At 67.1% G+C, this 109,561-nt stretch carries 113 protein-coding genes, 2 tRNA genes, 2 pseudogenes and 1 riboswitch (1 of these 118 cut by a window edge); of the genes and pseudogenes, 48 read left to right on the forward strand and 69 right to left on the reverse strand.

All coding sequences use genetic code 11. The annotated features are described in order from the left end of the window. Positions 1-79: 79 nt before the first annotated feature. Positions 80-153, reverse strand: a tRNA-Gly gene (locus tag B3Z70_RS13290). Positions 154-231: 78 nt separating this feature from the next. After that, positions 232-315 (reverse strand) — tRNA-Tyr (locus tag B3Z70_RS13295). A gap of 148 nt (positions 316-463) precedes the next feature. On the opposite strand from B3Z70_RS13295, the gene rlmB reads away from it, so the two are divergent. From rlmB to B3Z70_RS13310, 3 genes are read left to right on the forward strand one after another with little or no spacing between them, the layout of a single operon-like run. After that, on the forward strand, positions 464-1,348 hold the full coding sequence (rlmB, locus tag B3Z70_RS13300; RefSeq protein WP_292020548.1) for a 23S rRNA (guanosine(2251)-2'-O)-methyltransferase RlmB: 885 nt from the start codon (positions 464-466) through the stop codon (positions 1,346-1,348). A 31-nt stretch (positions 1,349-1,379) separates the two neighbouring features. Beyond that, positions 1,380-2,189: a TerC family protein gene (locus B3Z70_RS13305; RefSeq protein ID WP_292020551.1), complete on the forward strand. Its 810-nt coding sequence runs from the start codon at positions 1,380-1,382 to the stop codon at positions 2,187-2,189. Continuing rightward, positions 2,186-2,524 (forward strand): rhodanese-like domain-containing protein, encoded by a 339-nt coding sequence (locus B3Z70_RS13310; protein WP_292020553.1) that lies wholly within the window; start codon positions 2,186-2,188, stop codon positions 2,522-2,524. The genes B3Z70_RS13305 and B3Z70_RS13310 overlap by 4 nt, the downstream gene beginning before the upstream one ends. On the opposite strand, the gene B3Z70_RS13315 is transcribed toward B3Z70_RS13310, so the two are convergent. The 5 genes from B3Z70_RS13315 to B3Z70_RS13335 all read right to left on the reverse strand — a co-directional run bounded on the left by B3Z70_RS13315 (position 2,525) and on the right by B3Z70_RS13335 (position 6,859). Then, the gene (locus tag B3Z70_RS13315; protein ID WP_292020555.1) at positions 2,525-2,857 is read right to left on the reverse strand and encodes a 2OG-Fe(II) oxygenase; all 333 of its coding nucleotides are present in this window, start codon (positions 2,855-2,857) and stop codon (positions 2,525-2,527) included. It abuts the gene before it with no gap. A 32-nt stretch (positions 2,858-2,889) separates the two neighbouring features. After that, positions 2,890-3,237: a hypothetical protein gene (locus B3Z70_RS13320; protein ID WP_292020557.1), complete on the reverse strand. Its 348-nt coding sequence runs from the start codon at positions 3,235-3,237 to the stop codon at positions 2,890-2,892. Between the two features lie 22 nt (positions 3,238-3,259). Further along, positions 3,260-4,963 carry a methionine--tRNA ligase gene (gene metG, locus B3Z70_RS13325; protein ID WP_292020559.1) on the reverse strand — a complete coding sequence of 568 codons (1,704 nt, stop codon included), beginning with the start codon at positions 4,961-4,963 and terminating at the stop codon, positions 3,260-3,262. Positions 4,964-5,038: 75 nt separating this feature from the next. Next, a complete protein-coding gene (locus B3Z70_RS13330) occupies positions 5,039-6,397 on the reverse strand; it encodes an MATE family efflux transporter (RefSeq protein WP_292020561.1) in 1,359 nt (452 codons plus the stop codon). A 63-nt stretch (positions 6,398-6,460) separates the two neighbouring features. Then, complete coding sequence (locus tag B3Z70_RS13335; protein WP_292045760.1) at positions 6,461-6,859, reverse strand: DUF1489 family protein; 399 nt, start codon at positions 6,857-6,859, stop codon at positions 6,461-6,463. 103 nt (positions 6,860-6,962) lie between these two features. Between B3Z70_RS13335 and B3Z70_RS13340 the strand changes: the two genes are divergently transcribed. Continuing rightward, complete coding sequence (locus tag B3Z70_RS13340) at positions 6,963-7,253, forward strand: putative quinol monooxygenase (protein ID WP_292020564.1); 291 nt, start codon at positions 6,963-6,965, stop codon at positions 7,251-7,253. Here B3Z70_RS13340 and B3Z70_RS13345 read toward each other — a convergent pair. Both B3Z70_RS13345 and B3Z70_RS13350 read right to left on the reverse strand, forming a co-directional pair. After that, positions 7,250-7,645, reverse strand: coding sequence for a hypothetical protein (locus tag B3Z70_RS13345; protein WP_292020566.1), 396 nt, complete (start codon positions 7,643-7,645; stop codon positions 7,250-7,252). The genes B3Z70_RS13340 and B3Z70_RS13345 overlap by 4 nt on opposite strands. After that, a complete protein-coding gene (locus B3Z70_RS13350) occupies positions 7,642-9,609 on the reverse strand; it encodes an acetyl/propionyl/methylcrotonyl-CoA carboxylase subunit alpha (protein WP_292020568.1) in 1,968 nt (655 codons plus the stop codon). Before B3Z70_RS13350 ends, B3Z70_RS13345 begins: the two co-directional genes overlap by 4 nt. A gap of 239 nt (positions 9,610-9,848) precedes the next feature. Here B3Z70_RS13350 and B3Z70_RS13355 point away from each other — a divergent pair, with 239 nt between their 5' ends. Continuing rightward, on the forward strand, positions 9,849-10,460 hold the full coding sequence (locus tag B3Z70_RS13355) for a TIGR02466 family protein (RefSeq protein ID WP_292020570.1): 612 nt from the start codon (positions 9,849-9,851) through the stop codon (positions 10,458-10,460). 90 nt (positions 10,461-10,550) lie between these two features. Here B3Z70_RS13355 and B3Z70_RS13360 read toward each other — a convergent pair whose 3' ends face one another. From B3Z70_RS13360 to B3Z70_RS13370, 3 genes are read right to left on the reverse strand one after another with little or no spacing between them, the layout of a single operon-like run. Further along, positions 10,551-11,450 carry an enoyl-CoA hydratase-related protein gene (locus B3Z70_RS13360; protein ID WP_292020572.1) on the reverse strand — a complete coding sequence of 300 codons (900 nt, stop codon included), beginning with the start codon at positions 11,448-11,450 and terminating at the stop codon, positions 10,551-10,553. Positions 11,451-11,453: 3 nt separating this feature from the next. Beyond that, positions 11,454-11,915, reverse strand: coding sequence for a hypothetical protein (locus tag B3Z70_RS13365; RefSeq protein WP_292020574.1), 462 nt, complete (start codon positions 11,913-11,915; stop codon positions 11,454-11,456). Positions 11,916-11,943: 28 nt separating this feature from the next. Beyond that, the gene (locus tag B3Z70_RS13370; protein WP_292020576.1) at positions 11,944-13,536 is read right to left on the reverse strand and encodes a carboxyl transferase domain-containing protein; all 1,593 of its coding nucleotides are present in this window, start codon (positions 13,534-13,536) and stop codon (positions 11,944-11,946) included. A gap of 282 nt (positions 13,537-13,818) precedes the next feature. Between B3Z70_RS13370 and rpsF the strand changes: the two genes are divergently transcribed. The 6 genes from rpsF (at position 13,819) to B3Z70_RS13400 (ending at position 20,286) form a co-directional block, all read left to right on the forward strand. Continuing rightward, on the forward strand, positions 13,819-14,205 hold the full coding sequence (gene rpsF / locus B3Z70_RS13375; protein WP_201100299.1) for a 30S ribosomal protein S6: 387 nt from the start codon (positions 13,819-13,821) through the stop codon (positions 14,203-14,205). 12 nt (positions 14,206-14,217) lie between these two features. After that, positions 14,218-14,496, forward strand: coding sequence for a 30S ribosomal protein S18 (gene rpsR, locus B3Z70_RS13380; RefSeq protein WP_054766014.1), 279 nt, complete (start codon positions 14,218-14,220; stop codon positions 14,494-14,496). Position 14,497: 1 nt separating this feature from the next. Beyond that, complete coding sequence (gene rplI / locus B3Z70_RS13385) at positions 14,498-15,082, forward strand: 50S ribosomal protein L9 (protein WP_055754943.1); 585 nt, start codon at positions 14,498-14,500, stop codon at positions 15,080-15,082. Positions 15,083-15,694: 612 nt separating this feature from the next. Continuing rightward, positions 15,695-18,145: a TonB-dependent receptor plug domain-containing protein gene (locus B3Z70_RS13390; RefSeq protein WP_292022471.1), complete on the forward strand. Its 2,451-nt coding sequence runs from the start codon at positions 15,695-15,697 to the stop codon at positions 18,143-18,145. Positions 18,146-18,301: 156 nt separating this feature from the next. Further along, positions 18,302-18,667 carry a hypothetical protein gene (locus B3Z70_RS13395; RefSeq protein ID WP_292022469.1) on the forward strand — a complete coding sequence of 122 codons (366 nt, stop codon included), beginning with the start codon at positions 18,302-18,304 and terminating at the stop codon, positions 18,665-18,667. 128 nt (positions 18,668-18,795) lie between these two features. After that, complete coding sequence (locus B3Z70_RS13400) at positions 18,796-20,286, forward strand: replicative DNA helicase (protein ID WP_292022467.1); 1,491 nt, start codon at positions 18,796-18,798, stop codon at positions 20,284-20,286. 49 nt (positions 20,287-20,335) lie between these two features. Here B3Z70_RS13400 and B3Z70_RS13405 read toward each other — a convergent pair whose 3' ends face one another. Continuing rightward, positions 20,336-20,569 carry a hypothetical protein gene (locus B3Z70_RS13405; RefSeq protein ID WP_292045761.1) on the reverse strand — a complete coding sequence of 78 codons (234 nt, stop codon included), beginning with the start codon at positions 20,567-20,569 and terminating at the stop codon, positions 20,336-20,338. A 178-nt stretch (positions 20,570-20,747) separates the two neighbouring features. On the opposite strand from B3Z70_RS13405, the gene alr reads away from it, so the two are divergent. Then, a complete protein-coding gene (gene alr, locus B3Z70_RS13410) occupies positions 20,748-21,797 on the forward strand; it encodes an alanine racemase (protein WP_292022466.1) in 1,050 nt (349 codons plus the stop codon). On the opposite strand, the gene B3Z70_RS13415 is transcribed toward alr, so the two are convergent. Beyond that, entirely contained in the window at positions 21,791-22,429 is a 639-nt protein-coding gene (locus B3Z70_RS13415; RefSeq protein ID WP_292022464.1) for a Yip1 family protein, read from the reverse strand. The two genes, alr and B3Z70_RS13415, sit on opposite strands and share 7 nt — an antisense overlap. A 193-nt stretch (positions 22,430-22,622) precedes the next feature. Between B3Z70_RS13415 and radA the strand changes: the two genes are divergently transcribed. The 3 genes from radA (at position 22,623) to purF (ending at position 26,298) form a co-directional block, all read left to right on the forward strand. Then, positions 22,623-23,993 (forward strand): DNA repair protein RadA, encoded by a 1,371-nt coding sequence (gene radA / locus B3Z70_RS13420; protein WP_292022463.1) that lies wholly within the window; start codon positions 22,623-22,625, stop codon positions 23,991-23,993. Between the two features lie 175 nt (positions 23,994-24,168). Further along, positions 24,169-24,765, forward strand: a complete 597-nt coding sequence (locus B3Z70_RS13425; RefSeq protein ID WP_292022461.1) for a CvpA family protein — start codon at positions 24,169-24,171, stop codon at positions 24,763-24,765. A gap of 27 nt (positions 24,766-24,792) precedes the next feature. Next, complete coding sequence (gene purF, locus B3Z70_RS13430) at positions 24,793-26,298, forward strand: amidophosphoribosyltransferase (protein WP_292022459.1); 1,506 nt, start codon at positions 24,793-24,795, stop codon at positions 26,296-26,298. A gap of 6 nt (positions 26,299-26,304) precedes the next feature. On the opposite strand, the gene B3Z70_RS13435 is transcribed toward purF, so the two are convergent. After that, the gene (locus B3Z70_RS13435) at positions 26,305-26,592 is read right to left on the reverse strand and encodes a type II toxin-antitoxin system RelE/ParE family toxin (RefSeq protein WP_292022457.1); all 288 of its coding nucleotides are present in this window, start codon (positions 26,590-26,592) and stop codon (positions 26,305-26,307) included. After that, positions 26,592-26,843 carry a CopG family ribbon-helix-helix protein gene (locus tag B3Z70_RS13440; protein WP_292022455.1) on the reverse strand — a complete coding sequence of 84 codons (252 nt, stop codon included), beginning with the start codon at positions 26,841-26,843 and terminating at the stop codon, positions 26,592-26,594. Before B3Z70_RS13440 ends, B3Z70_RS13435 begins: the two co-directional genes overlap by 1 nt. 75 nt (positions 26,844-26,918) lie before the next feature. Between B3Z70_RS13440 and B3Z70_RS13445 the strand changes: the two genes are divergently transcribed. The 3 genes from B3Z70_RS13445 (at position 26,919) to B3Z70_RS13455 (ending at position 29,287) form a co-directional block, all read left to right on the forward strand. Beyond that, entirely contained in the window at positions 26,919-27,674 is a 756-nt protein-coding gene (locus tag B3Z70_RS13445; RefSeq protein ID WP_292022453.1) for an SDR family NAD(P)-dependent oxidoreductase, read from the forward strand. 75 nt (positions 27,675-27,749) lie between these two features. Next, on the forward strand, positions 27,750-28,424 hold the full coding sequence (locus B3Z70_RS13450) for a DUF2306 domain-containing protein (protein ID WP_292022451.1): 675 nt from the start codon (positions 27,750-27,752) through the stop codon (positions 28,422-28,424). After that, a complete protein-coding gene (locus B3Z70_RS13455; protein WP_292022450.1) occupies positions 28,412-29,287 on the forward strand; it encodes a LytR/AlgR family response regulator transcription factor in 876 nt (291 codons plus the stop codon). The genes B3Z70_RS13450 and B3Z70_RS13455 overlap by 13 nt, the downstream gene beginning before the upstream one ends. Here B3Z70_RS13455 and B3Z70_RS13460 read toward each other — a convergent pair. From B3Z70_RS13460 to B3Z70_RS13495, 8 genes are all read right to left on the reverse strand, one after another. Beyond that, positions 29,220-29,708, reverse strand: coding sequence for an NUDIX hydrolase (locus B3Z70_RS13460; protein ID WP_292022448.1), 489 nt, complete (start codon positions 29,706-29,708; stop codon positions 29,220-29,222). The genes B3Z70_RS13455 and B3Z70_RS13460 overlap by 68 nt on opposite strands. 4 nt (positions 29,709-29,712) lie before the next feature. After that, positions 29,713-31,332 (reverse strand): ribosome biogenesis GTPase Der, encoded by a 1,620-nt coding sequence (gene der / locus B3Z70_RS13465; RefSeq protein WP_292022446.1) that lies wholly within the window; start codon positions 31,330-31,332, stop codon positions 29,713-29,715. Positions 31,333-31,363: 31 nt separating this feature from the next. Next, positions 31,364-32,743 carry a PQQ-binding-like beta-propeller repeat protein gene (locus tag B3Z70_RS13470; RefSeq protein ID WP_292022443.1) on the reverse strand — a complete coding sequence of 460 codons (1,380 nt, stop codon included), beginning with the start codon at positions 32,741-32,743 and terminating at the stop codon, positions 31,364-31,366. Positions 32,744-32,766: 23 nt separating this feature from the next. Then, positions 32,767-33,537: a tetratricopeptide repeat protein gene (locus tag B3Z70_RS13475; RefSeq protein WP_292045762.1), complete on the reverse strand. Its 771-nt coding sequence runs from the start codon at positions 33,535-33,537 to the stop codon at positions 32,767-32,769. A 79-nt stretch (positions 33,538-33,616) separates the two neighbouring features. Beyond that, positions 33,617-34,453 carry a 3-methyl-2-oxobutanoate hydroxymethyltransferase gene (gene panB, locus B3Z70_RS13480; RefSeq protein WP_292022355.1) on the reverse strand — a complete coding sequence of 279 codons (837 nt, stop codon included), beginning with the start codon at positions 34,451-34,453 and terminating at the stop codon, positions 33,617-33,619. A 59-nt stretch (positions 34,454-34,512) separates the two neighbouring features. Next, entirely contained in the window at positions 34,513-34,914 is a 402-nt protein-coding gene (locus B3Z70_RS13485) for a hypothetical protein (protein ID WP_292022357.1), read from the reverse strand. Then, complete coding sequence (locus tag B3Z70_RS13490; RefSeq protein WP_292022359.1) at positions 34,904-35,458, reverse strand: RNA polymerase sigma factor; 555 nt, start codon at positions 35,456-35,458, stop codon at positions 34,904-34,906. Before B3Z70_RS13490 ends, B3Z70_RS13485 begins: the two co-directional genes overlap by 11 nt. A 25-nt stretch (positions 35,459-35,483) precedes the next feature. Beyond that, on the reverse strand, positions 35,484-35,873 hold the full coding sequence (locus B3Z70_RS13495) for a DUF6249 domain-containing protein (protein WP_292022362.1): 390 nt from the start codon (positions 35,871-35,873) through the stop codon (positions 35,484-35,486). Positions 35,874-36,047: 174 nt separating this feature from the next. Here B3Z70_RS13495 and B3Z70_RS13500 point away from each other — a divergent pair, with 174 nt between their 5' ends. Continuing rightward, the gene (locus tag B3Z70_RS13500) at positions 36,048-36,287 is read left to right on the forward strand and encodes a hypothetical protein (RefSeq protein ID WP_292022363.1); all 240 of its coding nucleotides are present in this window, start codon (positions 36,048-36,050) and stop codon (positions 36,285-36,287) included. 7 nt (positions 36,288-36,294) lie between these two features. Then, the gene (locus tag B3Z70_RS13505) at positions 36,295-37,131 is read left to right on the forward strand and encodes an endonuclease/exonuclease/phosphatase family protein (RefSeq protein WP_292045763.1); all 837 of its coding nucleotides are present in this window, start codon (positions 36,295-36,297) and stop codon (positions 37,129-37,131) included. On the opposite strand, the gene B3Z70_RS13510 is transcribed toward B3Z70_RS13505, so the two are convergent. Further along, positions 37,097-37,444, reverse strand: coding sequence for an ArsC family reductase (locus B3Z70_RS13510; RefSeq protein ID WP_292045764.1), 348 nt, complete (start codon positions 37,442-37,444; stop codon positions 37,097-37,099). The genes B3Z70_RS13505 and B3Z70_RS13510 overlap by 35 nt on opposite strands. 507 nt (positions 37,445-37,951) lie before the next feature. After that, a complete protein-coding gene (locus B3Z70_RS13515; RefSeq protein WP_292045765.1) occupies positions 37,952-38,347 on the reverse strand; it encodes a hypothetical protein in 396 nt (131 codons plus the stop codon). Between the two features lie 174 nt (positions 38,348-38,521). Here B3Z70_RS13515 and B3Z70_RS13520 point away from each other — a divergent pair, with 174 nt between their 5' ends. After that, entirely contained in the window at positions 38,522-38,839 is a 318-nt protein-coding gene (locus B3Z70_RS13520) for a hypothetical protein (protein ID WP_292045766.1), read from the forward strand. 347 nt (positions 38,840-39,186) lie between these two features. Here B3Z70_RS13520 and B3Z70_RS13525 read toward each other — a convergent pair whose 3' ends face one another. Together B3Z70_RS13525 and B3Z70_RS13530 are read right to left on the reverse strand one after the other, a co-directional pair. Further along, complete coding sequence (locus B3Z70_RS13525; RefSeq protein ID WP_292022579.1) at positions 39,187-39,906, reverse strand: hypothetical protein; 720 nt, start codon at positions 39,904-39,906, stop codon at positions 39,187-39,189. Between the two features lie 64 nt (positions 39,907-39,970). Further along, a complete protein-coding gene (locus tag B3Z70_RS13530; protein ID WP_292022577.1) occupies positions 39,971-42,592 on the reverse strand; it encodes a TonB-dependent receptor domain-containing protein in 2,622 nt (873 codons plus the stop codon). Positions 42,593-42,766: 174 nt separating this feature from the next. Between B3Z70_RS13530 and B3Z70_RS13535 the strand changes: the two genes are divergently transcribed. After that, the gene (locus B3Z70_RS13535; RefSeq protein ID WP_292022575.1) at positions 42,767-43,855 is read left to right on the forward strand and encodes an ABC transporter ATP-binding protein; all 1,089 of its coding nucleotides are present in this window, start codon (positions 42,767-42,769) and stop codon (positions 43,853-43,855) included. A 148-nt stretch (positions 43,856-44,003) separates the two neighbouring features. Here B3Z70_RS13535 and B3Z70_RS13540 read toward each other — a convergent pair whose 3' ends face one another. The 12 genes from B3Z70_RS13540 to B3Z70_RS13595 all read right to left on the reverse strand — a co-directional run bounded on the left by B3Z70_RS13540 (position 44,004) and on the right by B3Z70_RS13595 (position 61,272). Then, positions 44,004-47,216, reverse strand: coding sequence for a discoidin domain-containing protein (locus tag B3Z70_RS13540; RefSeq protein ID WP_292045767.1), 3,213 nt, complete (start codon positions 47,214-47,216; stop codon positions 44,004-44,006). Positions 47,217-47,378: 162 nt separating this feature from the next. Beyond that, positions 47,379-48,194 (reverse strand): carbohydrate ABC transporter permease, encoded by an 816-nt coding sequence (locus B3Z70_RS13545; RefSeq protein WP_292024635.1) that lies wholly within the window; start codon positions 48,192-48,194, stop codon positions 47,379-47,381. Then, complete coding sequence (locus B3Z70_RS13550; RefSeq protein WP_292045768.1) at positions 48,191-49,135, reverse strand: carbohydrate ABC transporter permease; 945 nt, start codon at positions 49,133-49,135, stop codon at positions 48,191-48,193. Before B3Z70_RS13550 ends, B3Z70_RS13545 begins: the two co-directional genes overlap by 4 nt. Then, on the reverse strand, positions 49,132-50,415 hold the full coding sequence (locus tag B3Z70_RS13555) for a sugar ABC transporter substrate-binding protein (RefSeq protein ID WP_292024631.1): 1,284 nt from the start codon (positions 50,413-50,415) through the stop codon (positions 49,132-49,134). Before B3Z70_RS13555 ends, B3Z70_RS13550 begins: the two co-directional genes overlap by 4 nt. Continuing rightward, positions 50,412-51,890 (reverse strand): glucoamylase family protein, encoded by a 1,479-nt coding sequence (locus B3Z70_RS13560; protein WP_292024628.1) that lies wholly within the window; start codon positions 51,888-51,890, stop codon positions 50,412-50,414. Before B3Z70_RS13560 ends, B3Z70_RS13555 begins: the two co-directional genes overlap by 4 nt. A gap of 75 nt (positions 51,891-51,965) precedes the next feature. Beyond that, entirely contained in the window at positions 51,966-52,469 is a 504-nt protein-coding gene (locus B3Z70_RS13565; protein ID WP_292024626.1) for a hypothetical protein, read from the reverse strand. Positions 52,470-52,592: 123 nt separating this feature from the next. After that, positions 52,593-55,007, reverse strand: coding sequence for a TonB-dependent receptor (locus B3Z70_RS13570; protein WP_292045769.1), 2,415 nt, complete (start codon positions 55,005-55,007; stop codon positions 52,593-52,595). Positions 55,008-55,057: 50 nt separating this feature from the next. Continuing rightward, complete coding sequence (locus B3Z70_RS13575) at positions 55,058-56,131, reverse strand: LacI family DNA-binding transcriptional regulator (RefSeq protein WP_292024621.1); 1,074 nt, start codon at positions 56,129-56,131, stop codon at positions 55,058-55,060. 370 nt (positions 56,132-56,501) lie between these two features. Beyond that, a complete protein-coding gene (gene mmsB / locus B3Z70_RS13580) occupies positions 56,502-57,404 on the reverse strand; it encodes a 3-hydroxyisobutyrate dehydrogenase (RefSeq protein WP_292024619.1) in 903 nt (300 codons plus the stop codon). 55 nt (positions 57,405-57,459) lie between these two features. Next, positions 57,460-58,509, reverse strand: coding sequence for an enoyl-CoA hydratase/isomerase family protein (locus B3Z70_RS13585; RefSeq protein WP_292024617.1), 1,050 nt, complete (start codon positions 58,507-58,509; stop codon positions 57,460-57,462). Then, the gene (locus tag B3Z70_RS13590; RefSeq protein WP_292024615.1) at positions 58,506-59,648 is read right to left on the reverse strand and encodes an isobutyryl-CoA dehydrogenase; all 1,143 of its coding nucleotides are present in this window, start codon (positions 59,646-59,648) and stop codon (positions 58,506-58,508) included. The genes B3Z70_RS13585 and B3Z70_RS13590 overlap by 4 nt, the downstream gene beginning before the upstream one ends. Before the next feature lie 121 nt (positions 59,649-59,769). Then, positions 59,770-61,272 (reverse strand): CoA-acylating methylmalonate-semialdehyde dehydrogenase, encoded by a 1,503-nt coding sequence (locus B3Z70_RS13595; protein ID WP_292024613.1) that lies wholly within the window; start codon positions 61,270-61,272, stop codon positions 59,770-59,772. Positions 61,273-61,388: 116 nt separating this feature from the next. Between B3Z70_RS13595 and B3Z70_RS13600 the strand changes: the two genes are divergently transcribed. Together B3Z70_RS13600 and B3Z70_RS13605 are read left to right on the forward strand one after the other, a co-directional pair. Beyond that, positions 61,389-62,279: a LysR family transcriptional regulator gene (locus tag B3Z70_RS13600; protein WP_292045770.1), complete on the forward strand. Its 891-nt coding sequence runs from the start codon at positions 61,389-61,391 to the stop codon at positions 62,277-62,279. A gap of 99 nt (positions 62,280-62,378) precedes the next feature. Next, on the forward strand, positions 62,379-62,705 hold the full coding sequence (locus B3Z70_RS13605; protein ID WP_292022404.1) for an energy transducer TonB family protein: 327 nt from the start codon (positions 62,379-62,381) through the stop codon (positions 62,703-62,705). Here B3Z70_RS13605 and B3Z70_RS13610 read toward each other — a convergent pair. After that, positions 62,695-63,090 (reverse strand): MerR family DNA-binding protein, encoded by a 396-nt coding sequence (locus B3Z70_RS13610; RefSeq protein ID WP_292022401.1) that lies wholly within the window; start codon positions 63,088-63,090, stop codon positions 62,695-62,697. The genes B3Z70_RS13605 and B3Z70_RS13610 overlap by 11 nt on opposite strands. A gap of 70 nt (positions 63,091-63,160) precedes the next feature. Between B3Z70_RS13610 and B3Z70_RS13615 the strand changes: the two genes are divergently transcribed. From B3Z70_RS13615 to B3Z70_RS13625, 3 genes are read left to right on the forward strand one after another with little or no spacing between them, the layout of a single operon-like run. Continuing rightward, complete coding sequence (locus tag B3Z70_RS13615; protein ID WP_292022399.1) at positions 63,161-63,907, forward strand: glutaredoxin; 747 nt, start codon at positions 63,161-63,163, stop codon at positions 63,905-63,907. Positions 63,908-63,932: 25 nt separating this feature from the next. Next, positions 63,933-65,660, forward strand: a complete 1,728-nt coding sequence (locus B3Z70_RS13620; RefSeq protein ID WP_292022397.1) for a copper resistance system multicopper oxidase — start codon at positions 63,933-63,935, stop codon at positions 65,658-65,660. Then, entirely contained in the window at positions 65,657-66,664 is a 1,008-nt protein-coding gene (locus B3Z70_RS13625; RefSeq protein ID WP_292022395.1) for a copper resistance protein B, read from the forward strand. The genes B3Z70_RS13620 and B3Z70_RS13625 overlap by 4 nt, the downstream gene beginning before the upstream one ends. Before the next feature lie 13 nt (positions 66,665-66,677). Here the strand turns inward: B3Z70_RS13625 and B3Z70_RS13630 are convergent, their stop codons facing one another. The 4 genes from B3Z70_RS13630 to B3Z70_RS13645 are packed head-to-tail and all read right to left on the reverse strand — an operon-like array spanning position 66,678 to position 70,888. After that, positions 66,678-66,983: a hypothetical protein gene (locus tag B3Z70_RS13630; RefSeq protein ID WP_292022393.1), complete on the reverse strand. Its 306-nt coding sequence runs from the start codon at positions 66,981-66,983 to the stop codon at positions 66,678-66,680. Then, entirely contained in the window at positions 66,980-69,526 is a 2,547-nt protein-coding gene (gene ctaD, locus B3Z70_RS13635) for a cytochrome c oxidase subunit I (RefSeq protein ID WP_292022391.1), read from the reverse strand. Before ctaD ends, B3Z70_RS13630 begins: the two co-directional genes overlap by 4 nt. Further along, a complete protein-coding gene (gene coxB, locus B3Z70_RS13640) occupies positions 69,523-70,500 on the reverse strand; it encodes a cytochrome c oxidase subunit II (protein ID WP_292022390.1) in 978 nt (325 codons plus the stop codon). The genes ctaD and coxB overlap by 4 nt, the downstream gene beginning before the upstream one ends. Next, positions 70,490-70,888 (reverse strand): c-type cytochrome, encoded by a 399-nt coding sequence (locus tag B3Z70_RS13645; RefSeq protein ID WP_292022387.1) that lies wholly within the window; start codon positions 70,886-70,888, stop codon positions 70,490-70,492. The genes coxB and B3Z70_RS13645 overlap by 11 nt, the downstream gene beginning before the upstream one ends. A 232-nt stretch (positions 70,889-71,120) precedes the next feature. On the opposite strand from B3Z70_RS13645, the pseudogene B3Z70_RS13650 reads away from it, so the two are divergent. After that, positions 71,121-71,579, forward strand: a pseudogene (locus B3Z70_RS13650) (c-type cytochrome); the annotation flags it as partial. 7 nt (positions 71,580-71,586) lie between these two features. Here B3Z70_RS13650 and B3Z70_RS13655 read toward each other — a convergent pair. From B3Z70_RS13655 to acnD, 9 genes and pseudogenes are all read right to left on the reverse strand, one after another. Next, entirely contained in the window at positions 71,587-72,306 is a 720-nt protein-coding gene (locus B3Z70_RS13655; RefSeq protein ID WP_292022384.1) for a cytochrome b, read from the reverse strand. After that, positions 72,303-73,022 carry a cytochrome c oxidase assembly protein gene (locus B3Z70_RS13660; protein WP_292022382.1) on the reverse strand — a complete coding sequence of 240 codons (720 nt, stop codon included), beginning with the start codon at positions 73,020-73,022 and terminating at the stop codon, positions 72,303-72,305. Before B3Z70_RS13660 ends, B3Z70_RS13655 begins: the two co-directional genes overlap by 4 nt. Positions 73,023-73,143: 121 nt before the next feature. Then, complete coding sequence (locus B3Z70_RS13665) at positions 73,144-73,671, reverse strand: flavin reductase family protein (protein WP_292022379.1); 528 nt, start codon at positions 73,669-73,671, stop codon at positions 73,144-73,146. 114 nt (positions 73,672-73,785) lie between these two features. Further along, entirely contained in the window at positions 73,786-74,814 is a 1,029-nt protein-coding gene (locus B3Z70_RS13670) for a methionine synthase (RefSeq protein WP_292022377.1), read from the reverse strand. Between the two features lie 28 nt (positions 74,815-74,842). After that, on the reverse strand, positions 74,843-75,829 hold the full coding sequence (locus B3Z70_RS13675) for a DUF1852 domain-containing protein (RefSeq protein ID WP_292022375.1): 987 nt from the start codon (positions 75,827-75,829) through the stop codon (positions 74,843-74,845). A gap of 107 nt (positions 75,830-75,936) precedes the next feature. Then, a riboswitch (cobalamin riboswitch) is annotated at positions 75,937-76,152 on the reverse strand. Between the two features lie 71 nt (positions 76,153-76,223). Continuing rightward, positions 76,224-76,952: a helix-turn-helix domain-containing protein gene (locus B3Z70_RS13680; protein WP_292045771.1), complete on the reverse strand. Its 729-nt coding sequence runs from the start codon at positions 76,950-76,952 to the stop codon at positions 76,224-76,226. A gap of 550 nt (positions 76,953-77,502) precedes the next feature. After that, positions 77,503-77,631 (reverse strand): annotated as a pseudogene (locus tag B3Z70_RS17215) (helix-turn-helix domain-containing protein); the annotation flags it as partial. A 136-nt stretch (positions 77,632-77,767) separates the two neighbouring features. Then, positions 77,768-78,967, reverse strand: a complete 1,200-nt coding sequence (gene prpF / locus B3Z70_RS13690) for a 2-methylaconitate cis-trans isomerase PrpF (RefSeq protein WP_292045773.1) — start codon at positions 78,965-78,967, stop codon at positions 77,768-77,770. Continuing rightward, positions 78,967-81,591 carry a Fe/S-dependent 2-methylisocitrate dehydratase AcnD gene (gene acnD, locus B3Z70_RS13695; protein WP_292021679.1) on the reverse strand — a complete coding sequence of 875 codons (2,625 nt, stop codon included), beginning with the start codon at positions 81,589-81,591 and terminating at the stop codon, positions 78,967-78,969. The genes prpF and acnD overlap by 1 nt, the downstream gene beginning before the upstream one ends. A 249-nt stretch (positions 81,592-81,840) precedes the next feature. Between acnD and B3Z70_RS13700 the strand changes: the two genes are divergently transcribed. Genes B3Z70_RS13700 through prpB form a run of 3 tightly spaced genes read left to right on the forward strand, consistent with a single transcriptional unit; the run spans position 81,841 to position 84,392 of the window. Continuing rightward, positions 81,841-82,266, forward strand: coding sequence for an acyl-CoA thioesterase (locus tag B3Z70_RS13700; RefSeq protein WP_292021681.1), 426 nt, complete (start codon positions 81,841-81,843; stop codon positions 82,264-82,266). A 17-nt stretch (positions 82,267-82,283) separates the two neighbouring features. After that, complete coding sequence (prpC, locus tag B3Z70_RS13705; RefSeq protein ID WP_292021684.1) at positions 82,284-83,441, forward strand: bifunctional 2-methylcitrate synthase/citrate synthase; 1,158 nt, start codon at positions 82,284-82,286, stop codon at positions 83,439-83,441. A gap of 27 nt (positions 83,442-83,468) precedes the next feature. Continuing rightward, complete coding sequence (gene prpB / locus B3Z70_RS13710; protein ID WP_292021686.1) at positions 83,469-84,392, forward strand: methylisocitrate lyase; 924 nt, start codon at positions 83,469-83,471, stop codon at positions 84,390-84,392. Between the two features lie 184 nt (positions 84,393-84,576). Here the strand turns inward: prpB and B3Z70_RS13715 are convergent, their stop codons facing one another. Genes B3Z70_RS13715 through queC form a run of 3 tightly spaced genes read right to left on the reverse strand, consistent with a single transcriptional unit; the run spans position 84,577 to position 86,296 of the window. Next, positions 84,577-84,945, reverse strand: coding sequence for a 6-pyruvoyl trahydropterin synthase family protein (locus B3Z70_RS13715; protein ID WP_292021687.1), 369 nt, complete (start codon positions 84,943-84,945; stop codon positions 84,577-84,579). Then, on the reverse strand, positions 84,945-85,580 hold the full coding sequence (gene queE, locus B3Z70_RS13720; protein ID WP_292021716.1) for a 7-carboxy-7-deazaguanine synthase: 636 nt from the start codon (positions 85,578-85,580) through the stop codon (positions 84,945-84,947). Before queE ends, B3Z70_RS13715 begins: the two co-directional genes overlap by 1 nt. After that, positions 85,577-86,296 carry a 7-cyano-7-deazaguanine synthase QueC gene (queC, locus tag B3Z70_RS13725; RefSeq protein ID WP_409410510.1) on the reverse strand — a complete coding sequence of 240 codons (720 nt, stop codon included), beginning with the start codon at positions 86,294-86,296 and terminating at the stop codon, positions 85,577-85,579. Before queC ends, queE begins: the two co-directional genes overlap by 4 nt. Positions 86,297-86,489: 193 nt before the next feature. Here queC and B3Z70_RS13730 point away from each other — a divergent pair, with 193 nt between their 5' ends. After that, entirely contained in the window at positions 86,490-88,109 is a 1,620-nt protein-coding gene (locus tag B3Z70_RS13730; RefSeq protein WP_292021689.1) for a response regulator, read from the forward strand. A 6-nt stretch (positions 88,110-88,115) separates the two neighbouring features. On the opposite strand, the gene B3Z70_RS13735 is transcribed toward B3Z70_RS13730, so the two are convergent. After that, positions 88,116-89,147, reverse strand: coding sequence for a ligase-associated DNA damage response exonuclease (locus tag B3Z70_RS13735; protein ID WP_292021691.1), 1,032 nt, complete (start codon positions 89,145-89,147; stop codon positions 88,116-88,118). Positions 89,148-89,229: 82 nt separating this feature from the next. Between B3Z70_RS13735 and B3Z70_RS13740 the strand changes: the two genes are divergently transcribed. From B3Z70_RS13740 to B3Z70_RS13760, 5 genes are all read left to right on the forward strand, one after another. Beyond that, on the forward strand, positions 89,230-89,682 hold the full coding sequence (locus tag B3Z70_RS13740; RefSeq protein ID WP_292021692.1) for a PaaI family thioesterase: 453 nt from the start codon (positions 89,230-89,232) through the stop codon (positions 89,680-89,682). Then, on the forward strand, positions 89,679-90,074 hold the full coding sequence (locus B3Z70_RS13745; RefSeq protein WP_292021694.1) for a PaaI family thioesterase: 396 nt from the start codon (positions 89,679-89,681) through the stop codon (positions 90,072-90,074). Before B3Z70_RS13740 ends, B3Z70_RS13745 begins: the two co-directional genes overlap by 4 nt. Positions 90,075-90,249: 175 nt before the next feature. Then, positions 90,250-90,600 (forward strand): hypothetical protein, encoded by a 351-nt coding sequence (locus tag B3Z70_RS13750; RefSeq protein WP_248118943.1) that lies wholly within the window; start codon positions 90,250-90,252, stop codon positions 90,598-90,600. A gap of 91 nt (positions 90,601-90,691) precedes the next feature. After that, complete coding sequence (locus B3Z70_RS13755) at positions 90,692-91,123, forward strand: hypothetical protein (protein ID WP_292021696.1); 432 nt, start codon at positions 90,692-90,694, stop codon at positions 91,121-91,123. 51 nt (positions 91,124-91,174) lie between these two features. After that, positions 91,175-91,810, forward strand: coding sequence for a S24 family peptidase (locus tag B3Z70_RS13760; RefSeq protein ID WP_292021698.1), 636 nt, complete (start codon positions 91,175-91,177; stop codon positions 91,808-91,810). 59 nt (positions 91,811-91,869) lie between these two features. Here the strand turns inward: B3Z70_RS13760 and B3Z70_RS13765 are convergent, their stop codons facing one another. The 5 genes from B3Z70_RS13765 to B3Z70_RS13785 form a co-directional block, all read right to left on the reverse strand. Beyond that, on the reverse strand, positions 91,870-92,343 hold the full coding sequence (locus B3Z70_RS13765) for an SH3 domain-containing protein (protein ID WP_292021700.1): 474 nt from the start codon (positions 92,341-92,343) through the stop codon (positions 91,870-91,872). 114 nt (positions 92,344-92,457) lie between these two features. Continuing rightward, positions 92,458-94,137, reverse strand: a complete 1,680-nt coding sequence (locus tag B3Z70_RS13770) for a lysine--tRNA ligase (protein WP_292021702.1) — start codon at positions 94,135-94,137, stop codon at positions 92,458-92,460. Between the two features lie 51 nt (positions 94,138-94,188). Continuing rightward, positions 94,189-94,545 carry a RidA family protein gene (locus tag B3Z70_RS13775; protein ID WP_292021704.1) on the reverse strand — a complete coding sequence of 119 codons (357 nt, stop codon included), beginning with the start codon at positions 94,543-94,545 and terminating at the stop codon, positions 94,189-94,191. Between the two features lie 59 nt (positions 94,546-94,604). Beyond that, positions 94,605-95,081, reverse strand: a complete 477-nt coding sequence (locus B3Z70_RS13780) for a hypothetical protein (protein WP_292045774.1) — start codon at positions 95,079-95,081, stop codon at positions 94,605-94,607. A gap of 30 nt (positions 95,082-95,111) precedes the next feature. Then, positions 95,112-95,561: an Lrp/AsnC family transcriptional regulator gene (locus B3Z70_RS13785; RefSeq protein WP_292021708.1), complete on the reverse strand. Its 450-nt coding sequence runs from the start codon at positions 95,559-95,561 to the stop codon at positions 95,112-95,114. Positions 95,562-95,696: 135 nt separating this feature from the next. On the opposite strand from B3Z70_RS13785, the gene B3Z70_RS13790 reads away from it, so the two are divergent. Beyond that, a complete protein-coding gene (locus B3Z70_RS13790; protein WP_292021710.1) occupies positions 95,697-96,983 on the forward strand; it encodes a D-amino acid dehydrogenase in 1,287 nt (428 codons plus the stop codon). Between the two features lie 34 nt (positions 96,984-97,017). Beyond that, complete coding sequence (queA, locus tag B3Z70_RS13795; protein ID WP_292021711.1) at positions 97,018-98,118, forward strand: tRNA preQ1(34) S-adenosylmethionine ribosyltransferase-isomerase QueA; 1,101 nt, start codon at positions 97,018-97,020, stop codon at positions 98,116-98,118. 7 nt (positions 98,119-98,125) lie between these two features. Here queA and pdxH read toward each other — a convergent pair whose 3' ends face one another. Continuing rightward, positions 98,126-98,800, reverse strand: a complete 675-nt coding sequence (gene pdxH / locus B3Z70_RS13800) for a pyridoxamine 5'-phosphate oxidase (protein WP_292021713.1) — start codon at positions 98,798-98,800, stop codon at positions 98,126-98,128. A 111-nt stretch (positions 98,801-98,911) separates the two neighbouring features. On the opposite strand from pdxH, the gene B3Z70_RS13805 reads away from it, so the two are divergent. Further along, on the forward strand, positions 98,912-99,646 hold the full coding sequence (locus B3Z70_RS13805) for a J domain-containing protein (protein WP_292045775.1): 735 nt from the start codon (positions 98,912-98,914) through the stop codon (positions 99,644-99,646). 9 nt (positions 99,647-99,655) lie between these two features. Then, positions 99,656-100,741, forward strand: coding sequence for a chorismate synthase (gene aroC / locus B3Z70_RS13810; RefSeq protein ID WP_292022915.1), 1,086 nt, complete (start codon positions 99,656-99,658; stop codon positions 100,739-100,741). Between the two features lie 3 nt (positions 100,742-100,744). Here aroC and B3Z70_RS13815 read toward each other — a convergent pair whose 3' ends face one another. After that, on the reverse strand, positions 100,745-100,885 hold the full coding sequence (locus tag B3Z70_RS13815; protein WP_292022916.1) for a hypothetical protein: 141 nt from the start codon (positions 100,883-100,885) through the stop codon (positions 100,745-100,747). Between the two features lie 98 nt (positions 100,886-100,983). On the opposite strand from B3Z70_RS13815, the gene B3Z70_RS13820 reads away from it, so the two are divergent. Continuing rightward, a complete protein-coding gene (locus B3Z70_RS13820) occupies positions 100,984-101,325 on the forward strand; it encodes a VOC family protein (protein ID WP_292022918.1) in 342 nt (113 codons plus the stop codon). Between the two features lie 4 nt (positions 101,326-101,329). On the opposite strand, the gene B3Z70_RS13825 is transcribed toward B3Z70_RS13820, so the two are convergent. From B3Z70_RS13825 to thiE, 3 genes are read right to left on the reverse strand one after another with little or no spacing between them, the layout of a single operon-like run. After that, a complete protein-coding gene (locus tag B3Z70_RS13825) occupies positions 101,330-102,028 on the reverse strand; it encodes a hypothetical protein (RefSeq protein WP_292045776.1) in 699 nt (232 codons plus the stop codon). Between the two features lie 43 nt (positions 102,029-102,071). Beyond that, positions 102,072-103,757 (reverse strand): sensor histidine kinase, encoded by a 1,686-nt coding sequence (locus tag B3Z70_RS13830; protein ID WP_292045777.1) that lies wholly within the window; start codon positions 103,755-103,757, stop codon positions 102,072-102,074. A 58-nt stretch (positions 103,758-103,815) separates the two neighbouring features. Continuing rightward, entirely contained in the window at positions 103,816-104,475 is a 660-nt protein-coding gene (gene thiE, locus B3Z70_RS13835) for a thiamine phosphate synthase (protein ID WP_292023776.1), read from the reverse strand. Positions 104,476-104,604: 129 nt separating this feature from the next. Here thiE and B3Z70_RS13840 point away from each other — a divergent pair, with 129 nt between their 5' ends. From B3Z70_RS13840 to B3Z70_RS13865, 6 genes are all read left to right on the forward strand, one after another. After that, on the forward strand, positions 104,605-104,790 hold the full coding sequence (locus B3Z70_RS13840) for a (2Fe-2S)-binding protein (RefSeq protein WP_087119906.1): 186 nt from the start codon (positions 104,605-104,607) through the stop codon (positions 104,788-104,790). Positions 104,791-104,933: 143 nt separating this feature from the next. Beyond that, positions 104,934-105,434 (forward strand): bacterioferritin, encoded by a 501-nt coding sequence (gene bfr / locus B3Z70_RS13845; protein WP_292023774.1) that lies wholly within the window; start codon positions 104,934-104,936, stop codon positions 105,432-105,434. 56 nt (positions 105,435-105,490) lie between these two features. Beyond that, the gene (locus tag B3Z70_RS13850; RefSeq protein ID WP_248118923.1) at positions 105,491-106,051 is read left to right on the forward strand and encodes a tryptophan-rich sensory protein; all 561 of its coding nucleotides are present in this window, start codon (positions 105,491-105,493) and stop codon (positions 106,049-106,051) included. A 120-nt stretch (positions 106,052-106,171) separates the two neighbouring features. Continuing rightward, entirely contained in the window at positions 106,172-106,738 is a 567-nt protein-coding gene (gene efp, locus B3Z70_RS13855) for an elongation factor P (protein WP_017504556.1), read from the forward strand. Between the two features lie 172 nt (positions 106,739-106,910). Further along, positions 106,911-107,717, forward strand: a complete 807-nt coding sequence (locus B3Z70_RS13860; protein WP_292023772.1) for an inositol monophosphatase family protein — start codon at positions 106,911-106,913, stop codon at positions 107,715-107,717. 85 nt (positions 107,718-107,802) lie between these two features. Further along, on the forward strand, positions 107,803-108,831 hold the full coding sequence (locus tag B3Z70_RS13865; protein WP_292023769.1) for a glycerophosphodiester phosphodiesterase: 1,029 nt from the start codon (positions 107,803-107,805) through the stop codon (positions 108,829-108,831). A gap of 9 nt (positions 108,832-108,840) precedes the next feature. Here the strand turns inward: B3Z70_RS13865 and B3Z70_RS13870 are convergent, their stop codons facing one another. Next, a protein-coding gene (locus B3Z70_RS13870; protein ID WP_292023767.1) for an ABC transporter transmembrane domain-containing protein crosses the window boundary here: on the reverse strand, positions 108,841-109,561 show its 3' portion. Its footprint extends 1,145 nt past the window's final position; 721 of the gene's 1,866 nt are visible here — the last part of the coding sequence; the start codon falls outside the window, past its right edge; its stop codon occupies positions 108,841-108,843.

Here is a 109,561-nt window from a genome sequence, read left to right on the forward strand (position 1 = left end):
TTCGAACTTTTCCTTGGCCATGGCCAAAACTCCTCGAGGCCCTGGTCCGTCAGCGGAGGGGCGCTGTGCTGAAAAAACCTGGAGCGGGTAGACGGGATCGAACCGACATCCTCAGCTTGGAAGGCTGCTGCACTACCATTGTGCTATACCCGCGCGGAGACTGCGGAAGTTCTTGGGGAACGCCGCAGCCGATCCTCTCCGGCGTCCTGATCCGTCGTGTTCGAAGGCGCGTGGTGGGGGAAGAAGGACTCGAACCTTCGAAGCTTACGCAGGGGATTTACAGTCCCCCCCCTTTGCCACTCGGGACATTCCCCCAGCGCGCCTTGTCGAACCGCCGGACCCCTCGTTCCGCCCATAAAGATGCGGGACGAAACAAAAGCCTTCGGCTTGTCGCCTCCTCTGCAGTAGAGGGGGCGCCCAGACCCGAAAGCCCTTGGGGCTCCAAATCGGAGGGCGTCTTATAGTGTCGTCGAAATCAGAACGCAACGACCGTAAAAGCGGTAAAAAACAGGTCTTCGGAAACCGGCCCGGAGGACCGCGCGACAAGGCGCAAAAGCCCGCCGCGCAAGGGTTTGCCGCGCGCGAAGATACGCCTCGGCAGCCCCGATCCGCCGACCGGGGCAAGTCGGACGCCGATAATTATCTGTGGGGCCGCCACCCGGTTCTGGCCGCCCTGGCGAATCCCTCGCGTCGGGGAACGGGTCGTCTGATCGTCACCGCCGACCGCGCGCAGGAGATCGAGGACGGCCGGCTGAACCACGGCCACAAGATCGAGGTCATGGACAATCAGGCCCTGACCCGGATGCTGCCCGCAGGCGCGGTGCACCAGGGCATGGTGTTCAAGGTTCAGCCGCTGGAAGGCGTGACGCTGGACGAGTTGGCCGATCCGGCTGAGGGCGTGATCGTCATGCTGGACCAGCTGACCGACCCCCAGAATGTCGGCGCCATCTTCCGCTCGGCCCTGGCCTTCGGCGCGCGGGGTATCATCGTGCAGGATCGCCACGCCCCGGCCCTGGCCGGCGCCCTGGCCAAGGCGGCGGTCGGCGCGACCGAGCGTCTGCCCCATGCGCGGGTGACGAACCTGTCACGCGCGCTGGAGCGTCTGGCCGATCTGGGCTGGAGGGCCGTGGGCCTGGACGGGTCGGGCGAACAGACGCTGGAAGAGGCGCTTGATTCGCAGCCGACCGTCCTGGTCATGGGGTCGGAGGGCGACGGCATCCGCCGGCTGGTGGCCGAACACTGCGACGTCCTGGCCAAAATCCCCATGCCCGGCGGTTTCGAGAGCCTGAACGTGTCGAACGCCGCCGCCGTGGCGCTTTATGAGGCGGCGCGCGCGCAACGCGGCTGACAGAAGGTCGCACCGGCGTTAGAGAGCGGACATGGAATTCCTCTCGTCTCCCGAACTCGCCAGCCAGGCCGCGGCCCTGGGCCAGGTCCTGCTGATGGATCTGGTCCTGGCCGGCGACAACGCCGTCGCCGTGGGCCTGGCCGCCGCCGCCCTGCCCCAGGACCAGCGCAAGAAGGCCATTCTGATCGGTCTGGCCGCCGCCGTCGTCATGCGCATCGGCTTTGCGCTGATCACCGTCCAGCTTCTGGCCCTGGTGGGGCTGCTGCTGGCGGGCGGCCTTCTGCTGCTGTGGGTCTGCTGGAAGATGTGGCGCGAACTGCGCGAGCAGGCGACCCACGACCAGGCCGAGGCGGAGGCCGAGCTTCAGCTGGCCATGAGCATCGAGCATGGCACGGGCCCCTCGCCCGAGGAGCTGGGCGTCAAGCGCAAGAGCTTCGGCGCCGCCCTGATCCAGATCATGGTCGCCGACATCACCATGTCGCTGGACAATGTGCTGGCCGTCGCCGGCGCGGCGCACGAACATCCGTGGATCATGGTCTTCGGCCTGATCCTGTCGATCGCCCTGATGGGGGTGGCCGCCACCTATATCGCCAAGCTGCTGCATCGCTTCAGCTGGATCGGCTACATCGGCCTGGTCGTGGTGCTGTATGTCGCCCTGCACATGATCTGGGACGGCGCGCGCCAGGTCGTGGTCCGCACCGGCAATATAGACGAGTTCAACGCCTCGGCCCCCGCCTTCCTTGAGATCGGGCCGGAAGAAGCCGCCAAACACCTGGGCCAGAAGCGCAGCGCGGACAGCCCCGTCCATGCGCCGGCCCAGCCCGGGACGCCCGCGCGATGACGGTCGCCACGGTGACGGTGGAAGAGGCCGCCGCCTGGCTGCAGGCGGGCGAGGCCGTGCTGATCGACGTGCGCGAGGCGGACGAGTTCGCCGCCGCCCGCATCGACGGCGCCATCCTGGCCCCGCTCAGCCAGATGCCCGCCGCCTGGGAGGCGCTGGACCTGCCCGCCGACAAGAAGATCATCGTCCAGTGCCTGAAGGGCGGACGCAGCCATCAGGTCTGCGCCTTCGTCGGCCCTGCCGGACCGGACGGCCAGCCCCTGTTCAACCTGACCGGCGGCATCCAGGCCTGGCACGCCGCGGGCCTTCCGGTGGTGTTCGCCGAACCGGCCTGATCAGCGGCCGCGCAGCCAGCCGGTGACCGAAAGCCTGTCCGCCCCCGCCGACAGCGCCACCTGCGTCACCGAATGCGGCGACGGCACCTTCAGCAGGTTCAGCGTATTGAAGCGCGGGGTGAAGGCCTCGGCCACATTGCCGTCCGCCCCGTGGAAGGCCAGCAGCCCGCCCCATTCGATCCGCCACGCCGGCGTCAGGTTCAGCACATAGGCGAAGAAGCGGTTCTTGCCCTCGGCGTGATCGTCATGCTCGGTCAGGAAATGGCCGGCCCGAAACCGCGTCAGCTGGGCGTCGGCCATCGCGATGCGCGGTTCGCCCGTCACATCACGCATCAGTTCGAGAAACGCCTCGCCATTCAAAAAGGTCAGCAGATCGGTCCAGATCGGCGCCGCTTGCCCCGCCTGAACCAGGTCATAGATCGGTGGTTGTCGTAAAGATACTGGAAGTCGTCGCGGGCCGAGGTCTGAACCGCATGTCCCAGCGCCGTCTTCTGATCCGGGCTCAACGACGCCAGCCAGGCCGCCGGCAGATCGACATGACCCGACCCGCGCCGCGTGACGATATTGTATTCGGCGCCCGCCGCCGCCTGGTTCAGGGCCAGGGCGTCGCGGTGGGCCAGCACGCCGTCGACCTGGGCGCGCCCAGTCCGGTGCAGGCGTTCGCGGATCGCCGCGCGTTGCGTCTCGTTCAGCGGCGCCAGCTTCAGTGTCATGCGCCGTCCCCTGCCCGCGCGATCAGGCGTCCGCCCCGCCGAACCGTTCGGACCATTCCGCCACCTGGGCGTCCTCGATCTTGGCGAACAGCACGCCCTGGGCCTCGACCTTGCCGCCGACCGGCAGGACGTTCAGCAGATCCTCGTCCGAGCCCGGCCAGCTCAGATCGTCCACGCCCACGGAGGCCGCGATCTTGGGCGCCGTGAAGGGCAGGATCGGCGCGGCCAGACGCGCGAACAGGGCGACCAGGTTCAGCCCCGTCCGCACCCCCACCGCCGCCTGGTCGCGGTCGGTCTTCAACGCCGTCCAGGGCGCCGCGACCTGCAGATATTCGTTGCCCAGCACCCAGGCGGCGCGGATGGCGACGGCGGCCTTCCTGAATTCCATCGCCTCGAACTGTTCGGTCGCCTCGGCCACGGCCGCCCTGATGTCGGCCTCCAGCCTGGCCTCGACCGGACCGGCCTCGCCGCCCTCGGGCACCACGCCGTCGAACTTCGACTCGGCGAACTTGACGATCCGGTTGACGAAATTGCCCAGCACATCGGCCAGGTCCTTGTTGGTCGAGGCCTGGAAATCCTCCCAGGTAAAGGCCGAATCCGCGTGTTCGGGCCCATAGGCCGTCAGACGCCAGCGCCAATAGTCGGCCGGCAGCAACTCCAGCGCCTGGTCCATGAAGACGCCGCGCTTCTGGCTGGTCGAGAATTTCCCGCCGTACCAGTTCAGCCAGTTGAAGGCCTTCAGCTGGTCCACCGTCTTCCACGGCTCGCCCGAGCCGATGATGGTCGCCGGGAACGACACGGTGTGGAAGGCGACGTTGTCCTTGCCCATGAACTGGACATAGCGGACATCCTCCGCCCCCTCGTCCAGACGCCACCAGTCGCGCCAGCTGTTTCCGGTCGCCTCGGCCCACTCCTCGGTCGCGCCGATATATTCGATGGGGGCGTCGAACCAGACGTAGAAGACCTTGTCCTCCATGCCGGGACGCGGGAAGCCGTCCTTGGTCACCGGCACGCCCCAGGCCAGGTCGCGCGTGATGCCCCGGTCGATCAGTCCCTCGTCCAGATGCTTGTAGGCGATGGACTTGGCCAGGGTCTGCCAGCCGCTCTTGCCGTCGACCCAGGCGCGGATTTCCGGCTCGATCTTCGTCTGCAGCAGATAGAGATGGCGCGTGTCGCGCACCTCCAGGTTCCGCGACCCCGACACCGACGAATAGGGATCGATCAGGTCGGTCGGGTCCAGCAACCGCCCGCAGTTGTCGCACTGATCCCCGCGCGCGCCGACATGGCCGCAATGGGGGCACGTCCCCTCGACATAGCGGTCGGGCAGGAAGCGGGCGTCGTCGATGGAGTAGATCATCCGATCCACCCGCTCCTCGATCAGGCCGTTCTTCTCCAGCGCCTCGGCGAAATGCTGGGTCAGGCGATGGTTCTGCGGGTTCGACGACCGGCCGAACCAGTCGTAGCTGAGGCCGAACGCCTGGCCCGCCGCCTTCTGAATCTCGTGCTGCTCGTCGCAATAGGTCCGCACGTCCTGACCGGCGGCGGCGGCGGCCAGCTCGGCCGGCGTGCCGTGCTCGTCGGTGGCGCAGATGTAGAGCACCTCATCCCCTTGCGCCCGCTTGAACCGCGCCCAGACGTCGGCCGGCAGCATCGACCCCGCCAGATTCCCCAGGTGCTTGATGCCGTTGATGTAGGGCAGCGCCGAGGTGATGAGGATGCGGGCCATGATCGTCCAGGAGTTCGGGGGGAGCGCACGGATATAGAGGGACGAAACCGAAACGTCACCTTTGACGTGGCGCGCTCAGAAACCCGCCGCCTTCACTACCGGCGCCCGCCGCGCCACGCGCAGGAACCGCCCGGTCAGCAGCACGCCGGAAATCAGGCTGGCGACGATCACGGACCAGACCAGGCCGTCGACGCCCGTCCGGTGCGCCAGCCACCAGCCCAGCGGGATCATGATGATGCCATAGGACAGCAGGTGCATCAGCGTGGGCCAGACGACGTCGCCCGCCGCGCGGTTGGCCTGGGCGGCGACCACCTGCTGGGCGTCGGCGACGAAGAACAGGGTCGCCAGAACCAGGGCGGGCGCGGCGATGGCCAGGATGGCGGGGTCGGTCGTATAGGCGCTGACCACCGGCCGCGCGGCCAGCCACAGGCCGACGGCGATGATGAAGGCCAGAACCGTCACCACGGCGATGCCCAACAGGCCGCTGCGCATCACGCCCGGCCGGTCGCCCGCGCCATAGGCCCGGCCCACCAGCACCGCCGTGGCCGACGACAGGCCCATCGGCACCATGAAGACGATGGCGGACACATTGATGACCACGGCCCAGCTGGCCGTCTCGGCCGCGCCCAGCTGACCGGCGAACAGGGTCATGGCGGCGAAGGCCCCGACCTCGATGAAGTTGGACGATCCCGCGCCTATGCCCACCCGGATCTGCTCCACCTCGACCGAACGGTCACGCTTCGGCTTGGCGAACAGGCCCCAGGCCCGCGCTTCCGGCAGACGCAGGATGAAGACGACCAGAAACACCGCCAGCGCCGTCCGCGCGCCGAACGTCGCCCAGGCCGAGGCGATCGCCCCGTCCACGCCCAGCCCCAGCATGTCCGGCACCAAGACGATGTTCAGCGCCAGATTGACCGCATTGGCCACCCACATGGCGACCATGCCCGCCTTGGGCCTATGCAGCCCCTCGAGGAAGAACTGGGCCGCCACCGAAATCAGATAGGCCGGCATCGACAGGGCGAAGACCATCAGCACGGGCGATGCGCCCTCGCCCAGCCCGTCCTCCAGACCCATGTGCATCAGACCGAACGGCCCCAGCAGCATCAGGCCGATCATGGAGACAATCCCGATCTGAAGCGCATAGACCATGCCCCGGCGCAGGACGGCGCCGACCTCGTCGCCGCGCCCCTCGCCCCGCAGGCGGGCGGTCATGACCTGAACCCCCATCATCAGCCCGACCGCCGTGGTCAGCACCACCGACGACGGCGCCCAGGCCAGGGAGTGGAACGCCAGTTCGCGGCTGGCGTAGTGGCCGACCACGATGGCGTCGGTCAGGCCCATGGTCATGATGCCCAGACGCGCCAGCACCACCGGCCACGCCAGGGTGGTCAGTTCTTTGAGCGTGGAACGGGTGGCGGCGCTGATATTGATCATGGGAACCGGCACAGGCCATGCGCGCCCGCCGGGGTCAACACCCAATCGGATTGGGGTGTCTGGTTACCAGGCGCCCAGTTCGCGCAGTTGCCGCACCAGCTCTTCCGGCGCCTCGCCCGCGTCCAGTTCGGTCATGTCCGGCGGCGCGTCCTTGGCGTCGAAATAGCGCCAGCCCTGGAAGGGTCGCCGCGCCATCGGCGCCGTGCGGAACACCTTGGGCGCCAGCGTGATCTCGCAGCGGCTTTCCTTGCCCTCGCCCAGGGTGGCGATGTCCAGCACGGGCTGGCGACAGACGATGACGCCCTTGACCACCCAGTACAACGACCCGCCGTCCTCGACCTCGGCCGCCCGTTTCGGCGTCATGCGCGTATGGACCACCAGCGGCCCGCCCTTGGCGGCGCGGGTCTCCAGCCATTCGACGTCCGGCACGCCCACGCCCAGCTTGATGATGTTCAGCGACATGGCGCCCACCTAATGGCCCTTGGGCGCATTGGCCAGATTCTTAATCTACCGGCCGCTAGGCTTGGTGGCGCGCTCTTTCTCCTCCGCGCGTCACGGGACCAGCATGTACGGATTGATCACCCGCCTGACGGCCCATCCCGGTCGCCGCGACGAACTGAGCCTGTGCCTGCTCGACCCCGCCGTCAGGCGACCGGGCTGCCACAGCTATGTGCTGGCCCACGATCTGAACGACGCCGACGCCCTTTGGGTCACCGAGGTCTGGATGGATCAGGCCACGCACGACGCCTGGTCGGCCGATATCCGCCAAAGCGGTGCCCTGCGTCCGGCTCTGGCCCTGATCGCCACCTTCGGCGACACCATCTTCACCCGGCCGCTGGGCGGCGTGGGGCTTTAGTCCGGCGAGGCGGCGATGGCCGCCGCGAGGTCGGTCATGACAATCTGAGTAAAGGCTGCGGTCGGAGCCAGCCCTTCCATCAGACAACGCGCGTCATGGTCCGCGACCACCTTGTCGCGACCTGTCTGGTCCAGACCCGCGCGATAGGCGACCACAACCTTGTCCCACCGTTCGAACCGTCCGCGACCGGCGATCTTGCCCATGAAATAGTTCAGGGCGGGCATGAGCGACGGGTTCTGCGCCTCGTCTTCACCGATCCCTTCCATCAGCGTCACGATGCATTGCAGGTCCGCCAGGTCGTCCGGCTCGACGCGGACGGTCTGCATTCCCGGCTCACCCATCAGGCTGGCCGTCATGGCCATCGCGGCCAGAGCTCCCGAAACCACGATCACGCCTCGCTCTTGATACGCGCCAGTTCGAAGCCGTCCACGACCTGATCCCCGACCGAGGCGGACACGCTTTCCACCACCCCGTCGAACGGAGCGGTCAGGGCGTGTTCCATCTTCATGGCTTCCAGCACGACGACAGGCTGTCCCTTAGCGACGGCGTCGCCCGCCTTGACCGGCGTCGCGACGATCTTGCCCGGCATGGGCGCGCGCAACGAGCCATCCGACGCCGCCCCTGCCCCTGCGCCCACCACGGCCCGATGTCGCGTGACCCGACGCGCCTCCCCATCGACGAACAGCACGAAACCGTCGTCCAGGGTTTGATAACCGAACAGCCGATCACCCGCCTGGACCTGATCGAATCCGACCTGAGCCATCGCGCCTTCTGAACCGCGCCATCCGGTTTCGACGGGCGCCACGGAAGCCGACACCGCAACGCCGTCGATCTGAGCATAAGCGGTCGTCTGCGGCGCCGCATTCAGCCGGACGCCGTACGACAGCCCCGGATGACCGCCCCAGGGACTGAATCGGTCCGCCTGTGTATCGACCTGCTCGGCCGCCGCCTCCGCGATCAGCGTCAGGGCCGCCAGCGTCGCTTCATTCGACGGCTGCGGCCGGAGGTCCGCCTCCTCCGCCGCGATGAAGCCGGTATCCACATCGCCCGCGACGAAGCGCGGATGCTCCAGGCAGCGCTTCAGGAAGCCGGCGTTGGCCTTGACCGGCCAGACCTCGACCTCGCCGGCCGCCTCGGCCAGACGCGCCGCCGCCGCCTCGCGCGTGTCCTCGTGCACGATCAGCTTGGCGATCATCGGGTCGTAGAACTGGCTGACCTCGCCGCCCTGCTCCACGCCGGTATCGACGCGGATGCCCTCCGGCATGACGAAATGGTCCAGCCTGCCGATGGAGGGCAAAAAGCCGTTCGCGGGGTCCTCGGCATACAGCCGCGCCTCCATGGCCCAGCCGTTCAGCTTGATCTGATCCTGTTTCAGCGGGATCGGCTCGCCCGCCGCGACGCGGAATTGCCATTCGACCAGATCGACGCCGGTCACGCTCTCGGTCACAGGGTGTTCGACCTGAAGCCGGGTGTTCATCTCCATGAACCAGACGCCGTCCGCCTTCAGCCCGTCGGAGGCGTCGGCGATGAATTCGATGGTTCCGGCCCCGACATAGTTCACGGCCTTGGCCGCCTTGATCGCCGCCCCGGTCACGGCGGCGCGCACGGCCTCGCTCATGCCCGGCGCGGGGGCTTCCTCGATCACCTTCTGGTGGCGGCGTTGCAGGGAACAGTCGCGCTCGTACAGGTGGACGACATTGCCGTGCTTGTCCCCGAACACCTGCACCTCGATGTGGCGCGGGCGGGTGATGTAGCGTTCGATCAGAACCCGGTCGTCGCCGAAAGCCGCCGCTCCCTCACGCTTGGCGCTGGCCAGACCGGCGGCGAAGTCGGCGGGGTCGTCGACCCGCTTCATCCCCTTGCCGCCGCCGCCGGCGACCGCCTTGATCAGCACCGGATAGCCGATCCGCGCCGCCTCGGCCGTCAGCGTGTCCTCCGACTGGTCCGCCCCCTGATAGCCGGGCGTCACCGGCACATCGGCCTGGATCATCAAATCCTTGGCCGCGTCCTTCAGACCCATGGCCCGGATCGAGGACGGGTCCGGCCCGATCCAGATCAGGCCAGCCGCCGTGACGGCCTCCGCGAACTCGGCGTTTTCCGAGAGGAAACCATAGCCGGGGTGGATCGCCTCCGCCCCCGTCGCCCTGGCCGCCGCCAGCACCTTGGCGCCGTCCAGATAGCTTTCGCGCGCCGCCGCCGGGCCGATCAGCACGGCCTCATCGGCCTCGCGCACATGCAGGGCATGGGCGTCGGCCTCGGAATAGACGGCGATGGTGCGAATCCCCATCCGCTTGGCGGTGCGGAAGACGCGGCAGGCGATTTCGCCGCGATTGGCGACAAGGACGGACTTGAACATGAAGCGGTCTTAGCCGGATCGTGCGCGTCAGGCGAGAGCTTCTCCCTCCCCGTTCGGGGAGGGTGGCCGAGCGGAGCGAGGTCGGGTGGGGGCGGCCAGGCGACGTCTCACCGATCTGTTCTGCATCAAGCCATTGCGTCGTTGAAGGGCCGCCCCCGCCCGGTCGCTTGCGCGACCACCCTCCCCATTTTGGGGAGGGAGAGTTCCCGTCTCGCTCCCGACCCGCTATCCCGCTCTCCATGTCCCTGCGCCCCCTCTTCGTCACCCAGGTCTATGAAGCCTCCCTCGCCGAGGGTCGGGGTTGGGCCGACTTCAACGAACAACTGATCGACGTCGTCCGCATGATGGCCGAGGAGGACGCGGCCGGTCGCCGCTGGTGTCGCGACAACGCCTATCGCGGCTACACCTCCTATGCTTCGCTCAACGACCTGCCCCAGCGTTTCCCCGAGTTCGCGGAACTGAAACGGCATCTGGACCGTCACGCCGTCGCCTACGCCAAGGCCCTGAACTTCGACCTGGCGCGCAAACCCCGCCTGGACAACCTATGGGTCAATATCCTTAAGCCCGGCGGCGGCCATACCGGACACATCCACCCCCACGCCTTCCTGTCGGGGACCGTCTATATCGACATCCCGGACGGCGCCTCGTCGCTGAAGATCGAAGACCCCCGACTGCCCTTCATGATGGCGCGCCCCAGCGTCACCGACGACGCGCCCGAGGCCGAGCGCCCGTTCGTCTATCTGCATCCGAAGGCGGGCACGGTCCTGATGTGGGAAAGCTGGCTGCGGCACGAGGTGCCGACCAACCAGGCCAAGGCCGACCGCATTTCGATCAGCTTCAACTACGCCTGAACGGAACGGCCGACCTCTTCATGCGCCCGAGAACGCCTCCTGGATTCCGGGCTCGTCCTTCGAACGCCCCGGAATGACGGCGGAAGAGGATCACACCGTCCAGCTGGCCTTGCGCTTTTCCAGGAAGGCCAGCACGCCCTCGCGGCCTTCGTCCGACACGCGGGCGCGGGCGATGCGTTTGGCGGTTTCGTCCAGCAGGCCCGAGTCGATCTTGTGGTGGGCGATGTCGTTGACCAGACGCTTGGCCTCGCCCATCGCGCCGGGCGCATTGTTGGTCAGGCTGTCGCTGAGCATGGCGATGAACTCGTCCACCGACCCCTCGGGCAGCACCAGATCGATCAGGCCGGCATGGGCGGCGTAGTCGGCGTCGAAGGCGTTGGCGGTCAGGAACAGCTGGCGGGCGCGGCGCGCGCCGACCGCCTCGATCACATAGGGGGCGATGGTCGCCGGAATCAGACCCAGCTTGACCTCGGAAAAGGCGAAGCGCGCGCCCTCTACCGCCACGGCCATGTCGCAGGCGGCGACGATGCCCGCGCCCCCGCCCATGGCGTTGCCCTCGACCACCGCCACCGTCAGGGCGGGGATGTCGTGCAGCGCCTTCAGCATCTTGGCCAGGCCCATGGCGTCGTCGCGGTTGTCGCTTTCTGACCATCCGGCGGCGTCGCGCATCCAGTTCAGATCGGCGCCGGCGCTGAAGGTGCCGCCCGCTCCGCGAATGAAGACGGCCCGCACCCGGTCCGCGCCGTGCAGCGTCTCGAACGCCTCGTGCAGGGCGGCGATGGTGGCGGCGTCGAAGGCGTTCTTCTTGGCCGGACGGTTGATGGTGACAAAGACCACGCCGTCGGTGGTCGAATCGATCTGCACCAGATCGTCGTCGGCGTCAGGCGCGGCGTCAGGCACCAGCGGCTGGGCGATGCTGTTGATCTCGGCCGCCTCGGCGTCGGTGACGTCCAGGGCGTTCAGGTCGGCTTCGGTGGGCGTTTCGGCCATGATCTATCCTTGCGGGCAGCGGATGACGACGTGGGGATCGTCGCCATAGTTGAAGCTGAGCGTCTGCCGGTCGTGCGACAGCGTCAGGGTGCGTTCAAGACGACGGACATCCCCGTCGTTGTCGTGATCGACCGTCAGCCTAACGCTCTCGGGCGTGATTTCGTTGACCGCGATCACAGCGTCAGAGGTTTCCGAGTAGGTGATGCTCTCGGCGCCGATGGTCAGGCTCATCTTGCCCGTGCTGTCCTCGGCCGCGCATTCATCGAGATCGGACGCCCAGACGCCGCGAAAGGCTTGCGGCACGGCGGTCGTGATGGCCTCGGAAACCGTTGGGGCGACGCTCGGCGACGGCGCCTGAGGGGCGCGTTGCGCCGCCGGCTTCTGATCGTCCCGATCACAAGATGCGAGGACCAGCATCGAGGCTGCAAGGGTTCCCGCCATGAACAGGATGGACGCACGTTTCATCGGAGATTTCTGCACCACGACGCTCGGCTCACATCCTGAACAGGCCGAACGTCGTCTCCGGGATCGGGGCGTTCAGGCTGGCGCTGATGGCCAGGCCCAGCACGTCGCGGGTCTGGGCCGGGTCGATGACGCCGTCGTCCCACAGGCGGGCGGTGGCGTAATAGGGATTGCCCTCGTCCTCGTACTTCTGACGGATGGGCGCCTTGAAGGCCTCGGCGTCCTCCGCGCTCCAGGTCTCGGCGTCGCGGTGGACGGTGGCCAGGACGCTGGCGGCCTGTTCCCCGCCCATGACCCCGATCCGGCTGTTGGGCCAGGTGAACAGGAAGCGCGGCGAATAGGCCCGGCCGCACATGCCATAGTTCCCCGCGCCGAAGCTGCCGCCGATCAGGACGGTGAACTTAGGAACTTCTGCGCTGGCGACGGCCGTCACCAGCTTGGCCCCGTCCTTGGCGATGCCGCCCGCCTCGTATTTGCCGCCGACCATGAAGCCCGAGATGTTCTGCAGGAACAGCAGCGGGATTTTGCGCTTGCAGGCCAGCTCGATGAAGTGCGCGCCCTTCTGCGCGCTCTCGGAAAAGATCACGCCGTTGTTGGCCAGTATGGCGACCGGATAGCCCCAGATGCGCGCGAAACCGCAGACCAGGGTCGAGCCGTAAAGCGTCTTGAACTCGTCGAACTCCGACCCGTCCACCAGCCGGGCGATGACCTCGCGCACATCATAGGGCGCCCGCACGTCGTCGGGGATCAGGCCGTACAGTTCGTCCGCGTCGAAGGCCGGCGCGTGCGGTTCGCGCACATCCATCTCGACCGCCTTGGTGGTGTTCAGATTGGCGACGATGGAGCGCACGATCTCCAGCGCGTGTTCGTCGTTTTCGGCCACATGATCGACCACGCCCGAGCGGCGGCCGTGGGTTTCGGCACCGCCCAGCTCCTCGGCCGAGATAACCTCGCCCGTGGCCGCCTTCACCAGCGGCGGACCGGCCAAGAAGATGGCGCCCTGGTTTCGAACGATGATCGTCTCGTCCGACATGGCGGGAACATAGGCCCCGCCGGCGGTCGACAGGCCCATGACGCAGGCGATCTGGGCGATGCCCTTGGCGCTCATCCGAGCCTGGTTGAAGAAGATGCGGCCGAAATGATCGCGGTCGGGAAACACCTCGGCCTGGTGCGGCAGATTGGCCCCGCCGGAATCCACCAGATAGACGCACGGCAGGCGGTTCTGCTCGGCGATTTCCTGGGCGCGCAGGTGCTTCTTCACCGTCATGGGGAAATAGGCGCCGCCCTTCACCGTCGGATCGTTGCAGACGATCATGACCTCTCGGCCCGAAACCCGGCCGATCCCGGCGATGACGCCCGCCGCCGGCGCCTCGCCGTCATACATGCCGTGGGCGGCCAGCTGCCCGATCTCCAGGAAGGGCGAGCCGGGGTCCAGCAGCCGCTCGACCCGGTCGCGCGGCAACAGCTTGCCCCGCGCCACATGGCGCTCGCGCGACTTGTCGGAACCGCCGCGCGCGGCCTTGGCCACATGGTCGCGCAGTTCGGCGACCAGGGCGCTGTTGTGGGCGTGCAGGGACTTGTACTTTTGGCTTTGCGGATCGACCGCTGACGTCAGCTTCGGCATGAGGCTGGTTTAGGCGGGCTGGGTGAAAAGTGCTAGTGAGCAAGGGGTGAGCGGCGAACTCGACTGGCTAACCTCTCGCTCACTAGCACTTTTCACCCGCACGTCCCGCCATCCTTGCCAGTGGCGGCCTTTTCCCCTATAGGCCCCGCCTTTCCAGGGCTTCGGTCCTGACGTGGAGCACCAAAGGGTTGGACGTTCGGTCCGGCCGCCACGCCAGGAGCCATCGTGGAGATCGACTTACCCGGTCGTTTCCGCGCCGACGCCCACAAGGGAGACTACCGCATGGCTCTTTACGAGCACACGGTCATGACGCGCCAAGACATCTCGGCGCAGCAGGCCGAAGCGCTGAATGACACCATCAAGGATCTGATCGTCGCCGGTGGCGGCTCGGTCGCCAAGATCGAATACTGGGGTCTGCGCAACCTGACGTACCGCGTGAAGAAGAACCGCAAGGCTCACTATTCGCTGCTGGCCGTCGACGCCCCTCCGGCCGCCATGGCCGAAGTCGAGCGTCAGCTGGGCATCAACGAAGACGTGCTGCGCTGGCTGACCGTCCGCGTCGAGGAACTCGACCTGGAACTGTCGCCGCTGCTGGCCCGCCGCGAGCGTGAACGCGAGCGTGAGCGCGAGCGCACCCCGCGCGAAGACGCCGCCGCCGACGCCGAATAAGGAACCCGGAACATGACCGACACCACCGCCCCGACCCCGGGCGCCCCGGCCGGCTCCGGCTCGGCCGGCCGCCGCCCCTTCTATCGCCGCCGCAAGGTCTGCCCGTTCTCGGGCGCCAATGCGCCGAAGATCGACTACAAGGACGTCAAGCTGCTGCAGCGTTACGTCTCCGAACGCGGCAAGATCGTGCCTTCGCGCATCACCGCCGTCTCCCAGAAGAAGCAGCGCGAACTGGCCAAGGCCATCAAGCGCGCCCGCTATCTGGCCCTCCTGCCGTACGTGGTGAAGTAAGATGAAGGTCGTTCTGCTGGAACGCGTCGAGAATCTCGGCGCCATCGGCGACGTCGTGTCCGTCAAGGACGGCTTCGCCCGTAACTTCCTTCTGCCGCGCGACAAGGCCCGCCGGGCCACCGCCGCGAACCTGAAGGCGTTCGAACTCGACCGCGCCGCCATCGAGCAGCGCAACGAGAAGAACAAGGCCGACGCACAGAAGGTCGCCGACAAGATCGACGGCCAGACCTACGTCATGATCCGTCAGGCCGGTGAAACCGGGCACCTGTACGGTTCGGTCGCAGGCCGCGACGTCGCCGAGGCCATCCAGGCCGAAGGCGGCAAGGTCGAGCGCTCGCAGGTCGTCCTGAACACGGCGATCAAGAGCCTGGGCGTCCACGAAGTGCCGGTCCGCCTGCACGCCGAGGTCCGCGCCACGGTCAAGATCAACATCGCCCGCTCGATGGACGAGGCCGAGCGCCAAGCCAAGGGCGAGGACGTGATCCGCAGCCAGTTCGACGATGAGCGCCAGGCCGCCGAGCAATCGGCCCAGGAGCTGATCGAAGGCGGCGCCGGTCAACAGGAAGGCTTCGGCGACGAAGCCTGATCCCTGCCCGGCCTTCGGGCCGGATCGGTGAAGACATCAGGGGCGCGTTCCGCAAGGAACGCGCCCTTTTTGCTGCGCGCGCCACGCCAGATCCTGCGCGGGCGGTGCATGACAAGTTTACAACACCGTTCGCCGCTCACGGTCCCAACGCCGCGCCACGCACGAAATGACCTTGACGCCACGTCTTTGCGAACGACACCTTCGTCAACGACAGTGACGAACGATCCGAACGGTAATTTTTTGCTTGCGGGCGCTTGGCTTGATCGCTGAGCAGAACGGGGCGCGTCGTTGGACACAGGCTTGGAGGTCGCCGGATATTTCGCCATGTTCAACACGTCGTCGGCCGCATATCGACCTCCTCAACGCCCGGCTTCAGGGATTAGATTTTCTGAACCATCCGACCAGCAAACATGGCAAGGCGGCCCGATTGACCCGCCCCATATCCGCCCCGATATGGCCATGAACATTGGGCGGCGCGCTTGCCGTCCGGGGGAATTCCGAATGTCCAAGCCACGTCCTCGTGCAGTTTTTCTGCAGCCGCACGCCCGATGTCGCCTCCAGGCCGTCCCTCACCAGCTTACGCGCCAAGACCAATAACAGGACACTCTCTCGATGCGCCGCCCGACCTTACAGACTTCCGCCTCCGCCCTGCTGATCACGGCTTCGGCCTTCGCCCTGATCACCGCCACGCCCGCCCTGGCCCAGCAACAGCCCCAGGCTGACAATGTCGACGACATCGTCGTCACCGGCACCCGCGTCGCGGGCCGTTCGCGCCTCGATTCCGTCGCGCCCGTCGACGTCGTCACGGCCGAGGCCCTGCAGCAGCGCGGCTCGACCGAACTGGCCACCCAGCTGGCCGCCAGCGTCCCGGCCCTGAACTTCCCCCGCCCCTCGGCGACCGACGGCACCGACTCGATCCGCCCGGCGACCCTGCGCGGTCAGGGGCCGGATCAGACCCTGGTGCTGGTCAACGGCGTCCGCCGTCACGCCACGGCCCTGGTCAACACCAACGGCTCGGTCGGACGCGGATCCGCCGCCGTCGATCTGAACGCCATCCCCTCCACCGCCATCGAACGGATCGAGGTGCTGCGTGACGGGGCCGCGGCCCAATACGGATCGGACGCCATCGCCGGCGTGCTGAACCTGCGCCTGCGCCAGGCTTCCAGCGGCGGCGGCGCCAGCGTGACCTACGGCGGCTATCTGACCGACTTCACCGGCTTCTACGGCGGCGGCAAGGACATCAGCGACGGCGAGGCCCTGACGGTCGCGGGCTGGCAGGGCTTCGGCCTGGGCTCGGACGGCTTCCTGACCGCCTCGGTCGAATACCGCGACCGCGCCCGCACCAACCGCAGCGACATCGACCCGCGCTTCACCCCGGCCGAGGTGCGCGGCGGCCAGGGCGACCCGGAGTCCCAGGATCTGGCCATCTATCTGAACGCCGGTAAGCCGCTGGGCGCCGGTTGGGAGGCCTATGGCTGGGTCGGCTATCAGACCCGCGACGCCTCGGCGGCCGCCTTCTACCGCACGCCGACCGACAACGCCCAGAACCCGGCCTACGCCTCGGGCCGCGTCTATCCCAACGGCTATCTGCCCTACATCCTGACCGACACGACGGACTGGACGGCGACCGGCGGCCTGAAGGGTCAGGCGGGCGGTTTCGACATCGACATCAACCTCGGCTACGGCAAGAACGAGATCAGGTTCGATGCCGAGAACACCCTGAACCCGTCGCTTGGCCCGACCTCGCCGACCAAGTTCTACGCCGGGTCGCTGGACTACGATCAACTGGTCTTCGGCATCGACGCCAGCCGTGGCTACGACGTCGGCCTGTACGGCCCGCTGAACGTCGCCTTCGGCCTGGAGGCGCGTCGTGAATCCTATCAGATCGGCGCCGGCGAGCCGGGCTCCTACCAGCGCGGGACCTTCCTCAACATCGGCGGCACGGACCTGAACTGGGGCTCGCGCGGCTTCACCGGCTTCACCCCCGCCAATGTGGTCGACAAGGACCGCAACAACGTCGGCGTCTATCTGGATCTGGAAGGCGAACTGTTCGAGAACTTCACCGCTTCGGCGGCGGTCCGTTACGAGGACTATTCCGACTTCGGCGACAATGTCTCGGGCAAGATCGCGGCCCGCTACGACTTCACGCCGTCGTTTGCGGTGCGCGGCGCGGTCTCGACCGGCTTCCGGGCGCCCAGCCTGCAACAGCAGTATTTCACCCAGACGTCCATCCTCTACATCAACAATGTTCCGTACGAGACGGGCACCTTCCCATCCGTCAGCCCGGTGGGCGTGGCCCTGGGCGGCACGCCGCTGGAGGCCGAGACCTCGACCAACTATTCGCTGGGTCTGGTCTATCGCAAAGGCGCGTTCGAGCTGACGGCCGACGCCTATCGCATCGACATCAAGGATCGGATCATCCTGTCCGAAACCCTGACCGGCAGCGCCACGGCGGCGGCGGGTAGCAACGCCCGCGCCATCTTCGACCTGCTGCAACCCTACGGCGCCACCGCCGCCCGCTTCTTCATCAACGGCGTCGATACCGAGACGACCGGGCTTGACGTGGTCGCGCGTTACCGGGTGCTGTCCGACGTCGGCTCGCTGGACTTCACCCTGGCGGCCAACGTCAACGACTTCGACGTGACCAAGACGCCGCAGACCCGTTCGGGCATCCTGCCGACGCCCGTGTCCCTGTTCGCGCGCCAGGCCACCCTGCGCTTCGAAGAAGGCACACCGCCGTGGAAGACCGTGTTCCAGACAGACTGGACGCGCGGCAAGCTGGGCGGCACCTTCCGCGCCACCGGCTATGGCGACGTCCTGGCGCCGGGCGCGACCGAGGCCACGGACCTGCAACTGGGCGTCGGCCTGGTCGTCGATGTCGAGGCCCGCTACGCCCTGAACGACCGCCTGACCCTCGCGGTCGGCGCGGACAATGTGCTGGACGAATATCCGCGCCAGATCCAGCGGGCCAACAACACCTCGGGCGCCTTCCCCTTCTCCAACTTCTCGCCCTACGGCTTCAACGGGCGGTTCGTTTACGGCCGCATCGCGCTGAAGTGGTGATCGCGCGAGACTGAACGATCGGACGGCAAAGGGCGCTCTTCGGAGCGCCCTTCTTTTGCGCCATTACGAAAGCTTGAGACGCCCCCGCCAATCCCGCCGCAGTTACGCCACAGATGAACGGCGAAGCTTCGTCCTCGATTGCCTGAGGGGACAGACATGAAGATCAGAACCATCGCGGCGGGCGCATTGGCGCTTTCTCTATTGGCTGGCGCGGCGCAGTCCATGACGGTGCAGGAGTTCCTGACGACCGCCAACGCCATTCCGCAGAATCCAACGGCCCTGCTGCGCCCCGACACCCGCCGGCTGATGGCCGAATTCCGCAGCGCCTCTCGAACCGTACGCGCCGAGCAGGCCGCAGCCACGGCGGCCGGCCGAACCCCCGCCACCTGCATGCCCGAAAAGGTCGGGTTCTCGCCAGACCAGATCCTGAACCGTTTCAACGCCATTCCGCCCGCGCGGCGAAGCATCAGCGTGACCCAGGCGATGCGGGAATGGATGGCGTCGGAATATCCCTGTCGATGACGGCCGACCATCTGCCGACGAAATCCGATTGAGGAATTCCGGTTCGTCCCCAGCCCGGACGATCTGTCCACGGCGCAGGCGGCGTCCCCGTCTGACGCAGGCGCGTGAGAGGGCTAAAGCGTTAATCGATGAACGCCTTCGCCCCCATGCCCTTCTCGTCCTCGCCCATGGACTCCGGCGGCGTCAACGCCATGCCGCACAATCTGGAGGCGGAGCAGGCGCTGCTGGGCTCCCTGATGTTCGACAACGCCGTGTTCGAACGGCTGAGCGACCGTCTGCGCGGTTCGCATTTCTACGAGCCCTTCCACCAGCGGCTGTACGACGCGATCGAGGACCACATCCGCCAGGGGATGCTGGCCGAACCGACCATTCTGATGGAGCGGTTCAAACAGGACCCCGCCTTCCAGGAGTTCGGCGGCCTGCGCTACCTGGCCGACCTGGTGGACCGCGCCCCGCCCGCCGCCAATGCGCCCGACTATGCCCGCGTCGTCTATGACCTGGCCCTGCGCCGCGACCTGATCCGCATCGGCGGCGAGATCATCAAGGAGGCGCCCAACCCGGAGACGCCCGCCGACGAGCAGATCGAACAGGCCGAACAGACCCTGTATTCCCTGGCCGAGACGGGCAAGCCGTCGTCGGGCTTCGTCAGCTTCTCGCACGCCCTGTCCGGCGCCGTGCAGATGGCGGCCGAGGCCTATCAGCGCGAAGGCAAGCTGGCGGGTCTGGCCACCGGACTGAACGATCTGGACCGCAAGCTGGGCGGCCTGCACCCGTCCGACCTTCTGATCCTGGCCGGGCGTCCGTCGATGGGCAAGACGGCTCTTGCCACCAACATGGCCTTCAACGTGGCCCGCGCCTATCAGTGGGAGCCGACGCCGGAGGGGCGCAAGACCGTGAACGGCGGCGTCGTCGCCTTCTATTCGCTGGAAATGAGCGCCGAACAGCTGGCCATGCGTATCCTGGCCGATGCGTCCGGCGTGTCGTCGGACAAGCTGCGCAAGGGCGAAATCGACGCCTCGGACTTCGGCAAGCTGCGCGACGCGGCGGTCGAGATCGGCGAAAGCCCCCTCTACATCGACGCCACCGGCGGCCTGTCCATCTCCAAGCTGGCCGCCCGCGCGCGCCGGCTGAAGCGGATGGAGCATGGGCTGGACCTGATCATCGTCGACTATCTGCAACTGGTCACGACCGGCGACGGCGGCAGCCAGAAGAACCGAGTGCAGGAAGTCTCCGAAATCACCGGCGGACTGAAGGCCCTGGCCAAGGAGCTGTCGGTGCCGATCATCGCCCTGTCGCAGCTGTCGCGTCAGGTCGAACAGCGCGAGGACAAGCGGCCGCAACTGTCCGACCTACGCGAATCCGGCTCGATCGAACAGGACGCCGACTGCGTGATGTTCGTCTATCGCGAAAGCTACTACCTGGGCCGGGCCGAGCCGCGCGAGGGCACAGAGGAACACCTGCAATGGCAGCAGGACATGGACCGCCTGCAGGGCCAGGCCGAGGTCGTCATCGGCAAGCAGCGCCACGGCCCCATCGGCATCGTCAAACTGGCCTTCGACGCCGACACCGTCCGCTTCGGCAACCTGGCCCACGGCTATGAAGAAGTCAGCTACGAGTAGCGGCCACGCCCGTCGCCCCGGCTAGCCGAGGCGACGCACAATGCAGCGTTCAGGAGCCGTTACAGGCTGCGCGGACATCGGCGATGCAAAGCTGCCGGTCCGATCCCGCCGGATAGGTGGCGGTGCAATAGGCGATCCCGTCTCGGAGACACGGCTGAGGTGTCTGATAAAAGGTGGTGGACTGGCTGGCGCCGGCGCCCGCCGTCGACCAGCCGCCCAGGGCTGCCGCAGCGATCACCGACGCTGCGACCAGGCGCGCCGTTGTTGATGAGAACTTCCGCATCGCTTCACTCCCATAAATCCCGCCACAGCGGCGAGATCTGGAACGATATGCGCCTCTGCTCCGAAAGCAATCCTAGGACGTATCGCCACCCTCTTCGGCTGAACTCTTCCTCGCTTGACGAACACGAGCCACAGTAGAAGGCCCTTCCATCGTCGAAAACTTTCGCCATAACGGCCCTATGCACCCCCCCGCCCTCCTGTCCGTCGATCTGGACGCCATGGCCCGCAACTATCGCACCCTGGGCCAGGTCAGCGGCCAGCCCGTGCATGCGGTGGTCAAAGCGGACGGCTATGGGCTGGGGGCGCAGGCGGTGGCGCAGCGGTTGATGGCCGAGGGGGCCGACACCTTCTTCGTGGCGCGCGCGGCCGAGGGGCTGCGGCTGCGGTCCGCGCTGGGGCCGCAAGGCGCGGGCGGGCCGATCATCTATGTGCTGGACGGCTGTCGCGAGGGCGAGGCCCAGGCTCTGAAGGCGGCGGACCTGCGGCCGGTGCTGAATCATCCCGCCCAGATGCAGACCTGGGCGGCGGCGGGCGGCGGGGCCTGCGGGCTGCAGATCGACACCGGCATGAACCGGCTGGGCCTGCGCCCCGAGGATGCGCCCGAGATGTTCGACGGCCTGGCGCTGGTCCTGACACACCTGGCCTGCGCCGACGAGCCGGCCAATCCGATGAACCGACGCCAGCGCGACCTGTTCGCCGGCGTGGTCGGTCGCTATCCGGGCGCGATTCGATCCTTCGCCAACTCCAGCGGGTGTTTCCTGGGACCGGACTTCGCCTTCGACGCGGTGCGGCCGGGCATCTGCCTGTATGGCGGCGGGCCCGAAGGCCGGCCCGATGCGCGCATCGCCCCCGTCGCCACCCTGACCGCGCATGTGCTTCAGGTGCGCGACGTGCCGGCGGGCGAAAGCGTCGGCTATTCTCAAGGCTATGTCGCCGACCGACCGATCCGGGTGGCCACGGTGGCGGCGGGATACGCCGACGGTCTGCTGCGCGCCTATTCGCCGGCCGGCGCGGTCTTCATCGCAGGCCAGACGCGCCCCTTGCTGGGCCGCGTGTCGATGGACGTCTGCGCGGTGGATATCACCGGGCTGGACGTCGCCGTGGGCGATCCGGTCGAACTGTTCGGACCGAACCGCCTTCTAGACGATGCGGCGGCGGCGGCCGGGACCATCAGCTATGAGCTGCTGACCTCGATCACGCCGCGCGTGCCGCGGGCCTATTCTCAGTAGCCGTTGGCGCCCAGCGCCGCGACCCCATGCGTCGTCAGCACGAAGGCCGCCGCGACCATGCCGACGATCGCGCCCATGATGACGCCCAGCACGATGCCGGCCAGCAGGATGACGACGTAATAGACGACCTTCTTGTCTTCCGGGACCTTCATCAGGATCGGCAGACCCAGGAACAGCAGCACCAGGCTGTAGATCGCGCCGATCAGGGCGATCAGGCCGCCGGCGATCGGGATCAGATTGGCGATCCCGGCGATCCAGGCGGCGGTGTAGGAATAGACGGCCAGCTTGTGCGCCTGAACCGGATTGGGCGTGGCGCCGAAGCTGGAGGCCAGCGCATTGATGATGATGCCCAGGATGAAGACGCCGGCCAGCCCCAGCACATAGGACAGGACCGCCAGGATCAGGGCGCCGACGACGCCTTGATGCAGAAAGACCAAGCTGGCGATCAGGGTCGCGATCGGACCGATCGCCGCCAGGATCATGGCGTAGCGCGTATAGAGGCTGTTGATCGTGGCGAACTCACGGTCGATGACCAGCCACTCGGCCTTGGGCTGCAGCAGGATGCCCTTGACGCGGGCGGTCAGGGCCGGATCGACGGCGGGTTGCGACGAGGGGGGCGTCGGATCGGTCATGAATCAAAATGCCTTTGAGATAGGAAGCCGGGTCGAATACTGACGTTACGTCGCTCACCAACGCAAGCGCCGTGCGACATATTCTCAAATACTTCGTAATGGCGAAGGTTGCCTCTGCGACCGTCTTTGTCGTGGATGGATTGCAATGAGCCGCGACGGGCCGTCGAATCGGTCGGTCTGCTAAAGGAAAACCATGGCTCGCGATTCCGCCCTCTACGTCTGTCAGTCCTGCGGCTCGGTGCACGGCAAATGGTCGGGCCAGTGCAGTTCGTGCGGCCAGTGGAACACCCTGACCGAGGAAAGCCGTTCAGCCCCGCCCGGCGCGATCAAACCCTCGGTCGCCGCCTCGGCCCGCTCGCGCGGCATTCAGTTCGAGACCCTGCAGTCCGACACGCCCGAGCCGCCGCGCATCACGACGGGCGTGGCCGAGTTCGACCGCGTCTGCGGCGGCGGCGTGGTGCCCGGCTCGGCCATCCTGCTCAGCGGCGACCCCGGCGTGGGCAAGTCCACCCTGTTGCTGGAGGTGGCGGCCAAGGCGGCCCTGCGCGGCGCCCGCGTAGCCTATATCTCGGGCGAAGAGGCGGTGGAGCAGATCAGGGCGCGCGCCAAGCGGATGGGCCTGGCCGACGCGCCGGTCAATCTGGCCGCCGCGACGGCGCTTCGCGACATCCTGGGCACGCTGAAGCGCGAGAAGTTCGACATCGTCATCGTCGATTCGGTCCAGACCCTGTGGTCCGACGTCCACGACAGCGGCCCCGGCTCCATCACCCAGGTCCGGGCCTGCGCCGGCGAACTGGTGCGTCTGGCCAAGAGCGACGGCCCCGCCATCGTCCTGGTCGGCCACGTCACCAAGGATGGCCAGGTCGCCGGCCCGCGCGTGGTCGAACACCTGGTCGACGCCGTCATGACCTTCGAGGGCGAGCGCGGCTATCCGTTTCGAATCCTGCGCGCCGGCAAGAACCGCTTCGGCGCCACCGACGAGATCGGCGTGTTCGAAATGGGCGACAGCGGCCTGCGCGAAGTGGCCAATCCGTCCGCCCTGTTCCTGGGCGAGGGCAAGGAGCGCGCGCCCGGCGCCGCCGTCTTTGCGGGAATCGAAGGCTCCCGGCCCGTTCTGGTCGAGATGCAGGCCCTGGTGTCCAAATCCGCCTATGGCACGCCGCGCCGTGCCGTGATCGGCTGGGAGACGGGGCGCCTCGCCATGGTATTGGCCGTCCTGGAGGCCCGCTGCGGCTTCGGATTCGGCGACCAGGACGTCTATCTGAATGTCGCCGGCGGCCTGCGCATCAACGAGCCGGCCGCCGACCTCGCGGCCGCGGCGGCGCTGATCAGCTCGGCGACCGGCGTCTCCCTGCCGCAAGGCTGCGTCGTCTTCGGCGAGATCGGCCTGTCGGGCGAGGTCCGCAGCGTCGGCCGGGCCGAGGCCCGCCTGCGCGAGGCGCAGAAGCTGGGCTTCGACCACGTCCTCGCCCCGCCCCTGACCGCCAAGACCAAGGGGGTGAAGGTGACGTCCGCGACGCGCCTGACGGATGTGGTCGAACGAATCTCGCAGAACCGCTATTAGGGATGGGACGATCCGCACGGGTCTTAGGCTCGTCATCCTCGCCCTAGTGGCGAGGATCCATAAACTCCGTCGAAACCGGCGACCTACCGGCGTCACCGGGCGTATGGATCCTGGGGACGAGCCCTAGGATGACGGGATTGAACGGCGGCGAGGCATTGGAGAGCAGGTTTCAACCGTGACCGGATACGACGTCTTCGCCATCGTGGTGATCCTGTTCTCGGTCGCGGCCGGCTGGGTGCGGGGGGGGGTGCGTGAGATCATCACCCTGCTCAGCGCCACCCTGGCCGCCCTGGTCGCCCTGATCGCCCTGCCCTGGACGGCCGGCGTCGCCCGCGCCTTCGTCGATCCCGAATGGGCCGGCTCCATCCTGGCCGCCGTCCTGACCTTCTTCGTGGTCTATTTCGGCCTGCGCCTGATCGGCGGAATGCTGTCCAAGGGCGCCAAGGACCATCCGCACCTCGGCGTGCTGGACCGCGTCTTCGGCTTCGTCATCGGCGCGGTGCGCGCCCTGGTCCTGATCGGGGCGGTCCATCTGGTGATCGCGGCGGCCCTGCCGGGCGAGCGGACGCCCCGCTGGCTGACCGATGCGGCCCTCTATCCGGTCAGCGCCGTGGGCGCGCGGATGATTCAGATCGTCCTGCCCAGCATCGGGCGCGGCGCCGACGCCATCACACCCGTCGTCGATTCGTCCGTACGCAGGGGGTTTTCCGACGACGAAGCCTTGCCCCCGACGCAATCACGGCCTAACTCGCCGCGCGAAGCCGCCCGTTAAGTTTCCCCCGGTCATCGGAGCCCCACGATGCGCCACCATATCGCCGATCCCGTCGTCCACCGCGAACACTGGCGCGAGCCGGAAGACGACCAGCTTCGCCTGGAATGCGGCGTCTGCGGCGTGTGGGGCGCCGACGAGGACGAGGGCTCCTCCGTCGTGGCTCTGGGCCTTCACGCCCTGCAGCATCGCGGCCAGGAAGCCTGCGGCATCGCCAGCGTCAAGGACGAGCGTTTCCACACCGAACGTCACCAGGGGCTGGTGGGCGAGGCCTTCGGCGGCGCCGACCTGATGACGCGGATGCCCGGCCGCGCGGCCGTGGGCCACACCCGCTACTCCACCGCCGGCGGCAGCTTCCTGCGCAACATCCAGCCGATGTTCGCCGACCTGGACCAGGGCGGCATCGCCATCGCCCACAACGGCAACCTGACCAACTTCAAATTCCTGCACAGCCAACTGGTCAGCGAAGGCGCCATCTTCCAGTCGACCTCGGATTCCGAAGTCATCCTCCACCTGATCGCCCGCAGCCGCAAAGCCAAGATCGTCGACCGTTTCATCGACGCCCTGGCTCGGATCGAGGGCGGCTACGCCCTGGTGGCCCAGACCCGCACCAAGATGATCGGCGCGCGCGACCCGCTGGGCATCCGCCCGCTGGTGCTGGGCCAGTTGGGCGACGGCTGGGTTCTGGCGTCCGAAACCTGCGCCCTGGACATGATGGGCGCGACCTTCGTGCGCGACGTCGAACATGGCGAGATCGTCGTCATCGACGACAGCGGCCTGCGGTCGCTGAAGCCCTTCCCCGCCCGCACGGCGCGTCCGTGCCTGTTCGAATACGTCTATTTCTCGCGCCCGGATTCGGTCGTGAACGGCCGCTCGGTCTATGAGGTCCGCAAGGAGATGGGTCGCGGCCTCGCCCGCGAACTGGGCGTCGAGGCCGACATCGTCGTGCCGGTGCCAGATTCGGGCGTTCCTGCGGCCCTGGGCTACGCCCAGGAAAGCGGCATCCCCTACGAAATGGGCATCATCCGCAGCCACTATCTGGGCCGCACCTTCATCCAGCCCAGCCAAGGCGCCCGGCAGAAGGGCGTGCGCATGAAGCACAGCCCCAACAAGTCGGCCCTGGCCGGCAGGCGCGTCGTGCTGATCGACGATTCCATCGTGCGCGGCACCACCTCGCTGAAACTGGTTCGCGCCGTCCGCGCCGCCGGCGCCGCCGAGGTCCATCTGCGTTCGGCCAGCCCGCAGATTCTCTTCCCCGACTTCTACGGCATCGACATGCCCGAGCGCGCCCAGCTGCTGGCCGCCAACAAGACGCTGGAAGAGATGCGGGAGATGCTGGAGGTCGATTCCCTGGGCTTCCTGTCCATCGACGGCCTGTATCGCGCCATGGGCGAGACCGGCCGCAACGCCGCCGCCCCCCAGTTCACCGACCATTATTTCACCGGCGACTATCCCACCCGCCTTCTGGATCGCGAGATCGAGGAAGGCGGCCGCGAGTTCGGCGCCAAACAGCTGTCTCTGCTGGTCAGCGCCTGACGGCCATCACGCTCGATCCTGGGCGGTGTGGAACAGACGAATGATCTGAACCTGGCCGCCCTCGCCGTCGTCCGCCAAAGCATAGACGATCAGATAGGGCGCCCCGATCACGAGCTTTTCGTAGGTATCGGGCTGTTTGCCCGGCCGACCGATCGGTCGTCGCGCCAGCTTCTCGGTCGTCTCGATGATGCGGGCTTCGATCTTCTGCGCGGCGGGTAGATTGCGCTGGGCCAGATAGTCGATGGCGCGGGTCAGTTCCAGCAGCGCACGCCCTGACCATACGACCGCGCGCATCAGGACTCGTATTTGGCGATGGTCTCGCGGATTTGCCGCATGGCGTCTTCATGAGAGACGACATTACCGTTGCGAAAATCTTCCAGACCTTCCTCGACGGCCATCATCATTTCCAGCTCTCGTTCGACGTAGCCGGCGATGGCGCGTTCGGCGAGAAAGGACTGCGTACGCTGGGTCTTTTCGGCAAGCAGCCCCAGCCGCTCCTTGAGCGCTCCACTCATGCGGACAGTAACGGTCGTGCTGGCGGCCATAGGTCATGCTCCTGTGCACATTTGAGCACAGGATAACACATTGACCCGTCGCCCCGCCACTCCTACCACCCGACCATGACCGACGCCCTGCCCCTGAACGACCGTATCGCCCTCGTCGTCGGCGCCTCGCGCGGCATCGGCTATGAGAGCGCGCTGGCGCTGGCCAAGGCTGGGGCGCATGTCATCGCCACCGCCCGCACGCAGGGCGGGCTGGAAGAACTGGACGACGCCATCTTCGCCGCCACGGGCCGCCACGCGACCCTGATCCCGTTCGATCTGGTGGACGGGGGCGCCATCGACCGGCTGGGCGGCGCCATCTTCGAACGGTTCAGGAAGCTGGACATCTGGGTCCACGCCGCCGCGACCATGGGGCCGTCGGGCCTGACGCCGGTGTCGCACGCCGACCCGCGCGAGTTCGCCAAGGTCGAGAAGACCAACTTCACCGCCGTCTATCGCCTGATCCGCTCGCTGGAGCCGCTGTTGCGCGCCTCCGACGCCGGTCGCGCCATCCACTTCACCACCAGCGTGGCGACCAACCCGCGCGCCTTCTGGGGCATGTACGCCGCGACCAAGGCGGGCGCCGAGGCCCTGGTGAAGGCCTGGGCCGACGAGATCGAAAGCACGCCCGTGCGCGCCTGCATCGTCGACCCCGGCCGGATGCGCACCGCCATGCGCGCCCAGGCCTATCCGGGCGAAGACCCGTCCGTCCTGCCCCACCCGTCCGAGATCGGCCCGCTGGTGGTGGACCTGGCGCGTGCGGACGCCACGCCGCCGCTGACGATCAAGTTCCAGGAATGGCGGTCCGGCCCGTCGGTCGAAGCCCTGATCTGAGCACTACGTCCCTGCCCGCCGCCGTTCGTCCCCGGATGATGGTGCGGCTGGGCCAGGCCGGGCACGGCGGGGCCCATGCCCCTGTTCCTGCCCTTCCTCATCGTCCACATCACGGCTGGGCTCGCCGCCGTCCTGGTCGGCGTCATCCCGCTCGTCACCCGCAAGGGATCGCGCGCGCACAGGCTCTGGGGCCGGTTGTTCGCGGGGCTGATGGCCGTCCTTCTGATCTGCGCCTGGGTGATGACGGCGCTGCGGTTCAACACCTACTTCCTGGCCCTGTCGGCCACCGCCAGCCTATATCTGTTCTCGGGCGTGCGGGTTCTGAGGCGAAAGCGGCCGGACCTGCGGATCGAGGACCGCGCGCGCCCGCTGGATTGGGCTGCGACGCTGGGGGTGATCTGCGTTGGCCTGTGGGTGCTGATCCTGCTGGCTGCGGGGCGGTCGGATGGGCCGACGACGGTCTCGGCCGCCCTGGCCGTCAGCGCCCTGAGCGTGGGGGCATGGGATGTCTGGCGGTTCAGCGCCCCCGGATCCTGGCCCTTTTCCCCCGACCTCTGGACCTATGAGCATCTGGCGAAGATGCTGGGGGCCTATTCTGCGGTATTGAGCGCCTCTTCCGGCAACTTTCTCGCCGCCCTGCCCGCCCCCTGGAGCCAGCTCTGGCCGACCGTCCTGTTCCAATGTCTGATCGTCGGCTGGATCGCGACGAAGCTGTTTCGAAAGCGCCGGACCGCCTCTTGCGTCGGCTAGGCCGGGCGCCCGTGCGCGTGGTCGTGGGGGCGTTCGCCGCCTACAGCTTCGCCGCCACGGTCGTCAGCGTCTCCTGGTATCTGCGTCGATCCTCGCCCGCGCTTTCGGTCCCGTCCACCCTGACCTGGGCGGTCCTGTCCTATGCGCCGTGGCTGGGCGTGTCCGCGCTGGTCTGGGCCACGCTCAGACGGTTCGGCGCCGGATGGCGCGCGGTTGGGTGTCTGGCGGCCGCCATGCTGGTCCTGGCGCCCCTGATCGCACTGCTGAACGCCGGCGCGGACCTGGCCTTTCTGGATCGCCCATGGACCTGGGCCGAGGGCGCGTCGCGCGCCATCGACCGACTGCCGGTCGTCATCCTGCTCTACACCGCCGTCCTCGCCGTGGGCTTCGCCGCCGCCGCCTGGGCGAGAACGCGAGAGGCGCACGACCGGATCCGCACCCTGACCGCCGCCCTGGCCGCCGCGCGCGCCGTCGAGGGCGAACAGGTTCAGCGGCTGCTGGTCGCCACCGGCCGCGCCCGAACCTCCGTGGCGGTCTCGGACATCGAATGGCTGGCCTCGGCCGGCAACTATGTCGTGGTCCACTGGCAGGCGCGCGAGGGCCTGGTCCGCGACACCCTCCAGGCCATGGAGACCCGGCTTGATCCGCGCCTGTTCACCCGCATCCATCGGTCCAGCCTGATCAACCTGGCCCGTGTGGGCCAGGTCCAGCCCCTCTCGGACGGCTCCTGGCGGCTGACGATGAACAGCGGCGCCGAACTGGTAGTCAGCCGCACCTATCGCGACGCGGTGCTGGTCAAGCTGGGGCGATCGGATCTTGGGCCAGCCCCTCCAGTATCTCAGCAAGGTCGTCCGGCCAGATAGTCTCTTCGCTTGCCCGGATTTCAGCGGCGCTCCACCAACGGTGCTCGCCCAGAACCGCGCGCTCCTCCTCGGTCCAGCCTTCGGGCGACAGGTCGAACGCCTCGGTCCGCAACAGGAAGAACCGCTGGTCCACTCGCGCCATGCGTCCGTCAGGCAGGCGAAAACACTCTATGCGCCGGGCCACCTGCGGACCAGGTTCATCGACCGTCAGGCCGGTCTCCTCGAACAGTTCGCGACGGGCGGCGTCCTCATAGGTTTCGCCAGGGTCGCAGCCGCCGCCGGGCGTCGCCCAGAATGCCGTCCCGGCCAACGGCCCGTCGGCATAGTCAAAGCGGAACAGCAGCACCCGCCCCTGCCCGTCCACGATCAGCCAACGCGAGGTCGGCCGTTCAGGAAGCACGGGCGCGACAGCGGCAGTCACGCCGTCACTTCTTCGCGCCGCCCTTTTGGCCCGTGCGGACCCGGCCCGAACGCGAGACCTGCCGTGCGCCGCCACGGGCGCCCTTCTGGACCGCCACCGACGATCCGGCCTTCTTGGAGGCGCTGGCCTTCAGGCCGCCCAGAACCTTGGGCTGGGCCTTGCGGGTCTTCTTCTGCTCCAGCGCCTTGCCCGGCAGTTTGGATAGGGCCTCTTCCTTCTCGGCCTTCTTGACGCGGCGCGGCGCGGTCTTGGCGTCGCCCTTGTAGCGTTCGGGCCCCGACTTGGCGCCGCCCTCGGCATAGGGGTTCACGCCGCTGGACTTGACGTTCAACCGGATCGGCGTGCCCGGCAGGTCGAAGCTCTCGCGGATCGAGTTGACCAGATAGCGCTTGTAATGCTCGGGCATCGACTCGGCGCGATTGGCCATCAGCACGAAGGTCGGCGGACGGGCCTTGGTCTGGGCGATGTATTTCGGCTTGATCCGCTTGCCGTCCACGGCGGGGGGCGGGTGCCGCTGGGTGGCCATCGACAGCCAGGTGTTCAGATCCTTGGTCTTCACCTTGACCGACCAGGTGTCATAGGCCTGAAGCACCGCCGGCATCAGCCGCTCGACCCCACGCCCGCTATGCGACGACAGGGCCACGAACGGCGAACCCTTCAGTTGCGGCAGCTTGTCCTCGGCCATGCCCTTCAGCTTGGCCATGCGGGACTGAGGCTCGTCCTCCAGGTCCCATTTGGACGCCACATAGACCAGGGCGCGGCCTTCGCGCTCGACCAGATCGGCTAGTTGCAGGTCCTGGGTGTCGAAGGCGTCGTCCTTGTCCATCATCAGGATGACGACTTCGGCGAAGGTGATGGCGCGGATGGTGTCGGCGACCGACAGCTTCTCCAGCTTCTCCTGCACCCGCGCCTTGCGACGCATCCCGGCCGTGTCGACCAGGCGGATGTTCTTGCCTTCGAATTCCCAGTCGACCGAGATCGAATCGCGCGTGATCCCCGCCTCCGGCCCGGTCAGCAGACGGTCGTCGCCGATCAAGCGGTTGATCAGGGTGGACTTGCCGGCGTTGGGCCGGCCGATGACGGCGATGCGGATCGGCTTGTCTGGCTCGTCGATCTCCTCGACGAAGATGTCCTCGGACGCCGCGCGGATGGCCTTGTACAGATCGGCCATGCCCTCGCCATGCTCGGCCGAGATGGCGACGGGTTCGCCGAAGCCCAGGGCGTGCGCCTCGCCCACGCCGCCGCCGCTCTCGCGGCTCTCGGACTTGTTGGCCAGCAGGATGATCGGCTTGTGAACCTTGCGCAGGCGCTCGGCGAAGATCCGGTCCAGCGAGGTCACGCCTTCGCGCGCGTCCATCATGAACATGATCAGTTCGGCGTCGTCCAGCGCGGCCTCGGTCTGCTCGCGCATCCGGGCTTCCAGGCTTTCGTCGGTGACGTCCTCGTACCCCGCCGTGTCGATCAGCGTCAGGTCCATGTCGCCGATGTTGCCGTCGGCGTATCGCCGGTCGCGGGTCACGCCGGGGCGGTCGTCGACAAGCGCCAGACGCTTGCCGACGAGGCGGTTGAACAGGGTCGACTTGCCCACATTGGGGCGGCCGACGATGGCGACCTTCAGAGCCATGTCGGCTTTCTAGCTTAGTTCGGGCTGAAAATCAGCGGATGCAGATCAGCTGGCCGTTGTCGGTCAGCACATACAGGGCGCCGTTATAGGCCGCCGGGGCGATATAGGCGGGCGCGCCCAGTTTCAGCGTGGCCTGGGCCGCGCCGGTCTTGGGATCGAAGGCCACCGCCTCGCCGAACGAATTGACCATCACCAGACGGTTGGAGGCCAGCAGCGGCCCCGACCATTGCGGGCGGATGGTGCGACGGCCGAAGGTCAGGAACCCGCCCTCGCGGCGTTCGCGGCCCTCGTTCAGTTCGCGCGTCCAGTAGATCTGGCCGGTGTCGCGATTGACGGTGATCAGCTGGCCCGACTTGGACACCACGAACACGGCGTCGCCGACCGGCAGGGGCGCGTTGACGCCCGTCACCGGCAGTTGCCACTTGGGCTGGCCCGAATGCAGGTCCAGGGCCGACATCACGCCGGAATGGCTGACGCCGAAGACCATGCCGCGGCTGATGACCGGGCGGCCGGCCACGTCGCGAACCTCGGACAGGGCGCTGGTGCGGCTGGTGCGCGACAGGGTCTCTTCCCACACCGCCTGGCCGTTCAGCGTGCTGAGCGCGACCAGCTGGCCCGAGGCGAACGGGGCGACGACCGTGGTGCCGCTGACCGCCGGGCTGGAGGCGCGCATCACGCGCGCCGGCTCGGCGATGCCGCGATAGGTCCAGTCCTGGGCGCCGGTCGTGGCGTCGAAGGCGAACAGCTGACTGTCCACGTCGACCACGAAGACGCGGTTGCCCGACACCGTCGGCGCGCCGTGGATCGGGGCGTCCACCTGCTGGGTCCAGACCACCGCGCCGGTGTTGGCGTCCAGCGCCGACATGGAGCGATAGCCGGAAGAGACGAACACCTTGCCCGCGCCGACGGCCACGCCGCCGCCGAAGCCGCCGTTGCGATCACGCTCGGCGTTCTTGACGTTGACCTTCCACAGCACCGCGCCGGTGTCGGCCGACACGGCAGAAACGGTCGATTCGCCGTCCAGCACGAAGATCTTGCCGTCGGCGGCGACGATCGGCGCCATGACGTTGCCGACGCGCGCCGAGCCGGAGCCGATGCTGCGCTTCCAGGCGACCTGGAAGTTGGGGGCGGCGATGACGTGTTCGACCAGGTTCTCGGCCGTGCCGCCGGGCTGGGTCCATGATGTGACCGCCTGCGGGCCGGGCAGGAAGTAGTCGCGGCCGGACAGGGCGGCCGACGGGGTCAGCTGCTGCTCGAACTCCAGCACCGAGATTCGGTCGCCGGCCGAGGCCGTCGCCCCGGGGGCGTCCTTGCCGCCCAGGCCGAAGGGCAGGTTGCGGCGCACGGCGCCGCACGACGCCATCGTCGCAGCGACGCCGCAGATCAGCGCGACTTTCAGAACTCGGTTCATCTGGGGCGTCCTAGAAGGGGTCGTCACTGTTGGGCGGGCGCGGCGGCGGGCGCCGTGGCGGCCGCAGAGGGGGTCATGGCGTTGGCGGCCCCGGCGGCGGGCGGCGTGGCCTTGGCGGCGTCGCGGATAATGCCGGGCAGCGCGCCGGCGGTGCCCGCGTCGATGCTTTCCACCGCGATCTGGGCGCGCTGGCGGATCGAATCCGGCACGTCCTGGCCCAGCTGCAGCTGGACGAAGGTCTCGCGCGCCTCCTTGGTCTTGCCGTGCTGCAGACGGGCCAGGGCCAGGGCTTCCTGGGCGAAGGCGTGCAGCGGGCGCTTGTCGTCGGCCAGGGGCTCCAGCCGCTTCTCGATCTCGGCCAGGGGGGCGGTATCCATGATCAGGAAGGCGGCCTTCAGCGCGGGCGGATCGGACAGGATCGGATCACTGGAAGCCTTGGACGCCTCGTCGAACAGGCGAACGGCGTCGGGGAACTTGTTGGCGGTCACGGCCAGGCCGGCCTGCTGCTGCAGGGCCAGGACCTTGTAGGCGCCGTTGCCTTCCTTGACCGCTTCTTCGAAGGCGGCGCGGGCGTCCATGGGCTTGTCCGCGCGCAGGGCCTCCATGCCGCGATCATAGGCTTCGGCGGCCTTGGCGGCCTTGCCGGAGTTCAGGCTGTCCCAGCCCCACCAGCCCAGGGCGCCGATTAGGGCGACGACCAGCACGACGCCGAAAACCGGCAGCCAGGTGCGGGCGAGGCGCTTCAACTTAGCGGAGCGAAGCTCCTCCTCGACCTGCTCGAAGACATCAACCACTGAAACGTCGCCCCAAAATCGCGAAATGCAAACCGGCGCGGACCCTAGAAGGTCGGCGCATGGGCCGCAACGTCGTCCGTTACTGCGACGCCGGCTTTTTCGAGAAGTAGGTCTCGACTTCGGCAGGAAAACGGCGGGTTTTCACATCGGCGGCGAATGCGGCGGCGGCGCGGTCGATCTCGGTGCGCAGATCGGCGTATTTGCGCACGAACCGGGGGGTCCAGTCGAACATCCCCAGCATGTCGTTGATCACCAGCACCTGACCGTCGCAGGCGGCCGAGGCGCCGATGCCGATGGTGGGGACGTCGATCGTCTCGGTGATCTCGCGCGCCAGCGATTCCGCCACCCCTTCGATCACGATGCAGAAGGCCCCGGCCTCGGCGGTCGCCCTGGCTTCGGCCAGCACCCGCTCGCGCTCGCCGTCGGTCTTGCCCTTGGCCTTGAACCCGCCCTCGGCCAGGATCGCCTGGGGTCGCAGGCCGACGTGGCCCATGACCGGAATGCCGCGCTGGACCAGAAAGGCGACGATCTCGGCCAGTTCGATGCTGGTCTCCAGCTTCACCGCCTGGGCGCCCGTTTCCTTCATCACCCGCACGCAGTTTGCGTAGGCGACCTCCTTGCCGCCCTCGTAGGAGCCGAACGGCATGTCCACCACCACCAGGGCGCGCCGGGCGCCGCGCATGACCGCCTGCCCGTGCAGAATCATCATCTCAAGCGTCACGCCCACCGTATTGGGCAGGCCATGGACCGCCATCCCCAGGCTGTCGCCGACCAGCAGCACGTCGCAATGCGGGTCCAGCATCGCCGCCATCGGCGCGTCATAGGCGGTCAGGCAGACGATCGGCTTGCCGCCCTTTCGCCCCGCGATATCGGGCACGGAAATCCGCTTCACGGTCTCCTGGGTCTGGATGGACATGCGGCGGGCCTCCTGTCTGAACAGGGTTCAGATAGGCCGCCGGGCCGCCGAAGTCACCTTCAGACGTCCTGCGACAGCCGCGCGGCCCCCGCGGCCAGCACCGCGACCATGGCGCCGGCCACGATCCAGAAGGCCAGCATCCCCGAACTGCCGCTCAGGTCCAGACCGCCCACCCCCAGGGCGTCCAGGCCGTTCTGCGCCGCGCCCTGGGCGCTCGCCGCCGCCGCGCGCATCCCTTGCGACAGGGTGGCGTCGCCCTCGGCGCTGAAGTTGAAGTTCACGCCCTCGCGCACCGCCAGCACCCCGCCGACCAGCCCCGCCGCCGTCAGCGTCAGGGTGCGCCAGCGCGACCGCTTCTCCAGCCGCGCCTGCAGGGTGGCCAGGAACAGGGCCTCGTCGGCCAGGCGGGGGCTCTGCGCGAACATCCGCTCGATCGCCGGATCGAATTCGTCAGCCGACATGCACCGACCTCCCGTCGCCTTGCGCCGGCGAAAGCCGCGCGCGGAGTTTATCCAGACCACGTTTGACATGGGATTTCACCGTTCCGAGCGGCAAATTCATGGCTGCCGCGATTTCGGGGTGGGACATCCCCGCGCCGTGGCACAGGGACACGCACACCCGTTCGGTTTCGTTCAGCGCCTTCAACGCCTCGTCCAGGTCCATCAGCCCGCCGCGATCCACCGCGATCTCGGCCTGATCGGCCTCCACCTCGGCGACGTAGCGCGCCTCCTTGGCCACCCGCTTCAGATAAAGCCGCGCGGCGATCTTCTTGATCCAGCCCGCGAACGTCCCCTGCCCCCGAAACTCCGAACACCGCTGGAAGCCTTGGAGAAAGGCGTCCTGCGCCACGTCGTCGGCCAGGGACGGCGCCGCGCCCATGCGGCGCAGCAGCCCGCGCACCGCCGAGCCATGCCGCCGGACCAGTTCGCCATACTCCCGCCGTCCTCCGGCGGCCGCCTGGGCCGCCAGTTCGACGTCGTGGAAATCGCGCAAGGATTTGCTCATGACGCTCCCCCCTCTCAGGCGAAGGTCACGCCTTGTTCGGGTTGAAGAAGCCCAGGACGATGAAGGCGATGCCGATGGCGATGGGAATGCAGGCGACGCCCAGCAGCGGGTTGGCGATCCCCCCGTTCCACTGGTTGCCGCTCAAATCGCTGAGCAAACCAAAGCCGCCGATACCCAGGCCGGTCGCCACGCTCAAAACGCCCTTGCGGATGTCCTTGGTGCGCGACGGCAGGCTCTTTTCGACATCCTTGGTCATGGCGTCGATCAGTTCGGGCGGCAGGGTCTGCCCATTGTCGACCGCATGGCGCACGGTCAGCTGCATCTCGCGCCGGTCGCGACTTTTCAGAAACGACGGCCCCATGATCACGGCGACGATGGAGGCGAAGACGATGAAAACGATGACGACGGGGGTCATGGCGCGGTCCTTCCTGGTCGATTGCGGCAGCCTGGTGCGGCGGCCTTCTGACGACAAGAGGCTGCGGGATGCCCGCACGGATGCGCCCCCTCACGTGAAATCTTCGTAAGGTCGCCGTTCCCGCCGCCGTCGGTTCGGTCTAGGGTCCACCCATCAACCGCAGGAGCGCACGCCATGGCCCACGTCACCTATCGCATCGTCGAACACGACGGCGGCTGGGCCTATCAGTCGGGCGGAACCTATTCCGAAACCTTCGCCAGCCACGACGCGGCCAAGGCCGCCGCCGTCCGCGCGGCCCGCGAACAGAAGGTTCCGGACCGGACCGCCGCCATCGAATACGAGACGGCGAACGGCGAATGGGTCACCGAAAGCGCCGACGGCCACGACCGCCCCAGCACGGACGTCGAGGGCTGATCGCCGCGTGATCGCGCGCCGCACCCTGCTGGCGGCCGGGGCGCTCGCGCCGCTGGCGGCCTGCGCCACCGCCCCGTCGGCCCGCCCCGGCGCCGAGTTGAAGCTCGCCACCTTCAACATCTGGCACAATCAGGGCGACTGGACCGCGCGCCGTCCGCTGTTGGTCGCGGCCCTGAAGGCGCAGGACGCCGACGTCATCGCCCTTCAGGAGGTATTGCAGGACGCTGCGGTCGGGCTTGAGAATCAGGCCGAAATGCTGGCGCGCGAACTGGTCGGCTATCGCGTCGCCTTCGTCTCGACCGACGCGGAGGGCGCGCCCCGCCGCTACGGCAACGCCCTTCTGACCCGCCTGCCCGTCCTGGCCGAGGCCTCCACGCGGCTGGAGCCGCTGGACGACTATCGCACCGCCCTGCGTCTGCGCGTCTCGGTCCAGGGTCGCCCCGTCGACGTCGTCGTCACCCATCTGGCCTGGCAGGAGGACGCCGGCCCGGTGCGCGCCCGCCAGATCGCGTCGCTGCTGGACTGGCTGCCGGACGACGGCGCGCCCCTGGTCGTCATGGGCGACTTCAACGCGACCCAGGACGATTCCGGCCTGTCCGTCCTGACCGGCCCGCGCTTCTTCAGCGCCCTGCCGCGCGGATCGGTCGCCACCACCCTGAACCCGGCCAAGGGCCACCCCAGCCGCGTCATCGACCACATCTTCGCCGAGCGGTCGGGCTTCACGCCCGTCCAGGCCCATCTGTTCGGCGACACCGCAACGAACGGCGAATATCCGTCCGACCATTTCGGCGTGGCGGCGACCCTTCGCCTTATCGGAGCGCCGCCGCGTAAAGCTCGGGCTTGAAGCCGACCAGACGACGGTCGCCGATATCCAGCACCGGCCGTTTGATCATCGACGGCTGCGCCACCATCAGGGCGATGGCCTTGTCCTTGTCGATGTCCGCCTTATCGGCGTCGGGCAGCTTCTTGAACGTGGTCCCAGCCCGGTTCAGCACCGTCTCCCACCCATGCTCGTCGATCCACTGACCCAGCCGGCCCGCATCCGCCCCGGCCTTCTTGTAGTCGTGAAACACATAGTCGCACCCGTTCTGCTCCAACCAGACCCGCGCCTTCTTGATCGTGTCGCAGTTGGGGATGCCGTATAGGGTGTAGGTCATTGTTCCTCAGCGGATGTCGGGTTTGAGTTGGGGAGCCTGTAGCGCAAATCGACCCGTACCGGACCTCGCCTATCGCGAGCCTCGCTACTCGTAGGCTTTACCCTTTTGAAGAAGGGCAAGGCGAGGCAGCGCCTCTGCCTTGGAGGCGAACATCTTGAAGAAGGGGTAGGTAGGGCTTGTCTCGGCATTGAAGGTCAAATGCACGAGCGCGACCCTGCCGTCCGACAAGGTGAAGGCAACGTCCTTGTTCGGCCATGCGATCCGCCACGGAATCAAGTCTAACCCGTAAAGTGGATGTTCCGGACAAAGCTCGCGCTTTAGTTCTGCATGAAGGGTCGTGACCTCGTCACCCTCGAGCTCTCGCCACTCCCCGTGCCTGTGCATGGACCAATGCATAGCCAAGGGAATGGCTGGAAACCACCCCTAGCGGCAGTTCGGCGAGACCGCTTGTGGGCCATAGGGCAGATGTCCGTCTTTCGCGCGGGTGTCGATGTCGTGGTCCGACCCTTAGCGGACCTTCAGCTTACGGCCCGGCCTGCCGAGATATTCGTCAATCGACCGGCGGCCCGATTGGTCTTCGACGGTGACGGTGAAATGCCCCCCGTATCTGCTGTCGGTGGCGAAGCGAGCAGTTAGGACGGTGAAGGCTGACGCGCTTGTGCCATGACTGGCGCAAAGTCGATCAAGAGCATCCCGATACAGCGTGATGACCTTGGTAAGGGTCTGAGACGTCAAGCTGCCCGAGCTCGTCCCGGTTAGGAAGTCCACCTCGATGTACCCGGCTGGCGAACTCGCTGCCTCTGCGAAGATGTCTACCTCGTAGTAGCCGACGAGCAGGCATATCCCGCTCGCTAGGGAGTCAGCGATGTTGTGTCCGATGGATTTGAGTTCGCCGAACTTCATCCAACCACTCTATCGAACCAATGTCCGCTTACCACCCCTAGCTGACGCAGACCGAGACCGCTTTCCCGCCTGTGGGCCGACGTCCTCTTTCGCCGACAAAGCCCAGGGCGAAAATCGACCCGTTGCAGAACGTCGCGCGCATGGGCAAGGTTTGCGACGTCTGGGGAGCCGAACGTGCGCACACTCTTTCTGTATGGCGTCCGCGACGCCCGACGTGCATCTGTCTATCTTGATCAACACCTCAATCCGAATGGCGAAGGAGAGTGGACACTTGGTGACAGCACCCGGCCCTTCGCGTGGCTGCGTGTCGATCCGCAGCCGGAACTATACGACGGCGACGCGCGCAATGCGCTCATCGAACCTGGACCCTGTATCGTCGCTGACCGCAGCGGCGCGCTGGCTGACCGTGAACCTGATCTGGTTGCATTTCTGAAGCAGGCGCAGTCAGTTCTCGGGGGAACCGTTCGCGACGATAACGACGCACTTATGTAGGTCCGCTAACCACCCATAGCTGACGATGGCGACTTCCGCTTTCTGGCCTCACCGCCACGATGGGTTTCGGTAGAAACTCGGCGCGTCCGCCGTCCGCGCGTCAAGCCGGCCATCCTACCGTCTCGAACAATCTCCAGCATTTCCAGCGGCCTCACCGCCAGCAGCGTCAATCGACCATACAGGCCGAGACGTGCGGTATGATGTCGCCCGGTCTTTGACATCCAGGCGAGTCGAAATTGCACCGTCTTGCACTTTGCACTGTTTTTCCGGGTGCAGTGCAATTTCGCCGGGGGCCGATTTCAGACGAAGTGCACACAGTGCACTCTGTGTTTATCCGCCGCCCGTCTTCAGAACAGCAACCCGGCCAGAACGCCGATCGCCGCCAACATCAGGCTTCCGACCATCATCGTCGCGCTGACGGCCAGTTGCAGCACCAGTCCCTTGCCGATCCCGGCCGCGATCCCGCGATACCAACGCCCCCGGCCCATCCGCACGAAGACCACGACGCCGAGAATGAACAGGGCCACGCTGCCCATCATGGCCACAGGCCCCGTGCCGTATATGAACCAGAACAACGGCAGCATCGGCACGGTCCAGGCGTTCAGATAGGCGAAGGCGGCGCGAAAGCCGCAACGCCATCCCAGGTCCTCGGCGTCCCACCAGCGCACGAACGGCAGGACGACCAGCGCATAGAGGGGCGCCATCAACGGAACGGTCAGAAACGACATCCAGCCGTCGGCGTCGGACATGAAGGCGTCGCGCGACTTGCCGGACTGGGCGACCAGCGACGCCATCAGATCGGCGGGCATCTGCTCCAGCGCTCCGCCCATGCCGCCGCGCAGGAACACCACCAGCATCAGGATGGCGTTCAGCGCCAGATACAGTTTCAGCGGCTTGGCGTAAACCCCGCCGCCGGTCGGCCCCTCGATCATCCAGGCCTGCAGCACCAGGCGCGGGCGGATCAGCAGGTCCCGCGCCGTGCGCACTTCGACCCCGCCAAAGCCCAGGGCGTCTTCGGACAGGTCCTTGAACGCCTGTTTGCGCGTCGTTTCGCCTTCGGTCGTCATGGATCGCCCCCGTCTAAGGGGGATGCATACACCGCCCGATTGAACGCGCAAACGCGCGATGGCCTCAGAACCGCTTGGTCAGCCCCACGCTGAACACCCGGCCGCGCGGATCGGCGACCACTGGATCGTAGCCCAGGGCGAACTGGGCCAGGGGCGGCGCCTTGTCGAACACATTGACCACCCCCAGCGCCAGATCGATGTCCGCGCCGAGGGTGCGGCTGTACAGCACGTCCGCCGTCGTCTGGCTGGCGATGGTCGCATCGGTGATCCCGCTGCGGTCGTTGCGATAGCCGTCGGTGTAATGGACCAGCGCCGTCACGGCGTTCGCCCCTCCGCTCCAGCCCAGGGCGAACTCCCCGCGATTGCGGGGCAGCGACCGGCCGATATTGCTCAGATTGGTCGATCCGACGCCCGAGACCTGGGCCGCCCCGGCGTTCAGGCGGATGTCATAGGCGTCCACATAGGTCCAGGTGGCCGACGCCGACGCCCGTCCGCCCCACAGATCGCGGCCATAGCGCGCCGCCAGGTCCAGCCCCTGCGTCTCGATGGACGAGGCGTTGATGAAATACAGTTGCACGAAGGTCAAAGCGCCGCTGGCCGAGCGGGTGATGCGCGCTTGCGCCGGCGTGCCCGTCCGTCCCGCCGCCGTATCGGCCGCCGCCTGGTCGATCACGGCCTGGGCCGCCTCCTTGACCACCTGATCGGTGTAGTCGAAGCGCCAGGCGTCCAGGCTGAACTCCAGCCCGTCCAGCGGCCGCCACACGGCGCCCAGGCTCAGGCTCTCGGACTTCTCGGGCTTCAACCCCGCATCGCCCGAGGTCAGGGTGTTGACGAAGACGAAGGCGCCCCGGTCGAACACCGACGGCTGCGACGCCTGCGCCCCGGACCGGGCATAGACCGACGGGGCGCGGAACCCCTGCCCCCACGACGCCCGCAGGGCCAGGGCGTCGGTCACGTCCCAGCGGATGGCGGCCTTGGGACTGAACCGCCCCTCTCCGTCGTAGGTTTCGTAACGGCCCGCCAGCTGCGCCTCGATGCGGTCGCCCAGATGCACCCGCGCCTCGGCGAAGGCGGCCAGCGCCTCCTGCTCGCCCTCGAAGTCGGGGGAATAGCCGGCGGTCAGCAGATCCCCCGCATTGACCAGATCGCTCCAATCGTGCCGGAAGCCGCTGCGCCGATACTGGGCGCCCAGAGCCACATCGACCGAACCGCTGTCCCACGCCAGGGCCTGACCGCTGGTCGAGGCGTCCGCCGTCGTCAGGGTCGCGGCGCCACGCAGGCCCGTATAGCCGATCAGGCTGTCGATCAGGGCCGCGCTATTGGCCGTGCCCGTCCCCAGATAGGCGCTGCCGAAGGGGTTGAAATACTGGCACGCCCCGACCCCGGCCGCGCCCGTCGCGGGATTGCAGCCCGCCCCGCCAAAGCCGTTCAGCGCCCGCTGCAACGCGCTGCCGATGGCGTCCGGCTTGTCATAGGCCACGTGCTGGCGGCTGCTGGTCGCGGCCAGGCTCCAGGTCCAGCCGCCGGCGAATCGCCCGTCCAGACCGGCCGACAGCCGCCAGGTCCGGTATTCGAAATCGGCCTTGGACGCCCCGGCCTCGGCCCCCAGCAGCCGCCCGCGGAACAGCACCGCCTCGCCGAACGGATTGTCGGGATGCGACGCCGGCACCGTCAGCGACTGCGCCAGGATCGGCAAGGACGGCGATTGTCGCGCCACCGTCTCGGTCGACGACCAGGCCGCTTGCAGCGACAGGGTCATGTCCCCGACCGGCCGGCGATAATCGGCGAACAGCTGCGTCCGCGTCTCCTCCGGCGTCAGGTCGAAGAAGTCGGAATAGTCCAGCCGGCAGAAGCTGTCCGTCGGCGTGTTCTTGTAGGCGCTGGCGAACGCCGGATTACCGCAGGCCGGATCGGGCGAAAAGCCGTTGCGGCTGGGCCGGAAATAGGACCCCGGCTGGCCATAGCTGGTCACCGCCGTCCACGCCGCCCGGCCATAGCGTTCCGCCTGGGTGAAGTCCCGCTCGTCCGACCCCAAGGCCGAACGATGGAAGCGCGAGGCCGCCAGCGTCAGGTTTCCGCCCAGCAGGTCGAACCCGCCGATAGCCTGGACCACGCTCTCTTCCGACCCGTCGGCCACGGCGTATTTGGCGCTGATCTCGGGCCGGTCCACGTCATGGCGGGTGATGAAGTTGACCACGCCCGCCACCGCGTCCGAGCCATAGACGGCCGAGGCGCCGTCCTTGACCACCTCGACCCGCTGCAAGGCGATCATCGGCACGAGCGAGTTGATGTCCACGAAGGCTGACCCATCGGTGGCGACCACCGCGCTGGTCGTCCAGCGCTGACCGTCCACCAGGACCAGCGTCGAACCCAGGCCCAGATTGCGCAGGTTGAACTGGGCCGTGCCCGAACTCTGCGGCTGGTTCAACTGATCGACCTGGGCTTCCGAGCCCGAGTTGGCCGTAACCAGCCGCACCAGTTGCGACGCATCGGCAATCCCGGCCGCCTCCATGACGTCGCGCCCGACCGTCTCCACCGGCGCGATCCGGTCGCCGCCGGCGATCCGCGATCCAGTGACCACGATATCGTCAACCTGCGCCGCCTTCTGGTCCTCGGCGCGGGCGCCGGCCGCAGCGGCCAGCCAGGCCATCGAGGCCGTCATCATCAGGATACTGCGCCGCGTCATCTGAATGCTCCCCCGCGTTTGGAAGCGGGCTTCTAGCCAGCGCCGCCGTTTTGCGAAAGCGTAATTTTGCAGTTTTGCAAATTCAGTCTGCGACGAGACGCCATGCGCCATTGATCCACAGATGTAACCGGTTACGGTGCGGCAAAACAAAAACGGCTCAGGGAAGCAGGAAGCATGGCGAACGTCCGTCTGATCGACGTGAAGAAGGCGTTCGGCGCCGTCGAGGTGCTGAAGGGCGTCGATCTGGAGATCGCCGACGGCGAGTTCGTGGTCTTCGTCGGCCCCTCGGGCTGCGGCAAGTCCACCCTGCTGCGCACCATCGCCGGTCTGGAAGAGGCGACGACCGGCCAGGTTCTGATCGGCGACCGCGTGGTCAACGACCTGTCGCCGTCCGACCGGGGCATCGCCATGGTGTTCCAGTCCTATGCGCTTTACCCGCACATGACGGCCTATGAGAACATGGCCTTCGGCCTGAAGCTGGCCAAGACGGACAAGGGCGAGATCGACCGCCGCGTGCGCGCCGCCGCCGATGCGCTCAGCATCACCGACTATCTGGATCGCAAGCCCAAGGCCATGTCGGGCGGCCAGCGCCAGCGGGTCGCCATCGGCCGCGCCATCGTGCGCGAGCCCGAGGTCTTCCTGTTCGACGAGCCCCTGTCCAACCTGGACGCCGCCCTGCGGGTGCGGATGCGTTATGAATTCGCGCGGCTGCACGCAGAGCTGAAGACGACGATGATCTATGTCACCCACGACCAGGTCGAGGCCATGACCCTGGCCGACCGGATCGTGGTGCTGAACGCCGGCCGGATCGAGCAGGTCGGCGCGCCGATGGAGCTGTACGAACACCCCGCCAACCTGTTCGTCGCCGGCTTCATCGGCAGCCCCAAGATGAACCTGCTAACCGCCGAGATCATCGAGGCGTCGGCAGGCGGCGCGACGGTGAAAACGTCCGCTGGCGAAACGATCCGGGTCGCCGTCGACGCCGCCTCGGCCAAGGCCGGCGATGCGGTCACGCTGGGCGTCCGCCCCGAACATCTGACCACGACCGGCGACGGCGATGCGTTGAACGCCGAGGTCATGTTCGTGGAAACCCTGGGCGCGACGACCATGGCGCACCTGAAGCACCCGGCGTCCGAAGACACGCTGACGGTTCAGCTGGCCGGCGAACTGCGCGCCAAGGCCGGCGAGCGTCTGACGCTGCACGTCCCCGCGAAACAGGCGCACCTGTTCGACGCCAGCGGAAAGGCGTTCAAACGCCTTTGAAAGCCCTTCTCCCCTCGGGGGAGAAGGTGGCTCGCGAAGCGAGACGGATGAGGGGGCGGCTTCCACAACCTCGCCCTCGCCGTTTCGATGCGGATAGATACCCCTCATCCGAGGCCTCCGGCCCCACCTTCCCCCAAGGGGAGAAGGATCAATCCAGAACGACCCGCCGCGCGCCTGCCGGGATCACCAGTTCGTCGCCCGCCCACATCGCCGCGCGACCGTCGATCCGCACCCGCTCCGGCCGTTCCTGCCCCGCCTTCCATTGCAGCACGAACCCGCCCGGCGGCGTCGCTCCGCCGCCCAGGGTCAGCACATACCCCTGCCGCTCTTTGCGATACGCATAGGTCAGAGGCCCATAGGCGGTGCGCAGATCCCGCACCCCGACACCCTCCGCCGTATCCAGCCAAGCCTCCGGCACGCCCGCCGCCAGCACCAAGGCGTGGTCGCGGTCCCGTTCATAGGCGAACAGGTCCAGGGCCGAGCGGATATAGTCCGAACTGATCCAGGCGTGCGGCATGTCGCCGATGAAGCGGGGCTCGCGCTTCTCGCGCCCGACCACCTCGGCCCAGCCGTTCCAGGCCTCGGGCCGTCGGTCGGCCATCAGGAAGTCCAGCACCTCCAGCGCGCGGTCCTTCTGGCCCAGCCGCACGAAGGCCCCGACCAGCCGCCATTCATAGGGGGTATAGTCCTTCCACGCCGTGCGATTGGTCAGCCGATTCTGGAAGTTTTCCCAATAGCGATCGAAGGTTCGCGCCATCAGTTCGGGCGGCAGATTATCCTGCTCGCCCGCCGGGGACAGGGCGATGGTGGTCGAGGTGGCGTCGAAATCGCCCCGATCCGCAGCGCCCGCGATCCAGTCGATGCCATAATGGGCCGCCGTCGCCGTGATCGACGCGCCAATGTCGGCGGCGAACTGATCGCGCGCCACCGCATAGCGGACGGCGGCGTCCGCATCGCCCAGGGTCTCGGCGATGAAGACCGCGTCCTTGTAACCCAGCAGGCCCCAGAAATCGTCCCAATAGGAATAGGCCGCCTTGTCCGAATAGCCCTCGTGGCTGATCGTCGGCGGCAGCAGGCCATAAAGATGCCGCTGATCCGGCGTCTCGAACGCCGCCGTCCGGGTCGAGGCGCGCAGCTCGTCCATATAGGCGATGGCCTTCTGCACCTGGGGCCAGACCTGACGCAGCAGGGCCTCGTCACGGGTGTAGCGATAGGTTTCGGCCGCCAGGAAAATGAACTCCCCGTGGCTGTCGTTCTCCGGCACCGGATCGGCGCCGCGCGCATCGACGCAGCACGGGACCTTTCCATTCTCGAACACATAGGGGGCGTACCAGCGCAGATAGTCGGCCGAATGCTCGGCCATGCCCAGCCGGTTCAGCCCCTCGGCCATCATCGCCCCGTCGCGGATCCACGAGCGGTTATAGCTGCGGGTGCCCGGCTGCAGGATCGGCCCCTGACGCGACATCAGCATATGGGCCAGCGAAGATTTCAGCGCGTCCTCGATCCGCTGGGCGGCGGGCGGCAGGGTCAGTTCGACCCGATCCAGCTTCTTGCGCCATTCAGCGGCCAGCCGCCCCTCGACCGTATCCAGAACCGCAGCCGCCTGCCCCACCGGCTCGGGCGCCAAGGCTTCTCCCGACAGTTGCGACACCCAACCGACCGTGCGCGTCTCGCCCGGCTGCAAGGTCACCTCATAGGTCAGGGCGCCGGCGGCCAGGCCGACAGCGTCCGTCGTCGTGGCGGGATCGCCCGCCGGTCGTTGCACGGACGGCAGGATCAGGGACTGCGGATCGCTGCCCGCATTGAAAGTCGCCAGCGCCACATGATCGGGCGTCGCCAACGGCTGGACCCGAACCGCCTCGTTCAGCCTCAGCTCGGCGCCATCCCAGGCGATCTTTCCGATCGGGCTGACCCCGCCGGGAATGGCCAGGAACTGACGCGGCGCATTCACCTGCATCGGCCGGGCGGCCAGCGCCAGGGTTAGGGTGCGCGGCCGGCTGGAGGTGTTGGTCAGGTCGTAGCGCCCCCACAACTGCGCCTGATCGGCCGGCCCGTCTGCGAAGCTGGTGATCTTCAGCGTCCAGTCGTCGGCGGTCCAGGTCACCGAGGGGATCGGCAGATCGCCGTCCCTCAGCCCCTGTTCGATATTGACGTCGGCCCAGGTGATCAGCCGCCCGTTGTCCACCACGAAGGGCTCGATGCTGGGACCGGCGCGGCGCAGTTCGATGGCGCCGTCCTCGCCGATCAGACCGCTCTCGCCGCCTCCATCGACCCCGACCAGGGTCCAGTAGGATTGCTCGCCGGAGAAGCCGCGCGGATAGAGGCCGCGCCGGTTTTCCTTGGCCACCGCCTCGACGAAGACCGTGGGGTCGGCGCCGAAGGCCAGCGGTTCGACCTCGATCTCGTTCAGCGCATAGGTCGTCGCCTGCGTCGCGCCCAGCCTCTGCCCTGCGCCGGACGAGCCCACCACGTCCGGCGCCGGAACCGGCCGCAGCGGCTCCAGCCTCAGCCAGCGCGCCGTCGCCTCGGGCGTCCTCAGCCAGTCGGCGTCGCCGTCGCCGCCCGTCACGGTCGCCAGTTCGCGCCAGTCGCGTCCGTCCAGCGATGCCGAAACACGATAGTCGGCCGCCGCGCCACGCTCGCCCCAGCGCAGGGTCAGGCCGCCGAACTCGCGCTCATAGCCCAGGTCCAGCGTCAGGGCCGACGCCTCGCCCACCGGCGGGGTCCAGGCGGTCTTGATGTCATTGTCCACGGCGCGCGGCGCGGTGGAGGGCGAGCGGCCGTCGCTGGCGATCGGCTGGGGCGGGACGGCCGGGTCGACGGCTAGTTCGCGGATCGACAGCTGGTCGATGTCGATGAAGCCGCGCCCGCCCTCAGCCGCCACCACCACGAACTCGACCCGCTCGGCGCGGCGCAGTTCGGTCTCTGGGCTGGGCCCCCAAGCCTTGGACACCTGACGCCGCTTGATGACGAACCTGGTCCAGCCGTCGGGGAAGTCGTAGCGAGCCGTCTGCTTCCACCAGACGTTCTCGGCCGACGCATCGGTGAACTTGACCTCAAAGGTGTTCGCCGGCCCCTCGCCGCGCACCCAGAAGCTGATCTCGTAATTGTCGGGCAGGTCGAACGGCAACGGCCTGCTGAACACCGCATAACCCGCCTTGCCGTCGAAATCGTAGTCGAGCCGCACAGCCCGTCCGTCATAACCGGCGACGGCGGAGACGGCGGCGTGAACATCAGTGGAGGCCGTGGCCTCCCACCGCGCCGCGTCATCCATGCTGTCGAGAACGCGCGTCTCCTGCGCGGCAGCGGGCGCAGCCATGAGAGCGGCGCTGAGAGCGAGGGCAGAGGTCAGAAAACGCATTTCGCTACTCCATTTTCGCCCCCAAACACCGTCATCCTAGGCCTTGTGCCTAGGATCCAGAGACTCAGTCAAAACCGGGGACGCACGTCCGCCACCGGGAGTCTGGATCCTCGCCACAGGGGCGAGGATGACGATATTAGGGAAGCGAGACAGCTTCGAAGATCACCCCTTCACGCTGCCCGCGAGCATGCCGCGGATGTAGTAGCGTTGCAGGGCGAGGAAGAGGATCAGCACGGGTGCGACGGTCACGACGGCCCCGGCCATCATCAGTTCGATGTCCTGCACGTGCTCGCGCGACAATGAGGCCAAGGCGACCGGCAGGGTGTAGTTCGACTGGTCCGTCAGGATGATCAGGGGCCACAGGAAGTCGTTCCAGCTGCCCAGGAAGACGAACAGACCCAGGGTCACGATGATCGGCTGTAGCGTCGGCAGGACCACGCGGCGGAAGATCTGGCCCTCGCTGGCGCCGTCGATGCGGGCGGCTTCCAGCATCTCGTCGGGAATGCTCAGCGCATACTGGCGCACCAGGAACAGGCCGAAGATCGACGCCAGCCACGGCACCAGCGCCCCGGCGTAGGTGTTCACCAGCCCCATCGACTTCAGCATCAAAAACAGCGGCAGGGTGCCGATCTGGGCCGGCACCACCAGGGCGGCGACCAGGAATTGAAACAGCCGCTCGCGCCCGGTGAACTTCAGCTTGGCGAAGGCGTAACCGGCCGGGACGGTGAAGCCGAGCGCCAGGATGGTCGCCAGGGTCGCAAGCGCGAAGCTGTTCCACAGATACCGACCCATCCCCTGGTTCAGGAACAGGTCGCGGTAATGCTCCAGCGTCCAATGCGACGGCAGCAACGGCGGCGGGAAGACGGCCGCCTCGCCCGTCGCCATGAAGCTGACCGACACCATCCAGACCAGCGGGAACAGCACGACCAAGGCGATGAGGCCCACGGCCAGATTGAGCAGGATCGCGCGGATTTTCACTGATACGCCCCCACCCGCTTGGCCACGGCCAACTGAACCAGGGTGATGGCCAGGATACATAGGAACAGCACGAAGGCGACGGCGCTGGCCGACCCCAGGTTCCACCATTTGAAGCCCTCTTCGTACATGAAGTAGAGCACCGTCACCGTGCTCTGGGCCGGGCCGCCTTGGGTCATCACATAGGGTTCGGCGAACAGTTGGAAGAAGCTGGCGACCGAGATGATCGAGACCAGCAGCATGGTCGGCGCGATGGCCGGCAGGGTGACATGGCGGAACTGCTTCCAGGGCCCGGCGCCGTCGATGCGAGCAGCCTCGTACAGGTCGTCCGGCACGGTCTGAAGCACCGCCAGGAAGATCAGCATATTGTAGCCGAAGATCTTCCAGACCACGAACATCAGGATGGCGGGAATCGAGGTCGAGGGGTCGCCCAGCCAATCCACGGCAGGCAGGCCGATGCTCTGCAGACCCCAGTTGATGACGCCGTAGCGGGTGTGCAGCAGATAGCGCCAGACCACCGCCGTCGCGACCAGCGTCGTGACATAGGGCGCAAAGAACATAACCCGCCAGATCGGCCGCCATTTCACCACCCGCGCGTTCAAAATCACCGCCGCCGCCAGAGATGCGGCGATGGACAGGGGCACGCCGAGGACCGCGAAGGTGAGCGTATTCTTCATCGCCCCCCAGAACAGCGGATTGGTCAGTAGCCGCTCATAGTTCTGCAAGCCGACGAAACGCAGATTGTCCAGGTTCGCCAGGGCGTAGATGTCGAAGTCGGTCAGGCTGAGCAGCAGGGCCGCGATCACCGGAATGGCGAAGAACAGGCCGATAGCGAGCAGGGCCGGGCCAACGAAGGCCCAGGCCGCCCGTTCGCGCGCGCCGCGTCCGCGCGACGGTTTCACCTTCGCTCCGGCCTTCGCCAGAGTGGGATCGATGACGGTCATACGGCCCTGCCCTGTTCCATCATCCAGCGGCGCTTCTCCAGCAGCCGGTCGGCGCGGCGGTCGATCTCGGAGGCGGCGGTCTCAGGTGTGTACTCGCCCCGCACCATCCGTTCGGCGACGATCTGCATCTCCGTCACGATCCGCTCCCACTCCGGCACCTTGGGCACCGCCTTGGCGCGCGCCAGCTGGCCCCGGAAGGGCGCCAGCATCGGGTCGCGTTCGACGCCCGCGATGTCCCAGGCGCTCTGGCGCGCCGGCAGGTCGCCGACGATGGTGTTGAACCGGGCCTGGACCGCCGGTTCGGACAGATAGCGGACCAGGGCCCAGGCCGCATCCTGGTGCGGCGAGGATCTGAATACCGCCAGGCTGGAGCCGCCCGGCGCCGACGCTCCCAGGCCGTTCGGGCCCGGCACGCCGGCCGTGGCCCAGTTCGGCTGGAACGAGGCGGGCAGCTTGCTGCGGAAATCGCCCACGCTCCAAGGACCGGAGAAGTAGAAGCTGAAATAGCCCTTGGCGAACTCGGTCCAGACGTTGGAGATCTGCGTCGACGAGGCCAGCGGCGCCAACCCTTCCGCGAACAGACTGCGATAGAAGGCCAAGGCCGCGACGAAGCCGGCGCTGGAGAAGTTGCCCCGCGTATCACGATCCCTCAGCAGCGGCTCATCGATCTGAAGCCCGAAGGTCAGAAGCTGCTCGAACTCGTTGAGCGGCAGCAAGATGGCGTAGTCGCCCCCGCCCGCCACGCGCTTGATCGCATGCATGGCCCTTTTCCATTCGGCCCAGTCCTCGGGCGGCGCCCCGAAGCCGGCCCGCTCCAGCAGATCCTTGCGATAGAACAGCAGCCGCGTGTCGACATACCAGGGCGTCGTCATGGCCTGGCCGGCGATCTCGTTCGTCTCCAGCACAGCCGGGAACTGGTCGGTCAGCAGGTTCGCCGCCTCGCGCGGGGTGGGCGACAACGCGCCGATGGCCGTCAGTTCCGCCACCCAGGTATTGCCGATCTGGCTGACGTCAGGCAGCGAGGCGCCGGCGTAGGCGGTCAGCAGCTTTTCATGCGCCGCCGTCCACGGCAGGGGCTGGACCGAGACCCGGACGCCGGGATTGCGCCGCTCGAACTCGGGCATCAACTGGCCCACCGTCCCGCCCTCATTGCCCATGGCCCAGAAGCGCAGCACGGTCTCGCCGTCACGGCGCGGGGTGCAGGCCGCAGCCGCCCCTCCCGCCATCAGGGCCAGCGCGCCACGTCTATCAAGATGGGGCCTGGGCGCCGTCGAACTCATCCGTTCATCCAGCCGCCGGTGAAGCCCGCGATGTCGAGCGCGCGGCGGATATTGGGCTCGCCGCGCATATAGCGCCAGACGAACTCGGACCTGTGGTTCTCGGTCATGATGACGATCGGCCCCTGGTCGATGCCCAGATGGTCGCCGTCCACCCAGCCCACGCCGTCCACGATCTTTCCGTGCTGCAGCGGCCCGTCGCGCACCGTCAGGGTCGGGTTGAAACTGTCAAGGAAGCCCCACTCGGTATAGATGCCCGACCCGTATGTCCGCTTCATCGCCTTGACGCAGGGCACGACGATCTCGGGCGCAAAGGCGATGGAGCTGGCCGCCGCCGTCGGCGCGATGGTGCCGTCGTCACGCTCGCCCGGCCCGCGCGCGGAATAGCTGAAGAACTCGCGTTCCTTGCCGTCGATGACCTGTTTGAAATCGCCCGGGCCGTCGCAGGCCGTCAGGCCCCAGACCTCGGACGAATAGCCCGCCCAGCCGCCCGGATTGTCATGGGCGTATTTCTGTTGCGCATAGACGGCGCGGCGGCTGTTCTCGAAATAGTCCAGCTGTTCGCCCAACTGGGCCGACTGCCCCCGCATCCAGGCGTCCTGAATGCCGCGGAAATCGATGAACATATGGCTGTACTGATGCCCGAAGATGGGGGCGAAGTTCAGGTGCCAGCTGCCCCAGCGGTCGGTCCAGCTCTCGTCATAGCTGGCGGCCCATTCGTGCCAGACATTGACCGACACCGGATGGGTCGGGCTGCCGATGGCCAGCAGCAGCACCAGCATCCCCTCGTTATAGACATGCCAGTCCGAGGGGATGAAGCCGCTCTCGGGGTGCCAGCCCATGGTGATGCGGTTGTCGCGGATCACGGCCCACGGCCATTCGATCCGCTCATAGATGGCTTGCGCCTTCTCACGGATTTCCGCCTCGTCGGCATGACGGCCGTCGAAATAGCGGGCGGCGAACAACATGCCGCCGATCAGCAGAGCCGTATCGACGGTGGACAGTTCGTTCTGCGCGAACCGCAGCCCGGTCTCCATGTCCAGGAAATGATAGAAGAACCCCTTGTGCCCCGCCGTGCCGGTCGCCTCCGCCCCCTGCGGCAGATCGTGGAAGAGGCGCAGGGTGGTCAGGGTCCGCTCACGCGCCTCCGCCCGGCTCATCCAGCCGCGCTCGACGCCCACCGGCCAGCAGGTCAGGGCGAACCCGACCGCAGCCACAGAACAGAAGGACGGCGTCGGCCAGCGATCCGGCGTCAGGCCGGTCCGCCGATCAGTGACCTTCTCGAACCAGCGGAAGGTCCGCTCCTGAAGCTCCTCGATCTCCTGATCCAGCCGCACCGGCCGCCGTTGCGTCCCATTGACCGCCCCCGTCATCGCCCTCGCCGCCCCCGCCTGCTGCGCCGCCGCCATCACCGGAAATCCAACGGCCAGAGCCGCAGCGCCTGTAGTGGTCTGCATCAGGAAGTTTCGACGATTCATGGGCACGCTCACTGGGTCTGTATCGAAAAAGAAAGGCCGCCTTTCGACAAGCGAAAGACGGCCCAGGCTCAGGATTTAGAAGGAGTAACGCAGGCCGACCTGGAAGCTGCGGGTCGGCAGATAGACTTCGGTTCCAGCGCCGTAGCGCGCGTTGTTGAAGCCGGTATCGAACGACTTGTAGTTGGTGAAGTTGAAGATGTTGATCGCGTCGGCGATGAACTCTACCCGCTGTCCGCCAAAGACATCGAAGCCCTTGGTCAGACGCAGATCGACTTGGCGGTAAGCGAAGTTGAAGCCAGGGAAGAAGGCACGCTTCTCGGGATTACCGGCATTCCAGCAGATGTTTGGACCGCCGGTCGGCGCGCTCGGGCAATCGTTGATATTGTACGGCAGCCCCGAACCCAGGGTGACGATGCCCGACAGCAGGAAGTCGGCGGGCAGACCCAGGGTGCCGGACGCCACGATGCGGTGACGCTCGTCCGTGGAAGACCGATACTTGGGCGACTGACCCGGGGTGTTGTAGTCGAAATCAAAGGCGCCGTAGCCATTGTCGCGGCTGCCGTTCTGCGTCGCGTCCATATAGGTGTAGGCGACGTTGAAGCCCCAACGATCCTCGGCGTTATACGGCTTGTCCGCAGTTAGATAGATCGCCTTGTAATCGCGTTCCTTGTCCGTGTTCTGGAAGAAGATCAGGTTGCGGAACTACGAGAAACCGACCGAACCTGGGGTCGGCCCGTTGAAGCGCCCGCCCGCCTCGGTGAGCGCATTGGCGATATACCACGCCGATTCACCCTCCGTATGGCCAGCGGCCAGCGTCAGCGCGGTCTGCCAGCGACCAAACTTCTGACGGATGCCGAGGTTGAACTGATCCGTGCGCGGGGGCTCGAAGTCATTCTTGACCAGGAAGATTTCGCCTGAACCGGGGCTGGCCGCCAGCAACGGATCGAGGCCAGCAGGTGTCAGATAGGATGTGTTCCAAGCCACAGTGTTGGTGAATGTCGGGTTGCCGGAACCATCTGTGCCTGTCTGGATCGGCGTCCCGTTTCGCGTGAAATAGATGGTTTTGTTGAACTGGAACGGCTTGAAACGTTCGTCGAAGGCGAAGTTGACGCCGATGCGGTCATAGTATCGACCCGCCCCGCCGAAGATTACGGTCTGTTCGTCACCGAACACATCGTACGAGAACCCGAAGCGCGGCTGGAACGCGCCCTTGAACGCCTTGCGATCACCGTTCGATATGTAGTCCGATGGGTTAAAGTAAGAAGGGAAGTCGTAACCCGGAAGATTCTGGATCGCCGACAGCATGTTGCGGATGGAATCCGGCGTGCGGTAATCGTTGTTGACCGCATTGTCCTCATAGTCCCAGCGAATGCCGAGGTTGAGTTCGAGCTTGTCCGTGATCTGCCAATCGTCCTGAATATAGAGCCCGATGACATTGTTATCGACATCCGCTGGAGGCACAGCCACGCCCAAATCCACGGCGACGGGGATTTCACGGCTACCGTTGATTTCTGGTCGTGCATCGACGTCGTATGTGAAAGTCGGATTGCGACCGAAATCCTTCTGCACAAAATAGTTCTGCATCGAATATTTCGCACCCATCTTGATGGTGTGCGTTCCCATCCAGGCCAGGTCTGGAATGGTCAGGTCGTTGCGTATCGTCGTGCTTTTCTGCTGCAGGAACTGGGCGTCGGCACGCCCCCCAGCGGTGAAGACGGTCGAGTTTCTGTTGTTGACGTTGTACTGGAAGCCGGGCTGGCCGGTCGGTCCTGTCGAGTTGTCGTTGAAGATCACATACTGACGACCATAGTCACCGCCATTAATAACCGACTGCTCGTAGCTCGACTTCAGATAGTCGATCGAGAACTCGTTCAGGAAATGCTGGCCCTGGAACTGATGACGCAGGTTGAAGGCCTGGGTCTCGCCATTGTTGCGGGCGGCGCGGCTGGGGGCGTTCTGGCCGCTGGCGCCGCGGATGTCCTCTTCCGTCTTGTATTCCGTGCTGAGTTCCAGCCGCTGACGGTCGTCGATCTGCCACGACAGCTTGCCGAAGAAGACGTCCTGCTCATACGGCGTGGACACCGTGCCCAGGTCGGCGGCGAAGAAGTCGTTGTATTCCGTGCGGTTCAGGAAGGACTGGGCGATGCGATCCTCGTCCTTGCGCTCATAGGCGCCGAAGAAGTGCAGGCGATCCTGAATGATCGGTCCGCCCAGGCTGGCGCCGTACTGCAAACGACGCACGGGGGCCTTTTCGGCGCCGCGACGACGAGAGATCTCGTCCTGCGCCACCCAGTCGGGATCCTGGTAGAAGACGAAGGCGTCGCCGTGGAACTCGTTGGTGCCCGACCGCGTCACGGCGGTGATGATGGCCGAACCAGCCTGCTCATACTCGGCCTTGAAGTTCTGGCTGATAACGCGGAACTCCTGCACCGCGCCCTGCGGGAAGGGGGTGCCGCGGCTGTCGTCCTGACCGGCCACGCCACCGTCGTTGATCAGCGACTTGCGGTTCTGGCCGTCGATGAAGACGTTGATCGCCTGGGCGGTCTGACCGCCGGCGGAAATCGTCCGCTCGGTGTCGTCTTCGGTCACGCGCAGGCCCGGAGCCAAGGCGGCGAAGTTGAGGAAGTTGCGGCTGATCTGCGGCAGGTTGTTGATCTGCTGCTGCGTCACATTGGTGGCGACTTCCGGCGTACGGACTTCGAACACGCGTCGGCCGGTGACGACGATGTCGCCCAGCTCAGTCGCGCCGGCCGTGGCCTGGCCGGTCGCAGCGGCGGCGACGTCCAGGTTCAGCGTTCCGACTTGGCCCAACGACAGGGTGACGGTCTGCTCCGCCGTCTGACCGTCAGCGCTGGTGACCTGGACGCGGTAGGTGCCGGGACGCAGGCCCGACAGGACATAACGCCCGTCGGCGCCGACGCGCGAACGGGTCGCATAGCCGGTCGACACCTCGGTCGCGACAACGGTGGCGCCCGCCTCGGCGGTCTGGCCATCATAGACGGAGCCCCGAAGCGTGGTGGTCGCGTTCTGAGCCGAGGCCCCTCCCGCGACGGCCATGCTCAAGGCCAGGGCCGAGGCGGCGGCCAGGGCCAGGTTGCGTGTGTTGAACTGGTTCATCCTGAGTTCTCCCCTTCCTTTGGGATCGGTTGGCGTCGGCATGACGTCCCTCACCCCTTGTTGAACCTGGCGGTCGGGACCGCCGCGGTGGATTGGCGTTCGACCAGGATCGGTCGGACGATTTCGCAGTTGGTGTCGGCGGCCTCGCCGGTCTGACCGGCGTGGACCAGGCCGATCAGGCGTTCGACGCCCCGGCGGCCGATCTCGGCGATGTTGACGCGCATGGTGGTCAGCGCGGGCCGCATCAGGGCGGCGATGGGCACGTCGTCGAAGCCGACGACGGCGATGTCTTCGGGACAGCGCACGCCGGCTTCCTGAAAGGCCAGAAGGGCGCCGACCGCCATCATGTCGTTGGCGGCGAAGACGGCGTCGGGCCGCTGGGGCATGGTCAGAAGCTGCGTCGCGGCGCGGTGGCCCGACGCCTGGGAGAAGTCGCCCTCCACGATGATCGGCGCCTGGTCGTCCAGGGCCGAGACATAGCCGGCGGCGCGGGTGTCGGCCTCGACGTTGGCGGCGGCGCCGCGAATGTGAGCGATGCGGCGCCGGCCGGTGGCGCGCAGATGCTGGACCGCCGCGACCGCGCCGCCGTGGTTGTCGATGACGATGGAGGCGCGCCCGGCCTCGGCCGTGCCGGCGTTCATCAGCAGGACCGGCATCCGCCCGGCGAACTCATTGGCCAGATTGGCGGCGCCGACGTGGGGCGACAGGACGATCATCCCGTCCACGCGGCCGCGCATGGAGCGGACGGCCGCCAGGGTGTCCTCGGCGCCGTCATGCGAGCTGGAGACGATCAGATGCTTGCCGTGCGCCCGCGCGGCCAGGTCCATGCCGCGGATCAGCTCCGAGAAGAACTCGCCGAACAGGTCGGGCAGGATGACGCCGATGGTGTCGTTCTTGCTGGTCGACAGGCTGCGGGCGCCGAAGTGCGGGACGTAGCGCAGATGCTCCACCGCATCGAGCACGCGCTGGCGGGTCGCGTCCGATGTCACGCCCAGGCCGTTCAGCACGCGGGAGACGGACGCCACCGACACCTGGGCGCGTTCGGCCACGTCGCGCATGGTGGCGGCCTTGGCGAAAGGCGAATCCTCCTGCCCGGCGGTCGACGCGGCGGTCGGTGCGGCCATGTCCAATCGATCGTCTCCCTGGATTCCCATCGTGCCGGCTTCTTATCGAAGTTCCGTCGATATAGAATGTAAGCGGTTACATGACACAGGAGTAATGACCGCCGCAAGCGTTGGAAGGTCGCATTTCCGTCAATTTTCGGCGCGTGTGGCTTTGTCGGCGCTATCGACGACACGTCCGACCAAAACGCGCCGCTTGAAAATATCCTTCATTTTCATCGACTAATCGTATCCACCCGTGGCGGATCACGACTGATCGTCATCCGATGTCGAGCCGCGTCGATGCCTCGCCCGCCCTGAAACGCAAAAGGCCCGCGACGCGGCGGCGTTGCGGGCCTCTCGACTTGCGGTTTGCAACCGAATCGAAGGGTCTTCAGGCGGCGTCCAGGTCCGCCAGTCGCCCTCTCAGCATCTGCAACATGGCCGAGAAGTCGCGCCCCCCGTGCCCGATGCCCTCGAACAGGGCGTAGAGCGCCTCGGCCTGGGCGCCCAGCGGCGTGGTGGCGCCGGATTTGGCCGCCGCATCCTGGGCCAGTTTCAGGTCCTTCAGCATCATGGCCGTGGCGAACCCGCCCTGATAGTCGCGGTTGGAGGGGGCGGTCGGCACCGGACCGGGCCAGGGATAATAGCTGGTCACGCTCCAGCACTGGCCCGACGACTTGGACGCGATCTCGAAGAAGCGCTCCGGGTCCAGGCCCAGTTTTTCGGCCAGGGCGATGGCTTCGCACGTGCCCAGCATGGAGATGCCCAGCAGCATGTTGTTGCAGATCTTGGCCGCCTGCCCCGCGCCATGATCGCCGGCGCGAATGGTGATGCGGCTCATCGGCTCCAGCGCCGCCTCGACGCGCGCGAAATCGCCCTCGTCGCAGCCGACCATGAAGGCCAGGGTCCCCGCATCCGCCGCCGCCGTGCCGCCTGACACAGGGGCGTCGGCGAAGGCGTAGCCAGCGTCCTCGGCGAGGTTCGCGACATTGCGCGCCGTTTCGACGTCGATGGTCGAACAGTCCAGCAGCAGGGCGGTGGACGGCGCCGCGCCTATGATCTGTTCCGAATAGACGGATCGCACATGTGGACCGGCAGGCAGCATGGTGATGACCACCTCGGCGTCCTTGACCGCCTCGGCAACCGATCCGACGGGGGTGCAGCCCTGAGACGCCGCCCGCTCCAGCGCGCTGGGCGACAGGTCGAAGGCGGCGACCGCGTGGCCCGCCTTGGCCTGATTGGCCGCCATGCCGCCGCCCATATTGCCCAGGCCGATGAAGGCGATCTTGGTCATGGTCTCTCTCCCTTTTTCTTCCGCTCATCCCCGCGAAAGCGGGGACCCAGCCTTTTCACGACAGCGGCGTCCATTTCTCGTTGTCGGCCAAGGGCGCGAACAGCGCATCCAGCGTCGCGTCGGTAACGCCCGACAGGTCCGCCGGGGACCATTTCGGCGCATTGTCCTTGTCCACGATCACGGCCCGCACGCCTTCCTGGAAGTCGTGGGTGGCGCCGATCCGGCCGCTGACGGCATATTCGACGGCCATGTTGTCGTCGAAGGACACGGCTTTCGCCCCTTCGCGGATGTGGCGCAGCGTGACCTTCAGCGAGGTCGGCGACTTGGTCTTCAGCGTCGCCCGTTGCGCCGTCGCCCAGTCCGATCCGTCGGCTTCGAGCGCCGCGAAAATCTCCTCCACTGTGTCGAAGGCGAACAGCCGGTCGATGGCCTCGCGGTGGGGAGCCAGCGGCGCCGCTCCCGCGTCCTTCGCGTGGCGTGCGGCGACCGACGCCGGATCGGCGGGATCGGCCAGCAGGTCGGTCTTCAGCGCCTCGACGCCCTCTGACGGCACGAAATGGGTGTGGATGCCCAGGGCCACGGTGTCAGCCGCCTTCAGCCGCGCGCCGGTCAGGCCGATCCAGACGCCGGTCTGGCCCGGCAGGCGCGGCAGGAACCAGCCGCCCCCGACCTCTGGATACAGGCCGATGCCCGTCTCCGGCATGGCGTAGGTGGTGCGTTCGGTGGCGATGCGGACATCCGCCGGTTCGGAAATCCCGACCCCGCCGCCCATGACGATGCCGTCCACAATGGCGGTGATCGGCTTGGGATAGCCGAACATCAGGGCGTTCAGCTGATATTCCGCCTTGAAGAAGGCCCGCGCATCCACACCGTCGCCCGCGCCGCTTTCGGCGATCATGCGGATGTCGCCGCCCGCGCAGAACCCGCGCTCGCCCGTATGATCGACCAGCACGGAGCGCACGGCCGCGTCGTCGCGCCAGCTCAGCAGGGTCGCGATCATCGTTTCGCACATCGCCCGGTTCAGGGCGTGGATCGCCCTGGGCCGGTTCAGGGTGATGCGGCCGACGCCGTTCTCGATGCGTGTGATGATCTCGGCGTCGCTCACTTGGCCATCTCCCGCGCGATGATCACGCGCATGATCTCGTTCGTGCCTTCCAGGATGCGGTGGACCCGCAGGTCGCGCACGATCCGTTCCAGCGGATAGTCCTTCAGATAGCCATATCCGCCGTGCAGTTGCAGGGCCTCGTCGGCGATCTGGAAACAGGCGTCGGTGGCCAGCCGCTTGGCCATGGCGCACCATTTGGTCTTTTCCGGGTGGTCGTTGTCGATGGCCCAGGCGCCGCGCAGCACCATCAGACGCGCCGCCTCCAGATCCGTCGCCATGTCGGCCAGACGGAACTGCAGCGCCTGAAACTCGGCCAGCGGTTTGCCGAACTGTTTGCGCGTGGCGACGTAGGCTTGCGCCGTCTCCAGCGCCAGCCGCGCCCCGCCCAGCGAACAGGCGGCGATGTTCAGCCGCCCGCCGTCCAGACCGGCCATGGCGTAGCGGAAGCCCGCCCCCTCTTCGCCCAGCAGATTGGCGACCGGCACGCGACAGTCGTCGAACTGGACGATGGCGGTCGGCTGGGCGTTCCAGCCCATCTTCTTTTCCTGCGCGCCGAACGACAGGCCGGGCGTCCCGGCCTCGACCACGATGGCGCTGACGCCTTTCGGGCCCTCGCCGCCCGTACGGACCATGACGACATAGACGTCCGATGTGCCCGCGCCGGAGATGAAGGCCTTTGAGCCGTTCAGCACATAGTGGTCGCCGTCCCGCACCGCCGTGGTCCGCAGCGCCGCCGCGTCGGAGCCCGAGCCCGGCTCGGTCAGGCAATAGGAGGCGATACTGTCCATCGTCACCAGCGAGGGCACGAACCGTCCCCGCAGATCGTCCGACCCGAAACGGTCGATCATGGACGTCGCCATATTGTGGATCGAGATGAAGGCCGCCGTCGCCACGTCACCGCGCGACAACTCCTCGAAGATCAGGGCGGCCTCGACCCGTCCCAGGGCCATGCCGCCGTGTTCCTCGCCCGTGTAGATGCCGCAGAAGCCCATCTCGGCGGCCTGTTTCATCACATCGACGGGGAAATGCTTATCCTCGTCCCAGCGGGCCGAGTGCGGGGCCAGCTCGGCGTCGGCGAAGGCGCGCGCCGCGTCCTGAATGGCGCGTTGGTCGTCGGTAAGGGCGAAATCCATAGCCACCTCAACTCGTCATCTTGGGCCTTGCGCCCAGGATCCATAAACTCAGACGTCTGGGCTCTGCCACGAACACCGGGCGTCTGGACCCTCGCCACAGGGGCGAGGGTGACGGATCGTATTTGGATCAGCGCATCGTCGGAATGACGAACGACGAATCCGAATGCTCCAGCGCCGAGTCCGGCCAGCGGGCGGTGACCGTCTTGGTCTTGGTCCAGAAGCGGACGCCCTCCATGCCGTGCTGGTTGATGTCGCCGAAGGCCGACCGCTTCCAGCCGCCGAAGGTGTGATAGGCGACCGGCACCGGGATCGGCACATTGATCCCCACCATGCCGACATTGACGCGGGCGGCGAAGTCGCGCGCCGCGCGGCCGTTCTGGGTGAAGATGGCGACGCCGTTGCCGTATTGGTGGTTCGACGGCAGGGCCAGCGCCTCCTCGAACGTCTCGGCGCGGACGATCTGCAGGACGGGACCGAAGATTTCCTCCTGATAGGACGACATCTCGGGCTTCACATGGTCGAACAGCGACGGGCCGATGAAATAGCCCTTCTCGTGTCCCTGCAGGCTGAAGTCGCGGCCGTCTACGACCAGTTCGGCGCCTTCCTGGACGCCCTTCTCGATCCAGCCGGCGATGCGATCACGGTGCTGGGCGGTGACGACGGGGCCGTAGTGGGCGCCCGCATCGGTCGAGACGCCGACCCGCATCGACGGGATCTCGGCGACCATCCGCTCGCGCAGTTCGTCCGCCGTCTTCTTGCCGACCGGCACCACGACCGGCAGGGCCATGCAGCGTTCGCCCGCCGAGCCATAGGCCGCGCCCGCCAGATCCTTGATGACCTGATCCATGTCGGCGTCGGGCAGGACGATGCCGTGGTTCTTGGCCCCGCCCATGGCCTGGACGCGCTTATGGTTGGCCGCGCCGGTCTGATAGACATAGTGGGCGATGTCGGACGAGCCGACGAAGCTGACGGCGTGGACCAGCGGGTGGGTCAGGATGGCGTCCACCGCCGTCTTGTCGCCATGCACCACGTTCAACACGCCATTGGGCGCCCCGGCCTCCAGCATCAGTTCGGCCAGACGCACCGGCACCGACGGATCACGCTCGGACGGCTTCAGCACGAAGGTGTTGCCCACCGCGATGGCCACGCCGAACATCCACATCGGGATCATGGCCGGGAAGTTGAACGGGGTGATGCCCGCCACCACGCCCAGCGGCTGGCGCATCGAATAGACGTCGATGCCGGGCCCGGCGCCATAGGTGTATTCGCCCTTCAAGGCGTGAGGGATGCCGCAGGCGAACTCGATCACCTCCAGACCACGCTGGATGTCGCCCTTGGAGTCGGCGATGACCTTGCCGTGTTCGCTGGACAGCAGTTCGGCCAGTTCGTCCATGTTCGCCTCGACCAGGCGCTTGAACTCGAACATGACGCGGGCGCGGCGCTGCGGATTGGTCGAGGACCAGCCGTCGAAGGCGTTCTGCGCCGCCTGAACCGCGCGATCGACCTCGCCGGTCGTGGCCAGTTGCACGCGGGCCTGAACCTCGCCCGTGTTGGGATCGAAGACGTCGGCGAAACGGCCGGACGCGCCGTCAAAGGCCGCGCCGTCGATGAAATGGCGGATGTCGCGCATGGCCTGCAGATCTCCCGTGATCGTTATTCTTGTGTCGCCCTTGCTAGCATCGCCTCGCCCCGCTCGATAATGCGAAGTTGCAGGAACCGATCTGCATTTTTGCATGAGTAAGGACGATGTTCGACTGGGACGATCTGCGCATCTTCGTCGCGGCCGCCCGCGCGGGGTCGCTGGGCGGCGCGGCGCAGCGGTTGGGCGTGGACGCCGCGACCGTGGGCCGCCGGGTCGCCCGGCTGGAGAGCGCGCTGAAGTCGACACTGGTGGTGCGCTCCACCACCGGCCTGCATCTGACGGCGGCGGGCGCCCAGCTTCTGGACATCGGGTTGGAGGCCGAGGGCGCGATGGAGGCGGTGGCGCGCGTCACCCAGCCCGACACCCTGGCCGGCGTCGTGCGCATCAGCGCCTCCGAAGGGTTCGGCGTCACCCTGATGGCCCCTGCCCTGGCCGCCCTGCGGCGCGCCAGTCCCGGGCTTCGGATCGAACTGGCCGCCAACGCCGGCTTCCTGTCGCCCAGCCGACGCGAGGTTGACATGGCCATCACCCTGGCGGCGCCCGATGCGGCGCGGCTGATCGTGGAGCCGCTGACGCCTTATCAACTGGCGCTATACGCCGCGCCCGACTATGTGGCCCGCCATGGCGCGCCGGATACGGTCGAGGCCCTGAGCGGCTTCGACATCGTCGGCTATATCGACGACCTGATCTATGCGCCCGAGCTTCGCTATCTGGACGAGATCCGGCCCGGCCTGACGCCGCATCTGGCGTCGTCCTCGATCCGCGCGCAGCGAGAGATCATAGCCGCCGGCGGGGGCATCGGCGTCCTGCCCTGTTTCATGGCCACGGGTCTTCGCCGCGTCCTGCCCGAAATCCTGATCGAGCGGCGGTTCTGGCTGGCGACCCACCGCGAGGTTCACGACACCGCACGGCTGCGCACGGTGCGAACCTGGCTGAAAGCCCTGTGCGCCGAGCGTCGCGACGGTCTGCGGCCTTTTCCGACGCCCGTGGCCTGACGCAGCCTGTGCCGCGAACGACACGACCCGAACACAGTTCATCGGGCGATGGAACATCGGGCGCGGTCAAATCTTAATAGGGCGTAAGCGAGACACGCCATGACCCTGATCCTAGGCCTGACCCTGATGACCACCCTGCTCGGCGCCCCCGCCGACGCCCTCCCGCGCGAGCGCGCCGACTTCAGGCCGGCGCAGGTGCAAAAGGCGTCGGTCGCGCCACAGGACCGTTTCAGCGTGCGTCTTCGCTGCACCGCCCTGGCGTCCGGCCATGTCACCGACTGCGTGGTTCTGGAAGAGACCAAGCCCGGCTACGGTTTCGGCGAGGCGGCCTTGGCCCTGATGAACGATGCGCAGGTCACCCCGATCACCGAGCAGGGTCGCGCGGTCGATGCGCCGTTCGAGCGCACTATCGACTTCACGCCGTAAGCGGTCGCTCGAACGCCTTCAGGATTGGGCACGGCCCCTCCTCATTGCGCGCGCAGTCCGACGCCAGGCGCTGAAGCGCGGCCCGCGCCGCCTGCATGTCCGCGATCTGACGATCCAGCTCCGCGATGCGCGTTTTCGCCATGGCCCGGACCGTGGTTCGGTCCGTTCCCGAATCCAGCGTCAGCAGTTCGCCGATCTGCGCCAGGGTGAACCCCGCCGTCTGGGCCTGGCGGATGAAACGCAGCCGGTCCGCATCGGCCGGGCCATAGCGCCGCGTCGTCCCCTCGCCGGCCGAGGTCTCCAGCAGACCGCGCCGCTGATAATAGCGGATCGTCTCCACCCCGACCGCCCCAGCCTTGGCCAGTCCGCCGATCGTCATCGCCATCGCTTGACTCCGTACCATGGTACAGACCCTACAGAGGGTGCAGCCCGTTGTCAGCCCGTCTGGATCTTCGATGCCGCACCCCGAGAAGACCGCCACCCTGTATCGAATGGTCATGCCGGACCACGTCTGCCCGTATGGGCGGAAATCGCTGTGGTTGCTGAAGCGGAAGGGTTACTGGGTCGACGATCGTCACTTGACGACGCGCGCCGAGACTGACGCCTTCAAGGCCCAGCACGACGTCAGGACCACGCCCCAGACCTTCATCGACGGACGGCGCATCGGCGGGCATGACGATCTGCGCCGCTTCTTCGGACAAAGCGGCCCCGCGTCGGGCCAGACCAGCTATACGCCCGTACTGGCCGTATTCGCCGTCGCCCTGCTGATCGCCGCCGCCATCGCCTGGCTGCGGTTCGGGACCCTGGCCAGCGCGTCGATCCTGCCCGACTTCATCGCGACGGCCATGTGCCTGCTGGCCATGCTGAAGCTGCAGGATGTCGAGAAATTCTCGACCATGTTTCTGAACTACGACCTTCTGGCGCAGAAATGGCCGGGCTACGGCTATGTCTATCCGTTCGCGGAACTGGGCGCGGGCGTCCTGATGCTGGCCGGCGCCTTGACCTGGCTGTCGGCGCCGGTCGCCCTGATCATCGGCGGCGTGGGCGCCGTCTCGGTGTTCAAGGCCGTCTATGTCGACAAGCGCGAGCTGAAATGCGCCTGCGTCGGCGGGGCGTCCAACGTGCCGCTGGGCTTCGTCAGCCTGACCGAGAACCTGATGATGATCGCAATGGCGACCGCCATGCTGGTCATGGCCGTCTGACGCGCGACCGAGGACGGACGAACGCATGACCCACTTCCCCCTCGACCGTCGCAGCCTGTTGCGGGGCGCTGCGGCCGGCGGCGGCCTGATGGCGTTGCAGGCCGCCCTGCCCGCCTGGGCCCGGACCGGATCGCCCGGCTTGCCGACCCTGACGGGTCCGAACATCGACCTGACCGTGGGCCATTCGCCGTTCACCGTGGGCGGACGCACGGGCCATGCGGTGACCGTCAACGGAACCCTGCCCGCGCCGCTGATCCGCCTGCGCGAAGGCCAGAACGCGCGGCTGACCGTGACCAACACCCTGGACGAAGACACCTCCATCCACTGGCACGGCCTGTTGCTGCCCTTCCAGATGGACGGGGTGCCGGGCGTCAGCTTTCCCGGCATCAAGGCGGGCGAGACCTTCGTCTATGAGTTTCCGGTCATCCAGTCTGGCACCTATTGGTACCACAGCCATTCCAACCTCCAGGAGGCGATGGGCCATTACGGCCCCCTGGTCATCGACCCGGCCGGCGCCGATCCAGTGGCCTATGACCGCGAGCATGTGCTGGTCCTGTCGGACTGGAGCTTCCTGCATCCGCACCAGATCCTGGACAGGCTGAAGAAGAGCCCCGGCTATTTCAACCGCCAGCGCACCACCCTGGCCGGCCTGATCGACGGGTCGGACCGGATGGGCCTCGAGGAGCGGCGGATGTGGGGGGCGATGCGGATGGACCCGCGCGATATCCTGGACGTCAACGGCTCAACCTACACCTATCTGGTCAACGGCCATGGGCCTGAGGAGAACTGGACCGGCCTGTTCCGGCCCGGCGAGCGGGTGCGCCTACGCATCATCAACGCCTCGGCCATGTCGATCTTCAACGTCCGCATTCCCGGCCTGGCCATGACCGTGGTCAACGCCGACGGCGAGAACGTGCGCCCGGTCGAGACCGACGAGTTCCAGATTTCGGTGGCCGAAACCTATGACGTCGTGGTTCGCCCGACCGCGGACCGGGCCTACACCATCGTGTCCGAGGCCATCGACCGATCCGGCATGGGCCGCGCCACCCTGGCGCCCCGCCTGGGCATGACGGCCGAGATTCCGCCGCTGAGACCTGTTCCGAACCTGACCATGCGCGACATGGGCATGGGGGGCATGGGCAGCATGGACCACGGCGCGATGGATCATGGATCGATGGATCATGGCGGCATGTCCATGCGCGATCCGTCCAAGGCGCCGCCGGGCATGGCGGTGGGCGTCGGCGTGGACATGATCTCGCCTGCCCCCGCCGACCGGCTGGGCGAACGGCCGCTGGGGCTTCAGGACGCGCCGCACCGGGTGCTGGTCTATACCGACCTGGTCTCGCTTAACCCCAACAAGGATCGCCGCCCGCCGTCGCGCAGCCTGGAAATCCACCTGACCGGAAATATGGAGCGGTTCATGTGGGGCTTCGACGGGCGCAAATTCTCCGAACTGGTCGAGCCCATCCGGTTCGAGCGCAACGAGCGGGTGCGCGTGACCCTGGTCAACGACACCATGATGTCCCACCCCATCCATCTGCACGGCCATTTCTTCGAACTGGTCACGGGCGGGCCGGCCGGTCGTCAGCCGTTGAAGCACACGGTCAATGTCGCGCCGGGATCGAAGGTCACCTTCGATCTGACCGCCGATGCGCCAGGCGACTGGGCCTTCCACTGTCACCTGCTGATGCACATGCACGCCGGCATGTTCAACGTCGTGACCGTGCGCCCGCTGGACGGAGGCGCCGCATGAGCCGCCTTTTCCTGACCCTGACGCCCCTGCTGCTGGCCGCCGGCGCCGCCCAGGCCCAGTCCGTCGATTCCCACGCCGGCCATCATCAGGCGCAGCCGGCCACAGCCCCGACCGTCGATCCTCATGCTGGACACGACGGGGGCAAGATGGACGCTCAGACGGCTGACCCGCACGCCGGCCATGACAGGGGCGCAATGGGCGCGCCGGCCGATCCCCACGCCGGTCACGACATGAGCGGCATGAGCATGGCCGCGCCGAACGCCCCGCCCCCCTCCGCAGCCCTCTCCAGCCCCGCCCATGCCGCCGACACCGTCTTCGACGCCCAGGCCATGGCCGCCTCGCGGCGCCTGCTGATCGCAGAGAACGGCGACGTTCGCACGACCGGCGTCGTCATCGACCGGCTTGAGGCCGGCTTTGGCGACGGCCCCGACGCCTATCTGTGGGACGCCCAGGGCTGGACCGGCGGCGACATTCATCGCTTCTGGTGGAAGACCGAGGGCGAAGGCGACCTGCACGGACGTCTGCACGAGGCGGAAATCCAGGCCCTCTACAGCCGCGCCATCTCGCCCTTCTGGAACCTGCAGGCGGGCGTGCGCCAGGATATTCGCCCCGATGGACCGGATACGACCCACGCCGTCCTGGGCCTGCAGGGACTGGCGCCCCATTGGTGGGAGATCGACGCCGCCGCCTTCCTGTCCACCAGGGGCGACCTGACCGCCAAGGTCGAGGCCGAATACGACCAGCGCATCACCCAGCGGCTGATCCTGCAGCCGCGCGTCGAGGCCGCTGTGTCCGCCCGCGACGCGCCGGAACTGGATCTTGGTTCGGGCCTGTCGTCGATCCAGGCGGGCCTGCGTCTTCGCTACGAGTTCACACGCGAGTTCGCCCCCTACGTCGGGGTCGAATGGACCCGCGCCCTGGGATCGACCGCCGACCTGATCGCGGCGCAGGGCGACGACCCGGACAAGACCCAGGTCGTCGTGGGCCTGAAGGCCTGGTTCTGAACGGCCGGTCGGCTCAGGCCAGCATCAGGGGCGCGGTCTGAAACACAACCCCGACGCCCGCGATGACGCCCCCGGCCACCGCCATGTGCAGGCCGAAGGCGCGGGTGTCTTCCGGCTCGTCCTGGCGAAGCTGGGACGCCGCGCGCCACGCCACGGCGGCAATGGCGGCGAGACAGGCCAGACTGAAGACCAGGCCGATGACCTTGCCGCCCGCCGCGTCGCGCCACGCCACGTCCGCGAAACTGGCCAGCAGATAGAGCCCCAGGAAATGCACGGCCCAGATCATCAGGCCGCCCAAGGCCACGAGCCAGAACCTCACGACATCACGCCGGGGAACAGGCGCACCAGCAGGGTCGTGCCTGCCCCCTGAAGCGCCGTGAAGGCCAGGAACAGGGCGATCAACTCGAACGTCGCCGGCCGCTTGGGCGACAGATGACCGAACATCCAGCGCAGCGCGGCGAACGGCCCCATCAGCAGACAGATTCCCGCGAACAACCCCTGCCAGGCCAGCAGGGCGAAGACGGTGGCGCCCTGGCTGGAGACGTCAGGCCGCAGCCCCGAGGCCCACCAGGCCGAGGCCTCCGCCGCCCAGGCTCCGCCCGCCGCCAGGGTCGCCAGAAGCATCACGGCCGCGGCGATCACCGGACTGCGCGGACGATCCAGCTTCAGCGCGGCCTGCGCCGCCCAGCCGCCGACGCCGGCCAGGACCAGCAGACCCAGCGTCAACGGCACGGAGCCCAGGTCCGGCGGCGCCTGCCACAGGTCGGGCCGGCGGCTCCACAGGAAGACGTAAGAGAAGCAGGCCATGACGGCGACCATGCCGCCGACGATCAGGGTGATGACCATGGCCCACCAGCCGTGGCTGGACGGCCCCGACACATAGGTCGGCAGCCGGACGCCGCCGCCGACGTCCACCGTCTCATGCGGGTTCGGCCGATCCAGCCGCCAGGCCCACTCCCAGATGCAGTAGATCGCCAGCAGGCCGCTGATGACCGAAAGCAGATAGGCCTGGACGGTCAGGATCAGGAAGAAACCGGCCGTGAAGACCGCGCCCCACACATACCAGCTGGAAGGCCGGGGAATGCGCAGCACATATTGCGGCTCGGCGTTGACCGGGCTGGTGATCAGGGTTTCGCGATCGCCGCGCGGCGCGCCCGGCAGGAAGTATCGGCCCGCCGCCACGTCCCGCGCCAGATCCTTCTGGTCCCACAGGGGATAGAGGCTTCGGATCACCGGCGACGACCGCAGCGAATACAGGCCCGACGGCAGCCATTCCAGCCCCGGCCCGCCGAAGACGTTGCCCGCCTCCTTGGCGCGGAACGGGCGGAAGTTGCGGATCATGTCCACGACCCACAACAGCACGGCCAGGCCGAACAGGAACGATCCCACGGTCGAGATCATATTGGGCAAATCCCATCCCCGGTCCGGCAGATAGGTATAGACCCGGCGCGGCATCCCCATCAGCCCGGTCAGGTGCATCGGCAGGAAGGTGACGTTGTGGCCCACGAACATCAGCCAGAAGATCCACTTGCCCCAGCGTTCGGACAGCGGCCGCGCGCTCGACATCGGCAGCCAGTAGTAGATAGCCGCGAACAGCGGGAACACCATGCCGCCGATCAGCACGTAATGCAGATGGGCGACGATGAAATAGCTGTCGTGCGCCTGCCAGTCGAACGGCACCATGGCCACCATCACCCCCGTCAGCCCGCCCATGACGAAGGTGACCAGCCCCCCGACCGCGAACAGGCCCGGCGTGTTGAAGCGCATCTTGCCCGCCGCCAGGGTGGCGATCCAGGCGAAGACCTGCACCCCCGCCGGCACGCTGACGGCCATGGAGGCGGCGCTGAAATAGTTGATCGAGATCTGCGGCATCCCGGTCGTGAACATGTGGTGCGCCCATACGCCGAAGCTGATGAAGCCCGTCGCCAGCATGGCCAGCACCACCAGCCGGTATCCGACCAGCTTGGTCTGGGCCACCGCCGGGATCAGGGTGGACATGGCCCCCGCCGCCGGCAGGAAGATGATGTAGACCTCCGGGTGGCCGAAGAACCAGAACAGGTGCTGCCACAGCATGGGGTCGCCCCCCTTGGCCGCATCGAAGAAGGGCCAGCCCAGCGCGCGTTCCAGCTCCAGCAGCAGGGTCGACAGGATGATCGACGGGAAGGCGATGATGATCATGCAGGCGAAGATCAGCATGGCCCATGCGAAGATCGGCAGCTTGTCCAGCGTCATCCCCGGCGCGCGGGTCTTCAGCACCCCGACGATGATCTCGATGGCCCCGGCGATGGCCGAAATCTCGATGAAGCCGATGCCCAACAGCCAGAAGTCGGCGTTGATCCCGGGCGAATAGGTCATCGAGGTCAGCGGCGGATACATGAACCAGCCGCCGTTGGGCGCCAGGCCGAAGAACAGCGAGCAGAAGAAGCACAGCCCCCCGATCAGATAGGCCCAGAAGGCATAGGCCGACAGGCGCGGAAACGGCAGGTCGCGCGCCCCCAGCATCTGCGGCAGCAACAGCACGCCCAGCGCCTCGACCGCCGGCACGGCGAACAGGAACATCATCACCGTGCCGTGCATGGTGAAGATCTGGTTGTAGGTCTCCTGCGCCAGGAAGCCCGTCATGGGCAGGGCCAGTTGCGTCCGCATCAACAGCGCCAGAACCCCGGCCAGCACGAAGAACAGCATGGCCGCCCCGACGTAATAGACGCCGACGAAGTTGTTGTTGATCGCGGTGATCCACTCCCACGGCTTGCGCGGGCCGCACCAGACGTCCTCCAACTGCTCCAGTTCGCCCTCGGGCCGAGGCTCGTCGGTCGGAAAGCGTTTGTAGAGTTCGGTGTCGAACCCGGTTTCCGAACTCATTTCAGGCTTTCCAGATAGGCGGCGACGGCCCGCAGGTCTTGCCCGGCCAGGACCGGATAGGACGGCATCCTGTTGCCCGGTTTGATCGCCTGGCTATCGGAAATCCAGCCCGCCATCGTCCCCTGATTGTTCGGCAGGATGCCGGCGCCCAGGGTCTGGCGCGATCCGACATGGGTCAGATCGGGCCCGGCCAGCCCGTTGGCCTCGGTCCCGCGAATGGTGTGGCAGGCGGCGCAGCCGGAGGCCGCGAACACCTGACGCCCCTGGTCGATCAGGGCCGGCGTCTCCTGCGCCGAGACCACCGGCTGGGCGGCCCTGGCCTGGCGCGCCCTCCAGGCGGCGAAACCGTCCGGCGCATGAGCCACCACCACCAGCCCCATCAGCGCGTGCGGCCCGCCGCAGTATTCCGCGCACTGGCCGCCATAGGTCCCCGGCTGGTCCGCCTGCAGCCGCATGAAGTTGCGACGACCGGGGATCATGTCGGTCTTGCCGCCCAGGCGCGGAACCCAGAAGCTGTGGATCACGTCGGCGCTTTCCAGCTCGAACACCACCGGCTGGCCGACGGGGATATGCACCTCGTTCGCGTCCTGCAGGATTTCGCGGCCCTGGTCGTCCAGATAGGCCACGCGCCACCACCACATCTCGCCGGTCACGCGGATTCGCATTTCACCGGGCCGGGGCGCATCGGCGATCCGCGCGGTGGTGTTCAGCCCGTAGATCAGAAGCCCCGTCAAAACCACGACCGGAAAGGCCAGGCCAGCCATCCAGATCAGCCGCTCGCCGCCCACGCGCCGCTTCCATTTTCGTGATCCGAACAGCGCCACGCCCAGCGCGGCCAGGACGATCGCCATGACCACCACCGACATGACGAACAACACCCAGGCCACGGTGTGGATCGGCGCCGCGAACGGCCCTGCCGGGTCCAGCACGGGCGGGGGCCAGCCGGCGGTTCCGGGCGTCGGTTCAGTCGTCATCGAGCGTATACAGATAGGCCGCGACGTCGCGGGCTTGGTCGTGGGACAGGGGCATGGGCGGCATGGCGGTCTGGGGGTCCAGCGAGGGGGCGTCGATCAGCCAGCGGATCAGCACGTTGGGCTGGTTGGGCAGCCGGCCCGCGATCATCGGCCGCACGCCGAATCCGGCCAGGTTGGAGCCGCTGCGACCCTGGGGCCAGGCGACGCCGGGAATCGTGTGACACGCGGCGCAACCGACCTCTCGCACGACGCTTAACCCCCTGGCCGCATCGCCCCGCGCCACCTGACGCGGCAGATCGGCCTTGTCCACGCACGCGGCCAGCATCAGGGGCAGGCCGGCGATCAGCCACCCCCTCTTGCTTCGGCGCGCCTGCGTCGATCGTCTCATCTCGCCCCCAAAAGCTTGACCACACAATCCTCTGCCGGGGTCGGGGTTCCCCGGTGCGACACGCCGCCCCGGTCAAACGCCGGAACCTTCGCCATAGAGGCGGGTTCGAAGGGGCGTGCGCACGCCCCTCCCCCTCATCGGTCTGTCGTTCGCCCTGGCGGCGCTCGCGGCTTGCGATTCTACGCGCGGACAGACGGATGCGGCCTTCAGCGCGGATGGTCGGATCATCGCCATGAGCGGCGGCGCCGGCGGGGCGGCCAACGCCTGTTTCACCTGTCACGGCCTGCAGGGCCAGGGCGACGGCGTCTCCGCCCCGCGCCTTGCCGGTCTGGATGTCGGCTATCTGCAGAAGCAGATGGAGGACTACGCCTCGGGCCTGCGTCCCGACGACCAGATGACCCGCATCGCCAAGGCGCTGAACCAGAAGGATCGCCGCGCCGTCGCCGCCTGGTACGCCGGCCTGCCTGCCTCGTCGGCGCCCACCGCCCCCACACCCGCTCCGGCCATCTATCTGTCGGGCGATCCGTCGCGCGGCATCGTGGCCTGCGCCTCGTGCCACGGCGTCGAGGGCGAAGGGACGGGTCGCGGCGGCAACCCCCAGATCGCCGGCCAGCCCGCCGCCTATACGCTGGAGCAGATCGACCGCTGGAAGTCCGGCAAACGCCGCAACGATCCGCGCGGCGTCATGGCCGCCGCCGTCAAATCGCTTTCGGACCCAGAAGCCCGCGCAATAGCGCTTTGGCTGTCGACACGACCCGCCGCTCCAGCGCCCGCCAGCGCCGCTGCCACCGGGTCCGCTTCCGTGGACGCAGCGGCACGACCGGCAGCATCGCGTGAAACACGTCGTCCCGATCGATCAGATGGTGCTTGAGCGCGGCGCCCGCGTGAATGGGGATCATCAGCAGCAGCGTCAGCACCATGCCCCAATGCATCCACTCCGCCGCCGCCTCGATCGCCCATAGCTGGGTGTTCGACAAATCCTGCAAAGGCAGCAGCGGCCAGGGAATAAACCCCAGCGCCTCCAGCTGGCGCGTCCGGTCCGTCGCCGAAACCATCGCCCATCCCGTCAGCGGCAGGCCGAACAGGCAGATGTAGAAGACATAGTGGGTGACATGCGCCGCCCAGCTTTCCCAGCCCGGCTTGTCCGCATCATTGACCAGATCCGGGGCCATCAGCCGCCAGGACAGCCGACCGATCACCAGGATCAGCATCAGCACCCCGATGGCGAAATGCAGGTCATAGGCCGCGACCATGGCCGCCCCCACCGGCTGTCGCCCCATCCAGAAGCCCCAGCCGATCTGGAACACCACCAGCGCCGCCATCGTCCAGTGAAAGGCGATGCCCACCGGCGAATATCGGCCCTCGTCGTGGTGGCCCGCCGCCCATTCCAGAGCCTGCTGGAACAGCCGAACGATCACGCCGCGACCTCTCGCGTCGGCCCCAGCATCCGCCCCAGAACCGCCAGGGCGGCGAACAGATAAAGCGCCGACGCCGGCGCCCACATGATCAGCCCCGCCGCCTGCTGATCCTCCAGCGGCGTCATCCCCCAGGCCAGCGTCGTATAGAAGTGCGGCGCATAGACCGCCTGCCCGGCGAAGGTCAGCACCGCCCCCAGCAATCCCATCGTCAGCATCGCCGCCAGCAGGGCCACGACCGCGGCCGGCGCCGAAGCGGCTCTGACTCTGGTCCAGAACCAGACAGCGCTCGCCAGCAGACTCGACTGCATCACCCAATAGAGGGCGTCGTTCGAAAGCGCCGCGCCATAAAGGCCCGGCGCGTGCCAGGCCCACAGCACCACCGCCTGCACCGCCGTCGCCAGGATCAGCCCGCCGCCGTCACGCCTCGGCGTCGCCCAGGCCAGCAGCGGCGCCGCCACCCCGACCAGAAGCACGTGATGCACCGTCCGCGCCGAAAACAACGCCGAGCTCAGGGCGCACAGGGGCGAAACGAAACTGATCGCCAGAACCCCCATCCCCATCAGACCCAACACCCGCCGACGCCCCTCCAGCCGCGTGGCCACAAGGAAAGCTGCAATCAGCATGACGCCCAGCAGGATCGGGTCCAGATTCCACCGCCAATCCCCCGCCTCCGGCGCCGGACCGCAATATGGGGTCCAGATCTGTCCTGCATTCATGATCCACCCCCGCCACGCGCCCGCTCAAGGCTTGGACTTCAAAGCCTCGAACGCCGCCACGGTTCCTCTCGCGGATCCGTCTGCGGCGATTGGTCTGACGCATTTCACCGGGGACGGCGCCTCATTCGGCGGGACAGAGCGGCGTGAGTGATCGCGCGATGGGCGAAAGGGTGTGGAACGTGCTGGAGTGGAAGATCAGCGGCGAAATCCCCTCGGCTGCGGCGGCCCGGTGGAGACGGAAAAGGACGATGTCATGGTCGCCCGCTTCGACCTCCTTCTCCACCGAACAGTCCAGCCAGGCCGGCGCGCCGGCCAGGAACAGCGCACCCTCCGCGCCGACCTGATAGTCCAGCCCTGAGAACCGATCATCGCCCGTTTGCGCAAGTTGGCGCGCGGCGACCGCATGGCTGTCTCCAAGGAAAGAGATGCCGATGCGCCGACACCCACGGAGCCGCCGCCAGGTGCAGGAGCCGCGCTTGATGCAGACCGACACCAGAGGCGGATTCAGCGACACAGCGACGAATGCGCTGGCCGTCATGCCGACGGGACGACCGTCTTCCATCGCGCCCAGGGCCGTAACCCCGGTCGGGAACAGGCCGAAGAGCCGGCGCAGATCGGCTTGCTCGGTGATGTCGGCTAGGTTCGGCATGGTGAATACTCGCTGCGCGTCGGACGTCGTTCGGCCATGTCGAACGGCTCGGTCATGCGACTGCAAGGACATAGGAGCATCGTCACGGCCGGTTACGATCCCTCATCTCAAGGATCAGGCCGACAGTTCTTTTCGGACGATCTCGGCCCCGGCGCTCAAGGCCTTCAGCTTGCCGTTCGCCACCCGGCGGGACAGGGGCGCCATGCCGCAGTTGGTGGCGGGAAAAAGCTTGTCGGCGTCCACGAACTGCAACGCCTTTCTCAGGGTGTCCGCCACCTGTTCGGGCGTCTCGATGACGTCGGTCGCCACGTCGATAGCCCCGACCATCACCTTCTTGCCCCGGATCAGTTCGATCAGGTCCATCGGCACGCGCGAGTTCTGGGCCTCGAGCGAAATGATGTCGATGCTGGAGGTTTGCAGCTTGGGGAAGGCCTCCTCGTACTGGCGCCACTCCGACCCCAGGGTCTTCTTCCAGTCCGTATTGGCCTTGATGCCGTAGCCGTAACAGATGTGGACGGCGGTCTCGCATTTCAGCCCCTCGGCCGCCCTTTCCAGCGTCGCGACACCCCAGTCGTTCACCTCGTCGAAGAAGACGTTGAAGGCGGGCTCGTCGAACTGGATGATGTCGACGCCGGCTGCCTCCAGTTCCCTGGCTTCCTCGTTGAGGATCTTGGCGAATTCCCAGGCCAGCTTCTCGCGGCTTTGGTAGTGGTCGTCATACAGGGTGTCGATCATCGTCATCGGACCCGGCAAGGCCCATTTGATCGGCTGGTCCGTCTGCCGGCGCAGGTATTTGGCGTCCTCGACAAAGACCGGCTTCTGACGGCTGACGGCGCCGACGACCACCGGCACGCTCGCATCATAGCGATTGCGGATCCGCATGGTCTTGCGGGCCTCGAAGTCCACCCCGTCCAGATGCTCGATGAAGGTCGTTACGAAGTGCTGGCGGGTCTGTTCGCCGTCGCTGACGATGTCGATGCCGGCGCGGCGTTGGTCGTCCAGCGACAGGCGCAGGGCGTCCTGCTTGGCCTCGACCAGTTCATCGCCTTCCAGCTTCCAGGGCGACCACAGGGTCTCGGGCTCGGCCAGCCAGACGGGCTTGGGCAGGCTTCCGGCGGTGGATGTGGGCAGCAGGATTTTCATGACGGATGACTTCTTACGGGATGACGGATCAGGCGGCGAAGCTGGCGGACCATTGGTCCAGAACCTGCCGGTAGGGCTTGATGAAGCGCTCTTCGACGAACCGGCCCTGTTCGACCGCCAGGCGGCTGCGCTCCTCGCGGTCGTAGACGATGCGGGTCAGCGAATAGTCCTGGCATTGCAGGCTGGGCCGATACTGTTCCGACGCCGGGGAGTTGGCGTTGTAGATCTCGGGCCGATAGATCTTCTGGAAGGTCTCCATCGTGCTGATGGTGCTGACCAGTTCCAGGTCGGTGTAGTCGCCGGTCAGGTCGCCGATGTGATAGAAGGCGAAGGGCGCGACGCTGCCCCTGGGCATGAAATAGCGCACCTTCATCCCCATCTTGGCGAAGTACTGATCGGTCGGAGAAAACTCGTCGTTCGCGTATTCGCTGCCCAGCACAGGGTGCTCGCCGCCGGTGCGGTGATAGGTCTTGTTGCTCGACACGCTCAGGCAGATGACGGGCGGCTTGCCGAAGTTGTCGCGATAGACGGCCGAACTCAGGAAATGCTTGAACAGCTTGCCGTGCAGGTCGCCGAAATCCGCCGGCGCGAAGGCGCCGGGATTGGCCTTCATATGCGCGGGCAGGACCACGCTGAAGTCGTAGTCGCGCACATAGGAGGAGAAGTTGTTGCCGACGATCCCGTCGATGCGCCGGCCGGTCTGGCTGTCCACGATCGTCGTCTGAAGGATTTCGATCAGCGGGAAACTGTCGGTCCCCTCGCCTGGCGCCACGCTCATCTCCACGGAGACGATCTGCAGTTCGACCGCATAGCGATCCCCCCTCGGATTGTCCCAGTGCGCCAGGGAGTTGAAGCGATTGTCGATCATCCTCAGGGTGTTGCGCAGGTTTTCCTGGCGGCTGTCCCCCCTGGCCAGATTGGCGAAATTGGTCGTGATCCGGGTATTCTCGGCAGGGACATAATGCTCGTCGAGCGCGGTGCGCTTGATGGTGAATGTGAAAGCGTTGTTCGCCATGGTCTCTGCCGTTGATGCTGGCGGAACAGCGGGCAGGAACGCGCGACCGCTCGCACACGGAAAGCCTCCGTCGCGGCGTTCATGCGACCTGACCGACACCCCGCCGGAGGACGTTATCTGTCGGGGCAGGTCTCCTGGCTCGCGGGTCACGGCTTCCGGTCCGGCCTTCCCGGAGGCGAACCTCCAGTGACATCCGATGGACCCTCGGCTCGCCGCTTACAGTTGCGGGGGCAGCGCCGGCTTCGACCGCAGTCTCACCGGCTTCCCTCTTAGCTCCATTCAGCCCGAAGACTGAGCGGAGAACCACGACACACGGACACTGCCACAGCCACGCCTGAAGTCAAGAAAGATATAAAGATATCTTTATGTCCTTATACGATCCGCCTGCTCACTGTCATGCCGCCGTGGGATAGGGCGTCGCCGCGCTGCGGTTGGGGTCGATCACCAGCGCGCGCCCTATGGGCGGAAACGCCCTTTGCGGGCAGGCCGGGCGCTCGCACACCTTGCAGCCCGCGCCGATGGGCGTGGCGGCGGCGATGTCGGACAGGTCCAGCCCTTGCGAATAGACCAGGCGCGATGCGTGGCGGATGTCGCACCCCAGGCCGATGGCGAAACTCTTGCCCGGCGCGCCAAAGGCCGGACCGGGACTGCCGACCGTTCGGGCGATCCACAGATAGGTGCGTCCGTCGGGCATCTGCGCCATCTGGGTCAGGACGCGGCCGGGCTGAGCGAAGGCTTCGTAAACATTCCAGAGCGGGCACGAGCCGCCCACGCGCGAAAAGTGAAAGTCGGTCGCCGACTGGCGTTTGGAGATGTTGCCTGCGCGATCGACTCTGACGAAGAAGAAGGGCACGCCCAGCGCCCCCGGCCGCTGAAGGGTGGAAAGCCGGTGACAGACGGTCTCGAACCCCACCCCGAAATGTCGCCCAAGCCGCACGATGTCGTAACCGAAGGTTTCGGCCTGCTGAAGAAAATCACGATAGGGCAACAGGACGGCGCCGGCGAAATACTGGGCCAGGCCGATGCGCAGAAGGTCGCGCGTCTCCTGGTCGTCGAACCCCGCGCCGTCGATCAAGGTCTCGATGGCGGCGCCCGCCTCCAGATAGGCGAGCTGCATCGCCATCTGGAACGCCTGTTGCCCCTGTTTGGTGAAGGGCGAGACATGCAGGGGTGCGATTGACGACGTCGAAACGACGCTGCGCCTCCTCACCCTCATCGACGACGACGCGCACGCCGTGCCTTTGAGCCAGCCAGGCCGCCAGGCCCGGCCGGACCTGACGCGGCGTCAGACCAGCGGCGGCATAGAGACGCTCTGCCGCCTCATCCAGTTCGGCGACATGATTGCGACGCGAGTAGAAGAAGTCGCGCACCTGTTCGAACGGCATACGGGCGGGCGTGTCGTCGGCGAACTCCTCTCCCAGCCTCAAGGCCATGGCCTCGGCCCGGTCGGCGCTGCGCCTCGACTTGCGGTGCAGCGCGACCAGCGCCCGCCCGACCGCAGGCATGTTCAGCGCGAGTTCGCGCAGCTCAGCCGTCGATATGTGCTCGGCCCCGCCCTCCCCCAGAGCTTCGCGCACGTCCGAGATCAGCCGCCCCTCCTCGTCTTCCGAGAACAGCTGAACATCGACGCCGAACGCGGCGTTGAGCTTGAGCAGCAGGGGCACGGTCAGCGGGCGCTGGTTCTGCTCGATCTGACTGAGATAGCTGTTGGATATTCCCAGCGCCTGCGCCACGGCGGTCTGGGTCAGACTGCGCTCTTCGCGCAGCCGACGCAGGCGAACACCCATGAAGGTCTTGCTCATAGACTTTTACAACTTTTGCATAAAGCCAGAAAGAATTTCTCAAACATCCGCAAAGGGAATGCTTAAGCCTGACCGATAAATGCAAATATTGCAAACATGAAGACGTCGCAAGACGTCTTGCCGCCGCTCAGACCGCTCAGGGCTCTGACGGCACGAAGACGTCGCCCGCCATCAGCCGACGCGCGCTGCGGCTCATGACGGCCTTGACGACGGTCCAGTCGCCGTCGCGCCGCTCCGCCTCGGCCCCGACCCGCAACGTGCCGGACGGATGGCCGAACCGGACCGCGCTGCGCTCGCCCCCGCCGGCCGCCAGATTGACCAGCGTGCCCGGCACGGCGGCGGCCGCGCCAATGGCGACGGCGGCGGTGCCCATCATGGCGTGGTGCAGCTTGCCCATCGACAGGGCGCGGACCAGCAGGTCGATCTCCTGCGCCTTGATCGTCCTGCCGCTGGAGACGAGGTGATCGCGGGCCGGCGCGACGAAGGCGATCTTGGGCGTGTGCTGACGGCGCGAGGCCTCATCGACCGATGCGATCAGCCCCATCCGAACCGCGCCGATGGCGCGCAGGGCCTCGAACCGTTTCAAGGCCGCCGCATCGCCATTTATCGCCTCCTGCAGCTCGGCGCCGGTATAGCCGATATCGGCGGCGTCGACGAAGATGGTCGGAATGCCGGCGTTGATCAGCGTGGCCTTCAGCCTGCCGCCCGCCACCAGGTCCTCCGGCACATCCAGTTCGTCGATCAGATTGCCTGTCGGGAACATGGCGCCCCCTGAACCGTCATCGGCCTCGCCCTCATCGGCGGGGTCCAGGAATTCCAGCACGATCTCTGCGGCGGGGAAGGCCACGCCGTCCAGTTCGAAGTCGCCGGTCTCCTGCACGGCCCCGCCCGCCACTGGGACATGGGCGATGATGGTCTTGCCGATATTGGCCTGCCAGATGCGAACGGTGCGGACGCCGTCGGCCCCTGCATCGACATAGCCCGCGTGGATCGCGAAGGCCCCTGCCGCCGTCGACAGATTCCCGCAGTTGCCCGACCAGTCGACGAAATCCGTGTCGATGGAGACCTGGCCATACAGATAGTCGACATCATGGTCGGGTCGGTCGCTGGGCGACAGGATCACGCATTTCGACGTGCTCGAGGTCGCGCCGCCCATGCCGTCGATCTGTTTGCCATAGGCGTCCGGACTGCCGATCACCCGCTGGAACAGCCGGTCCCGCGTCGGACCAGGCACGCGCGCCGCGTCGGGCAGGTCTTCCAAGCGGAAGAAGACGCCCTTGGACGTGCCGCCGCGCATATAGGTGGCGGGGATGCGTATCTGCGGACCGTGCGACATCAGGCGGCGGCCTCCTGTTCCAGAAAGTCCTGAGCGAAGCGTTGCAGCACACCGCCCGCCTCATAGATCGAGACCTCCTCGGCGGTGTCCAGGCGGCATTTGACCGAGACCGTCTCCTGCGTCCCGTCAGCGCGGTGAACGACCAGGCTCAGCTCCACGCCTGGCGCGGCCTGGCCGATGACGTCATAGGTTTCCGTGCCGTCCAGCTTCAGCCCCAGCCGGGTCACGCCGCCGGTGAACTCCAGCGGCATCACGCCCATGCCGATCAGATTGGTGCGGTGAATCCGCTCGAACCCCTCGGCGACGATGGCCTCGACCCCCGCCAGACGCACGCCCTTGGCGGCCCAGTCGCGCGACGAGCCCTGACCGTAATCGGCCCCGGCGATGATGATCAGCGGCTGACGACGGCCCAGATAGGTCTCGATCGCCTCCCACATCCGCACCACCTGGCCGTCCGGCTCCAGCCGCGCCAGAGAGCCCTTCTTCACCGCCCCGTCGACCACGGCCATCTCATTGACCAGTTGGGGGTTGGCGAAGGTGGCGCGCATGGCCGTCAGGTGATCGCCGCGATGGGTGGCGTAGGAGTTGTAGTCCTCTTCCGGCACGCCCATCGCCGTCAGATACTCACCCGCCGCCGAGGTCGGCAGGATGGCGTTCGACGGCGACAGGTGATCGGTCGTGATGTTGTCCGGCAGGATGGCCAGCGGCCGCATCCCCTTCAGCGTGCGCGGGCTGGCCGCCAGGGCGCCCAAGCCCTCGGTGTCCCAATAGGGCGGACGACGGATATAGGTCGACTGGGGCCGCCAGTCATACAGCGGCGCGGCGGGCGCTCCGCCGTGCAGGCGCTTGGCGAACATCGGCTCATAGACGTTGCGGAACTGCTCGGGCTTGACGTGCTTGCCGACGATGGCGTCGATCTCGGCGTCGGCGGGCCACAGGTCCTTCAGACGGATTTCACGACCGTCAGGCGCGACGCCCAGCACATCCTGCTCGATATCGAACCGCACCGTCCCGGCGATGGCGTAGGCCACCACCAGCGGCGGCGAGGCCAGGAAGGCCTGTTTCGCATAAGGATGGATGCGGCCGTCGAAGTTGCGGTTCCCGGACAGAACGGCGGTCGTATAGAGGTCGCGCTCCACGATCTCGTTCTGGATCACCGGATCGAGCGCGCCCGACATGCCGTTGCAGGTGGTGCAGGCGAAGCCGACGATGCCGAAGCCCAGCGCCTCCAGTTCCGGCAGCAGGCCCGCGTCCTCCAGATACAGTTGCGCCACCTTGGAGCCCGGCGCGAACGAGGTCTTGACCCAGGGCTTGCGGACCAGACCCAGGGCGTTGGCCTTTCGCGCCACCAGGCCGGCCGCGACCACGTTTCGGGGGTTGGAGGTGTTGGTGCAGCTGGTGATGGCGGCGATGATGACCGCGCCGTCCGGCATCAGACCCTGGCGCTCTTCGGCCAGGGCGCCGTCCAGATCGACCGCCACGCCGCGCGCCTGCAGGGCCGAGGTCGGCAGACGACGATGCGGATTCGAAGGCCCAGCCAGATTGCGCTCGACCGTGGACAGATCGAACGCCAGCACCCGCTCATAGTCGGCGGTTTTCAGCCCGTCAGCCCAAAGGCCGATGGTCTTGGCGTAGGTCTCGACCAGGTCGATCTGTTCGGGCTCGCGGCCGGTCAGGCGCAGATAGTCGATGGTCTGCTGGTCGATGTAGAACATCGCCGCCGTCGCCCCGTATTCCGGGCACATGTTCGAGATGGTGGCCCGGTCGCCGATGGTCAGGCTGTCCGCCCCCTCCCCGAAGAACTCCAGCCAGGCGCCGACCACGCGCTCCTTGCGCAGGAACTCGGTCAGGGCCAGCACGATGTCGGTGGCGGTGATGCCCTCATGGCGCCGCCCCATCAGCTTGACGCCCACGATGTCGGGCAGCCGCATCATCGACGGCCGGCCCAGCATCACCGTCTCGGCCTCCAGCCCGCCGACTCCAATCGCTATGACGCCCAGGGCGTCGACGTGGGGCGTATGGCTGTCGGTGCCGACGCAGGTATCGGGGAAGGCGAGCCCATCGCGCACCTGCACGACCGGAGACATCTTCTCCAGATTGATCTGGTGCATGATGCCGTTGCCGGCGGGAATGACGTCCACATTCTCGAAGGCCCGCTTGGTCCATTCGATGAAGTGGAAGCGGTCCTCGTTCCGGCGATCCTCGATGGCGCGGTTCTTGGCGAAGGCCTCGGGATCGAACCCCGGCGCCTCGACCGCCAGGGAGTGGTCGACGATCAGCTGGGTCGGCACGACCGGATTGACCTTGGCCGGATCCCCGCCCTGCTCGGCGATGGCGTCACGCAGTCCCGCCAGATCGACCAGGGCCGTCTGGCCCAGAATGTCGTGGCAGACGACGCGCGCCGGATACCAGGGAAAGTCCAGATCGCGCTTGCGCTCGACAATCTGCCTCAGCGCCTCGTCGCGCGAGGCGGGGTCGCAATGACGCACCAGCTGCTCGGCCAGCACGCGCGACACATAGGGCAGACGGTCATAGGCGCCCGGCTGAATGGCGTGAACCGCCGCGCGCACATCGAAATAGTCGAGCGACGTACCGAGCAGCCGGCGACGATAGGCTTCATTCATTTGAGCCGAGTTCCCTGATCTTCATCGCGTCATTATCGACCCGCGACGGGGGCTTCGGAACGCCTGAAAGGGCGGAGATTTGTGAACGCCGCCCTGCAAATCAGCAAACTTTGCGGACGCATCCAAGTTTGCAGCTTTCGCGGATTTGCAGCATCGCCTTCACTGATTTCCGCTCTTTCAGTCCTTCTGAGATCGATCGAAGCGTGAATATTCAAGGGCCTCGCGGATGATCCGCTGTCCGAGGCCCCCATGTCGTCGCCGACGCCGTTTCCCCCTGACGAGACCCGGTTCGCCGAAATGGTCTTCCCGGAACAGGCCAATCACTATGGCGCGCTGTTCGCCGGTTCTGCCCTTGCGCTGCTGAGCAAGGCCGCCTTCGTCGCCGCCAGCCGCCGCGCCCGCAACGATGTCGTGATGGCGCGGTCCGAAGCCACCGATTTTCACACGCCCGTCCGCGTCGGCGAACTGCTGGACATGGTGGCGCGCGTGATCCGTGTCGGTCGCACGTCCCTGACCGTGGAGGTCGAGGGCGTCGCCGAAACCCTGTCCACCGGCGCGCGACGCCCGGCGCTGAACGGCCGCTTCGAAATGGTCGCCGTCGACGCCGAGGGCCGTCCGCGCCCGATCACCCTTCACCCCTGCTCCTGCGCCCCGGTCTCCATGGCCGCCCGATAAGCTTTTCGAGGAAATCCATGTCCGAAGTCGCCGCCGCTCCTGGCGTGAAGCCGAAGAAGTCCGTCGCCCTGTCCGGCGTCCTGGCGGGCAACACCGCCCTGTGCACCGTCGGCCGCTCGGGCAACGACCTGCATTATCGGGGCTATGACATCCTGGACTTCGCCGAGACCAGCGAGTTCGAGGAAATCGCTCACCTGCTGATTCACGGCGCCCTGCCGACCGCCGCTCAGCTCAAGGCTTACAAGGCCAAGCTCAAGGCGCTGCGCGGCCTGCCCGCCGCCGTGAAGTCGGCGCTGGAGACGGTTCCGGCGGCGGCCCACCCGATGGACGTGATGCGGACCGGCGTTTCGGCCCTGGGCTGCGCCCTGCCTGAGGCGCACGACCACAACCACCCCGGCGCCCGCGACATCGCCGACCGGCTGATCGCCTCCCTGGGGTCGATGCTGCTCTACTGGCACCACTTCAGCCAGAACGGCCGCCGCATCGAGGTGGAGACCGACGACGACTCCATCGGCGGCCATTTCCTGCATCTGCTTCATGGGACGGCGCCGTCCGACAGCTGGGTGCGGGCCATGCACACCTCGCTGATCCTGTACGCCGAGCATGAGTTCAACGCCTCGACCTTCACCGCCCGCGTCATCGCCGGGACGGGCTCGGACATGTTCTCGGCCATCGCCGGGGCCATCGGCGCCCTGCGCGGTCCCAAGCACGGCGGCGCCAATGAAGTCGCCTTCGAGATCCAGAAGCGCTACGCCGACGCCGACGAGGCCGAGGCCGACATTCGCCGTCGCATGGAGGCGAAAGAGGTCATCATCGGCTTCGGCCACCCGGTCTATACGATCAGCGACCCCCGCAATGTCGTCATCAAGCGTGTCGCCAAGACCCTGTCGGACGAAGCCGGTTCGACCCGGATGTACGACATCGCCGAACGCATCGAGAGCGTCATGATGGACGAGAAGAAGATGTTCCCGAACCTCGACTGGTTCTCGGCCGTCTCCTACCACATGATGGGCGTGCCGACGGCGATGTTCACGCCCCTGTTCGTCATCTCGCGCACCACGGGCTGGGCCGCCCATGTGATCGAGCAACGCACCGACAACAAGATCATCCGCCCCTCGGCCAACTACACCGGCCCGGAAAACCTCACGTTCGCGCCCCTGGCCGAACGCGCCTAAGACCGCCTGAAAGCCTACGGAGTCTCCATGCCCTATCTCGTCGCCGCCGACCTGCCGACCGAATCCGCCGGCAAGCGTTTCCGCGCCGCCCTGGCCCGTGACGGCATCTGGCAGTTGCCCGGCGCCCACAACGGCCAGGCGGCCATCCAGGCCAGGAACGCCGGCTTCGACGGGGTCTATCTGTCGGGTGCCGCCATGACGGCCTCCATGGGCCTGCCGGACCTGGGCATCATCACGGTGGACGAGGTCGCCTTCTTCATCCGCCAGATCGCCCGCGCGTCCGGCCTTCCCCTGTTGGTGGACGGCGACACCGGCTATGGCGAGGCGCTGAACGTCATGCACATGGTGCGGACCTTCGAGGAGGCGGGCGCCGGCGCCGTACACCTGGAAGACCAGATCCTGCCCAAGAAGTGCGGCCACCTGAACGGCAAGGCCCTGGTCCCGGCCCTGGACATGGCCGCCAAGGTCGCCGCCGCCAAGAAGGCCAGCCGCGACATCGTCATCATGGCCCGCACCGACGCAGCCGGCGTGGAAGGCTTCGACGCCGCCGTCGACCGCGCCAGGATGTATGTCGACGCCGGCGCCGACTGCATCTTCCCCGAAGCGCTCAACACCCGTGAGATGTTCGAGAAGTTCGCCAAGGCCATGCCCGGCGTACCCCTGCTGGCCAATATGACCGAGTTCGGCAAGACGCCCTTCTACACCGCCAAGGAGTTCGAGCAGATGGGCTACAAGATGGTGATCTGGCCGGTCTCGTCCCTGCGCGTCGCCAACAAGGCGCAGTCGGAACTGTACGCCTCGATCAAGACCAATGGCGGAACGCACAAATATGTGGACCGCATGCAGACCCGCCAGGAACTGTACGACACCATCGGCCTGCACGCCTTCGAAGAACTGGACGCCTCCATCATCAAGACCGTCGTGCCTCAAGGGATGCCGCAGGACGGTTGATCCGCCGAAGCGCGGACACTGGACGCCTCTCCATGATCGAAGCCGCGAAACGTGAGGAGCTCGTCCGCCGTGTCTCCGTGCCGCCCGGAGACGAAACGCAGGCGAACCTCAGCGAGCAGGTTCCAACTGCTAAAAGCCCCGGCCGTATGCCCGTCACCCGCGAGTCAGGATGACGCATTCAGATTCAAAGCGACAGCACGCACCGCTCGTTGATCGTCGGGCGAGCCACCTGAATGCGGCACAGGCCCGGCCATTCGGGCTTCAACCGTGCGACGAACCACAGGCACAGGTTCTCCAGGCTGGGCAGTTCCAGCCCCGGATGCTCGTTCAGCATCCCGTGGTCCAGCGTCTCGGCCGCCGCCTTCAGCGCCCGGTCCAGCGCGCCCAGGTCCGCGACCCAGCCGTGGTCGGCATCCAGCACCTCGGACCGCACCGTCGCCTCGACCGTGAAGGAATGGCCGTGGACGCGGCGATAGATGCTGCCCTCGGGTTCGTTGGGGAAGTGGTGGGCGGCGTCGAACGTCGCCTGTTTGGTGATCTCGAAGACGGGCATTAGCGGACGCCGATATATTTGTGGGTCTGGACGCTCAGGCGCCATTGGGGATGGGTCAGGCAGTATTCGATGGCGTCGGCGGTGTTCGCGACCTGATCCGGCCCGTCCATCGGCTGCAGCCAGAAGCGTTCGAAATCCAGATGCTCGAACCGGTCGGGCATGGCCTTGTCCTGCGGAAAGACCAGTTTCAGCTCCTGCCCGCGCGTCTGGACCACGGGCGCATCCGCCTTGGGGCTGACGCAGATCCAGTCGATCCCGTCGGGCGCCGCCAGCGTGCCGTTCGACTCGATGGCGATCTCGAACCCGCGCGCATGAAGGGCCGCGATCAGCGCCGCATCCAGTTGCAGCAACGGCTCTCCGCCGGTGCAGACGACCAGTTTCGGATCGCCCTCGCGTCCTCGCCACAGCGATGCGACATGATCGGCCAACAGGTCCGCCGTCGTGAACTTGCCGCCCCCGCCGCCGTCCACGCCGACGAAATCGGTGTCGCAGAAGGTGCAGACCGCGCTGGCCCGATCCTGCTCGCGCCCGCTCCACAGGTTGCAGCCGGCGAAGCGCAGGAAGACCGCGGGCCGCCCCGCCTGTCCGCCCTCGCCCTGCACGGTCAGAAAGACCTCCTTGGCCGAATAGGTCATTGTGAGGCGACCCATTCCTCGTAACCCGCCGCGCGCAGGTCGCAGGCCGGGCATTCGCCGCAACCATAGCCCCAGGCGTGCCGGTGCGTCCGGTCGCCCTGATAGCAGGTGTGGCTGTCCTCGATGATCATCTCGACCAGGGCGGCCCCGCCGATCTGCTGCGCCAACTCCCACGTCTGGGCCTTGGTCAGCCACATCAGGGGGGTCTCGATCACAACCGGCTTGTCCAGCCCCAGCGACAGCGCCCGCGCCATGGCCACCATCGTGTCGTGGCGACAATCGGGATAGCCGGAATAGTCCGTTTCGCACATGCCGCCGACCAGCACCTCCAGGCCGCGCCGGTCCGCCAGCGCCGCCGCCGCGACCAGGAAGATCAGGTTGCGACCCGGGACGAAGGTGGTCGGCAGGCCGCGCGCATCCATCTCGATCTTGCGGTCCGCGGTCAGGGCGCTCTCGGCGATCCGGCCGTACCCGGTCAGGTCCACCACATGATCGTCGCCCAGACGATCCGCATACTGAGCCAGGGCCTTGGTCATGCTGTCGCGCACCGTCTGGCGCGCCTGCATCTCGACCGCATGGCGCTGGCCATAGTCGAAGCCCACCGTCTCGACCCGGTCGAACCGCTTCAGCGCCCAAGCCAGGCAGGTCGCGCTGTCCTGCCCGCCGGAGAACAGGACCAAGGCGGTTTTTTGGGTCTTTTCCAGGATTTCGCTCATGACAAACCTGCGGTCGGCCGGTCGGCCGCGCGCATGCACAAAGGGATGAAGACCCTAGATGGGTCGGGCGGGCCTCATACACCAGACCCCCGCCCGGGGCAAAAAAGGCGGATTTGCGTTTGGGCCTCGCGGCTTAACCAATCCGCAAGCGATTTCGGACTTATACTCACAATGAGTAGGAGTTCCGGGCAGTATGCCGACCATCGAAACCCTTTCCGAGCGTCCCCAGCCGGTGGCTCCGACGACGCTTGGGTGCGAGGTGCTGGCGCGCTTCAATCGCGAGCCGGACACGCTGGTCATACCCGTCGTCGACGGCGACCGCCCCGTGGGCCTGGTCGAGCGCACCGCATTTCTTGAAAAGATCGCCGCCCGGTTCGGCCACGCCCTTTACGACCTTCGCCCCATCACCTTCGCCATGGACGCCGAACCGGCGGTGGTGGAGGCCGGCGTTCGCATCGACGCCTTCTGCGACATCATGCTGAAGGGCGGCCCCGCAGCCTTGTTGCGGGGCTTTATCGTGACCCGCCATGGCGCCTATCTAGGCGTCGGCACCGCCGCGACCCTGCTCCAGGCGGTCAACACGCGCCAACGCGAACAGAACGAGCAACTGGCCGAACAGGCCGCCATCCTCAGCGACACCCGCGCCCAGGCCATCGCCGCCGCCCGCGCCAAGAGCCAGTTCTTGGCCATCATGAGCCATGAATTGCGCACGCCGATGAACGGCGTGCTGGCCGTCGCCGAACTGCTGCGCCGCCAGCCCCTGACGGCGACCGCCCAGGCGCACGTCCAGACCATCGTGGATTCGTCCGAGACCCTGCTGCGCATCCTGCAGGACGCGGTGGACCTGTCCAAGGCCGAGGCGGGCGAACTGGAGCTGTCCAGCACGCCGACGGCTTTGCGCGCCGTGATGGACGATATTCAGTCGATGTGGGAGCCCCGCGCCTCTCAGGACGGCGTCACTCTGCTGGTCGGCTGTGAGGGCGACACCGACCTGGCGGCCGTGATCGACGGCGTGCGCCTGAAACAGGTGTTCAACAACCTGATCGGCAATGCGCTGAAGTTCGCCCGCAACGGCGTGGTCGAGGCCGGGCTGAAGGCCTGGGTCGAGGGCGGCGACATCCATATGGAGGCCCGCGTCCGCGACGACGGACCTGGCGTGGACGTCGACCGGGTCGATTCCATCTTCGAACCCTTCGTCCATGGCTCGGGGCCCGACGGCGCCGGTCTCGGCCTTTCCATCTGCCGTCAGGTCATCGACCGGATGGGCGGCCGGATCTGGGCCGAGAACAACAAGGGACGCGGCGCCACCTTCGCCTTCGACCTGACCGCGCCGCGCGCGATCATGGAGGCCGAGGTTCAGTCGAACGTCTCCGACCTGGCCGGTTTCGACCTGAAGGCGGCGCCGCACATTCTGATCGTCGACGACAACGCCACCAACCGCGTGGTCGCCCAGGCCCTGTGCGAAATGTTCGGCTGCAGTTCCGAACTGGCCGAGGATGGGCTGGAGGCGCTGCAGGCCGTGCAGGAAAGCCGCTACGATCTGGTGCTGATGGACATCAAGATGCCGCGCATGGACGGGGTGCAGGCGACCCAGGCCATCCGCGCCTTGCCCGCCCCCGTCGGCCGCGTGCCCATCGTGGCCCTGACCGCCAACGCCGACCCCGAGGACGCCAAACACTATCTGTCCATCGGCATGGCGGCGGTGGTCGAAAAGCCGATCAAGCCCGAACGTCTGCGTATGGCCATGAACGCCGCCCTGGCGATGGCGCAGGACGCCGAAGGTCAAGACGCATCGGGCCGGTCGGCCGCCTGACGCGGCTCAATCCGGCCTGACGTCCAACGCCTCCTCGTCCTCCTCGTCATAGCCGACAAGACGCAGCGCTCTGGCCTTCTGGCCATTGATCTCCGCCCAGCGCAGCAGACCTTCCTCCCGACCATGGGTGATCCACACCTCCTCGGGCTTCAACTCCGTGAAGGTCGCCGTCAATTCGTTCCAGTCGGCGTGGTCGGACACGATCAACGGCAACTCCACACCTCTCTGACGCGCGCGGGCCTTCACACCCATCCATCCCGAGGCGAAGGCCGTGACCGGGTCGGCGAACCGGCGCGCCCACCGATCCTGAATGGCGGACGGCGGCGCTATGGCCACCTCGCCGCCCAGGGCGTTCCTGGGCAGGTCGCGCGTCGGCAGAAGCGGCCCCAGATCGACGCCTTCGCGTTCGTAAAGGGCGTTCAACCGCTCCATCGCGCCGTGATAATAGATGGGCCGATCCCACCCCGCCTCACGCAGCAGGCGAATGATCCGTTGCGCCTTGCCCAACGCATAGGCGCCGACCAGATGCGCCCGTTCCGGGAACTGAGCCAGCGAACGCACCAGCCGTCCCACCTCCTCTTCGGCCGGCGGATGGCTGAACACGGGCAGGCCGAAGGTCGCCTCTGAAATGAAGACGTGGCACGGGATCGGCTCGAACGGCGCGCAGGTCGGATCGCGGCGGCGTTTGTAATCGCCGGATACGACCATGGTCAGCCCCTTCCAGCGCACCTCGACCTGGGCCGAGCCCAGCACATGGCCCGCCGGCGCCAGTCTCAAATCGACGCCGTTTATCCCCGTCGCCTGGCCATATTCGACCGACTGCGCCTGGTCCGTGAAATCGGCGCCATAGCGTTCTGCCATGATCGCCAATGTCTGGCGCGTCGCCAGCACGGCGCCATGCCCCGCCCGCGCATGATCGGAATGGCCGTGGGTGATGACGGCTCGATCAACCGGCCGCACCGGATCGACATAGAAGTCGCCGGGCGGGCAATAGAGGCCGGCGGGCGTCGGATGCAGCAGGTCTTCGGCGCGGATCATGGTCCCCTAACGCACTCGACGCCGTCGGGTCGCCGATCCATACAGGAACACCCCAGAACCGCCGGAAAGGCCGTACTGCTTGATGTCCGACAGCTTCCTGACCTCCATCCTGCCCCAACTCGCGGCGGGCGCGGCCCATACGGGAGCGCTGGGCTTCGCCTTCGACGGCCTGCATGACGGCGAGCCGCGCATCCGCGTGCCCTGGCGCGAGGATCTGGTCGGCGACCCCGACGGCGGCGTGTTCGCAGGCGGCCTGGTGACGACGTTGCTGGATCATATCGGCGGGTTGGCGGTGTGGACGGCACTGGACGCCTTCCAACCCATAGCCACCGTGGATTTGCGCGTGGACTATATGCGGGCCGCCCGGCCGCATCGGGACCTGCTGGCCCAAGGGGTCTGCTATCGCATGACCCATACCATCGCCTTCGTGCGGGCCTGGGCTTTCGAGGACGACCCGTCCGACCCGGTGGCGGCGGCCCAGTCGGCCTATATCTTCAATCCATCTCGCGAACGCTTGGTCGGAGCGGCCGCATGACCGACATTCTCGCCACCCTGCCCTACGCCCGGTTTCTGGGCCTGAAAACGTTCGTCAGCGGCGACGAGGTGACCGTGATCATGCCCTTCGCGGACAAGCTGATCGGCAATCCGATGCTGCCGGCGTTGCACGGCGGATCGACGGCCGCCCTGCTGGAGATGACCGCCATGGCGCAACTGGCCATGGCCTTTCCCAGTCCGCGCCTGCCCCGTCCGATCAACGTCACCGTGGCCTATCTCCGCACCGGGCGGCCGATCGACGTCTTCGCCCGAGCCAGGATCAGCCGCGCCGGCCGCCGCCTGGCCCACGTCCAGGCCGAGGCCTGGCAGGAAGAACGTTCACAGCCAATCGCCAGCCTGACCGCGCACTTCCTGCTCGACAACCAGAACTGATCGTCCGGGCGCGGACGGTCGATTCGCTTTGGGAGCCCGCCGCTGCTGACATTCGAGCGCCAGCCATGACGCGGGGTTCAACGCGCGATTGTTCAAGGTATGAACATACCCCTATCAAACAAGGTTAAGACGTGATAACCATACGGCCTCTGTAACCATACCTTGAGGGGCTCTCATGGACCGGACTGAAGTCGTCACCAGCGTTGCTGGCGATCTGCATGCTACCGAACTCGCGATCGACGCCGCGATCACTCAGGCGACGACCCTGGTTCAATCCTTCATCGGCGCCCGCGCGGCCCTCTCGCTCTCGCCGGTCAGCGGCACGATGTCCCAAGCCAAGGCCATGGAAACCATCGCCGCCCTGTCGGCCGCGCGCGAATCCATCGTCGCCTGCCACGCCGAACTGCAAAAGGACCACCGTCGCCTCGGCTACGGCACCTACGCCGCCGGCCCAATCGCCAAGCCGGACGACTGGCTCGATCCGAAGGCCGCCTTGACGCCGACGCATCTGCACCGCGTCGCGTGAATTGTTGGTAAGCTTGGCTTACCGCGATTTCCGTCTGTCGTGACTTAGGTCATTATCGCCCCCGCGCATTTCTGCACGGGGGCGATTTGCCATGCTTAATCTAGCCTACGCCGTCGTCGGCGCGGTCTTCATGGTCGGCATGGCGTTGTTCGCTTTCTTAAAAGGGGGACCAGCGGAGCGCTTCGGCGCGGGCGCGTATCTCTTTGCTTGGTTTGCATCGATCATTCTGCAGGAGAACAGCGGCTTCCGCGGAATGCCGGTCGGTCTTTTCCTGATCGACGTTGCCGCTCTTTTTGTTTTTGTCGGCCTCTCTTGGCGTTATCGCCAATCATGGCCGGTATGGGTTAGCGGCATTCAGCTCATCACCGTGATGTGTCACATCATGATACTTACCAAGCAGCCCGTTTTACTTGCATCATTGATTACCGTTATGAATCTCAACAGCTATCTCATCATCGGATTTTTGACCGTCGGCACCTTTTTCTCGTGGCAAGACCGCCACGCCGCAGAGATGAATAGGTAGAAATTCCTAGACCGAACGCTTATTCTGCGGCGAATCAGTCGTTGAGACGCCATGCCGCTGTCGCACGCCAAACTTTGGAAAGCCGTCGACAATCTGGCGCGGCGAGAGGGTCTGACGCCGTCAGCCTTGGCACGGCGCGCGGGTTTGGACGCCACCAGCTTCAATCCTTCCAAACGGTTCGGGGCGGGCGATCCGCCGCGTCCGCGCTGGCCCTCGACCGAGAGTGTGACCCTGGTTCTTCAGGCGACAGGCGTGTCCTTGGCGGACTTCGCGGCCCTGGCCGAGGATGCGCCCGAGCGGCCGGCGACCGTGCCGCTGCTGGGCCTGGCCAAGGCGGGCGACGACGGTTTCTTCGATGACGCCGGGCTGCCCACAGGCGACGGGTGGGACCAGACCGAACTGCCGCAGGCCAAGGACACCTTGTTCAGCATGACCATAGACGGCGATTCGATGTCGCCGCTCTACCGCGAGGGCGACCGGGTTCTGGTAGATCAGGAAGAGACCCGCGTCCGACGTGGAGACCGTGTCGTCGTCCGGCTGATGACCGGCGAGACCGTCGCCAAGGAAGTGGCCAGCCTGACCAGCCGCGCCGTCACCCTGGCGTCCATCAATCCCGACTATCCGCCCCGGATCGTGCCCCGACGCGACATCGAATGGATGGCGCGTATTCTGTGGGTCAGTCAGTAGCGGACATGGAAAGGCCCCGCGCGGCGAACCGGCGGGGCCTCCATCAAACCGACCAGATCTTAGTTGGCCGTAACGTAGTGGGCGTTCACCCAGCCGCCGCCCGCGATCTGCACCCATTCGCCCTGAGAACCGATGGCGGTGAAGGGCTGACCAGCCGACAGGGTGCCGGCGGTGCGATAGTTGGTGCCGGGGCCGCTGCGGATGCGCAGGTTGGACGAGGCGCGATATTGCGAGCCGTTCGACACCGAGGCCGCGCGCGCGCGCTGCTGGTTGCAGCCGATGTAGGACCCGGCGGCCGCGCCGGCGCCCGCGCCGACGATGGTGCCTGCGGTGCGTTCGTTACGGGCAAGGTTCGACCCGACCACGCCGCCGACGACGGCGCCGATCAGGGCGCCCGCACGCTGGCGACCGCCGGGGGCGTCGCAGTTGGTGACGCCGTTGGCCTGGGCCTGGGCGGCCATCGGAGCGGCGGTCACCATGGCGGCCAGAGCTGCAGCGGTGGCCAGACCGGTCTTGAAAATCTTGTTCGACATAACTCTTCTCCTGTCAGCGCGTTTGCCGATGGGGGGAGAATGCACAGACGAACCTGAAGGCTCCCGGAGCTTCGCCGTTATTTTCGGTTCATGTTCGTCGCCGCCGAGACGAGGTCAGGCGACCAGTTCGCCGTTCGCCCCCGCTTCGATCAGCGCGATCGTCTGCGGCAAACCATAGATCGCCGCGAACGAGCCGAAGCGCGGCCCCTGAGAGGCGCCCAGCAGCACTTCATACAGCGCCCCGAACCAGGCCCGTAGCGGCTCGAAGGCGTGGTCCTTGCCCACCGCATAAACCTCGTTCTGGATCAGCTCGCCGTCCGTCGTGTCGGCAGGCAGGGTTTTCAGCCGTTCCGCCAGATCACTAAGCGCCGCCTTCTCCTTGTCGTCCGGCAGGCGGTAGGACTTGGAGGGCTTCACGAAGTCCTCGTAGTAGTTCAGCGCATGGTCCATCAGCCGGTCCAGCAGCGGCTCGTTCTCGGGCGTCGCATCCGGCAGATATTTGGCGAAATAGGCCCACAGTTGCGCCTTGCTGGACGCATTGGCCACGCCTACCAGGTTCAGCAGCAGGGCGAACGACACAGGCGAGGTGTGGGTCGGCGGATCGCCCGCGTGGATCGACCAGACGGCGTTGTCGATCCGCTTGGCGGGCTCCTGCGTCTTGTAGCTTTCGATGAAGGCCAGATAGTCGTCGATCGCGCGCGGAATGACGTTGAAGTGCAACGACTTGGCCGACTTGGGCGACTGGAACATGTACCACGACAGGCTCTCTGGCGTGCCGTAGCGCAGCCATTCGTCCATCGTCAGGCCATTGCCCTTAGACTTCGAAATCTTCTTGCCCTCGATGTCCAGGAACAGTTCGTAGTTGAAGCCTTCCGGCGGGGTGCCGCCCAGGGCGCGGCAGACCTTGGAGCTTTCGCGCACGCTCTCGATCAGGTCCTTGCCCGACATCTCGTAATCGATGTCCAGCGCGACCCAGCGCATGGCCCAGTCGGGCTTCCATTGCAGCTTCACATGGCCGCCGGTGACCGGAACCTCGGTGCGGTTGCCCGCTTCGCCGGCAGGGTCTTCGAAGGTGATCGTGCCCTTCTCGACATTACGCGCCAGCGTCGGCACCTGCAGCACATGGCCGGTGATGGGGCTGATGGGCAGAAAGGGCGAATAGGTCGCGCGCCGCTCCTCGCCCAGGGTCGGCAGCATGATGGCCTGAACCGCGTCGAACCGCTCCAGCAGGGTCAAAAGGGTCGCGTCGAACCGCCCGGACATGTAGGTCTCGGTCGAGGACATGAACTCGTAATCGAACCCGAAACTGTCCAGGAACGCCTGCAGACGCGCATTGTTGTGCGCGCCGAAACTGTCATGGGTGCCGAACGGGTCGCGCACGCGGGTCAGCGACAGATGCAGGTCTTCGCGCAGCATCTCCGGGTTCGGAATGCCTTCCGGCACCTTGCGCAGGCCGTCCATGTCGTCGCTGAAGGCGATCAGGCGCGTCGGCCAGTGATCGCCGGTCAGGGCGCGGAAGGCGTTCCTCACCATGGTCGTGCGCGCCACCTCGCCGAAGGTGCCCATATGCGGCAGGCCCGACGGGCCGTAACCCGTCTCCAGGATCACCGGCCGTTGCAGCGCGGGGAAGGTCGCCAGAGCCTCATCCGCCTTGCCCGCGTCGATCAGCAGCTTGGCCGCGTCGCGCTCGGCGTCCGACAGCCGCTTCTTCAGAACATGGTTCAGAAGATTGCGGGCTTGCTCAAACGGCCAGGACTTGGCCTCGCGGGCGAGGGTTTCGAGGTTCTGCAACATGGGCGGCGGTTTGCAGTCTGCATACCGCCCGGTCAACCGCTTAGCGCCAGATCAGGCCTTGGCGGCGCCCTTCGCCGCGATGACGATGATTTCGACCAGATAGTCGGGCGAGGCCAGACGGCTTTCGCCCGTGGCGCGGGCCGGCGGATTGGCGGTGTCGACCCAGGCGTCCCAGACGCTGTTCATCGCATCGAAATCGGCCATGTCCGCCAGCCATATCTGGGCCATCAGGATGCGGGACTTGTCGCTGCCCGCCTCGGCCAACAGGGCCTCGACTTCGGCGAGGGCCGTCCTGGTCTGGGCGACCACGTCTTCGCCTGGTTCTCCGACCTGCCCCGCGAGATAGATGGTGTCGCCGTGGACGACGGCCTCGCTCATGCGGGCGCCGGCCTGGATGCGGGTGATCATGATGAAATCCTCCTTGACGTCCCGCACCTATCGCCCTGCCCGCCCCGCTGTCGAGCCCCTCAGCGGCGGTTCAGGCGGGCCACCGTCAGGCCCACCACCAGCGCCCCCGCGCCGACGATGAAGGCGTCCTCGATCAGGCCGCTCCTGGTCTGGCCTATGCGCGCCATGGCCTTCTTGCGGCCCGCCAGCGTCAGATAGGCCAGCGGAACGGCGGTCGCGACGGCGACGCCGGCGCCCAGCTTCTCCCTGCCGCGCGGCGCCAGGGCCGAACCGGCGATGCCCGCGCTCATGACCCGCGCCAGCAGACCCAGAAAGACCGTGCGGTCCGGCGCCGACTTCATCTTGTCGCCCAGCAGCTCGCCCACGCCCATCAACAGGGCGCCGAACTTGAACAGCGGCTGGTTCAGCAGAAAAACCCGCCCGGGCGTTGGCTTATGCGCCAGTTCGGCGACGGCGATGGCCGCCATAGGGGTCATGGACCGGGCGCTGGCGACGGCGCCGATGAGGGCGGACGGGAGGAGGTCGGTGGTTTTCATGTCAGATGAACACCGCAGGACGACGAGGGTTCAGCCGCGCGCGGCCAGAACGTTGCGGATCGCCAGGCTGGAGTGGATGCGCGACACGCCCGGAAGTCGCGACAGCACATCCTTGTGGATCACCTCATAGGCCGCGATGTCGGGCGCCACGGCCCGCACGATATAGTCCGCCGCCCCCGCCATCAGATAGCAGTCGCGGATTTCCGGGTGGTTCCTGACCGCCGCCTCGAACCGCCGCATATGGTCGTCGGTCTGTTTCTCCAGCGTGATCTCGACATAGGCCACCACCCCGTCGTCGGCGTCATTGGCCAGGACGGCGGCGTAGCCGCGGATCACGCCCCGCTCCTCCAGCCGCCTCACCCGTCGCAGACAGGCGGACGGCGACAGGCCGACCGCAGACGCCAGATCGGCGTTGCTGATCCGCCCCTCGGCGCGAAGCCGTTGCAGGATGCGTTGATCGACGGGATCGAACAGGGTCACAACTTTCCGCCTTCAGGCCGCAGATAATTGCGTTCAGCTTCTAACAGCCGCCGAACATTGCGCAAACAGGCAGGATCATCGAGCGACGCGAGGGTAGCTTCCGGTGAAGAAGAACAACAGGGTTGGAAGCGTCTCATGCGGGTTTTGGTGCTGGGTTCGGGCGTTATCGGCGTCACCACCGCCTGGTATCTGAACCAGGCAGGGCATGAGGTCGTCGTGGTCGACCGCGAAAGCGGCCCGGCGCTGGAGACCAGCTTCGCCAATGCGGGTCAGGTCTCGCCCGGCTATTCCGCGCCGTGGGCCGCGCCGTCGATCCCGGTCAAGGCGATGAAGTGGCTGTTGATGCGCCACGCCCCGCTGATCATCCGCCCGCAACTGGACATGGCCATGATCCGCTGGACCCTGGCCATGCTGCGCAACTGCACCCACGAACGCTATGCGCTGAACAAGGGCCGCATGGTGCGTCTGGCCGAATACAGCCGCGACCAGCTGGACCTGCTGCGCCGCCAGACCGGCATCGCCTACGACGGCCGTCAGCAGGGCACGCTGCAACTGTTCCGCACCGAGAAACAGCTGGCCGACGTGCACAAGGACGTCGACGTCCTGCGCGCCCAGGGCGTCCCGTGCGAGGTTCTGGACCCCGCAGGCTGCATCGCCGCCGAGCCGGGTCTGGCGGCGTCCGACGTTCCTTTCGTCGGCGGCCTGCGCCTGCCGAACGACGAGACGGGGGACTGTTTCCTGTTCACCAACGCCCTGGCGAAACTGGCGGCGGCACAGGGCGTGGTCTTCCACAATGGCGTCCAGGTCCACGGCCTGACCGAAGCCAATGGTCGTATCGTCGGCGCCCGCACCAGCATGGGCGCGCTTCAGGCCGACGCCGTGGTGGTGGCCCTGGGCTCCTATTCGCCGCAGATGGTCGCGCCGTTGGGGCTGAAGCTGCCGGTCTATCCGGTGAAGGGCTATTCGATCACGGCCCGGATCACCGACGCCGACCGCGCGCCCGTCTCGACCGTCATGGACGAGAGCTACAAGGTGGCCATCACCCGTCTGGGCGACCGCATCCGGGTCGGCGGCATGGCCGAACTGTCCGGCTACAACAACAGCCTGCCCCTCCTGCGCCGCGAGACGCTGGAACAGTCGGTCGGCAGTTTGTTCCCCGGCGGCGGCGACCTGAAGGGCGCCAGCTACTGGTCCGGCCTGCGCCCCATGACCCCCGACGGCACGCCCGTCATCGGCGCCACACGGCTTCCGGGGCTCTATCTGAACACCGGCCACGGCACCCTGGGCTGGACCATGGCCTGCGGCTCCGCCCGCGTCCTTGCCGACACCCTGGGCGGCGCCAAGCCCGAGATCGAAACGCACGACCTGTCCCTGAACCGCTATGGATCATGGGCGGGGGCGTTTGCGCCGGGTTACGCTTGACCCTGAGACAGCCCTGCGGTCTTTGCGCCGTCTGATGAAGACTGCTGATTTCGATTTCGACCTGCCCGAGGACCGCATCGCCCTGCGTCCGGCAGATCCGCGCGATTCCGCCCGCCTGCTGGTGGTCGATGGGGATGCGCTTCAGGATCGGATCATTCGCGACCTGCCCGACTTCCTGCACCCCGGCGATGCCCTGGTGTTCAACGACACCCGCGTGATCCCCGCCCGTCTGTCCGGTGTGCGCCAGCGTCCTAACCTCGTCGTCGGCGGGCCGGAAGGCGACACATTGACGGTCGAGGTCGAGGCCACCCTGCACCACCGCGACGCCCCCGACGTCTGGTCCGCCTTCATGAAGCCGGGCAAGCGCATCAAGCCGGGTGACAGGATCAGGTTCGGCCTCAGCACCGACGCCGCCTGCGACCTGGGCCGTCTGGACGCCACTGTCACGGCCAAGGGCGACGACGGCCTGATCACGCTGACGTTCGACCTGGCCGGCCCGGCGCTGGACGACGCCATCCGCGATGTCGGGGTCATGCCCCTGCCGCCCTATATCGCAGCCAAACGGCCCGAGGACGACCGCGACCGTTCCGACTATCAGACGGTCTATGCCCAGCATGACGGTTCGGTCGCCGCCCCCACGGCGGGCCTGCACTTCACCCCTGCCCTGCTGGACGCCATCCGGGCGCGCGGCGTCTCGACCCACGCCGTGACCCTGCACGTCGGCGCCGGCACCTTCCTGCCGGTCAAGGCCGACGATCTGGCCGACCACAGGATGCACAGCGAATGGGGCGAGGTCTCGCCGGAGACCGCCGCCGCACTGAACGCCGTCCATGCGAACGGCGGCCGCATCGTCTGCGTCGGCACCACCAGCCTGCGGCTGCTGGAAAGCGCCACGGCCGAGGACGGCGAGATCAAACCCTTCCACGGCGACACGGCCATCTTCATCACGCCCGGTTATCGGTTCCGGGCGGTCGATGTGCTGATGACCAACTTCCACCTGCCCAAATCGACGCTGTTCATGCTGGTCAGCGCCTTCGCCGGTCAGGCCGTGATGAAGACGGCCTACGCTCACGCGGTGGCGGACGGCTATCGCTTCTATTCCTATGGCGACGGGTCGCTGCTGTTCCGCGACTGATCGCGGCTCAGGGCCAAAGGCGCTGCCTATCCCAGGCGTTGCTGTTCCGATCGAACCTTAGACGATCATGCAGGCGGAACGGTCGGTCGCGCCAGAACTCCACCGATCGCGGCGTGACGCGCCAGCCGGTCCAGCGGTCCGGACGCGGCACCTCCTGACCATCGAACCGCGCGGTTTCGCGACCGACCGCCTCCTCCAAGGCCGCGCGATCCGACAGCGGGCGCGATTGGTCCGAGGCCCAGGCGCCGATCCGGCTTTCGCGCGCGCGGCTGGCGAAATAAGCGTCGGCCTCGGCGGGCGTCACCGGCTCGACCGCGCCGCGCACCCGCACCTGACGACGCAGCGACTTCCAGTGAAAGGTCAGGGCGGCGGCGGGACGACCCGCCAGCTCGACGCCCTTGGCGCTCTCGCTGTTGGAATAGAAGGTGAAGCCGCGCGCATCGACGTCCTTCAACAGCACGATCCGCGCATCGGGCAGGCCATCCGCATCGACGGTGGACAGGGTCATGGCGTTGGCGTCGTTCGGCTCGTGCGCCCGCGCGTCGGCCAGCCATTCGATGAACAGGCCGATGGGTTCGGTCCGCGCGAAGATGCTCTCGTCGCCATTGGCGGCCAGGGCGGCGGCGTAGTCGCGGGCGTATTCCTCACGCGACGGGCTGGGCGGGATCACGGATGCGGTCATGACGCCGGTCTAGCCTCTGAGTTTCTCCGTGCAAATGATCGAGGTCAAAAACGGCCGCCTCTGGATCACGGTTAACCGCCCATTGACGCTGATCGGCGAACGATTGCGTCCATGAGCGCGCACCGTCCTTCATCCGACGTCTCCGGCGTCCGCGAGGCCCTGGCCGTCCTGGGCGTCGCCGCCGATGTCGACGCGCCGAAGTTGAAGGCGGCCTTCCGAGAGGCGGTGAAGGCGGCGCGGCCGGATCAGGCGGGCGGCGACGCCGAGCGTTTCCGGCGCGTGATTGCGGCCTATCGCCTGATCCAGGCGCACCAGCCCGGTCGGGCCGCCCTGGCCCCGCCCCGCATCCGCCCGGCGCCCGCGCCGGTCCTGGCCCTGTCGCCGATGCAGGCCCTGGCCGGTGGCAAGGTGGAGGTCAGGCTGGGCGCCCGGACCGTGCGCGTCACGACGCCGAAGGGCCTGCGCACCGGCGATCATCTGCGATTGCGACAGGGGGCGGCGGACGGAGCGGACCTGTATCTGGCGGTGCTGATCCGGCCCGAAGACGGCCTGTCGGCCATGGGCGACGACCTGTTCATGTCCTGGCCGGTCGAGCGGCGCCTGATGGCCGATGGCGGACGGGTGGAGATCGAGACACATATGGGAACCCGCTCGGCCTGGATCACGGCGGATATGGCCGCGCCCGTTCGGGTACGGCTGAAAGGATTGGGCCTGCCCGCGCGCGGATCGCGGGCGGCGGGGCATCTGTTCGTCACCCTGACGCCGTCGTCGGACACCCCGTCGGCAGCCGAAGACCTGCTGGTCCGGTTCACGCGGGTCTGGACGCAGGATCGTCTGGCGGCCTAAGTCGGGCCCATGTCGCACAACACCTTCGGCCATCTGTTTCGCGTGACCACCTGGGGCGAGAGCCACGGCCCGGCCATTGGCTGCGTGGTCGACGGCTGCCCGCCGCTGCTGCCCTTGACCGAGGCCGACATCCAGCCGTGGCTGGACCAGCGCAAGCCCGGCGGCAGCCGCTTCGTGACCCAGCGCAAGGAAAGCGACACGGCGCGCATCCTGTCGGGCGTGTTCGACGACGGCGACGGCCCCGTCACCACCGGCACGCCCATCTCGATCCTGATCGAAAACGAGGACCAGCGGTCCAAGGACTATGGCGAGATCTCCCGCGCCTATCGGCCGGGCCACGCCGACTACGCCTACCAGGCCAAATACGGCGTGCGCGACCACAGGGGCGGCGGACGCTCTTCGGCGCGCGAGACCGCCAGCCGCGTGGCGGCCGGCGCCGTGGCGCGCAAGGTGCTGGGCGAAGGCGTGAAAATCCGTGCGGGCGTGGTCCAGATCGGTCCGCACCGGATCGCGCCCGACCAGATGGACTTCGACGCGGTGGGCGGCAATCCGCTGTTCGCCGCCTCGACCGAGGTCGTGCCGGCGTGGGAGGCTTATCTGGACGGCGTCCGCAAGGCCGGGTCGTCGGTCGGCGCCGTGGTGGCGCTGGAGGTCACGGGCGTTCCGGCCGGCTGGGGCGCGCCGATCTACGGCAAGCTGGATTCCGAACTGGCGGCGGCCCTGATGTCGATCAACGCCGCTAAGGGCGTGGAGATCGGCGCCGGCTTCGACGCCGCCGAACTGACGGGCGAGGAAAACGCCGACGAGATGCGGCTGGACCTGAACAAGCAGCCGGTCTTCCTGTCGAACAAGGCGGGCGGCGTGCTGGGCGGCATTTCGACGGGCCAGCCGGTCACGGCGCGCGTGGCGTTCAAGCCGACCTCCTCCATCCTGACCCTGCGCCAGACCATCACCCGCGACGGCGAGGAGACGGACCTGCGCACCAAGGGCCGCCACGACCCCTGCGTCGCCCTGCGGGCCGTGCCGGTGGTCGAGGCCATGGCCGCCTGCGTCCTGGCCGACGCCTTCCTGAGACACCGCGCCCAGGTCGGATAGGGTTCAGCGGCTCGCCCGCCGTCGCACGACGTCGGCCGGTGGAATGGGAACAGCTTTAGGCGCCGGCCGCACGACCGCCAGCGGTCTTTCTTCGCGCTGCATCAGGGCGACCAGGCCCGCCAGTCCCGTGGTCATCACGATCATCGCTCGACTCCTGCAACTGCGAACTGTTTGCAGGTTTGCGCATGTCTGGCGGTCGTGCAAGAGCCTGTTTCGGCAGCTTGGAAAACAGGAGATCAACCGTGCGTGAAGACGGGAAGCTGGACTATCTGGAACTGCCGGCCGCCGACCTGCCGGAAACCAAGGCCTTCTACAGTCAGGCGTTCGGCTGGACCTTCATGGACTATGGCCCGACCTACGCCGCCTTCGACCAGGGGCTGGACGGCGGCTTCGACGCCGATCCGGCCGACCGGACGCCCGCGCCCCTGCCCGTGCTCTACGCCCATGATCTGCACGCCATGCTGACCCGCGTCGAGGCGGCGGGCGGGCGCATCGTCAAGCCGATCTACGCCTTCCCCGGGGGGCGGCGTTTCCACTTCGTCGATCCGGCCGGGACCGAAATGGCGGTCTGGTCCGAGACCTGAAACCTCAGCGCGGATCCACCGACTGGCCGATCCGCTCGGCCAGATCACGGTCCGCGCCCACGACGCTGGCGATCCAGACGTGGATTTCCTTGGGCGTCGTCGTGCGCTGGAACAGATGCTCCATCGCCAGACGCCGGCCGCCTTCGTTGACGACGATGGAGGTCCGGCCGCCGGTGCGGATCATGTCCCCGTCATAGATGGGAAACTGCGACGACGGCCCGGCGTAGATCATGGCCAGGGTCAGGTCGCCGCGCTGGATGCGATAGATGGCCGCGTCCGCGCCTGCCCGCGCCGGGACCATGACCACGCCGGCCGGCAGTTCGATGCGGAACGGCAGGGCGGCGATCCCCGCCGCATCCAGCGCGGCAGGAGCGGGTGCTGCCGCGGGCGCGGGCGCAGACGGCTGTGTCGTAGGCGAAACCTGCGCCGGAGCCGGCGTCGTCGTGAGTCGAGCGGCAGGCGCGGCGGTTGTCGGGCGGCTGGGGCTCGTCGCCTGAAGCGCAGGTGTTTGGGCGCGCGGCGTCGTCGACGCGGACTGTGGCGCGGCGACGGGCGCAGGCGCTGGCGTCGTGGCGCGCGGGGTCGCCGATGCGGCGGCGGGCGGGGCGCTGTTCAGATCGCGCGTCAGGTCGCTGCCGGCGCGCGGGGGCGGGGCGGCCTGACCGGACAGGGCGACGGCGGTGGCGAGGGCGATCAGGGTCATGGCCGGACCATCGCGCGGCGCGGCCGGGTTCGCAAGCGCGGCCTCACGCCTTGGGGATCAGAACCCAGAAGGTCGCGCCCTCGCCCGGCGCCGAGATCACGCCGATGGAGCCGCCCTGCAGCTCGACCAGCCGCTTGGCCAGCGCCAGGCCGACGCCGTGCCCCTCGACGGTCGAACGTTCCAGCCCCAGACGGTTGAACGGTTCGAACAGCTGAGCCTGTTTCTGCAAGGACAGACCGGGGCCGAAGTCGCTGACCTCGATCCGCACACAGTCTTCGGCGCGCAGCGCGCGCAGGACGATGCCCCCGCCCGACGCGCCGTATTTCAGCGCATTGATCGTCAGATTGGTGACGACCTGGGCCAGACGCTGGGAATCCGCCACGGCGACCAGTCCGTCGCCCTCGCACACCACGTCGATCGCGACCTTGCCGGCGGCGTCCGCCCGCAACAGACAATTGCGTCGCACATCCTCCAGAAGGCCCGGAATGTCGGTGGGCCGCAGATCGACCCTGACGGCGCCGGATTCCGCCCGCGCGACATCCAGCAGATCGTGCGCCAAGGCTTCGACCTGCCGCGCCGTGGCGACCAGCATGCCGGACATCTCGGCCTGTTGCGGCGTGATCGGCCCCAACTGGCCCTGACGCCACAGGTCGCCGATGCCGATAATGCCCGCGACCGGGCTCTTGATCTCGTGGGCGACGTTGGCCAGCAGGCGCGACTTGGCCTCGGACGCCTTCTCCGCACGTTCGCGGCCCAGCCGCGCGCGCTCGGCCAGCACGTCGCGCTCTTCCAGCAGGGAGGCGACCAGCAGGATCGGCATATAGCCGATCAGCACCAGCATCTGGGCCATCATGACCTGCTCGGCCGTGCCGCCTTGCCTGTAGGGCCCATGCCCCATCATGGCGCCGCCGACGGAAAGCAGGGCCACCAGGACCAGGGTGAAGGCCGTGCCCGCAACGCCAAGCCGAACGGCGATGGCCATCAGCAGCGGCAGCAGGAAGAAGCCCGGCGTCCCGTACCCGCTGAAGCTGACGTAGTAGAAGAGGACTACACAGCCCAGCAGCAAGCCCGCCTCGATCATCTTCGCCGGCCGCGTCAGACGCGCCACGGTGGCGTGCGTCAGCGAAAGCCCCATTGAACCCAGCACCGCAATGCCCAGCGCATGACCGAACCACCAGGTCTGGAAGCCTTGCCAGACGTTCGGCTGGCCGCTCTGCCACTGAATCAACACGCTGCACAGGGCGGCGGGGATGGGCGCCAGCACGGCCGCAAAGAACAGGAAGCCGGCCGCACCGTTCAGGGTGGACAGATTCAGCGTCGGGGCGAAACGACGCGCCAACAGAATGGCGGCGACGATCTCGATCATGCCGGCGGCCGTGAAGGCCAGCGCGAGCAGCGGCTTGTTGCCCGCGATGATCTCGCCGATCAGAATGCTGATCGTCAGCACGGCTGCGAACATCAGGTCGCTGGCGCGCCCCCGGCTGGTGCGCAGCCAGACCGCAATGGCGACCCCGCTCGCGCCCCACAGGGCGGCGACCAGGCCGGTCGAGCGGCCGTAGGCGATGGCCATGGCGACCAGAACGGCCACCGCCACGCCGGTCAGAACCGGCGCCAGCGGCTGAAAGGCCTCAGGACCGTTGCGGCGGTCCGACGAAGATTGGGCAGCCTTCGGCGCCGTCGTCGAGGAGACGGGAGGGACATCGCTGTTGAGCACGCGGCTCACCATCATGAAAGCGTCCTGACCGAATGTCGTCAGGCGCACATGACCACAGGGTTCCTAACATCCCTTAAAGTTGGAAGTTCAACTTTTGATTGAACAGCTTAACCGCAGCGGCTGCACCGCCGTCATAACTCCAGATTCCTCCGCTGACGGCCACGAAATCCGCGCCCGCACGCGCCACGGCCTCGGCCGTATCGACGGTGATGCCGCCGATGGCGACGCAGGGCGTCTCCACCGTTTCCTGCCAGACGGTCAGAAGCTCCAGCGGGGGCGTATGCACCGTGTCCTTGGTCGCCGTCGGATAAAAGGCCCCGAAGGCGACGTAGTCCGCCCCAACCTCCGCCGCGTCCCACGCCAGGTCGCGGTCGTCGTGGCAGGTGACGCCGATCATGGCGTCCGGCCCCATGATCCGCCGCGCCTCGGCCAACGAGCCGTCCTCCTGCCCGATATGCACACCGTCGCAGCCGGTGGCGCGCGCCAGATCGGGCCGGTCGTTCAGAATCACCGCCACGTCGTATCGCCGCGCGATCGGGGCCAGCGCCGCCACGGCTTCCCGGATCACCTCGTCGTCCGCAGGCTTCAGCCGGATTTGCAGCGCCGCCACGTCGCCGGCAGCCAGCGCCTGATCCAGAACCGTCGCAAAGGCGTCCAGATCGGGAATGGACGGCGGCGTGATCAGATACAGCCGGCACGGCGGGCGGTCGGGGACGGTGGGTGTCTTGGCCATGGTTGTCCTTCCCTCCCCTGCGACGTCGCGTCAACGGTCACGGACGCCCAAGGCGTGAGAACGACTTGCAATCGCCATACGGGGTGCTATAGCGAACCATTCTCAGTCGGTGGATCGCGTAGAACACTCGTGTACGTCTGCAACTGCAACGGCCTTCGCAAGCGGGATGTGGCCCAGTCCATCGAGGCGGGCGCCCAGCGACCGCGCGACATCTTCGCCAGTCATCAATGCCAGGCGCAGTGCGCCAAATGCGTCTGCGAAATGCGCCAGATGATCCAGGACAGCCGCGAAGCGTTCGCACTCGCAGCCGAATAGGTCTCGCGCCCATCGCGGCCGAAAATCACTCGCACTATCAATGTAGTGATAAAAACTCGCAAATAAACAATGCGGGTTTTACTGTGGTATTGCCTCGCTCGACAGACGGCGATTGCGCCGTAGTGAGACCAAGGACCATGGCCATGAAGGGCGATCCCGCAATCCTGCGCACGCTGAACGCAGTTCTGACCAACGAACTGACGGCGGTGAACCAGTATTTCCTGCATGCGCGCATGTTCGAAAGCTGGGGTCTGGCCCACCTGGGCAATGTCATCTACGAAGAATCGATCGGCGAGATGAAGCACGCCGACATGCTGATCAAACGCATCCTCTTCCTGGACGGCCTGCCGAACCTGCAGGACCTGCACAAGCTGAAGGTGGGCGAAGATCCCATCGAATGCCTGGGCGCCGATCTGCAGCTGGAGCTGGACAGCCGCGCGACCACCGCCGCCGCCGTGACCCAGTGCGAGGAAGCCCGCGACTACGTCAGCCGCGACCTCTTGATGAAAATTCTGGCCGACACCGAAGAGCATATCGACTTCCTGGAAAACCAGCACAAGCTGATCCAGCTGATGGGCGCGCAAAACTATCTTCAGTCGGCCATGAAGGAGATCGTGACCGACAGCGCCGCCACCGGCGGCTGATGGGAACCGTGGTCCGCTCCGGTCATTAGCCTTTCGAGGGTAAGCTGGAGCGCACCATGACCGATATAGACGACGCCATCGACGACGTGCGCGACGCCGCCGCGGACCTGCTGAACAGCCAGGGCCGCAGCACCGGCCATGTGGTGGCGGGCATCGCCCTGACCGTCGGCTTCGCCCTTCTGGCCCACACCATCGCCTCGGGCGCGTTGAAGCCCCGTCGCAACCTCAAACAGGTGCGCGACAAGGATCTGCCGATCACTGAAAAGCCCAAAGGGGCGTTCAGCCTGATCTTGCCGGCGGTGTTCTCGGCCACCACCCTGTCGGCGGTGCGCGTCTGGAACGCGCCCCCGCAGAAGGAGCGCACCCGCGCCATGGGCCTTTGGGTCGCCGCTCAGACAGTGAACGCCGTCTGGTTGGGCCTGCGCCCGTCCTCCATGGCGCGACAGGTGATGGCCGCCATGTCTTCGGCCGGCCTCGCCGCCGCCTTCGCCCATGAAGCGCGCAAGCTGGACGAAGGCGCCGGCAAGATGGCCGCGCCGACCGGGTCTGGGGTGCGGCTGGGCAACTTCCTGCATCGCAAGGCCGACGACGCCTCGCGCGAGCGCACCCTGCATTAGAGCGCGCCGGCTTGGCCCTTGCCCCACCTTGCCCTTTCCAAGGGCTTCCTCTAGGGATCGCGCCCTTCGCCACGCTCCGGAACGGTCGCGCGGGCGCAACCCCAATTCCGATGTGACCCCATGAAGATCAACGGCAACACCATCAAGCCCGGCATGGTCCTGCAGCACAACGGCGGCCTGTGGGTCGTCACCAAGGCCAGCCACGTCAAGCCCGGCAAGGGCGGCGCCTTCGCCAACGTCGAGGCCAAGAACCTCGAAACCGGCAACAAGCTGAACGAACGCTTCCGGTCGGAAGACAAGGTCGAGCGCGTGACGCTGGAGCAGAAGGACTTCTCCTATCTGTTCGACAACGGCGACAGCCTGGTCTTCATGGACGACGCCACCTACGAGCAGATCGAACTGCAGAAGGACTGGGTCGGCGAAGAGCGCATCCCCTATCTGCAAGAAGGCATGAAGGTCGTGATCGAGATGCACGAAGAGCGTCCGATCGGCCTGGAACTGCCCGATCAGGTCGTGCTGGAAGTGGCCGAGACCGAGCCGACGGTGAAGGGCCAGACCGCCTCGTCGTCCTACAAGCCCGCGCTGGCCTCGAACGGCGTGCGCATCATGATCCCGCCCTATATGTCGGCCGGCGAACGCATCGTCGTCGACACGACCAGCGGCGAATACGTCCGCCGAGCGGACTGATTTTATGGGGTGAGCGAGGGGTGTTAGTGAGCAAGAGGTGAGCGAAAGCGCCTCCAGCTCACCTCTTCGCTCACCAGCACTTTTCACTGACGTCGCTTGGACGTCGCCCCTCTGAACTTCTCCGACTGTCCGGCCGCGGCTTTGAAGGACTTTCGGACCAGGAGATCCCCCGATGGCCCTCGCCTCCGCCCTGCTCCAAGTCATGACCGATGCGGTGCGCAAGACCGCCCGTCCGATGCTGCGCGACTTCGGCGAAGTCTCCCAGCTTCAGGTGTCGCGCAAGGGCCCCGGCGATTTCGTCACCGCCGCCGACCTGAAGGCGGAAGACACCCTGTTCGAACTGCTGATGAAGGCCCGCCCCGGCTACGGTTTCCTGGGCGAGGAGCGCGGCATGGTCGAGGGGACGGACAAGTCTCACACCTGGATCGTCGATCCGATCGACGGCACCACCAACTTCATGCACGCCATGCCCCATTTCGCCATCACGGTGGGGCTGGAGCGCCGGGCGCCCGACGGCTCGTCCGAGATCGTCGCGGGCGTCACCTACAATCCGGTGATGAACGAGCTGTTCTGGGCCGAAAAGGGCAAGGGCTGCTATCTGAACGACCAGCGCATCCGCGTCGCCGGCCGTCGCGACCTGTCCGAAAGCCTGATCGCCACCGGCCTGCCCTTCATCGGCAAATCGGGTCACGCCCAGGCCATCAAGGACATCCACGCCGTCGGCCAGCGCGTCGCGGGCATCCGCCGCCTGGGCTCTGCCGCCCTGGACTTCGCCTGGGTCGCCGCCGGTCGCTACGACGCCTATTACGAGCGCAATCTGAAGCCCTGGGACGTGGCTGCGGGCATCCTGTTCGTCACCGAGGCGGGCGGGCGCGTCACCACCATCGATAACGACGGCGATCCCAAGACGGGCGTTTCCGTCCTGGCGTCCAACAGCGAACTGCATCCGCATCTGCGCAAGGTGCTGCAGGGGGCCTAGGCTCAAGGCCCCTGCCTCCCCGGCGAGGAGGCGGAGCATCGGGGGCTGTCACGCCCGCGTCGCGTCCCCGCCCTATCCAGCGGCCATGATCCGCGCCATCCTGACCGCCCTGATCCTGTTCACAGGAGCCCCCGCCGTGGCCCAGCCCCTGATCATCGCCCACCGCGGCGCGTCGGGCGAACGGCCCGAACACACCCGTTCCGCCTATGAACTGGCCATCGAACAGGGCGCGGACGTGATCGAGCCCGATCTGGTCATGTCGAAAGACGGCGTCTTCATCGACCGGCATGAGAACGAGATCGGCGGCACGACAGATGTCGCCAGCCGCCCCGAGTACGCCGACCGCAAGACCACCAAGACCATAGACGGCGTCGCGACCACCGGCTGGTTCACCGAAGACTTCACCCTGGCCGAGTTGAAGACCCTGCGGGCCAAGGAGCGGCTGCCCGCATTCCGCCTCGGCAGCGCCGCCTTCGACGGGCAGGAGCCGATCCTGACGTTCGATGAGGTGGTCGCCATCGCCCGCACGGCTTCGGCTCGGACGGGGCGAACCATCGCCGTAGCGCCAGAGCTGAAGCACCCGACCTATTTCGCCGGGATCGGCCTGCCGATGGAGGACGCCTTCGTCGCCGAACTGGAGCGACTGCACCTGACAGGCGCCGACGCCCCCATCATCATCCAGTGTTTCGAGGTCGGGCCGCTGGAGCGTCTGTCGCGTCGCATCCAGGCGCCTCTGGCCCAGTTGATCGCCGCATCCGGCGGACCGGCCGACCGGCCCGGTCTGACCTATGCCGAAATGATCACGCCCGAGGGACTGATGGCCATGACCGCCTACGCAGCCTGGGTCGCGCCGGAGATGACCCTGGTCCTGCCCCGCGACGCCGAGGGGCGCACCACCACGCCCAGCGCTCTGGTGGCCGACGCCCATGCCGTGGGGCTGAAGGTCGTGGTCTGGACTCTGCGGGCCGAGAACGCCTTTCTGCCCGCCGAACGCCGTCGAGGCGACGGTTTCGCCGAGCACGGCGACATGGCGGGCTACGCCGCGGCCTTCGCCGAGGCCGGCGTAGATGCGATATTCAGCGACTTCCCTGCGCTGGCGCGGGCTGGCCTGTAGAGCTTCGCTTCAGCCGGCGCGGAACTGCAGTTCCGCCAGACGCGCATACAGCCCGCCCTTGGCGACCAGTTGGTCGTGCGTCCCCTCCTCCACCACGCGGCCGTCGTCCATCACCACGATGCGGTCGGCGCGCAGGACGGTGGCCAGGCGGTGGGCGATGACTAGGGTGGTGCGCTCTTCCATCGCCTGATCCAGCGCGACCTGGACCAGGCGTTCGCTCTCGGCGTCTAGGGCGCTGGTGGCTTCGTCCAGCAGCAGGATCGGGGCGTCGCGGACCAGGGCGCGGGCGATGGCCAGACGCTGGCGCTGACCGCCAGACAGACTCTTGCCGCGTTCGCCCAGCGGCGTGTCGAATCCTTCCGGCAGGGCGTCGATGAAGCCGAGCGCCTGGGCCTTCTCGGCGACGGCGCGGGCCTCCTCCAGGGTCGTATCTTCGCGACCAAAGCGGATGTTTTCCAGCGCGGAGCCCGAGAACAACGGCGTCTCCTGCGACACCCAGGCGAAGCGGTCGCGCACGGCGACAGGATCGGCTTGACGCACATCGACGCCGTCGACCGAGACCATGCCCGTCTGCGGATCATAAAAGCGCAGCAGCAGGCGGAAAACGGTGGACTTGCCCGCGCCTGACGGGCCGACCAGCGCCACGGTCTCGCCCGGCCGCACGGTCAGGCTGAACCCCTTCAGCGCCGGCAGGTCGGGCCGCCCCGGATAGGAGAAGCCGACGGCCGAC

Source organism: Brevundimonas sp. UBA6550 (assembly GCF_002434505.1).
In the GTDB taxonomy this organism is placed as follows: Bacteria; Pseudomonadota; Alphaproteobacteria; order Caulobacterales; family Caulobacteraceae; genus Brevundimonas.

What these genes read in the sequence shown, in the direction of transcription:
- B3Z70_RS13830 (WP_292045777.1), bottom strand. Translation starts at nt 103,757, where the DNA reads ATGATGGTGAGCCGCGTGCTCAACAGCGATGTCCCTCCCGTCTCCTCG.
- B3Z70_RS13815 (WP_292022916.1), bottom strand. Translation starts at nt 100,885, where the DNA reads ATGATCGTGATGACCACGGGACTGGCGGGCCTGGTCGCCCTGATGCAG.
- B3Z70_RS13550 (WP_292045768.1), bottom strand. Translation starts at nt 49,135, where the DNA reads ATGACCGTCATCGATCCCACTCTGGCGAAGGCCGGAGCGAAGGTGAAA.
- B3Z70_RS13760 (WP_292021698.1), top strand. Translation starts at nt 91,175, where the DNA reads ATGCCGCTGTCGCACGCCAAACTTTGGAAAGCCGTCGACAATCTGGCG.
- efp (WP_017504556.1), top strand. Translation starts at nt 106,172, where the DNA reads ATGAAGATCAACGGCAACACCATCAAGCCCGGCATGGTCCTGCAGCAC.
- B3Z70_RS13415 (WP_292022464.1), bottom strand. Translation starts at nt 22,429, where the DNA reads ATGACCGATCCGACGCCCCCCTCGTCGCAACCCGCCGTCGATCCGGCC.
- B3Z70_RS13470 (WP_292022443.1), bottom strand. Translation starts at nt 32,743, where the DNA reads ATGAACCGAGTTCTGAAAGTCGCGCTGATCTGCGGCGTCGCTGCGACG.
- B3Z70_RS13665 (WP_292022379.1), bottom strand. Translation starts at nt 73,671, where the DNA reads ATGCCGAACCTAGCCGACATCACCGAGCAAGCCGATCTGCGCCGGCTC.
- B3Z70_RS13445 (WP_292022453.1), top strand. Translation starts at nt 26,919, where the DNA reads ATGACCGACGCCCTGCCCCTGAACGACCGTATCGCCCTCGTCGTCGGC.
- B3Z70_RS13400 (WP_292022467.1), top strand. Translation starts at nt 18,796, where the DNA reads ATGAACGCCTTCGCCCCCATGCCCTTCTCGTCCTCGCCCATGGACTCC.
- thiE (WP_292023776.1), bottom strand. Translation starts at nt 104,475, where the DNA reads ATGGCCAAGACACCCACCGTCCCCGACCGCCCGCCGTGCCGGCTGTAT.
- B3Z70_RS13670 (WP_292022377.1), bottom strand. Translation starts at nt 74,814, where the DNA reads ATGAAAATCCTGCTGCCCACATCCACCGCCGGAAGCCTGCCCAAGCCC.
- prpB (WP_292021686.1), top strand. Translation starts at nt 83,469, where the DNA reads ATGCCCTATCTCGTCGCCGCCGACCTGCCGACCGAATCCGCCGGCAAG.
- B3Z70_RS13860 (WP_292023772.1), top strand. Translation starts at nt 106,911, where the DNA reads ATGGCCCTCGCCTCCGCCCTGCTCCAAGTCATGACCGATGCGGTGCGC.
- B3Z70_RS13615 (WP_292022399.1), top strand. Translation starts at nt 63,161, where the DNA reads ATGCCGCACCCCGAGAAGACCGCCACCCTGTATCGAATGGTCATGCCG.
- bfr (WP_292023774.1), top strand. Translation starts at nt 104,934, where the DNA reads ATGAAGGGCGATCCCGCAATCCTGCGCACGCTGAACGCAGTTCTGACC.
- B3Z70_RS13310 (WP_292020553.1), top strand. Translation starts at nt 2,186, where the DNA reads ATGACGGTCGCCACGGTGACGGTGGAAGAGGCCGCCGCCTGGCTGCAG.
- radA (WP_292022463.1), top strand. Translation starts at nt 22,623, where the DNA reads ATGGCTCGCGATTCCGCCCTCTACGTCTGTCAGTCCTGCGGCTCGGTG.
- B3Z70_RS13510 (WP_292045764.1), bottom strand. Translation starts at nt 37,444, where the DNA reads ATGACCTACACCCTATACGGCATCCCCAACTGCGACACGATCAAGAAG.
- B3Z70_RS13315 (WP_292020555.1), bottom strand. Translation starts at nt 2,857, where the DNA reads ATGCGTGATGTGACGGGCGAACCGCGCATCGCGATGGCCGACGCCCAG.
- alr (WP_292022466.1), top strand. Translation starts at nt 20,748, where the DNA reads ATGCACCCCCCCGCCCTCCTGTCCGTCGATCTGGACGCCATGGCCCGC.
- B3Z70_RS13525 (WP_292022579.1), bottom strand. Translation starts at nt 39,906, where the DNA reads ATGACGACCGAAGGCGAAACGACGCGCAAACAGGCGTTCAAGGACCTG.
- B3Z70_RS13755 (WP_292021696.1), top strand. Translation starts at nt 90,692, where the DNA reads ATGCTTAATCTAGCCTACGCCGTCGTCGGCGCGGTCTTCATGGTCGGC.
- B3Z70_RS13865 (WP_292023769.1), top strand. Translation starts at nt 107,803, where the DNA reads ATGATCCGCGCCATCCTGACCGCCCTGATCCTGTTCACAGGAGCCCCC.
- der (WP_292022446.1), bottom strand. Translation starts at nt 31,332, where the DNA reads ATGGCTCTGAAGGTCGCCATCGTCGGCCGCCCCAATGTGGGCAAGTCG.
- prpC (WP_292021684.1), top strand. Translation starts at nt 82,284, where the DNA reads ATGTCCGAAGTCGCCGCCGCTCCTGGCGTGAAGCCGAAGAAGTCCGTC.
- B3Z70_RS13735 (WP_292021691.1), bottom strand. Translation starts at nt 89,147, where the DNA reads ATGATCCGCGCCGAAGACCTGCTGCATCCGACGCCCGCCGGCCTCTAT.
- B3Z70_RS13660 (WP_292022382.1), bottom strand. Translation starts at nt 73,022, where the DNA reads ATGAATGCAGGACAGATCTGGACCCCATATTGCGGTCCGGCGCCGGAG.
- B3Z70_RS13770 (WP_292021702.1), bottom strand. Translation starts at nt 94,137, where the DNA reads ATGTTGCAGAACCTCGAAACCCTCGCCCGCGAGGCCAAGTCCTGGCCG.
- B3Z70_RS13775 (WP_292021704.1), bottom strand. Translation starts at nt 94,545, where the DNA reads ATGATCACCCGCATCCAGGCCGGCGCCCGCATGAGCGAGGCCGTCGTC.
- B3Z70_RS13370 (WP_292020576.1), bottom strand. Translation starts at nt 13,536, where the DNA reads ATGCCGAAGCTGACGTCAGCGGTCGATCCGCAAAGCCAAAAGTACAAG.
- B3Z70_RS13320 (WP_292020557.1), bottom strand. Translation starts at nt 3,237, where the DNA reads ATGACACTGAAGCTGGCGCCGCTGAACGAGACGCAACGCGCGGCGATC.
- B3Z70_RS13485 (WP_292022357.1), bottom strand. Translation starts at nt 34,914, where the DNA reads ATGTCGGCTGACGAATTCGATCCGGCGATCGAGCGGATGTTCGCGCAG.
- ctaD (WP_292022391.1), bottom strand. Translation starts at nt 69,526, where the DNA reads ATGAGTTCGGAAACCGGGTTCGACACCGAACTCTACAAACGCTTTCCG.
- B3Z70_RS13435 (WP_292022457.1), bottom strand. Translation starts at nt 26,592, where the DNA reads ATGCGCGCGGTCGTATGGTCAGGGCGTGCGCTGCTGGAACTGACCCGC.
- B3Z70_RS13535 (WP_292022575.1), top strand. Translation starts at nt 42,767, where the DNA reads ATGGCGAACGTCCGTCTGATCGACGTGAAGAAGGCGTTCGGCGCCGTC.
- B3Z70_RS13305 (WP_292020551.1), top strand. Translation starts at nt 1,380, where the DNA reads ATGGAATTCCTCTCGTCTCCCGAACTCGCCAGCCAGGCCGCGGCCCTG.
- B3Z70_RS13715 (WP_292021687.1), bottom strand. Translation starts at nt 84,945, where the DNA reads ATGCCCGTCTTCGAGATCACCAAACAGGCGACGTTCGACGCCGCCCAC.
- B3Z70_RS13560 (WP_292024628.1), bottom strand. Translation starts at nt 51,890, where the DNA reads ATGAATCGTCGAAACTTCCTGATGCAGACCACTACAGGCGCTGCGGCT.
- B3Z70_RS13600 (WP_292045770.1), top strand. Translation starts at nt 61,389, where the DNA reads ATGTTCGACTGGGACGATCTGCGCATCTTCGTCGCGGCCGCCCGCGCG.
- B3Z70_RS13625 (WP_292022395.1), top strand. Translation starts at nt 65,657, where the DNA reads ATGAGCCGCCTTTTCCTGACCCTGACGCCCCTGCTGCTGGCCGCCGGC.
- queC (WP_409410510.1), bottom strand. Translation starts at nt 86,296, where the DNA reads ATGAGCGAAATCCTGGAAAAGACCCAAAAAACCGCCTTGGTCCTGTTC.
- B3Z70_RS13570 (WP_292045769.1), bottom strand. Translation starts at nt 55,007, where the DNA reads ATGAACCAGTTCAACACACGCAACCTGGCCCTGGCCGCCGCCTCGGCC.
- queE (WP_292021716.1), bottom strand. Translation starts at nt 85,580, where the DNA reads ATGACCTATTCGGCCAAGGAGGTCTTTCTGACCGTGCAGGGCGAGGGC.
- B3Z70_RS13390 (WP_292022471.1), top strand. Translation starts at nt 15,695, where the DNA reads ATGCGCCGCCCGACCTTACAGACTTCCGCCTCCGCCCTGCTGATCACG.
- B3Z70_RS13790 (WP_292021710.1), top strand. Translation starts at nt 95,697, where the DNA reads ATGCGGGTTTTGGTGCTGGGTTCGGGCGTTATCGGCGTCACCACCGCC.
- B3Z70_RS13515 (WP_292045765.1), bottom strand. Translation starts at nt 38,347, where the DNA reads ATGAAGTTCGGCGAACTCAAATCCATCGGACACAACATCGCTGACTCC.
- B3Z70_RS13765 (WP_292021700.1), bottom strand. Translation starts at nt 92,343, where the DNA reads ATGTCGAACAAGATTTTCAAGACCGGTCTGGCCACCGCTGCAGCTCTG.
- B3Z70_RS13825 (WP_292045776.1), bottom strand. Translation starts at nt 102,028, where the DNA reads ATGACCCTGATCGCCCTCGCCACCGCCGTCGCCCTGTCCGGTCAGGCC.
- B3Z70_RS13780 (WP_292045774.1), bottom strand. Translation starts at nt 95,081, where the DNA reads ATGAAAACCACCGACCTCCTCCCGTCCGCCCTCATCGGCGCCGTCGCC.
- rpsF (WP_201100299.1), top strand. Translation starts at nt 13,819, where the DNA reads ATGGCTCTTTACGAGCACACGGTCATGACGCGCCAAGACATCTCGGCG.
- B3Z70_RS13360 (WP_292020572.1), bottom strand. Translation starts at nt 11,450, where the DNA reads ATGGCCGAAACGCCCACCGAAGCCGACCTGAACGCCCTGGACGTCACC.
- B3Z70_RS13495 (WP_292022362.1), bottom strand. Translation starts at nt 35,873, where the DNA reads ATGACCCCCGTCGTCATCGTTTTCATCGTCTTCGCCTCCATCGTCGCC.
- B3Z70_RS13605 (WP_292022404.1), top strand. Translation starts at nt 62,379, where the DNA reads ATGACCCTGATCCTAGGCCTGACCCTGATGACCACCCTGCTCGGCGCC.
- B3Z70_RS13555 (WP_292024631.1), bottom strand. Translation starts at nt 50,415, where the DNA reads ATGAGTTCGACGGCGCCCAGGCCCCATCTTGATAGACGTGGCGCGCTG.
- mmsB (WP_292024619.1), bottom strand. Translation starts at nt 57,404, where the DNA reads ATGACCAAGATCGCCTTCATCGGCCTGGGCAATATGGGCGGCGGCATG.
- pdxH (WP_292021713.1), bottom strand. Translation starts at nt 98,800, where the DNA reads ATGACCGCATCCGTGATCCCGCCCAGCCCGTCGCGTGAGGAATACGCC.
- purF (WP_292022459.1), top strand. Translation starts at nt 24,793, where the DNA reads ATGCGCCACCATATCGCCGATCCCGTCGTCCACCGCGAACACTGGCGC.
- B3Z70_RS13405 (WP_292045761.1), bottom strand. Translation starts at nt 20,569, where the DNA reads ATGCGGAAGTTCTCATCAACAACGGCGCGCCTGGTCGCAGCGTCGGTG.
- B3Z70_RS13330 (WP_292020561.1), bottom strand. Translation starts at nt 6,397, where the DNA reads ATGATCAATATCAGCGCCGCCACCCGTTCCACGCTCAAAGAACTGACC.
- queA (WP_292021711.1), top strand. Translation starts at nt 97,018, where the DNA reads ATGAAGACTGCTGATTTCGATTTCGACCTGCCCGAGGACCGCATCGCC.
- B3Z70_RS13350 (WP_292020568.1), bottom strand. Translation starts at nt 9,609, where the DNA reads ATGTTCAAGTCCGTCCTTGTCGCCAATCGCGGCGAAATCGCCTGCCGC.
- B3Z70_RS13530 (WP_292022577.1), bottom strand. Translation starts at nt 42,592, where the DNA reads ATGACGCGGCGCAGTATCCTGATGATGACGGCCTCGATGGCCTGGCTG.
- B3Z70_RS13500 (WP_292022363.1), top strand. Translation starts at nt 36,048, where the DNA reads ATGGCCCACGTCACCTATCGCATCGTCGAACACGACGGCGGCTGGGCC.
- B3Z70_RS13850 (WP_248118923.1), top strand. Translation starts at nt 105,491, where the DNA reads ATGACCGATATAGACGACGCCATCGACGACGTGCGCGACGCCGCCGCG.
- coxB (WP_292022390.1), bottom strand. Translation starts at nt 70,500, where the DNA reads ATGACGACTGAACCGACGCCCGGAACCGCCGGCTGGCCCCCGCCCGTG.
- B3Z70_RS13645 (WP_292022387.1), bottom strand. Translation starts at nt 70,888, where the DNA reads ATGAGACGATCGACGCAGGCGCGCCGAAGCAAGAGGGGGTGGCTGATC.
- rpsR (WP_054766014.1), top strand. Translation starts at nt 14,218, where the DNA reads ATGACCGACACCACCGCCCCGACCCCGGGCGCCCCGGCCGGCTCCGGC.
- aroC (WP_292022915.1), top strand. Translation starts at nt 99,656, where the DNA reads ATGTCGCACAACACCTTCGGCCATCTGTTTCGCGTGACCACCTGGGGC.
- B3Z70_RS13355 (WP_292020570.1), top strand. Translation starts at nt 9,849, where the DNA reads ATGTCCCTGCGCCCCCTCTTCGTCACCCAGGTCTATGAAGCCTCCCTC.
- B3Z70_RS13620 (WP_292022397.1), top strand. Translation starts at nt 63,933, where the DNA reads ATGACCCACTTCCCCCTCGACCGTCGCAGCCTGTTGCGGGGCGCTGCG.
- B3Z70_RS13700 (WP_292021681.1), top strand. Translation starts at nt 81,841, where the DNA reads ATGTCGTCGCCGACGCCGTTTCCCCCTGACGAGACCCGGTTCGCCGAA.
- B3Z70_RS13745 (WP_292021694.1), top strand. Translation starts at nt 89,679, where the DNA reads ATGACCGACATTCTCGCCACCCTGCCCTACGCCCGGTTTCTGGGCCTG.
- B3Z70_RS13730 (WP_292021689.1), top strand. Translation starts at nt 86,490, where the DNA reads ATGCCGACCATCGAAACCCTTTCCGAGCGTCCCCAGCCGGTGGCTCCG.
- B3Z70_RS13675 (WP_292022375.1), bottom strand. Translation starts at nt 75,829, where the DNA reads ATGGCGAACAACGCTTTCACATTCACCATCAAGCGCACCGCGCTCGAC.
- B3Z70_RS13565 (WP_292024626.1), bottom strand. Translation starts at nt 52,469, where the DNA reads ATGGACGCGACGCAGAACGGCAGCCGCGACAATGGCTACGGCGCCTTT.
- acnD (WP_292021679.1), bottom strand. Translation starts at nt 81,591, where the DNA reads ATGAATGAAGCCTATCGTCGCCGGCTGCTCGGTACGTCGCTCGACTAT.
- B3Z70_RS13490 (WP_292022359.1), bottom strand. Translation starts at nt 35,458, where the DNA reads ATGAGCAAATCCTTGCGCGATTTCCACGACGTCGAACTGGCGGCCCAG.
- B3Z70_RS13595 (WP_292024613.1), bottom strand. Translation starts at nt 61,272, where the DNA reads ATGCGCGACATCCGCCATTTCATCGACGGCGCGGCCTTTGACGGCGCG.
- B3Z70_RS13750 (WP_248118943.1), top strand. Translation starts at nt 90,250, where the DNA reads ATGGACCGGACTGAAGTCGTCACCAGCGTTGCTGGCGATCTGCATGCT.
- B3Z70_RS13575 (WP_292024621.1), bottom strand. Translation starts at nt 56,131, where the DNA reads ATGGCCGCACCGACCGCCGCGTCGACCGCCGGGCAGGAGGATTCGCCT.
- B3Z70_RS13450 (WP_292022451.1), top strand. Translation starts at nt 27,750, where the DNA reads ATGCCCCTGTTCCTGCCCTTCCTCATCGTCCACATCACGGCTGGGCTC.
- rplI (WP_055754943.1), top strand. Translation starts at nt 14,498, where the DNA reads ATGAAGGTCGTTCTGCTGGAACGCGTCGAGAATCTCGGCGCCATCGGC.
- B3Z70_RS13740 (WP_292021692.1), top strand. Translation starts at nt 89,230, where the DNA reads ATGTCCGACAGCTTCCTGACCTCCATCCTGCCCCAACTCGCGGCGGGC.
- prpF (WP_292045773.1), bottom strand. Translation starts at nt 78,967, where the DNA reads ATGTCGCACGGTCCGCAGATACGCATCCCCGCCACCTATATGCGCGGC.
- B3Z70_RS13365 (WP_292020574.1), bottom strand. Translation starts at nt 11,915, where the DNA reads ATGAAACGTGCGTCCATCCTGTTCATGGCGGGAACCCTTGCAGCCTCG.
- B3Z70_RS13395 (WP_292022469.1), top strand. Translation starts at nt 18,302, where the DNA reads ATGAAGATCAGAACCATCGCGGCGGGCGCATTGGCGCTTTCTCTATTG.
- B3Z70_RS13805 (WP_292045775.1), top strand. Translation starts at nt 98,912, where the DNA reads ATGAGCGCGCACCGTCCTTCATCCGACGTCTCCGGCGTCCGCGAGGCC.
- B3Z70_RS13610 (WP_292022401.1), bottom strand. Translation starts at nt 63,090, where the DNA reads ATGGCGATGACGATCGGCGGACTGGCCAAGGCTGGGGCGGTCGGGGTG.
- B3Z70_RS13335 (WP_292045760.1), bottom strand. Translation starts at nt 6,859, where the DNA reads ATGTCGCTGAACATCATCAAGCTGGGCGTGGGCGTGCCGGACGTCGAA.
- B3Z70_RS13680 (WP_292045771.1), bottom strand. Translation starts at nt 76,952, where the DNA reads ATGGCGATGCAGCTCGCCTATCTGGAGGCGGGCGCCGCCATCGAGACC.
- B3Z70_RS13440 (WP_292022455.1), bottom strand. Translation starts at nt 26,843, where the DNA reads ATGGCCGCCAGCACGACCGTTACTGTCCGCATGAGTGGAGCGCTCAAG.
- panB (WP_292022355.1), bottom strand. Translation starts at nt 34,453, where the DNA reads ATGTCCATCCAGACCCAGGAGACCGTGAAGCGGATTTCCGTGCCCGAT.
- metG (WP_292020559.1), bottom strand. Translation starts at nt 4,963, where the DNA reads ATGGCCCGCATCCTCATCACCTCGGCGCTGCCCTACATCAACGGCATC.
- B3Z70_RS13340 (WP_292020564.1), top strand. Translation starts at nt 6,963, where the DNA reads ATGTACGGATTGATCACCCGCCTGACGGCCCATCCCGGTCGCCGCGAC.
- B3Z70_RS13540 (WP_292045767.1), bottom strand. Translation starts at nt 47,216, where the DNA reads ATGCGTTTTCTGACCTCTGCCCTCGCTCTCAGCGCCGCTCTCATGGCT.